Origin of the sequence: Sodalis praecaptivus, from assembly GCF_000517425.1 — a bacterium.
In the GTDB taxonomy this organism is placed as follows: Bacteria; Pseudomonadota; Gammaproteobacteria; order Enterobacterales; family Enterobacteriaceae; genus Sodalis_A; species Sodalis_A praecaptivus.
In genome coordinates, this window is sequence record NZ_CP006569.1 from 1 (window position 1) to 115343 (window position 115343).

The window sequence follows — 115343 nt, forward strand, 5'->3', positions numbered from 1 at the left end:
ATAACTCCGGTTAAAACCCGCTGAAAAGCGGTAGTTATCCAATGTATAACCTTAAGAGTCGCCGACGCCTGTGGATAAGAGCTATAGATGATCCCAGCTTATACCGGCCGGGATCACCGATCATTCACAGGCTCGGAGGATCGATAATCCCTTGTATAGGTTGATCAAAACGGGCTTATCCACAGAGGATCGCGATCCTAGTAGTAGACATAACAAGAGATCTTTAAATAAAAAGATCTTTCTTTAATTACCCGCGGATCTTCCGGGCTTGTATCCCGCCTAAACTTGAGTAGAATCCTCTTCCCCAGGCCCCTTGACGATCCTTCGCTTTCACGTGAGGTGTTTTTACCATGTTTTATCCCGATCATTTTGACGTCATCATCGTTGGTGGCGGCCATGCCGGCACGGAAGCGGCAATGGCGTCGGCACGGATGGGATGCCAAACCCTGCTGCTGACGCATAACATTGATACGCTTGGACAAATGTCCTGTAACCCGGCGATCGGCGGTATCGGCAAAGGGCATTTGGTCAAGGAAATTGATGCGATGGGCGGTTTGATGGCGCAGGCCATCGACAAGGCCGGCATTCAGTTCAGGATACTAAACGCCAGTAAAGGGCCGGCGGTCAGGGCGACCCGCGCACAGGCGGATCGCGTGCTTTACCGCCAGGCGGTGCGCGGCGCGCTGGAGAACCAGCCTAACCTGATGATCTTTCAGCAGGCGGTGGAGGATCTGATCGTGGATGGCGATCGGGTCGTCGGTGCCGTTACGCAAATGGGGCTGAAATTCCGCGCCCGCGCCGTGGTGCTGACCGTGGGGACCTTCCTGGACGGCAAGATCCACATCGGCATGGATCACTACAGCGGCGGTCGGGCAGGGGATCCGCCGTCGATTTCTCTGTCGCGCCGTCTGCGCGAGCTGCCTTTCCGGGTGAACCGCCTGAAAACCGGTACGCCGCCGCGTATTGATGCGCGCAGTATTGATTTTTCGCAGCTGGCGACACAGCATGGCGACGATCCGCTACCCGTCTTCTCATTTTTGGGCTCGGCGGATCAGCATCCGCGCCAGATCCCCTGTTATATCACCTATACCAACGAGAAGACCCATGAGGTCATCCGCCAGAATCTGGATCGCAGCCCGATGTACGCCGGTATCATCGAAGGCGTCGGGCCGCGCTATTGCCCGTCCATTGAAGATAAGGTCATGCGTTTCGCCGATCGCGATGCTCACCAGATCTTCCTCGAGCCGGAAGGGTTGACCAGCAATGAAATTTATCCCAACGGCATCTCGACCAGCCTGCCGTTCGATGTACAGATGAAAATCGTCCACTCCATGCAGGGATTGGAGAACGCGCGCATCGTGCGTCCGGGTTATGCGATCGAGTACGACTTTTTTGATCCGCGCGATCTCAAGCTGACGCTGGAAAGCAAATTGATCGCAGGGCTGTTCTTCGCCGGCCAGATCAACGGGACCACCGGATACGAAGAGGCCGCCGCCCAGGGCATGCTCGCCGGTCTAAACGCCGCCAGGCTTGCCACCGACCAAGAGGGCTGGTCACCGCGGCGCGATCAGGCCTATCTGGGCGTGCTGGTGGATGATTTATGCACATTGGGCACCAAAGAGCCTTACCGTATGTTTACCTCGCGCGCCGAATACCGGCTGCTGCTGCGCGAAGACAATGCCGATCTTCGGCTGACGGAAGTCGGCCGGCAGCTCGGTTTGGTGGATGAGGTGCGCTGGGCGCGCTTCTGCGCCAAGCAAGAACAGATCGCGCTGGAGCGTCAGCGTCTGCGCGATATCTGGGTGCATCCCGGCAGCGAAGGCGTCGAACAGCTTAATCCGCTGCTTAAAGCGCCGCTGACGCGCGAAGCCAACGGGGAAGAGCTCCTGCGCCGCCCGGAGATGGATTATGCGCGGCTGACCGGCCTGGACCGCTTTGGTCCGGCGCTGACCGACGACCAGGCGGCGGAACAGGTCGAGATTCAGATCAAATACCAGGGCTACATCGCCCGTCAGCAGGAGGAGATCGCGCGCCAGATGCGCAATGAACATACCCTGCTGCCGGTGGATATGGATTTCAGCGCCGTATCGGGCCTGTCCAACGAAGTGATCGCCAAGCTTAACGATCATAAACCCAACTCTATCGGCCAGGCTTCACGGATATCCGGCGTCACGCCGGCGGCGATTTCCATCTTGCTGGTCTGGCTGAAAAAACAGGGGCTGCTGCGCCGCAGCGCCTGACAACGACGGATTCATTGATGCTTGAAACATTGGAGACCCTGCTAGGGCAGGCGGACATGGCGCTGTCGGCGGCGCAAAAAAAGCAGTTGTTGGGCTATGTCGCGCTGCTACACAAATGGAACAAGGCCTACAACCTGACGTCGGTGCGTTCCCCTGAGCAGATGCTGGTTCGCCACATCATGGACAGTATCGTCGTCAATCCCCATTTGCGCGGTGACCGCTTCATCGACGTCGGCACCGGTCCGGGGCTGCCGGGCATTCCGCTGGCTATCGTGCGGCCCGAGGCGCATTTCACTCTGCTGGACAGCCTGGGCAAGCGCATACGCTTTCTGCGCCAGGTACAGCATGAACTGGGGCTCGACAATGTCACGGCGGTGCAGAGCCGGGTAGAGCGCTTCACGCCGTCTGCGGGCTTTGACGGCGTCATAAGCCGCGCTTTCGCCTCCCTCGGCGACATGCTGACCTGGTGCGCTGCGCTGCCGGCCAAAGAAAAAGGCCGATTTTATGCGCTGAAAGGCCAGCTTTCCGAGGCGGAGCTGACAGCGCTGCCGCCGGGATTTCGGTTAGAATCGGTGATCGGGCTTCAGGTGCCTGGCCTGGAAGGTGAGCGGCATATTGTGGTGGTGGCGGCGAATTAAATTGCTTTTCGTCAACAAAAAGGCAAAAAGAACCGTCGCGCGCTTTATTAAATAAACCGCCGGCGGTAATTTAGCTGTCCCGAGAATCATTTACCTCTCTTTTACATTTCATTAGCAATTGAATCCCGTCGGTGAATAGTACCCGTACTAATAGTAACCGCAGTAAATATATGTAATCAAAAATTACGCCCACATTACTAAACCGTGCGCCAATATAAACGCGCGAGACGTCCGAAGCGTAACAGATGCGTCCAAATAGGGGCGATTTTATAAAAATTAATATTCAAGTAATTGTATATTATCCAGAATAATTCATTTTTTAAATCCTGCGATGGCTAAATTAACCGCCGGCTCGCGCTTTTAAATCCGTCGTGGTGTGATCTTGTGCACAGTTTTACAGGCGATAATTGGTGAAGCGTTGGAAAGTTTTGCATGTTATGATTCCCGCGCTTTTGCGGTAAAAAAGATGAAATCTGCATTCTTTAAATTATTGTTCACCTTTTCGCTACTTATCGATTGAATTCGTAGTACTGACCCGTATAATTTGCACGTTTTTCACCGCTTGACTGATCGCGGCAAAGGCAGTTTTATACACACTCAGCCGGAGTTGAGCGGGTAGGGAGAGTATCAAAGTCATGACCTTAGCCCTTTACAGCGGTAAAGTCGCTGGAAAGCTACTGTTTGCCCAGTTGATGACTTTGGTGCTGTTCAGCGTTCTGTTCGCTCTGCAAAGCCCCCGCGCCGCCGCATCAGCCGCGGGGGGCGGGCTGGCCGCCTGGTTGCCGAATGTCGTGTTCATGCTGTTTGCATGCCGTCATCAGGCCCAGGCCGCGGTCTCGGGTCGCATCGCCTGGTCGTTCGCCGTCGGCGAGGGGCTGAAAATGGCGGCGACCATCGCCTTGCTGGTCGTCGCGCTTGGGATGTTCAAGGCCGCGTTTGTCCCATTGGGCCTGACCTATTTATCGGTGCTGATTGTGCAGATATTGGCACCGGCCGTAATTAACAACAAAGGGTAAGAGGCATCATGTCTGCATCAGGAGAAATCGCTACTCCACAGGAATACATAGGCCACCACCTGAACAACCTTCAGTTGGACCTGCGTACGTTTGAACTGGTTAATCCCCACTCGGCGGCGTCTTTCTGGGTCCTGAACATTGATTCCATGTTCTTCTCGCTGCTGCTGGGCGCGATTTTCCTGCTGATCTTTGGCCGCGTTGCCAAGGGCGCCACCAGCGGCGTCCCCGGGAAAATGCAGACCTTCGTCGAGCTGGTGGTCGGCTTTGTCGACGGCAGCGTGCGGGATATGTTCCACGGTAAAAGCAAACTTATTGCGCCGTTGGCGTTGACCATCTTCGTCTGGGTCTTTTTGATGAACCTGATGGATTTGCTGCCCATCGATCTGCTGCCCTATCTCGGTGAGCACGTGCTGGGCTTGCCAGCGCTGCGCGTGGTGCCCTCGGCTGACGTTAACATTACGCTGTCGATGGCGCTCGGCGTGTTTATCCTCATCCTGTATTACAGCGTGACGATGAAAGGGATCGGCGGCTTTGTTAAAGAGCTTACCCTGCAGCCGTTCAATCACCCGATTTTCATTCCCGTCAACCTGATTCTCGAAGGCGTCAGCCTGCTGTCTAAGCCAGTGTCGCTGGGCCTTCGGTTGTTTGGCAACATGTATGCAGGTGAGTTGATCTTCATCCTGATTGCCGGTCTGTTACCGTGGTGGTCGCAATGGATTCTGAATGTGCCCTGGGCCATTTTCCATATCCTGATTATTACGCTGCAAGCCTTTATCTTCATGGTCCTGACGATTGTCTATCTCGCGATGGCATCTGAAGAACATTGATTTTTATAACTTTAATACTGCGTTTAACTGAAACAAACTGGAGACTGTCATGGAAAACCTGAATATGGATCTGCTGTACATGGCTGCCGCTGTGATGATGGGTCTGGCGGCAATCGGTGCTGCGATCGGTATCGGCATCCTGGGTGGTAAATTTTTGGAAGGCGCCGCGCGTCAGCCTGATCTGATCCCTCTGCTGCGCACGCAGTTCTTTATCGTTATGGGTCTGGTTGACGCCATCCCCATGATCGCCGTGGGCCTGGGCCTGTACGTGATGTTCGCCGTAGCCTAGTGTTAAACGCCAAGCTAACCAACATCGAACCGTTAACTTTACAAGAGGCATTGTGCTGTGAATCTTAACGCAACAATCCTCGGCCAGGCCATCGCGTTTGTCCTGTTTGTGCTGTTCTGCATGAAGTATGTGTGGCCGCCGTTAATGGCCGCCATCGAGAAGCGTCAGAAAGAAATTGCTGACGGTCTGGCTTCCGCGGAACGCGCCAAAAAAGATCTGGACATCGCCCAGGCCGAAGCAACCGATCATTTGAAGCAAGCGAAGGTGGAAGCCCAGGCTATCATCGAACAGGCCAACAAGCGTAAAGCGCAAGTGGTTGATGAAGCCAAAGCCGAAGCGGAAGCGGAACGCAACAAAATCCTGGCGCAGGCGCAGGCGGAAATTGACGCCGAACGCAAGCGCGCCCGCGAGGAGTTGCGCAAGCAGGTCGCTATGCTGGCTTTGGCGGGTGCCGAGAAGATCATCGAACGTTCCGTGGATGAAGCTGCCAACAGCGACATCGTCGATAAAATTGTCGCTGAACTGTAAGGAGGGAGGGGCCGATGTCTGAACTGGTAACTGTAGCTCGCCCCTACGCCAAAGCGGCTTTTGACTTTGCTGTCGAGCACCAGGACGTGGCGCACTGGCAGTCGATGCTGGCGTTCTCTGCCGAGGTGAGCCGCAATGAGCGGATAGCCGAACTGCTCTCGGGCGCCGTTGCGCCCGAAAAGCTGGCGCAGACGTTTATCGCGGTCTGTGGCGAGGCGCTTGATGCCTCCGGTCAGAACCTGATTCGGGTCATGGCGGAAAACGGGCGTCTGGCGGTTCTGCCCGACGTGCTGGAGCAGTTCATTCTTCTGCGCGCGGCGCAGGAGGCGACTGTGGAAGTGGATGTCATTTCCGCCAGCGCGTTGAAAGAAGAGCAACTGGCAAAAATTAGCGCCGCGATGGAGCAACGTCTGTCACGCAAAGTTAAGCTGAATTGCAAAATTGATAAGTCTGTCGTGGCCGGCGTCGTGATACGCGCGGGCGATATGGTGATAGACGGCAGCGTACGCGGTCGTCTGGAGCGCCTGGCAGACGTCTTGCAGTCTTAAGGGGACTGGAGCATGCAACTGAATTCCACCGAAATCAGCGAACTGATCAAGCAGCGCATTGCTCAGTTCAATGTAGTGAGCGAAGCTCACAATGAAGGTACCATCGTTTCCGTCAGCGACGGGATCATCCGCGTACACGGCCTGGCCGAAGTCATGCAGGGTGAAATGATCGCGCTGCCCGGCAACCGTTTCGCCATCGCCCTGAACCTGGAACGCGACTCCGTCGGCGCCGTGGTCATGGGGCCGTATGCGGATCTGGCCGAAGGCATGAAAGTCAAATGCACCGGGCGTATTCTGGAAGTGCCGGTCGGCCGTGGCCTGCTTGGCCGCGTGGTCAATACCCTGGGTGCGCCCATCGACGGTAAAGGCCCGCTGGAGCACGACGGCTTCTCCGCCGTTGAAGCCATTGCGCCGGGCGTTATCGAACGTCAGTCGGTCGATGAACCGGTACAGACCGGTTATAAATCCGTCGACGCCATGATTCCTATCGGCCGCGGTCAGCGCGAGCTGATTATCGGCGACCGTCAGACCGGGAAATCGGCGCTGGCCATCGACGCCATCATCAACCAGCGCGACAGCGGCATCAAATGTATCTATGTCGCCATCGGCCAGAAAGCGTCCACTATCGCCAATGTGGTGCGTAAGCTGGAAGAGCACGGCGCGCTGGCGAACACCATCGTGGTCGTCGCCACCGCATCCGAATCCGCCGCATTGCAGTATCTGGCGCCGTATGCCGGTTGCGCCATGGGCGAATACTTCCGCGATCGCGGCGAAGACGCGCTGATCATTTATGATGATCTTTCCAAGCAGGCCGTGGCGTATCGCCAAATCTCCCTGCTGCTTCGCCGTCCGCCCGGCCGTGAAGCCTATCCCGGCGACGTGTTCTACCTGCACTCCCGTTTGCTGGAGCGCGCTTCCCGCGTTAACGCGGAATACGTTGAAAACTACACCAAGGGCGAAGTGAAGGGCAAAACCGGTTCGTTAACCGCGCTGCCTATCATCGAAACCCAGGCAGGTGACGTTTCCGCCTTCGTTCCGACCAACGTGATTTCCATCACCGATGGTCAGATCTTCCTGGAATCGAACCTGTTCAACGCCGGTATCCGTCCCGCCGTTAACCCGGGGATTTCGGTTTCCCGCGTCGGCGGCGCCGCCCAGACCAAGATCATGAAAAAACTGTCCGGCGGTATCCGTACCGCGCTGGCGCAGTATCGTGAATTGGCCGCTTTCTCCCAGTTCGCCTCCGACCTGGATGACGCGACCCGCAAGCAGCTGAATCACGGTCAGAAAGTGACCGAACTGCTGAAGCAGAAACAGTATGCGCCGATGTCGGTCGCCCAGCAGGCGCTGGTACTGTTCGCGGCGGAACGCGGTTATCTGGAAGATGTCGAGCTGGCGAAAATCGGCGATTTTGAAGCCGCGCTGATGGCCTACGTGGACCGCGAGCAGGGCGAATTGATGCAACAAATCAACCAGACCGGCGCTTATAACGATGATATCGAAGGCAAGCTGAAAGGCATTCTCGATACCTTCAAAGCAACCCAGTCCTGGTAACGCGCTATGGCCTGCTACGGCAGGCCATAAAGCAATGAGGAGAAGCAGAAATGGCCGGCGCAAAAGAGATACGTAGTAAGATTGCAAGCGTCCAGAATACGCAAAAGATCACCAAAGCGATGGAAATGGTCGCCGCCTCCAAAATGCGTAAAACTCAGGAACGCATGGCGTCCAGCCGTCCTTATGCAGAAACGATGCGCAAAGTGATTGGTCACCTTGCACTGGGTAATCTGGAATACAAACACCCCTACCTGGACGAGCGCGACGTAAAGCGCGTGGGTTACCTGGTGGTGGCCACCGACCGCGGTCTGGCGGGCGGCCTGAACATTAATTTGTTCAAAAAGCTGCTGGCGGACATGAAAGAGTGGAACGGGAAAGGCGTGGAAACCGAACTGGCGCTGATTGGCTCCAAGGCGGTGTCTTTCTTCAATTCGGTCGGTAGCAAAGTGGTTGCTCAGGTGACGGGCATGGGGGACAACCCCACGCTGTCAGAATTGATCGGGCCGGTAAAGGTTATGCTACAGGCCTATGACGAAGGCCGCCTGGACAAGCTCTATATTGTCAGCAACAAATTTGTCAATACCATGTCCCAGGTGCCGCAGATTTTGCAAATCCTGCCTCTGCCGCCAGCGGAAGAAGCGGATTTAAAGACCAAATCCTGGGATTATCTGTATGAACCCGATCCCAAAACGCTGCTGGATACCCTGCTGCGTCGTTATGTGGAATCGCAGGTTTATCAGGGCGTCGTTGAAAACCTGGCCAGCGAACAGGCCGCGCGTATGGTAGCGATGAAAGCCGCAACGGACAACGGCGGCAGCCTGATTAAAGAGCTGCAACTTGTTTACAATAAGGCTCGACAGACCAGCATCACTCAGGAACTCACCGAAATCGTCTCGGGAGCCGCCGCGGTTTAGGTTTAGGTTACGAATTACGTAGAGGATTCAAGATGGCTACTGGAAATGTTATCCAGGTTATCGGCGCCGTGGTCGACGTCGAGTTCCCGCAAGACGCCGTACCCAAGGTGTACAACGCGCTTGAAGTGGAAAACGGCGCCGCGAAATTGGTGCTGGAAGTAGAACAACAGCTGGGCGGCGGCGTCGTCCGCTGCATCGCGATGGGCTCCTCCGACGGTTTGCGTCGCGGCCTGAAAGTGACCGATCTCGAACGCGCGATTGAAGTGCCGGTGGGTAAAGCTACCCTGGGCCGCATCATGAACGTGCTGGGCGAGCCGGTCGACATGAAGGGCGATATCGGCGAGGAAGAACGCTGGTCAATTCACCGCCCGGCGCCGAGCTATGAAGAGCTGGCCAGTTCCCAGGATTTGCTGGAAACCGGTATCAAGGTTATCGACCTGATGTGTCCGTTCGCCAAGGGCGGTAAAGTCGGCCTGTTCGGCGGCGCCGGCGTGGGCAAGACCGTTAACATGATGGAGCTTATCCGCAACATCGCTATCGAACACTCCGGTTATTCCGTGTTCGCCGGCGTGGGTGAACGTACCCGTGAAGGTAATGACTTCTATCATGAAATGACCGACTCCAACGTTATCGATAAGGTTTCGCTGGTGTATGGCCAGATGAACGAGCCGCCGGGCAACCGTCTGCGCGTAGCGCTGACCGGCCTGACCATGGCGGAGAAATTCCGTGATGAGGGTCGTGACGTTCTGCTGTTTATCGACAACATCTACCGTTATACCCTGGCCGGGACCGAAGTGTCCGCGCTGCTTGGCCGTATGCCGTCCGCGGTAGGCTACCAGCCGACGCTGGCGGAGGAAATGGGCGTGTTGCAGGAGCGTATCACCTCCACCAAAACCGGGTCTATCACCTCGGTGCAGGCAGTCTACGTCCCCGCGGATGACTTGACCGACCCGTCGCCGGCGACCACCTTCGCCCACCTTGACGCAACCGTGGTTCTGAGCCGTCAAATCGCCTCTCTGGGGATTTACCCGGCGGTTGACCCGCTCGACTCCACCAGCCGTCAGCTGGATCCGTTAGTGGTAGGCCAGGAGCATTATGATGTGGCGCGCGGCGTGCAGTCCATTCTCCAGCGCTATCAGGAGCTGAAAGACATCATCGCTATCCTCGGCATGGACGAGCTGTCCGAAGATGACAAGCTGGTGGTATCGCGCGCGCGTAAGATTCAGCGCTTCCTGTCCCAGCCATTCTTCGTGGCGGAAGTGTTCACCGGCTCGCCCGGTAAGTACGTGGCGTTGAAAGACACGATCCGTGGCTTTAAAGGCATCATGGACGGTGAATACGATCATCTGCCGGAACAGGCGTTCTACATGGTGGGTTCCATCGACGAAGCCGTGGAAAAAGGCAAGAAACTGTAACGCCTTGAGAGGAGGGTGATATGGCTGCAAAAACTTACCATCTGGATGTGGTCAGCGCCGAAAAACAGATGTTTTCCGGGCTGGTTGAGAAAATCCAGGTGACGGGTAGCGAGGGCGAATTGGGGATTTTCCCCGGTCACGCGCCGCTGCTCACCGCCATTAAGCCCGGTATGGTGCGTATCGTTAAAGAGCACGGCAACGAAGAGTATATCTACTTGTCCGGTGGTGTACTTGAAGTGCAGCCCAGTACGGTAACCGTACTGGCCGATACCGCCATTCGCGGCAAGGATCTTGACGAAGCGAGGGCGATGGAGTCCAAGCGCAAGGCGGAAGAGCATATCAATAACTCCCACGGTGATATTGATTATGCCCAGGCGTCTGCCGAGCTCTCCAAAGCGCTGGCGAAATTGCGGGTCATCGAACTGACCAAAAAAGCGATGTAATCAAGAGTAAATCATGAAAGGCCGGTCGCGATGACCGGCTTTTTTTTTATCTTTAATTAAGTCGCGGAATATTCACCGGCCTATGTGGGCAATTTCAGGACCGCGCCGCTGAAAAAAACGCCAGTTACGCCGCCATTTTCCTTTCTGGCAACACAATCGTGACAAATAGCCTTAGCGCCGGGCGGCTACGCCCTGTAAAGTGTTTTTCATGCCAAAATATGTAGTAATCCCGCCTGCGAACGGGTTTACTTTCGTCTGATAAACAGGATTCCACAGGATGGTTATGTCGAATCGAGCATTAAGCGTGGTTGTCCTTGCCGCCGGCAAGGGAAGTCGAATGTTTTCCGCCTTGCCCAAAGTGCTGCATCCCCTGGCCGGTAAAGCTCTGGTGCAACACGTTATAGATGCCGCAACCCAGCTGGGCGCGGCGCGCATCCATCTGGTCTACGGTCACGGCGGCGAATTGCTGCGTGAACGGCTCGCCCGCCAGGATGTCCCCCTGAATTGGGTCCTGCAGGCCGAGCAGCGCGGCACCGGCCATGCCGTACAGCAGACGCTGACGGACCTGCGCGACGAGGAAGATGTCTTGATCCTGTACGGCGATGTCCCGCTTATTTCTCCCGACACCTTGCAGCGCCTGCTGACGGCAAGGCCGGAGGGCGGTATTGGCCTGCTGACGGTAACGCTGGACAATCCCGAGGGCTATGGCCGTATCGTACGCACCGACGGCGAGGTGGTCGGTATTGTCGAGCAGAAAGACGCCAGCGAACAGCAGCGGCAAATTAAGGAAATCAACACCGGTATTCTGGTGGCTGGCGGCGGCGATTTGAAACGCTGGCTGGGGCAGTTAACCAACCATAACGCGCAGGGCGAGTTCTATTTGACGGACATTATCGCCATGGCCTGGCACGAAGGCCGAAAAATCAATACGGTGCAGCCCTCGCGGCATAGCGAAGTCGAAGGGGTGAATAACCGGCTACAGCTTGCGCGTCTGGAGCGGCTATTTCAGCAAGAGCAGGCGGAGCGTCTTTTGCTGGCCGGTGTGATGCTGTCCGATCCGATGCGTTTCGATTTGCGCGGCGAACTGCGTCACGGACAGGATGTCTCCATCGACACCAACGTCATCCTTGAGGGCCGGGTGACGCTCGGCAACCGGGTGATAATTGGTACCGGTTGCGTCCTGAAAAATGTGGTCATCGGTGATGATGTGGTCGTTAGCCCGTATACCGTTATCGAAGACGCCCGCGTGGCGGCGCACAGTACTCTCGGTCCCTTCGCCCGACTGCGCCCCGGCAGCGAGCTGGAGGAGGGCGCGCACGTGGGGAATTTTGTCGAGATGAAACAGGCCCGCCTGGGCAAAGGGTCGAAAGCCGGCCATCTTAGCTACCTCGGGGACGCCGAGATAGGGGCACAGGTCAATATCGGCGCCGGTACCATCACCTGTAATTATGATGGCGCTAACAAGCATAAAACCGTGATCGGCGACAATGTCTTCGTCGGCTCCGATAGCCAACTGGTGGCGCCGGTAACCCTTGGCCGCGGCGCCACCATCGGCGCCGGCACGACCGTTACGCGCGATGTGGCCGACGGCGAAATGGTCATCAGTCGGATCCGTCAGTTTCCCATTGCCAACTGGACGCGACCGGTGAAGAAAAAATGAGGATGCGGCCGCCCTTAGCGGGTGGTTTTGTCCGCCGCGCTACCCTAAAGCGGCCGGCAAGACCTGCGGCGTGTAGCGGCGCCGCGCCGGTCGGATTTGGTGCTAGCTCATAACGGCGATTGCAGCCGTTTAATCAGGAATAACCGAGATGTGTGGAATAGTAGGCGCGGTTGCGCAGCGTGATATTGCCGAGATACTGTTGGAGGGACTACGTCGTCTTGAGTATCGTGGATATGATTCCGCCGGGCTGGCGGTGGTGGACAATGACGGCCATCTACAGCGCCTGCGTCGGGTGGGAAAAGTCAGCGCACTGACCGAGGCGGCACAGGCGCACCCGCTCTCCGGCGGCACCGGTATTGCCCATACCCGCTGGGCGACTCACGGCGAGCCGACGGAAAATAACGCGCATCCCCACGTCTCGGGGCACATCGTGGTCGTCCATAACGGCATCATCGAAAATCATGAACCGCTGCGCGAGCAGCTACGCGAACGCGGCTACACGTTCGTTACACAAACCGACACGGAAGTGATCGCGCATTTGGCGCATTGGGAACAGCGCCAGCAGGGCGGCGCGCTCTTTGAGGTGATGCAGCGGGTGGTGGGCGCGCTGCGTGGCGCCTACGGTACGGTTATTATGGATAGCCGCGATCCCAGCGTGCTGGTGGCGGCACGCTCCGGCAGTCCGCTGGTTATTGGCCGCGGCGTCGGCGAGAACTTCCTGGCCTCCGATCAACTGGCGCTGCTGCCCGTCACCCGCCGCTTTATGTTCCTCGAAGAGGGCGACATCGCCGAAATTACCCGCCGTACCGTTCGGGTATGGGACCAGGCCGGCGAGAGCGTGGAGCGGCCGGAAATCGAATCCCAGGTAAAATACGATGCCGGCGACAAAGGGTTGTACCGCCACTATATGCAAAAGGAAATTTTTGAGCAGCCGCAAGCGATCAAAAACACGCTGGAAGGTCGCTTTAGCCATGGAGAGGTAACGCTGTCGGAACTGGGCGACGGCGCCGATGCGTTACTACGCCAGGTGCAGCACGTGCAGATTATTGCCTGCGGCACCTCCTACCACTCCGCCATGGTCTCCCGCTATTGGTTCGAGGCGCTGGCCGGCGTGCCCTGCGATGTGGAAATCGCCTCCGAGTTTCGCTACCGCAAACCCGCGGTGCGCCCCGGCAGTTTGCTGATCACCCTCTCCCAGTCCGGCGAGACCGCCGATACTCTGGCGGCGCTGCGGTTGACCAAAGCCCTCGGCTATCTGGGTTCGCTTGCCATCTGTAATGTCGCCGGCTCTTCGCTGGTGCGCGAATCGGATATGGCGCTGATGACCCGGGCCGGCACTGAAATCGGCGTAGCTTCCACCAAAGCGTTCACTACCCAGTTGACGGTGCTGTTGATGCTGGTGGCGCGTATCGGCCGCCTGCGCGGTATGGACCAGGGGGTAGAGGAAGATATCGTTCATGCTCTACAGGCGCTGCCGAGCCGCATCGAGCAGATGCTGTCGCTGGATAAGCCCATTGAAACGCTGGCCGAAGGCTTTTCCGATAAACATCACGCGCTGTTTTTAGGCCGCGGCGATCTTTACCCTATCGCTATGGAAGGGGCGCTGAAGCTGAAAGAAATCTCTTATATTCACGCTGAAGCCTATGCCGCCGGGGAGTTGAAACATGGCCCGCTGGCGCTTATTGATGCCGATATGCCGGTGATCGTCATTGCCCCCAACAATGAACTGTTGGAAAAATTGAAATCCAATATAGAAGAAGTGCGCGCCCGGGGGGGATTGCTGTATGTTTTCGCGGAGCAGGATGCCGGTTTTACCGCCAGCGAAAATATGAAAATTATCCCGCTGCCGCACGTGGAGCAGATCGTGGCGCCCATTTTCTACACCGTGCCGATGCAGTTGCTGGCCTATCACATCGCCCTGATTAAAGGGACTGACGTCGATCAGCCGCGTAATCTGGCTAAATCGGTAACGGTGGAATAACCTTAATGGCGGTCACATCCAGGTGCAACCGCACCGCGGTATTTTTTGCGGATCCCCAGCGGTAGGTTTTACGGTAAAATCATGCCATTGTCGTCGAAAGGCGCGGCTGGCGACAACGGGATACGCCCGTCGGGCCGCTACTTCTTGACCTGCCGGAGGACGTGATACCATGGATAGCCGTTACGCTTTTCGACCTTTCTGGGCCTGCCTGGCCGTGGTGCTGGCCGCCTCGCCGTGCGCCCCGACCTTCGCGGCGCCGGCGGCCGGGGAGAATCCCCCGGTGCTGCACGAGCCGGTTCACCTGCTGCATCTCGTCGTGCCGGTGACCATCGCCGGCAACACCTACCGGTTTGTGCTGGATACCGGCGCCAGTTATACCGTAATTGATAAACGGCTGGCGCAAACCCTTACCCGACCCGCGACGCCCGATGAGATCCCCTCGATCTTTCGTACCATTATGGCTAACGGCGTCGGCAGTACCCAGGGAAAGCTCGGCGCCGATCAAGTTTCGCTATGGCGTTCACTGCCGATAACGCTTGGCAGTTATACGCTGCCGGGCATCAATCCCTGGCTGGCCATCGATTTGGACATATTCAGCCAATCGCTCGGGGAAAAGGTGGATGGCGTTCTGGGCGCGGAGGTATTTCGTCAGTTGAGCTGGGCGGTGGACAACCGTAGCCATCAATTGACCGCCTGGCGACATTCTCCGTCGTTGATGGGGTATCAGCAATGTCTGCCTTATGAGGACCAGTTCGGCCGCTCGCCGGTGTTAACGCTGGATTACAAAGCTTACAGCATCAGTATGGTGGTCGATACCGGCGCGGTGCAGAGTTTCGTCAGCGAAGAGCTTATCGGTAGGATGAAAAAGCAGTATCGCAATGTTACGACGGGTTACCGGCAAACGCCCAGCGCCACCGCCAGCGGCCTGGGGCATGATAATGACTATTTGATCGACGGCCTGACGTTTAACGGTATGCCGGTGGGCCGCATGAAAATCAGCGGCAACAAAAACGACATGTATAACCTGGGCATGGATTTCTTCAGCCGCTTTGACAGTTATCTGTTTGCGCCGGACCAAATGTTATTTTGCTACAACGCCCGCCATTTTACGCGCAATGATAAAGCGCCCTTGCGCAACATTGGTATCCGTTTCCACCAGCAGCGGGTGGAAATTTTCTATAACCAGCCGCAGGAGCTTGCTCGTTACGGGCTGCAAAATGGCGATCTGCTGCGGGAAGTCAACGGCCGCGCGGTGACGCCGGAAGCGATAAGCGACATCCGCCCGGTACTGGCGGACACGCCGGCAGGTAAATTGACCTTGGTCATCGAGCGCAACGGTAAACGGCGCACGTTGCAGTTATAGCGGCAAGCGCGGCGGCGGCAAGGTTCGCGCCGCCAACGCCGGGCATTGTCATCTAACTGTCATATTTCGTACATCTTGCTGTCACTAAACTGACCTATTTTCCCTCCTGCACGGCAGTCATCTTTACTAACAACAAGTACCAGATGTCGACAAATTTTATCCCACAGGAGGGATTATGAAACTGATTCGTACCACCCTTGCCGGTATGGTTGCAGCCTCTTTCACTCTGGCGGCGATGCCCGCTTTTGCCGCGGCCAGCCTAACCGGTGCAGGTGCGACCTTTCCGGCGCCGGTTTACGCTAAATGGGCAGATTCCTATCAAAAATCCACCGGCGTAAAAGTCAATTATCAAGGCATCGGTTCCTCCGGCGGCGTAAAACAAATCATCGCTAATACCGTCGATTTCGGCGCATCTGACGCGCCGCTGAGCGATGAACAGCTTAATAAAGACGGCCTGTTCCAATTTCCCACCGTCATCGGCGGCGTTGTGCTGGCGATTAATGTGCCGGGCGTGAAGAGCGGCGAGCTGACGCTGGACGGGAAAACGCTGGGTGACATCTTTCTCGGTCAAATCAAAAAATGGAACGACCCGGCGATAACCAAACTCAACCCGGGGCTGAAACTGCCGGATCAGGCGATTGCGGTGGTGCGCCGCGCCGATGGTTCGGGCACCTCGTTCGTTTTCACCAGCTATCTCTCCAAGGTGAATCCTGATTGGAAAGGGAAAATCGGCGCCGGCTCGACGGTTAATTGGCCGGTAGGATTGGGTGGCAAAGGCAACGACGGCGTGGCCGCTTTTGTACAGCGTTTACCCGGCGCCATCGGCTATGTGGAATATGCCTACGCCAAACAAAACCATCTCGCCTACACCAAATTGATCACCGCCGACGGCAAGCCGGTATCGCCCACCGAGCAAAACTTCAGCGCGGCGGCTAAAGGCGCCGATTGGGAAAGCTCCTTCGCCCAGGACTTGACCAATCAGCCGGGGAACGACGCATGGCCGATTACCTCCACCACCTTCATTTTGCTGCACAAACAACAAAATCGTCCCGAGCAAGGAAAAGAAGTGCTGAAATTCTTTGACTGGGCCTATAGCCACGGTGCGCAACAGGCCAGCGAACTGGACTATGCGGCACTGCCTGATACGGTCACTACCCGCATCCGCGCGGCGTGGAAAACCGAGCTGAAAGGCAGCGACGGCAAGGCCATTTGGTAACGGCGTTTCCTCTCCTGCGGGAGAATCATCCTGATGTGAGCAAGCTATGGCGGAAATGAAAGCGGTGACACGCGCGCCGGGTAAACGGGGCGATCTGATATTCGGAACGCTGGTACGCGCGGCGGCGCTGGTCACGTTACTGCTGTTGGGCGGTATTATCGTCTCGCTGGTGGTCGCGTCTTTACCGAGTATGGAAAAGTTTGGCTTTTCCTTTCTGTGGACCCGTGAATGGGATGCGCCAGCGGAACGTTTTGGCGCGCTGGTGCCTATTTACGGCACGCTGATGACCTCGTTTATCGCCTTGCTGATAGCGGTGCCGGTCAGTTTCGGCATCGCGTTGTTCCTGACCGAGCTGGCGCCCGGCTGGTTAAAACGCCCGCTCGGGGTGGCTATTGAGCTTCTGGCGGCCATCCCGAGTATTGTGTATGGCATGTGGGGACTGTTCGTCTTTGCCCCGCTGTTCGCCAGCTATTTCCAGCAGCCGCTGGGGGATGTGCTGTCGGCAGTCCCCTTTGTGGGCGTGCTGTTTTCCGGTCCGGCGTTTGGTATCGGCATCTTGGCGGCGGGTATCGTGCTTGCCATTATGATTATTCCTTACATCGCCGCGGTCATGCGCGACGTGTTTGAACAAACGCCGGTGCTGATGAAAGAATCGGCATACGGCATCGGTTGCACAACGTGGGAAGTGATTTGGCACATCGTTCTGCCGTTTACCAAAAACGGGGTAATAGGCGGTGTGATGCTGGGGCTGGGACGCGCGCTGGGGGAAACCATGGCGGTGACCTTTATTATCGGCAATACCTATCAGCTTGACAGCCTGTCGCTGTTTATGCCGGGAAACAGCATCACCTCGGCACTGGCCAATGAATTCGCCGAGGCGCAAGAAGGGTTGCACACCGCGGCGCTGATGGAATTAGGGCTTATCCTGTTCGTCATTACCTTTATTGTACTGGCCTGTTCGCGATTAATGATAAGACGACTGGCGAAACATGAAGGGGGCAAATAATGGCGACCATTGAACCGTTGGTGCGTAACGCGCCGCAGCGCGAAGCGCTACGCAAACGCCGCCAAAGCTGGCGGCGGATGAAAAACCGCATCGCGCTGTGCTTATCCTTATTGACCATGGCCTTCGGCCTATTCTGGCTGTGCTGGATCCTGATTGCGACCGTCGGCCGCGGGTTTGAAGGTATGTCGGCCGCGACCTTTTTGGAAATGACGCCGCCACCCAATACCGCCGGCGGCGGGCTGGCGAATGCGCTGGCGGGCAGCGGTTTGCTGATTTTGTGGGCAACGCTTATCGGTACCCCGCTTGGCGTGCTGGCCGGGGTCTATCTGGCGGAGTATGGCCGCCGGTCGTGGCTGGCGGAGGTGATTCGTTTCATCAACGATATCCTGCTGTCCGCGCCCTCAATCGTGATTGGTCTTTTTGTCTACAGTCTGGTGGTGACCCGGATGCAGCATTTCTCCGGCTGGGCCGGAGTGATTGCGCTGGCGCTGTTGCAGGTTCCGATCGTAATCCGCACCACCGAGAATATGATGCGCCTGGTTCCCGATACGCTGCGCGAAGCGGCTTACGCATTGGGTACCCCGAAGTGGAAAATGATTTCCGCCATCACCATGAAAGCCTCCTTGTCCGGCATTTTGACCGGGGTGCTGCTGGCGGTGGCGCGCATCGCCGGCGAAACCGCGCCGCTGTTGTTTACGTCGTTGTCCAATCAATTCTGGAGCACCGACCTAATGCAGCCTATCGCTAATCTACCGGTCACGATTTTCAAATTTGCCATGAGTCCGTTTGTGGAATGGCAGCAGTTGGCCTGGGCCGGGGTATTGATCATTACCCTGTGCGTGCTGCTGCTGAATATTATCGCCCGGACGGTGTTTGCCAGGAAAAACCATTAAGCGCCGTCGGCGGTTGTCGCCGAGGCCAGGAGAGAAGTATGAACCCGATTCACCCCGCCGGTGACAGTAAGCTGCAGGTCAGGGATCTCAATTTTTATTACGGTAAATATCATGCGCTGAAAAACATCAGCCTCAATATTAAACGTAATCAGGTCACGGCGTTTATCGGGCCGTCCGGCTGCGGTAAATCTACGCTGTTGCGCACGTTCAATAAAATGTACCAGCTTTATCCCGAGCAGCGTGCGCAGGGTGAAATTATGCTCGACGGCCAAAATATTCTGGCCGATACCGGCGATGTGTCGCTGCTGCGCGCCCGGGTGGGAATGGTCTTTCAAAAGCCAACGCCCTTCCCGATGTCGATTTATGACAATATCGCCTTCGGCGTACGGTTATTCGAGAAACTCTCGCGCGCTGAGATGGATGAACGGGTGCAATGGTCACTGACCAAGGCGGCGCTGTGGAACGAAACGCGCGACAAGCTGCATCAAAGCGGTTATAGCCTCTCGGGAGGCCAGCAGCAGCGTCTTTGCATCGCGCGCGGTATCGCTATCCGTCCTGATGTGTTGCTGCTGGATGAGCCCTGTTCGGCGCTGGATCCGATTTCGACCGGGCGTATCGAGGAACTGATTTCCGAACTGAAAACCGACTATACGCTGGTCATCGTAACGCATAATATGCAACAGGCGGCGCGCTGCTCCGATTACACGGCGTTTATGTACCTGGGCGAGCTGGTCGAATTTAGCGATACCGACAGTCTGTTCACCGCGCCTCAGCACAAACAGACCGAAGACTATATCACCGGCCGCTATGGTTAATCACGGGGTACGCCATGGATAATTTGAATCTTAACAAACATATTTCCGGTCAGTTCAACGCTGAATTGGAGCATATCCGCACTCAGGTTATGGCGATGGGCGGGCTGGTGGAACAGCAGTTGACCGACGCCATTAGCGCCATGCATAACCAGGACGGAGAGCTGGCCCGGCGCGTGATCGCAGGCGATGCCAGGGTGAATATGATGGAAGTGGCGATCGACGAAGCGTGCGTGCGCATTATCGCGAAACGCCAGCCGACCGCCAGCGATCTGCGCTTGGTGATGGTTATCATCAAAACCATTTCCGAGCTGGAACGTATTGGCGATGTGGCGGATAAAATTTGCCGCACCGCATTGGAAAAATACTCTCAGCAGCATTTACCCATGCTGGTGAGTCTGGAATCCCTGGGGCGCCACACGGTGCAGATGTTGCACGATGTGCTTGACGCTTTCGCCCGAATGGATCTCAACGAAGCGGTGCGTATTTATCGTGAAGATCACAAGGTCGACAAGGAATATGAAGGGATTGTGCGTCAGTTGATGACCTATATGATGGAAGATACCCGCACCATTCCCAGCGTATTGACCGCGCTGTTTTGCGCGCGCTCGATCGAACGAATTGGCGATCGTTGCCAAAATATCTGTGAATTTATTTTCTATTTTGTCAAAGGCCAGGATTTCCGCCATCTGGGCGGTGACGCGCTGGAAAGTTTGCTGACCGGTAAGCCGGCCGAACCGCCCGCGACGGAATAAATCGCCCGTCAGCGTTTGCTGCGCCAGTGCCCCCGGCGCCACCGTTCTCCCAGGCGCCACCGATTCACCAAGGCGCCATCGATTTCCCCGGGGCGCCGCCGATTTCCCCGGGGCGCCACCGATTTCCCCGGGGCGCCACCGATTTACCAAGGCGCCGCCGATTTCCCCGGGGCGCCGCCGATTTCCCCGGGGCGCCACCGATTTCCCCGGGGCGCCGCCGATTTCCCTGGGCGCCGCCGATTTCCCTGGGTGCCGCCGATTTCCCTGGGCGCCGCCGATTTCCCTGGGCGCCGCCGATTTCCCCGCTTCTGCCAACACCGTTGGCTGGCATTGTGCGTCGTGACTACAACGAAGGCGCCGGCGCGTGCGTCAGGATCCAGCCGCGCTCGCGCCATAATGCCGGTAATTGCGCCATCGCATCGAAGCGGGTGACCAGCGGGTGATCGAGAGGCGGATTGTGCGGATCGGCGCAATAATAAAACACCGGAATGCCGGCGGCGATACCGGCCTGGGCGCCCGCCAGGGAATCTTCAATCAAGATGCAGCGCTCCACCGGCAATGACATTGCCGCGGCGGCATGATGGATAAGCGCCGGGTCCGGTTTCCAGCGACCCAGGGTATAACCGCTGAACAGCCGGTCGTTGAAAAAAGGCAGCAAGGATGTGAGCCCCAGCGAATGCTGCATTTTGCTGACCGGGCCGTTAGACACCACCGCGACCGGTACAATGATTTGCTCCAGCAGCGCGCGGATGCCGTTAATCGGCTCCAGGCCGAGATCAAACAGCCGCGCCACTTCCTGGCGATATTGGCGTTCCAACACCTCGATGGGCTGCGTGAGGCCATATTGCCGCCGAATGTCGTCAAATATCTGATTCAGCTTGATACCTTTAAAGCGCTTGATGGCCTCTTCAAGGCTGATATCAATGTCATAATAGGCACATACCACGGTGTACGCTTGGCAACAGAGGGTCTCGCTGTCGACCAAGGTGCCGTCGCAATCAAATAATACGCAGGAAATATCGGTCATGGGTCCGCCTCGTAGAGGGAATGCCTCGGTATCTTGTCTTTACTTTACACTATTTGCATCGGGGCAGTGAAAGGGAAAGGAGGGGCAGAGTCACCAATAATCGGGCTTAGGATCGACCGAGGTCCGCTACGCCGCCAACGCGCGTTGGGGGGCATGGATTTGCTGGTAGCGACGAAACTGTGCCGGGGCCGGCGAGTTGTTGTAGCGCGAATATAACGTGAGAGAATAACCGAATTATATAAACTAATATTTGATGTTCAATTGATATAATGGCTTGAATTAAATGATTCCCGGATGCTCCAGACACAGGATACATCCGGGATGACACAGTACTGCAGTGGCGGAGTAATAATAGCAATTGCGGCAAGGAAGTAAATAGAATATTCATCAAAACTTTATTTTTAAGTGTTTTTTTGAATAGTAAGGTAAATATATCTATATTAATTAATAATGGATTCGTTATTATTAATTAATCCCCATTGTTTTTTAATATCAAAATGATGAAAGTGTAATTAATCAACTTTCTAATTAATTAGATTCAATGACGCACCAAGGTTGGTTCTTTTGCGCTTCGACGGCATATGGCCTTTGCTCGCCGAACCGCAGGCGGATATCGGTGAACAGAGACTTTACGACGCGGGTCTGGCCGCTGGCACTAAGGCAAGATATCGCCCAGGCGATGAACCCTGACGACGAAAAACTGTGGGATGCCTAAGGCTATCACGCTGAACCCTGCTCACGTTCGACGCTACATCCCCGGGATTGCGGGGCGCGAGCGTCACGATGGCTCGTGGGGCGGCAGCAGGCGTACTGACCCTGCCAACGGCTTTGACGGTCACGCCGGGGGGATTATCGGTCGCCGTCGGAGCAACGCCGCGAGGGATCGGCCGCCCGCTGCCTTTTTTGTCTAGATTCCCGATTCGGTGGGCAACGCGGGCGCGGAACGATGCTGCTGGTGCCAGAGGCTGGTAATGCCGCGCTGGCCGCATTCCAGCGCCTGGTCGCGGAATGCCTCGGTGTCCAACTGAGGGCGATCCAACATCATCTCCACCGCCATTTGCAGATTGGTGCCGGCAATGACTTCATAGCCCGGATGGGCAAGGGCAATATTGGCCGCTTCCCGAAAAGGGCTTCCGCCTAGCATATCGCTTAAAAAGACCACGCCATCGCCGTCATCACAATGGGCACAGGCGGCCGCCAGCCGCTGCCCCAGCGCCTCGGTGCTGTGTCCCTCGGGAAAATCCACCGCCATGCACAGCGTTTGCCGGCCCGCGACCTGCTCCAGCGCCTGCAGTAGCCCGCTGGCGAAAGCGCCGTGTCCGGTAATGATCACACCCAACATAGTTCCTCCTGACTTACAGCAGGCCGATGGCTTTACCGGCAACGCCGATAACGACCGTCAGTCCGATAAGCTTAACCGGCGAAAAACCGCGTTTCATTAGCCAATACACCAGCAGCGTGAAGCACAGCGGCAGCAGATTCGGCATCAGTTTATCCAGCACGTCGGTTTGCAGCGCAACGCTTGCCTTACCGGCATGCATCACCAGCGGCGTCGACAGCTGCACATACGACGCCACCAGCGCGCCGATAACCGTCATGCCGATGATGGAGGCGGCATGGGAAATATTACGGGTGTGGGTCTTAAGCTTCGCCAGCGCGCTGGTGCCGGCGTGATAACCGTAATGAGCCAGGCCGAAACGCAAACCAAAATGCACCACATTAAACATCAGCAGGAACACCACGGGGCCGAACAGGCTACCCGACAGCGCCAGCGAGGCGCCGACCCCTGCGCAGACCGGCAGCAGCGTCAGCCAGAATAAAGCATCGCCAATGCCGCCAAGCGGCCCCATCAGCGCGACCTTAACGGCGCGAATCGTCGAGAGGTTTTCCTTGGCGCCCTCCATTGCCAGCACCAGTCCGCTGAGGAAGGTCACGTCAAAGGGATGCACATTGATAAATTCCATGTGCATTTTCATGGCGTTGGACAGATCCTGTTCATTACGGTGGATTTTGCGCAGCCCCGGGATCAAGGTATAAAGCCAGCCCCCGGCCTGCATACGCTCATAATTGAATGACGCTTGCAGCAGCAGCGAGCGCCACGCCATCCGGTTGAGATCGGCGCGGGTCAGCGTGGCGGCGGGGTGATTATCAAGATAAAAATCCCTGTCCACCCGGCTAGTGGCGAGCGCCTGCGCCAGCCTCCGTTGCGAGCCGTCTTGAGCGGCCTGTGGATCGTCATGTGATACCATGGTTGTTATCCTCCGGCGTCGCGGCGGGGGGGGCCCGCCGGGCCTGTTGAACATCATAAAACGTCAAATCGTTATTAAGCCACTGTCGCATTTTGTGCGGCGTCGCCGCCCTCGTCCGTACCGATCTTCGCCGCCGGTTCGGCGCGCGGGTAACGCCGTCTGAAGCGCTATCAACCGCGCCGGGTCATGTCTGGGCCGCAGTGCCACTGAACCCCGGCGGCAATGCCCGGGCGCGTCAAATACCGTCCTCTCTCTCTTGTTGTGCCGCGGCCGGCGCGCCATGCCGGGCGCTGTTGAAGAAATCGATCAATGCGATGGACAGCGCGCCGAGCGCGACGGCGATAATTGGTAGCTTAAGGAACGTCACGGCGACAAATCCCAGAATGAAATACGCCACATAGTGCTGTTTCAACATGATCTTCATCAGCAGCGAAAAGCCAATGGCGGGCATCATGCCGCCGGCGACCGCCAGACCATCGAGCAGCCATTGCGGCGCGCGGGCCACCATGGCGCTGGCGGCGTCTGCGCCGAAGTACACCGGCAAAAACGCCACCACCAGATAAAACAGGAACAGCACCGTCAAGCCGAGGTAATTTATCCGTTCAATACCGCGCCAGTCGCCGCGGCTTACCAGGCGATCGCAGTGATGCATCAACGGCGAGAACAGGGTGAACAGCAGGGTAATACAGCCCTGCATGGCAATGGCGAAGGGTACCGCGATGCCGATAGCGATTTTGGCGTCCGCGTGGGTCAGAATGGCGAAAGCGGTGCCGATGATCCCGCCTATCACCACATTTGGCGGTTGCGCACCCGCCAGTGGAACCATTCCCATCCACACCAGCTCCAGCGTACCGCCCACCAAAAGGCCGGTATGAACGTCGCCTAAAATGAGCCCCACCAGCGGGCCTACCACTACCGGCCGGTGAAAGTGCGTCAGCCCGTTAAACATATCCACGCCGGCCAAGCCCGCCAGCAGGCCAATCAACAGCGCCTCGGTAAACATAATCTCTCCTCTCGTCAGTCCAATAGCCGGTCAACCGGCTCGCCGCTTTCGTCCGGTACGCGCCGGATCTCGCATTGCACGCCCAGGCGCGTCAGCTCGCGAAACGCCGCAATATCGTCATCGTCCACCGAAACGGTTTTATGAATCTGCCGTTTGCCTTCGGCAAAATGCATGTTGCCAACATTGACCGCGCTTATCGGCACGTCGCCGCGCACCAGAGTCAGTACGTCTTGCGGTGTTTTGCAGACGATGAAAATGCGCTGACGCGGCGCGGCGCGATGAATAACGTCAATTGTTTTTTGCAGAGTGAAATAGCGGGTTTCCACGCCCGGCGATACCACCATATCCATTAGGCTTTGCTGCACCGGATCGCTGGCGGCCTGATCGTTGGCCACCAGTAATAAATTCGCGCTCAGGGAATTGGCCCAGGTCACGCCCACTTGGCCGTGTACCAGACGGTTATCAATCCGGGTCAGTAAAATATTCGGCGTGGTCATGCGTCTTCCTCCTGCTGTCTGGGTTGCCAGGCACCCTGGCCTGTGGGGTAGGGGTAAAGGGTTACGCCCTGCACGACGCGGTTCACTTCGCCGGAGGGGCAGGGATTGTCGGGCGTTACCCCGAGCGCCAGCGCGGTTTCCAACGCCAGCAGTTGCAGGAACATCAGATACGGCAGGCTGAGCCAGATATCGTCATGCGCGCCGGCGACGGCCAGCGTTTCCGGCATATCGGCGTCCCTATCGCCGCTGAGCGCCACGACGCGCCGCGCCAGGCCGTCTTTGCGCAGTTCGTGCAGCAAATCGCGCTCGTAGCCACGACGGTAGGGATCGGTCGATAACAGCAGCAGCACCAGCGTTCCGCCGTCTATCATGAATTTGGGACCATGACGCAGACCCAGCGGCGTGTCGTAACGCGAGGCGATACGGCCGGCCGTCAGCTCGAGAATTTTCAGCGCCGCCTCTTGGGCGACGCCGGACAGACAACCCGCGCCGAGACACACTACGCGCGTGAATCCGCCGCGGGCCAATGGCTTACACTGCTGCTGCCATGACGCCTGCTGCTGGTCGCACCAATCGGCAACCGATTGCAGCATTTCGTCGCTCTGCGCCAGCGGCCAAGGGCCCAGCGTCAGCAGCGTCGCCAGCAGCATGCAGCTAAAGCTGGAGGTCATGGCGAAACCCTGGTCCAGCGCTTCTGACGGCATGAGGAGAGTACGGGCGCGTTGCCGATTTTGGCCGAAGCGCGCTAATTCTCCCTCGGCGTTACAGGTGATAACGAGGTGATGGCAGTCCGGCAGCATGCGGTCCGCCAGTGTTACCGCGGCCAGACTCTCGGGGCTATTGCCGGAGCGGCCGTAGGAAACCAGCAGCGTCGGCCGCGTCGGGTGCAGGTAGTGCAGCGGCGCCGGCACGATATCGGTAGTGGCGCAGGCGACGACATCCCGACCGGTCGCCTCGCACAGCCAGGGCGCCAGGGCGCGGCCGATATAATCCGATGAGCCGGCGCCGCACAGCACAATGCGCAAATCCGGCTGGCGCAACAGCGTTTGCAAGAAGGGCTGCCATTGCGGCTGAAGCTGGTGCAATCGCTGGGTCAATCGGCGCCACAGCCAGGGTTGCTGATGGATCTCGCGAGCGGTGTGCAAGGCCTGACGCTGCCGCAACCACTCCTCGGGATAGGAATACAGCTGTTTCATCATGATGCTCCTTATCTCTGGGAACGTATTCCCAGGACAAAACGGGTTCGATAGGGGCTAATCGCCGGCGATAATGACCTCTACCCCCATATTGGTCAGCGCCTGCCGGTAGTCATCGGGGATCCGACTGTCGGTAATCAGCCGCTGGATGCCGGCGGCGGGGCGGATAAGGCAAAAGCTCTTGCGGCCAAATTTACTGGCGTCCGCCACGGCGATGATTTCATGCGCGACTTCGCACATGGCTCGATTCAGACTTGCCTCGCCGGCGTGGGGGGTAGTGATGCCGGCCTGCAGATCGAAGCCGTCCACGCCGAGAAATAGCGTGTTGAAACGGTAATTGCGCAATTGCTGCTCCGCGGCCGGGCTATACAGCGAATAGGAGTTCCGGCGCACGCTGCCGCCCAGCACCATGACATCCAACTGTTCGTAGCCCGCCAGTTCGTAGGCGATATTTAGCGCGCTGGTCATCACCACCAAATTGCGCCGCGCCTGGAGATGAGGCGCCATCAGCGATGTGGTGGATCCAGAATCGATAATTAACGCTTGACCGTCGCGGACATATTCCGCCGCTTTGGCGGCGATGCGCAGTTTGACGTCGCGGTTGATGTGTCCTTTGTCGCGCAGCGGCCTGTCAAAGACGAATTGTTGATTAAGCATGGCCCCGCCATAAGATCGCAACGCACAGCCTTTTTTTTCCAGGTAGCGTAAATCGTTGCGAATAGTGACGCAGGAAACGCCAAACTGTTGGCTCAAACATTCGACGCGCACGCTACCCGTCATACATAAGATTTCGATGATTTTTTCACGACGACTCAGGGTGTCCAGCGCCATGTTGTTCTGCTCCCGGTTACGGCAATGTCAGCCTGCAGGGTGAGGGATGTGAAAGGATTACCCTTGACCTCGGCCTTATTACAGCAAAGGCCGTAGGAGCGTGTTGCGAGCACGGTCACAGCTTATTTTTTGTCGCTAAGTGTCTAAAAACACTTTCGTTTCACCTTCAAGCGAAAGCGAAAATACCGCACCTGGTGCACTTAAATAAGGTTGGGAAATCGCATTTTACGTCACGCTGATTTCCACAGGATGGGCGAAAACGAAAAAGCCGGTATCGATTTTGCCCGAGTGGGCTTCCCCTTTCGCATGTGAGCCCGATCGCAAATTTAACAATGAGCGACGGCTTCCGTGCGCCGACACCGCTTCTGATGGTGATGGCGCACGCCTGAAACGGGTAAGCCATTGTCAGCCACCCGTTATAGTTATTTCGTTGTGGAAATTCGACGCGGGCAGGTGAACGCATAAAAGCCCTTTCACTGACCCCCAACTTCCCAGAACACGCCGCCGTGGTCTACGGCGATGCGTCTGCCAACGGCGGGAGATGGCGCAATCCGTGTCCGTTTACCTCCCCTTTCCCTTTATGATCCGGTGGCGCGAAGGTTACCGGTACCCCTTAGCGCGGCCTACCCGGCGATTACCGCTCGGTGGGGGGCGTCTACATAGGGCTGCGGCGTCGGACATGACAAAGGGACATTCGGTTATCGATATCACCGTCCTCTCCGCGCGGCGGCGGTATCATTTTAGTGCCAAGCCCTCATTGGCGTATTGTTTACCTTTTGAACGGTAAAATCAGTGAACATGGCGGACGAATGGGCGCGGGATCCCGCAACGGGAGGAATCCCCCCGCCTATTGCCGCCGCCGCTTGCCCGTCTAGCCCGGCGCTAATTGGCTGGAAAGCAGCGCTGTTGGCGGCGGCAATTTACCCGGCGCTCTTGGAACATCGGCAAAAGCGCCGGCGGCGGCATTGCGTGCCGCGATCACTCTTCTTACCTTTGCAAGAGGCGCCCATGAAAGGAATCATAGCGCGGCCGCGACAATGGGATCGGGATAGCGAAAGCGGGTGCAGGCCTGGTCCAGGCTACAGACGCGCGGCCGCAGGGCGTCGCCCTAATGGCGCGCCGCGGCCCGAGACCCATTAGCCATGGGCGGCGTCAGCGGAAAGCGCGCGCAGGCAGTGCCGCCGGCCGGCGGGATCGGGCAGCGGCGGCTGACGCTGCTGGCGGTGTATTTTGCCGAGCGCCTGCTGTTTCTCGGGGTGAATATCGTCATGCCGCTGCGGCTGGCCAGCGCCGGTGACATCGCCAACGCCGAAATCGGCCTGTTTTATGCGTTGCTGCTGGTGGGCTACCACGGCTCGCCGCTCTTCTATAGCCTGTTGGGCCGCTATGCCACGCGTGAACAGATTCTCATCCTCGCGGTCGCGCTGGAGTTGGCCGCCCTGCTACTGATTATCGGCGGAGCGGTGGACAATCGCCTCTACCGTCTTGCGCTGCTGGCCGGCCTGGGGGCCGGTGGGGTCTCCGCCATGCTAAACGGCCTGCTTGCCGCGAGCGGGCCGCGTGCGGCGGCGGAAAAACGCTGGGGCCTGGCCCCCTTAGCCGATCCTTGCCGGCCGCTGCTTTACACCGCCGCCTTCCTGGCGCCGTGCTGTGGCTGGCTGCCGATCGGCGATTATCGGACGTTTATCATTTTGGTGGCGGCCGTGCTGCTGGTCTTACTGTGGAATTTCTATCGCCTGGGCGCGCCGGCGTCGGCAACCTCGCCGGGCGAGGCCTTACCCGCCGGGCACAACGCGGCGCTGCCGCCTGCGGACGGTAAAGGCCTGGATCGGCGTTTCCTAACGCTGTGGCTGGCGACCTGCGGTGCCTGGTCGAGCGGCGCGGTGCTGTATGTTATCTTGCCGTCTATCGACACGCATCTCTTTGGCAAAGACGATATCAATTATTGGTTTTCATGGTATGCCGTCAACATGGCCGCGCTTACGTTGCTTGAGCGAAAGGGATACCACAGACGGGCAGGCGGCAGCGCCATGACCGGCCTGCTGCTTATGGCCGCGGCGATAAGCATCATCGTTTGCGCTACCGGTCAGGTCAGCTTGCTGCTGCTGGCGGTGGCGATACAGACCGCCGGGAGTCATATCGCGTTCGGCTATCTTTATCAGCAGGCGTTGAACGTCTGTTATCGCGGCCGGATGATGCTGTATTTAAGCCTGCTCTCCTTAGCGGGCGCGCTGGGCGAGGGGGGAGCGCTGGCCGTCTACTGGCTTACGGGCAATGCACGCTTTACTCTGTTGTTGATATTACTGCTGCTATTGCTGGGCGTGGTCATTTTGCGCTTACGCCGCTGACATCGCGCTGTCCATCAGGCTAAGCGACGCTAATCATCGCTGTGTTGTGACAGGCGCCGCTACCTGAACTAAAATGAGGTTAGGATCTCATTGACATTGTTTTACAGGACATCGCATTGATGAAATTAGGGAAAAGTAAACATAAGCCGCTGCATATCAACGACATCACCATTATTGATGATGCCAAATTAAAAAAAGCCATTACCGCGGCCGCGTTGGGGAATGCGATGGAGTGGTTTGATTTTGGCGTCTATGGCTTTGTCGCCTATGCGCTGGGTCAAATTTTCTTTCCGGATGCCGCTCCCGGTATTCAAATGATCGCCGCGCTGGCGACCTTCTCGGTGCCGTTTCTGGTGCGTCCTCTAGGCGGGGTCTTTTTCGGCGCGCTGGGCGATAAATTCGGCCGGCAGAAGGTCCTTTCGGTCACCATAATCATTATGGCGGTAAGCACCTTCTGTATCGGGCTTATTCCCTCCTATGCCTCGATCGGCATCTGGGCGCCGGTGTTGTTGCTGTTGGCCAAACTGGCGCAGGGGTTCTCGGTCGGCGGCGAGTATTCCGGCGCGGCGATTTTCGTGGCCGAATACTCCCCGGACAGCAAACGGGGTTTTATGGGCAGCTGGCTGGATTTCGGATCCATCGCCGGTTTTGTGCTGGGTGCCGGCATCGTGGTGCTCATTTCAAGCATCGTCAGCGAGCAAAATTTTCTCGACTGGGGCTGGCGGATCCCCTTCTTCCTAGCGGCGCCGCTGGGGATTATCGGCCTTTATTTGCGTAATGCGCTGGAGGAAACGCCAACGTTCCAGCAGCATATGGATAAAATGGAGTCCGCCGATCGCGAAACGCTGAAAGAGCGGCCGCGCCTGTCGGTACGTGAGGTGGCGTCCAAACACTGGAAGGGACTTCTGGCCTGCGTGGGGCTGGTAATCGCGACCAATGTCACCTATTACATGTTGCTGACCTACATGCCCAGCTACCTGTCGCACAATCTGCATTATTCGGAAGATCACGGCGTGCTGATTATTATCGCCATCATGGTCGGCATGCTGTTTGTGCAGCCGGTGGTCGGGCTGTGGAGCGATAAAGTGGGTCGTAAACCCTTTGTCATCGGCGGCAGTATCGGTCTGTTCATCCTGGCGATCCCCTGTTTTTCCCTGATAAACAGCAACGTGCTGGGACTTATCTTTCTCGGCCTGTTGTTGCTGGCGGTGCTGCTTAACGCCTTTATCGGCGTTATGGCCTCAACCCTTCCGGCCATGTTTCCCACCCAAATACGCTATAGCGCACTGGCGATTTCCTTTAATATCTCGGTATTGATTGCCGGTTTGACGCCCACCCTGACCGCCTGGCTGGTGGAGAGCACCGGCAATCTTTACATGCCGGCTTATTATCTGATGGTCATTGCGGTGATCGGGCTGGCAACGGGTATATTCATGCGGGAAACGGCCAATCGGCCGCTGAAAGGCGCCAAACCCTCCGCCACCGACCGGGCGGAAGCCAAGGAGATTCTGCAAGAACGTTATGACGATATCGAGCAGCAAATTGATGATATTGATACTGAAATTCAGGCGCTGCAAAAAAAACGGCAAACGCTTATCGATCAGCATCCCCATGTAAATTGATCATTGCCCACCTAAGGCTTGCGACCCCGAGCAGGGCTCTAGCGAGGGTAGGCGCTTTTGCGCCTGCCGGCGTGACGCCGCTCCGGGCGCAGGATTAGACATCGCGCGGCGTCGGCGCACGGGGCGCTGCTGTGGACACGGGAAGGCTTGGCTGTCGTCGTCGCGTTCGCCGGCCTTTTTCGTTATTTATACAGACAAAAATCAAAAAACTTCCCGGAGGGGAATATGTGGCTGGCGGCGGCGATATTTGTGGTGACGATGATATTGGTCATCGCACAACCAAAGGGACTCGGCATTGGCTGGAGCGCGCTCATTGGCGCCGCGCTGTCGCTGGCGGGCGGCGTCGTGCATTGGAGCGATATTCCATTGGTGTGGCACATCGTATGGAATGCCACCGCCACCTTCATTGCCATTATCATTATCAGTCTGCTGCTGGATGAATCGGGGTTCTTTGAATGGGCGGCGTTACATGTGGCCCGCTGGGGCAGGGGCGGCGGCAGACGTCTTTTCATATTCATTGTGCTGCTGGGTGCCTGCGTCGCGGCATTGTTTGCTAACGATGGTGCCGCGCTGATCCTCACGCCTATCGTTATCGCGATGCTGCTGGCGCTGGGGTTTAGCCGGCGCGCTACTTTGGCCTTTGTCATGGCGGCAGGGTTTATCGCCGATACGTCCAGTTTACCGCTGGTGGTGTCCAATCTGGTCAATATCGTTTCCGCCGATTTTTTTACTCTGCCGTTCAATCACTATGCCGCGGTAATGGTGCCGGTAAATAGCGTTGCCGTAATTGCCACCTTGGCAATGCTGTTATTGGTTTATGGCCGTGATATTCCCACCGCCTATCCGCTGGCGCGGCTGAAACCGCCGGCGGAAGCCGTGCGCGACCGGCGTACATTCATGACCGGTTGGGGCGTACTCGCGCTATTGCTGGCGGGGTTTTTCGCGCTTGAGCCGCTGGGGGTACCGGTCAGTCTGGTCGCCGCCGTGGCGGCGTTAATCCTGTATAGCGTGGCGCGTCGCGGCCGGGTCATTAATACCGCCCGCGTTTTGCGAAATGCACCCTGGCAGATTGTCATTTTTTCCCTGGGTATGTATCTGGTGGTCTATGGACTGCGCAACGCCGGGTTGACCGACCTTCTGGCAAGCGCGCTGAATGGGTTAGCTGCGAGAGGGTTGTGGATCGCGACTCTGGGGACGGGAGTGCTTACCGCGCTGCTGTCGTCGGTCATGAACAACCTGCCTTCGGTTCTGATCGGCGCGCTGTCCATCGACGCCAGCAATACCGCCGGCGTGGTACGCCAGGGAATGATTTATGCCAATGTCATCGGTTGCGATTTGGGGCCAAAAATTACCCCGATCGGCAGCCTGGCTACCTTGCTATGGCTGCACGTGCTGGCGCAAAAAGATATTGCCATCAGCTGGGGCTATTATTTTCGCATAGGCATTATGATGACATTACCGGTGTTGCTGATAACGTTGGCGGCGCTGGTGCTGCGGCTGATGTGGGCCCAATAAACAGACGCGCTGGGAGGGGGTCGTTAGCCCCTTCCACATACAGGTTAAAAAAGACACCCGTTGCGGTAATGCACTTGTAAATGAATAAAATGTGATGTAGATCGTCTAATTCACCAAGACTACTTGTATGGTAGTCTCCTCACGCCTATCTTTCTTTCTCCGGCGCTCGCTATGCCTGCCGGTCAACACCACCCGCACGCACAACGCTTTGCAATAACAACGGCGGCGGGATAGGCGGGGTTATCCCACCCGGTTCCACTTTTTCGCGCTTTTATCATCGCGACGGCGAAGGCCTTCTGTTGATAAAAACGCCAGGTAGGAAATATCATGACAGACCGCAACAACAATCCTAACCTCATCGACGCCAATCGCCCCGGCGATGCGGCGGTGGTCACGGTACAGGCGCAAAATGCGCCAAGTGGCCTGCGCCAGCTGCTGCCGAAAGCGCATCCGCTTTCCTGGTGGATGCTGGTCATCACCACGCTCGCGATTTTGATGAATTCGATCGATCGCATCATATTACCGACGCTGCTGCCGGCGATAATGAAAGAGTTTAATTTAACGGAAGTGCAGGCCGGCTGGCTCAATTCGCTCAGCTTTTTCGGCACGCTGTCCGGGGCGGTGATTTTCGGTATTTTTTCCGACTATATCGGCACCGGCTACAAACGCTGCTATAGCTGGAGCGTCGCGGTGTTGGTGGAAGTCATCGCCGGCGTGGCCACCGCTTTTTGCAAAACGCTGGGGGTATTCCAGGCGCTGCGCGTGGCGATGGGAATGGGAACCGGCGGTTCGGAACCTATCAACGTCGCATTATTGGGCGAGTGGTGGCAAAAAGAAAACCGCGGGTTTGCCATCGGCGTACATCATACCGGTTTCCCGCTGGGGCAATTTATCGGTCCGGCGCTCATCGCCGCTATTCTTGTGTTTGGCACCTGGCGGCAGGCATTTTTATTCATTCCGTTGATCGGGCTGAGTATCGTGGTGATTCAATTCTTTATTGGCACCCGTAAAAACCATGAGAAAGTCTGCACCTGGATCCGCGAAAATAACCTGACGGTGCCGGTAGAAGAGCCGGCCGTGCTCCCCGCCGGCAAGAAAAAAGCCTCGCTGGCGGACTCGTTTGCCTGCCTGAAAAACCGCAACTGTCTATTGGCGATTGCGCTGATTTTCGGTTTTACCTGGGCTGAAATGGGTATTGCCAACTTCCTCACCCTGCAATTAACGCGTGATGTCGGGCTGCCGCTGGGCACTGCGGCGATTATTTCCGGCGCCTCGGGGATTACCGGCTGGATAGGGCAAATTTTTTGGGGCGGTTATTCCGATATGCGCGGCCGCAAGATTTCGCTGGGTATCGTAATCGCCGGATGGATGATTGCCGCGGCGCTGTGTACGTTGATCCACTCCGCCGCCCTTGGCTGGGGCATCCTGATTTTCTGGGGGTTATTCAGAAACTCCCCGTACCCGGTAGCCTATGCTTTGCTTATTGACTCGGCACCGCAGGCCGCCGCCTCCAGCATGGGTCTGATGATAGGTCTCGCGGTAGGCATTGCCGGCATTCTGGTGGCGCCGGTGACCGGCTGGATCATTCACGATTTCGGTTTTAATGTCCATTATGGCTTTATCGTGGTAGTGCTGCTGCTGTCGTGCATTCCCCTGTGGTTTATCAAAGAAACCGTCGATGTTAAGAAGGCTTAAGATGAACAGTGAACTGTTTGCGCTGTTGCGCGATTACCGGGTTATCGAACTTAACCATCAGTACGAACCGTTAATGCCGGTCTGGCCTACCCATCCACGTTTTTTCCGCAATGATGTGGAAACCTACGCGGCGGGAGACGGCAACTACAATAATCTACTGCAATTAAGCGACCATTGCGGCACGCACGTGGACTCGCCCGCGCACTTCGCACCCGAGGGAAAAACCATTGAACAGGTCGACGTGACGCGGCTGATGGGACGCGGCCTGTGCATTGATGTCTCCGCTTATCCGCCGGATACGGAAATCACCACCGACATGATCGCCGCTTGGGAACAGGCGCACGGCGAGATCCGAGCGCGGGATATTGTGTTATTCCGCACCGGTTACGATCGCGAATGGCGCTGCCGGCCCGATCATAAAACCGTTCTTTCCGACTGGTCGGGATTATCCGCCGCCGGCGCGGCCTATTTATTGGCTAAAGGTGTCGGCGTTATCGGCACCGACGCCATGTCGCTGGATGCCTGGTCGAACCATGACTATCCGGCGCATCGTCTGATTCTGGGCTCGGATAATTTAATTATGGAAAATCTGGCCAATCTCTATCAGGTGCCGGCGATATTCACCTTTATTGCCCTGCCGCTGCGCATCAAGGGGGGCTCCGCGTCGCCGGTCAGAGCGATAGCGCTGGTGCCCAACGACTAACGACAACACGCTTGTGGCTGAATCGAGGCGTCGTTTTGTGGCGGAGGTCTAAGTTTTGCTTATCTGGTATGGTAGTATGCATAAAAACGCGGTTGGGGTAGCAACACCTTTCGTTCAGGGCGCCCGCGATGAATACCGCCGCCAATGCACCCGGGCCGGCCGCCATGCCGTTACGCTAAAAAGCCCGTCCGCTGACGGGCGTAGGCGACGCCCCTCGCGGCGGACAGCGGCGGCCGAGGGCTATTTATAGGCCAAACCCGCTGCGTCCGCTTCGATGAAAACCGTGCGGCAAATGATCTCTATACCGGCCTAACGGCCGGTGGCCCGTCTGTAGGACGGCACGTTTTGGAATGGGAAGGAGTTAAAATGAAAAGCGTTGTTATTGCTGAACCGGGACAACTGGCGATTAAAGAGCGGGAACTGCCCCAGCCAGCGGCCGGCGAAGTGCGGGTTAAAATCCGTTACGCCAGTATCTGTGGTTCCGATATTCATATCTGGCACGGCCATAACCCGTTTGCCCGCTATCCGCGGGTCATCGGCCATGAATTCTTCGGCGCTATCGATGCGGTGGGCGAGGGTGTCGACCCCGGCCGCGTTGGCGAGCGAGTGGCGGTCGACCCGGTGGTCAGCTGCGGCCATTGCTATCCCTGTTCGGTAGGCAAGCCCAACGTCTGTACATCATTGCAGGTCATCGGCGTACACCGCGACGGCGGCTTTAGCGAATATGCCTGCGCGCCCGCGGGCAACGCCTATGTGGTGCCCGCGGCGATCCCCGACAAACTTGCCAGTCTCATTGAGCCCTTCACCATTGCCGCCAACATTACCGCCTATCTGAAACCGACGCCGGCGGATGTAGCGCTGATTTACGGCGCGGGCCCGATGGGGCTGACCGCCATACAGGTGTTAAAGGGCGTATATGATGTTTCCACGGTCATCGTAGTCGATCGTATCGAAGAGCGGCTGGCGCTGGCGCGCGCCAACGGCGCGGATAACGTGTTGAACAACAGCGCGACGCCGTTGGCGGAACAGCTGGATGGCCTGCGTCCGACGCTCATCATCGATGCCGCCTGCCATCCCTCCATCCTGCCTGAAGCGGTGGCGCTGGCTTCGCCGGCGGCGCGCATCGGCCTGCTGGGTTTTTCCGGCGACCCGTGCACCATCACCCAGCAAAGCCTGACCAGTAAAGAGATCTCGCTGTTTACCTCGCGGTTGAACAGTAAACGCTTCCCGGCGGTCATCGACTGGATGGCCAGCGGCGCCATTGCCCCGGAAAAACTGGTGACCCATTATTTCCCGCTGGCGCAGGTAGAAGAGGCCATGACGCTATTTGAATCCGATCCGCGGCGCTGCTGCAAGGTCATATTGGATATTCAATAACCCTGCCGTGAGGCGGTTTGCGCCGCCTCGCTGTACCTGAATATAAGAAGAGCCAGGAGTTGCTATGTTACGTAATCTGCGCTGGACGATCGTGTTTCTGCTGTTTTTGATTTACATGATTAACTACCTGGACCGGGTAGCGTTATCTATTACCATGCCGATGATTGAAAAAGATTTGCTGATTAACGCCGAACAGTTCGGCTTTATTTTCGGCAGCTTCTTCTTCGGCTATGCATTATTCAATTTTGTCGGCGGCCTGGCGGTGGATAGATGGGGTCCGACTCTGGTCATGGCGCTGGCGGTAGGCCTGTGGTCCATTTTCTGCGGAATGACCGCCATCGCCACCGGCTTTTGGTCGGTATTAGTCTTGCGCGTGCTGTTCGGCATGGCGGAAGGGCCGATTTGCGCCTCCGCCAATAAAATGATCAACGGCTGGTTCCCGAAAAAACAGGCGGCTACCGCCATGGGGCTACTTAGCGCGGGGTCGCCGCTCGGCGGCGCCGTCGCCGGCCCCATCGTAGGGTATTTGGCGCTGGCGTTCGGCTGGCGGCCGGCGTTTATGATCATTTGCGCCATCGGGCTGGTGTGGATCTTGTTCTGGTGGCTGTTTGCGGCGGATAACCCGGCGCGCAGCAAACGTCTTGGCGAAGAGGAACGCCGCCTGGCGATGCAGGTCGACAATGAACCGCACAGCAGCGAGGAAGAGCTGGCCAATGTTCCCCACGGCCTTGGCTATTATCTGCGTCAGCCGATTATCCTGGTCACCGCCTTTGCTTTCTTTTGCTACAACTACATTCTGTTTTTCTTTCTCAGCTGGTTCCCGGCTTATTTGGTGCAGGCCCACGGCCTGAACATTAAAGAGATGAGCTTCACCACCGTGGTTCCCTGGCTGGTGGGTTTCGTCGGGCTGGCGCTGGGCGGTTGGGTTTCCGATCGGATCTTCCGCCTCACGGGACGTCTTCTGCTTTCGCGCAAAATTGTCCTGGTGATCTCGCTGCTGGCCGCCGCGGTCTGCGTTGCCCTGGCCGGTACGGTGAAAAGCGTGGTGCCGGCGGTGGTGCTGATGTCAATCTCGCTGTTTTTCCTTTATATCACCGGCGCCATATATTGGGCGATCATTCAAGATGTGGTGCACAAAAGCCGCGTCGGCAGCGCCAGCGGGTTTATCCATCTGATCGGCAGTATCTCCGGCATTATTGGTCCCGTGGTGACCGGCTTTATCGTCCAGCACACCGGTAAGTTCGACAGTGCCTTTATTCTTGCGGGCGGTGTTGCGGCAATCGGCGCCGTGCTGGTGGGGATTGTGATCAAGTCCCCTAAACATCCAGGCCATCCCGTTACCGAATCTTGATCGTTACGCCGCGCGCCCAGGCGCCGGTCAATTTACCTTTGAGGTAGTTATGCTTTCACTTTCAGAAGTGCCCGGGAACGTCATTGTTCCCCGCTATGACCGCAGTAAATTGCGCACCCGTATCGCGCACATCGGCTTTGGCGCCTTTCACCGCGCCCATCAGGCGGTTTGCGCCGACAGGCTGGCGGCGGAAGCCGGCAGCGATTGGGGCTATTGCGAAATCAACTTGATCGGCGGCGAGCAGCAGATCGCCGATATCAACGCCCAGCAATGCCTGTGGACGGTGTCCGAAATGGCTGACGATAACAGGCCGGCCAGAATCGTCGGCGTGGCCAAACGCGCCCTGCATGCCCAAACCGACGGCATGGCGGCGGTGTTGGACGCACTCTGCGAACCGGATATCGCGATTGTCTCCATCACGGTCACCGAGAAAGGCTATTGCCACCATCCCGCCAGCGGACAGCTCAATACCGATCACCCCATGGTACAGCATGATCTTGACCATCCCGATACGCCGCGCTCTTTGCCGGGGGTGATTCTGGCCGCCATTCGCCGCCGTCGCGCCCAGGGGCTGGCGCCGTTCAGCGTCATGTCCTGCGACAATATGCCGGAGAACGGCTATGTGACCCGCAACGTTATCACCCAACTGGCGGCCTTGCAGGACGAGGCGCTGGCCGCCTGGATCGGCGAGCAGATCAGTTTTCCCTCTACGATGGTGGACCGCATCGTCCCCGCCGTTACGGCGGAAACGCTCGCCACCATCGCCGACCAACTGGGCGGTATGAGCGATCCCGCCGGTGTCGCCTGCGAGCCGTTTTTCCAGTGGGTTATCGAAGACAACTTCGTTAATGGCCGGCCGGAATGGGAAAAAGCCGGAGCGGAACTGGTTGCGGATGTGTTGCCGTTTGAGGAGATGAAGCTGCGCATGCTAAACGGCAGCCACTCTCTGCTGGCCTATCTCGGCTATCTGGCGGGTTATGATCATATCAGCGATTGCATGCAGGACGACAATTATGCCCGCGCGGCGCGACATTTGATGCTGGCCGAGCAGGCGCCGACATTGCATACCCGCGGCGTGGATCTTGCCGCCTACGCGGATGCCTTGATCGCACGCTACCGCAATCGGGCGCTAAAACACCGTACTTGGCAGATAGCGATGGACGGAACGCAGAAATTGCCGCAGCGCTGGCTGGACAGCATCCGTTGGCATTTGCGTGAAGGCAGCGATTTCACCCTGCTGGCGCTCGGCGTCGCGGGCTGGATGCGTTACGTGGGCGGCGTGGACGAGCAGGGCCAGCCTATAGACATCAGCGATCCGCTGAAAGAGGCGCTGGCGCAGCGTGTGGCCCAGACGCCGGATAATGAGGAGCGGGTACGGGCGCTGTTGTCATTGCAGACGGTCTTTGGCGATGACTTGCCGGCGGATGCGCGATTTGTCGAACGGGTGAACCGTTATTACCAGCAACTGCAGGCGCAGGGTGCCAAAGCAACCGTTGCGGCGCTGATGGCGACCCTCGACTGACGGGCACCGCCCTTGACTCCGCCGGCCGGTGGCCCCACCAAGCGTCGGACGGCGGCCGCCACATTGCCACATTGCCCGATTATGCTGATGTCGGGCGGCGACGGCCAGCGGTCAATCGCCGGTCGCGCAAGGATCCTTGTCGCGCCGGCGTCGCCACCCGATGGCCCTCGCCCTGTGAGGGCACCAACAGATTGCTTCGATGGCGGCGGCTGCGGCGCCCTGGCGACAGCGTTACGGTCATCAGGCACGACAGGGCCGCCGGGCCGTTCACGGCGGCCTGGGGTGGCCCGTATCTCTTTCAGCGCAAGGATCCGAGAAAAAAGTCTGGCGTTTGCCGCCGCCCCCACCTTAGACTTACCGTCCAAAAGCCTCTCTTGTGGCTGCTACTGACAAAACGGATCGTATCGAATGTCGATTTCTTATGCCATCACCGCCGGTGAACCCGTTAATCAGCAGATTTATCGTTTTCTGCGTCATGATATCGTCACCTGCGCGATCCCGCCGGGGTCGCTGCTGTCGGAAAAAGAGATTGCGCTGCGGTTTACCGTTTCCCGCCAGCCGGTAAGGGAAGCGTTTATCAAACTGACCGAAGCCGGCCTGGTTCAGGTGCTGCCGCAGCGCGGGACCTTTGTACGCAAAATTTCCGCGCGACGGGTCGCTGACGGCCGTTTCATCCGTGAGGCGGTGGAAACGGCGGTGGTGCGTCGTGCGGCCCTGCAAATGACGCCTGCGTCGTTACTGCAACTGGAGCACAACTTACAGCAGCAATCGTTAGCGGCCGCTTATCATGACAGTCATGAGTTTTTGCGGCTGGACGATGAATTTCATCGCCTGATCGCGCAAAGTATCGACTGTGAGCTGGCCTGGGAAACGGTAGAAAACATCAAGGCCGCCCTGGACCGGGTGCGTTTTCTGACCTTAAGCGAAGTGTCGCCGCCGGAAATCCTGATAGGCCAGCATCAGGAGATCTTTGATGCGCTGAAACGGCGTGACGCTGATGCGGCGGAAGATGCGCTGCGCCGCCATTTGCAGCTGATGATCTTCTCCATCACGCCCATTGCCCAGCGCAACAGCCAGTGGTTTGAAGAAGAGTAACCGGCTTTCGGGCTGCATCCCTCACCCCGCCTGATTCAGCTGGCGGATAGCCCTCTATGGCGCCTGTACAGCGAACGGCAAAGACGATGGCACCCGTGAGGGGGCATTACGGCTGCCGCGGGTAATGCTGTCGGCACGAGCGCATCTCCAGGCGGTCACGGCTAGGTTTTCCTCGATATTGCTTATCTGCTGTTATTCCTCCCTTTTAACCGCTAACGTCCCCTGACGACCGCCATTGCCCCTCCCCCGATGTCGAATCTTCTACATCATTGCCCCGGTGCCGCTACCGCCGCCTGAGTCTTGCTCTGCGCAGATGTCGTTTTGCCTCAGCCGTCTAGGTTGGCTTCGTCATGCTGAATGTGGCGAGAAACGTCTGAGGACGACGACGGAAGATGGGGCGCGCGGTCAAGGTTAATGCAAGGTGCTAGATGTGAAATTATGTCGTTCTTTTTGTCAAAAATCCGGTGATGCCCGTCGGTTGTGGGCTCAACGGTTGACATACAAACCGATAATTGACGTTTTTTGTCGTGATTTTGGCATGATTAGGATTTTTCCTAAGCTTAAGATGCGCACGTAGCGATAATAAAGAAAGACTCTTTATTCTCTAATCCGTCTTAACATATCGGGCGGCCTCACTATTACTTGAGCACATGAAGCATCAAAAAAAGCCTGCGGGCGATGATGCAGGGCGAGGTTGTGCTGTTAATAATGATGTCTATCAAGGATGCCCTGCGTTAGTCCACGGTATCGCCAGACTCTACATTCGTTATTTATCGACAGCCGCAGGAATCAGCACGTCTTGCCGCCAGCAAATTGAGGTCGTCATCATGAATTTCATTTTCGCATTGTTAGTAGGTGCGTTTATATCCGGCTACAGTTTATATCGGCATAACCGATTAATAGAAAGCCGCCAACTTCCCCGTGTCCACCGCAGAAGACACGCGCATTATCGTACCCTTAGCCCGGCGCCACACGGGATTGACGCACCTATTACGCTAACTGAAGCCCTTAAAGAGCGTTTAGTGGTGGTTCAGCGAGAAAATCATATTGTGATTAAGGCCGCTTGATAGCGTCAATCCAAAACGATAATCATCGTTTATCCATTAGAGCGGCTTCTTGTCGCGCCGCCCTCAGGGGCGGCATGGAATAAAACAGGCATTATTCCGGCGGTGTCGATGGCTTATTATCACCAGGCTTGACTGGCGACGCCGTCACGTCAACGGTGTGTAATGGCCATAAGGCAGGCGTGAAAAAAGCGATGTCGATGAACATGGGAATAAGCATGTTTTTAGCGTGCTATTTTATGAATTGAATTGAAAAAACTCATTCATTATGTCGCCATCAGCATCATAACGCTGCGTCGGTTAAGGTAGGTAAAGCGCCGTGAACGTATCCGCTGAACCAGGCTATACGCCCTTAGACGCGGGCATAGGCGTCGGCCGCCCCCTGGCGGCTGTAGCGAACGCAGGCTGTATGAGGCGACGGCAGAAAATAGGGTTAACGCGAGGTAGAAGACAACGGCGGAAGGTTGCAAGATTGAAATAATAAATGACATTGCCATAGCGCCCGTTTAACAAATATATCCTATCTATGGGATATTTAGGTCTGCGCATTAATGCGACGGCGGGGCAAACGCATACCCAAAAAACCTAAGGCGGATATCGCCCGAGGAGGGTCGGTGATACGCCAAAATAAGGTGCAGAACTATTGATACCTTAAATTAATGTGCATATTTAAGTACTAAACCAATCCTAAACGCCTGGCGTAATATTTTTGTTGGCTATTGTTTGTGTCAATGTTTATTGAATTGGACCCTATGTAAAACCAGGAGAAAATAATCAGCATAATAGTATGTTATGACTGCTTTTTATCCAGGGTCGCGTGGGGTGATGATTTTATAATAACAGCATGGATACTTTGGTATCTAATTATACCTCAGTCATTAGAGTGATTGATGACCGGGTTGATTTATGTATGATGCTCCCCACATTTCACGGGGCGCGAAAATTCGTCTGGCAGTGTAATTACGTTTATCTAGCGATGTGCCTGAATTCTTGGCATAGGGAGAGCTTATAACTCGCAAAAGCTAATGGCCTACTGCGATATCCATCTTATTTACTTATATCTCGTGGAATTATTCATGAAAAGTTTTTTGTTTGTTATCGTGTTGTCATTATTGTTATCCGGCTGCAGCGCCGTGGGACATTATAATGTCGATAAAACAGCCTCGGATAAAGCAGATTTCCATTTTGTCGGAATACCCGTTCTCGCAGGGGCAATTGGCTCCAGTTTTCCCATCAATGAACAGTACAGCCTGACCGCAGGGCATGTGGCGAAAGTGATGATGGTCAGGGTAAAAGCCTACAATCCGATCTGCGATGTCGCCATCATCTATCACGATAATAAAGGCCGGACCCTGCCGCGTCTGGAAGCCGCGACTAAAGGCGAGCAACTTAACATGTATGGCTACAATGCCTATACCGCAATGCCGACCTCATCCAGCGGAACCGTACAAGAGTTTGGCTGGTGGAAGCAGCCCGGAACCAGCTGTCTGATGGGATTATCCAACGCCGGCGGGATCCAGGGCATGAGCGGTGGGCCGGTTTACGGCAAAGACGGCGCGATCATCGGCGTTCTCACCGCGACCCATCCCAAACGGAGACAGACGATATTCGTTCCGTTCCAGAATATTGCCCAATGGGTGGCGCAGGAAATTAACGATCCACAATTTGCGATGCGCAATGGGGTGAGCGGAGAGAAAGACGCTTTGGCCATTGCCAGCGCCACGTCGCCTGAGACAACCGCCGCGGCGACCAGCGCCAACCCTGTGGCTAAACCGGTACTTTAATTCGGCAGCGGGCTGCCTAACGAACAGGTTTATGGCGACGGCGTGAGATTTCACGCCAGGAGCTCGGCCATGTCAAGGCGGCGCCCGCCACGCCGGCGCGGTGGTTTATTCGCTGCTGCCAAACTGCTGGCGATAATGAAGCGGGCTAATGCCTAAATTGCGCATAAAGACCCGCCGCATCACATCGGCGCTGGTGAAACCGCAGCGTGCCGCGATCCTGTCCAGATTCATCGACGTCATCAGCAAAAATCGGCGCGCGGTTTCTAAACGGACGTTCTCCACATATTTCGCCGGCGTGGTATTCAGCTCGGTCTTAAAAATGCGAATTAATGTGCTGCGGCTCATCGCCAATTGATCGGCCAGGATCTCGACGCTTAACTCTTGGGTAAGATGCTCCTGCAGCCAGGGTTGCAGGGCCTTCAAATTGCGGTTATTGCTGCTTTGCGCCAGCAGGGACAAACTTTGCTGCGGTTGATGACCCGGGCGTCGCAAAAACAGTACCATCTCGCGCGAAACGTCTGCCGCCAGCGCATCGCCGCGATCCTCGGCGATGAGGCTGAGCGCCATATCGATACTCGCCGACATTCCCGCCGAAGTATAAATATTCCCGTCTTTCACCCAAACGGGCTGATCGTCAACTTTGATTTGCGGATGCTGTTGCGCGAACTGCTCCACTACGCGCCAATGGGTAGTGACCCGCTTACCATTGAGCATCCCCGTCTGCGCCAAGGCGAAAATGCCGCCGCACAGCGAGCATATGCGGCGCGCGTTTTTCGTTTGCGTGTTGATCCATTTTATCGCGTCAGGAGGATTACCGCTGGATAATAGGATATTCGACGTGATGATCAGCGTATCGATTTTGGCATTTTGCCATCTCTCGTCGGACAGCGAGTAGTGGGCTTGCAGGTTAATGCCGGTCTCGCTTTCGATAGCCAGATCCGCCCTGGTGGAAACCAGTTCAATTTGATAAGAGGATTTTTTGTTCGCCAGCCGGTTTGCCAACCGGAATGCTTCCATCGGACCTACAACATTAAAAAGGTCGATCGGCGGAATGCAGAGAATGACAATGTTTTGGGGTGGAATACGAGCCGGCATGCTTAACTTCCCTCTACCTTTTTAGCCATTTCTGAACAAAGAGCGGTTCAATTTGACACTTACAGTCGGTAAAATGACATTTTTTATTGGGTCATTCCGCTATGTAATTTTCAAAGTGAACTTATAGTGCCGTAATAGTTGTCATCAAAATGATACTAAAGTAAATTAATCATCAATTGCAAGATGTTTACCCGCAAAGTGCTATATATGAATGAAGTATGACGAAAGCGACTTGAACAATGCCCCTGGAGCGAGCAGGATATAACACACCGGGAATTAACCCCGACGCCATAAGCTAACTCTGAAATCGTGATGACAACGACGGCAAGCGAGCACCAACCAATGCCAGGGTCGGAGGGTGGTTTCATCGTGAATCTTTTTCGGAAAATCAGGCTAGCCGCTGCCGTTAATTCTCTCGTGCCCGTCCGCGTGGGAATATATCATCAGAGTCTGATGACGTTTATATAATTCTCAGCTTAACCCGGGTCCGAAAAGTAGGAGTATTCCTGAACGCCTGCTTATAACCCGTCTCGAACGCTTAGTTTTATTAAACTATGGGCAGCAAATCATCAAGCGCATATTTCCACCGCGCGTCGTCGTATCACCACCGTTATTTATCGCCTTCGGACGGTGTCGAATGAGCCGTGGCCGCGTCAACCGCGCTAAAGCGGCATACGACGCCGCGATCGCATGGCGTCAATACGGGCCGGCAGCCCGCCATGGGGCAACCCGATGCGCGGCGATCGATTATCCGCCGGGTAAAATACTGACTAATGTGCCGGCTATTGACGTCAGATTTTGTAATACATTAGCGCCCTTTACGGGTTTCGCGCGCTTTTCGGCTCGGTTTAGCCGCGCCAGGCGGAAACGGGGCGGGAAAGGGTGCCCCAACGGAGCCCGACGCTGCGACGACGTTAATCTAACCCCGCTGTGGTACTGGCTCGCCTGACCATAGGCTATCGTTAAAGGGCGCTGATTTAGCAGCGGATAAGCACCCCAAGGCCCGGTGAGCGTGCGTCGGCAGCAGGCTTTCCTCTCGCTGTAGGCGGCTGGCCCTTTTCGCCGCTCTACGCTGACGGCAATCCCCGTCGCGCGCTTCGAGCCGGCGGCAAGCCCGTATCGCGTGCCTCGTGCCGGCGGCAAAGCCCGTATCGTGTGCTTCGTGCCGGCGGCAAGCCCGTATCGCGCGCTTCGTGCCGGCGGCAAGCCCGTATCGCGTGCTTCGTGCCGGCGGCAAGCCCGTATCGTGTGCCTCGTGCCGGCGGCAAGCCCGTATCGCGTGCCTCGTGCCGGCGGCAAAGCCCGTATCGTGTGCTTCGAGCCGGCGGCAAGCCCGTATCGTGTGCTTCGAGCCGGCGGCAAGCCCGTATCGCGCGTTTCACGCAAGCGGCGCCCCCGTCGCGTGCTTCACGCCGGCAGCAAAGCCCCCGTCGCGCGCTGCACGCCGGCGGCAAGCCTCCGTGTGCGCTCCGCCCCGGCGATAAGCCTTTGTTACATGCTCTACTCCGGCGGTCATCATCGCCGCCCGCGCTTTTTTTAAGTCAAACCTTTGCCGCAGGCAGCGCGCGGCGCGCTGGGCCGTTTGACCTGCGCCGGTATCGGATCGCATGCCATCAAGAGGTGAAAAGATTATCGCGCCTGCGGCAATCTACAGCGTAGCTTTATCAATTTGGTGGTATGGATGAATGGTGTTAGCGGCATGACATTAGGATAAGTTGCCAATTCCCGCGTCTGAAGAGGACGATTTCGCCGGCCTAAAACCCGGCCAACGCGCGTAACCCTGCAATGTCCGCCTTCGCAGCAGGCGGCGAGTAAGAGGTCAGCGCGTCCAGGTGGGAATTATCAACGGGTGATCGGCAGTGTTAATTCCTTACTTTGTAATAACAGCCTAACGACTATAGAGAAATCACTCATGGCTCAATTTATTTATGTGACATATGTATTTAACGCCGCTCTACGGTGCGGTTTATTATTTGGTGTGTTGCAATGCTCACCTATTTGATTTACCGTAATCCTATACCCTTTAAGGCATCGTCGCATTAGGATGATGACGACATGCCAATTAGTAATCAGCGTATCTGCCGTGCTTGTGATTGAAAAAACCAGGCTGCCCGAACGGTATTTTATGAACAAGCGGGTTGACGGCTTGGTTGAATATTATGCCCAAGAAATGAGATTTCTGACTGGGGTATCTGATGCTATATAGCCGTCACAAGGAGGGATTATGCAGGCTTCAAACCTATTCAATGGATATATCGGGTCGCATGTGTGTTACCACCTAGGTAAAACCGGCGTATTGGAACTGTTTACGAATCATGAAAACGTCAATTTGAGGACCATACATAACTCGCTGTTGACGGAGAGTCATCCCGAATGGGCGGATACGTTAATCACCTTCGGCATCAAGTGCGGTATATTTAAAAAATTGCGCGAGGATCAATTAGCGTTAACACAGCTTGGTCAAGATATAAAAAAAAATATCGGGTTTTTTATTTGGGCGGTGGGGGGATATGGTGAGCTGTTCAGGAAATACCCATACCAAATCGCTGCCGAGGAAGAAGATTGTCACGCCTTTGTGGATGGCGGCAACGTGGCGCAGGGGTCGCGTTTGGCGAATCAGTCGTTTATGTGGGATATCATCACCACCGAGTTTCGCCGGCACACGGTCAAACGCGTCGCCGATCTGGGCAGCGGTAATGCCGGCGCGCTGATAAGCTTGTGTAAGGCCTTCCCCGAGGCGACGGGGATTGGCATCGATGTCAGCGCCAAGGCCATTGACGAAGCGCAGCGCAATATCCTTAGCCATGGCCTGCAAGAGAGAATCAAGCTTTATAATCAGAATGTCCTGCATGCGGTAGATGATCCCGTATTGCAACAGCGTTTCGCGCGGGCGGATACCTTAATGACTTTCATGATGATGCATGATCTCTTCAATATTGAAGACCCGATATGGGTATTGCAAAAACTCCGCAGCACATTCCCCAACGTAAGGAAATTCCTAATTGCCGATACGTTCATATCGGAAGAGCAAAGCCTGTCTGATGAAAGTCCCATATTCGTTTACGGTTTTGAATATGTTCATAGCCTGATGAAAATCAAACTGTTCAGAAAAAGCGACTATGAAAATTATTTCGCGGCTGCGGGGTTCACCATAATGGCGACACACTATCTGAATGTCCCCAATACCTATCTTTTTGTTTTGCAATGAGGCCGATATGGATCAGCAGAAAGCGTATTGCCAGCTGCCCATTTTACATCACCTCACGGGCCATCATCAGCCGGTGCCTTATTTCCTGACCGCGAACATGTTCGGCGGGTTGCCGTTTGAACTGGCGGGCGGCGATATTTCACAATGGGTAGGGCAGCCCGTTGCCGAGCCGCATCGACACGAGGTGGATGAAATTTATTTGCTTATCTCGCCAACGCCCGGCGAAGCCGTGATTGACGTCAATATACAAGGTGACGTGAAAACGTATTCCTCTCCCAGCGTTATCCATGTTCCCGCGGGCGCAATGCATCAATTTATTACCAAAAAAGCCGGCCGGGGCAGTTTCTGTTTCGGTATTTTATACCGACGCATCGAGGGGGCTGCATGACCAAATTGCATACCTATAATACCTGCGATCGGCACATCAAGCACCGTTTGCATCTCAACGAGACCGACTCAACGGTCATCCAACCGCTGCAAACCTGCTTTGAGGAAGAGTTTGCGCGCATCAGCATTTATCCCGATCCGGAAAACCGCACGGCCACGGAAAAGATCGCCCATTATTACCGTTTATCCCCCGACCAGCTGCTGATGGGTAACGGCGTGGATGAAATTATTTTGTTGATATGCCTAACTTTTTTGCAATACGGCGGACAGGCGCTGCTGAGCGCATCCACCTTTCCCGGTTATCAAACCGCAGCACGGTTGGTTGGCGGCCATTGTCTGTGGGTGCCGCTGGATGCCGGCCGGTGCGATCTCCAGGCTTACCGACAACGCGCCGGCCGTGGCGTGGCGCTGGCTTTTTTATGTAATCCCCATAATCCTACCGGTACGGTAATGGATAGACAGGCGGTGACGGCATTCATTGAATGTATGAATCGGCACGATATTATTCCCATCGTGGATGAAGCCTATATTCACTTCGCTGGGGAAGAGCGCTGTTCGGTACTGCCGGCGATACGCCAGGGCGCGCGGGCGATAATGCTGAGAACGTTTTCTAAAGCGTTCGGCCTGGCCGGGATCAGGGTCGGGTTTGCCGCGGGCCCCGCCGATGTTATCGCCGCGGTGGCCCGGTCGGCGCAGGCGCTCCCGTTCCGGGTCAACCGCTTCGCCCAGCGGCTGGCGGCGGAGGTGCTGACACTGGGTGCGGTGGACGCTACCGTAGCCCGCGTACGGGGTTGGCTGCGTGGGATCATGACGGCGTTTGACGCGGCGGGGATCCCTTATATGCCTTCCGCCGCCAATTTTATCTGCTTTAAGCCGCCGTACGGCAGTGAGGCGTTGCTGGCCCGCGCCCAGACCAACGCGACCCGGGTACGTGATTGCGCTCCATTCGGTATGCCGGGCTGGATACGCGCTTCCATCGGTCATGAAAGCGACCGCGATAATCTGCTGGCTTTATTGCGGCTTCCCGGCGCCGCGGTTGTGGAGCCATAAAATGGCTATCGCGAATATTAAGTACCGTTATCAGCAGGTAGCGCTGTCGGCCGTACCGTTCATTTTGTTGATGCTTTCACAAAGTCTGAACAGTCTGATCGATATGTTCATCGTGGGCAGAATAAGCGTTTCCGCCGTCGCGGCGGTAGGGCTGTGCGGTTTCATTTTTTCCCTGTTTACCAGCGCGGTAACCGGTATCATGATTAGCGTACAGACACTGGTCGCGCGAAGTCTCGGTGCCGGCCGAGAGCGGCAGGCAATAGATGCGTTGCACAGCGCCTGTGTGGTCGCGCTACTGGTCGGCGCCGCGATTATGCTGGCGATTCCGCTGGTCCCCGGCGGTATCCGGCTGGTGGTGACGGACGGCGAACTGGCGGAAAACTGTGTTATCTACTTACAAACGCTCATGTGCGCGACGCCAGCGATTGGCTGCGTGCGGGCTTTTCGCGGCTATTTTGGTGGTCTGGGAGAGAACCGTTTCAGTCTACTCATTATCGTCGGCATTTATCTGTGCAACTTTATTATCGGCTATTCGTTGGTCTCGGCGGGTCTCGGCATTAGGGGCGCCGGCCTGGGTACCGTTGCCGCTTGGTATTTGGGGACGCTACTGTTTTTTCTTAGCGGACGTTTGTTGGACGCGCAATATCGCTTCTATACCCTGGGTTCGTTAACCGCCCAGCTAAAACCGATCGTTAGCCTTTCTTGGTATGCCGGCGTACAGCAGCTGTTTTTTTCCGGCGGCTTCGCCGTAATGTTTATTATCGCCAGCCGTATGGGAACCGCGCCGCTGGCGATCATCACCGTGCTGAATAACCTTATGCTGTTTAGCGTCATGCCGCTTATCGGCATAGGTATGGCCTCGGCGGCATTCATCAGCAAATCCCTTGGCGCCGGCCAACGTCGGGAGGCCGGTCGCTGGGGAAATGCGGCGCTGTTGGTGGGCATCACTCTCTTCGCCGCGCAATTGCTGCTGCTATCAAATCCGATTACCGTCATGTCGTTTTTCCTCCACGACGCCACGCTGCTCGACGGCCAAACCGGCCTATTACGCGCAACGGTGGCCTGCGTGTTTTTTGAGGTATTTGCGCAGATTTTAAAATTTTCCCTGTTTGGCGCCGGTTATAACCGCCAGATAGCCAGACTGACCATTCCGCTACAATGGGGGGTGTTCGTGCCCTCCGCCGGCTATTTATGTCTACTACAGCACGGCGCGATCGAAACCTTATGGTCGTGTTTTTTAGCCTACCGCTTTATCGAAGCGCTATGCATCAGCGTGATGTGGTGGCGAGAGAAATGGGCGATTCCGTGCCCGTGAAAGCCATTCCCCTCGAACCCTAGGCTACAGGGAGGCCGCTGATGAAGATCCTGATTATTGATTGTGAAACCGATTCGTCAAACCCGGTGGTGGAGTGGCTAAAGCCCCATGAGTGTTATTTGATGACCACCGGGGCATCGCTGAAAAACGTCAGTTACCACGATAAAAACAATTATGTCGGCATTATCTCGCTGGATACGGAGAATAACGATGATCTTATCTATTACAACGCCGAGAAGCTCCATCAAGTGGTGCAATTTGATCGCGTTATCGGCGTGCGTGAATTTGACCTGTTGCCTGCGGCTTACCTGCGTGAACAATGGGGGTTGCCGGGGCCGTCGGTGGCGGCTATCCGCGCCTATCGCGATAAAGGGGTAATGAAGACGCTGTTGCGCGAAGCCAATATTGACGTGCCGGCATTTGCGCTGATTGACAATGCGTTGGATATTATCAACTTCGTAAAACGCAACGGATATCCGGTTCTGGTCAAACCTCGCTGCTCCCGACGAGCGCTGGGCATTAGCGTATTAGAGAATGACGAAGCGCTTTACCAGCGGCTAAAATCCGGCTTGAAAAGCGCGCCGGAAGACGTGATTAATGTCATGGTAGAAACCTTTATCGAGGGTGACATGTACCATGTCGACGGGCTGGTATTGGATGGCGACATCAAGTTTATTTCGCCCTCGCGCTATCTTACGCCCTGCATGGGGTTTCAGCAGGGAAAGACCATTGCCAGCAGCATGCTGTCGGAGGACGAAGCCGTTGCCGCACCGCTCAAGCGCTACGTGGAGCAGGTGATTGCGGCATTGCCTTCGCCGGAAAACTTTGTGTTTCACGCGGAAGTGTTTGAGAACCGGCATGGCGATTTGCAGCTATGTGAAATTGCCGCCCGTGCCGGCGGCGGGCCGGTTATTCCTGCGATTGAAACCGTTTACGGGGTCAATTTGAAGGAAATCGCTTTCAGGTCGCTCCTCGGACAGCCGCAGGTTTTGACGCGTTTGCCCAGGCAAAGCGGCCGGCTAAGCGGCTGGCTTATCGTACCGAACCGCCATCCCCACGCGCGGGTGGAAAATCTCCCTACCCACTGTCCTTTTCCAGACGTCGTTAGTTATAAGGTGTTTTATTCAAACGGTACGACGTTTACCGATAGCTATCAGGTTCTGGCGGAAATTATTGTTAACGGCGAGTCCACGCGCCACATCGCGGCCACGCTCTCATCGGTTATGGCATGGTTTGATGAAACGGTACAATGGCACCGTGAAGGGGGCGAAGCGCCCCCCTTTTAGTTAACTGGGTCATACAGGCGGCCAGCATGCGCCCTTTGGCGCTGATGCGCCGGCGCGGTCGATCATTGACGTTATAGCCCACTGCGCCGGCGTTGCCGAGCGACCTCGCCCGATATCGACCCCCTCTCCGGTCGAGCGTCGCCCAGCGCGATCGCGCCTGCTGCTAACGCCGCGCCTCGGCAATAAACGCGGCGAGATCGTGATTAAACTGCTGCGCTTCCTCCATAAACGGCGCATGGCCGGCGTTCATCACGATTTTGCTACGAATGCGGGGATTCAGCGCTGTAGCGCGGGCGATGGCGGCGGTCGGGTTCACCAGCGCGTCCTTGTCGCCGTACAGTAACAGCACCGGTATCCTGGCGCGGCTTAAACCTTGCGCCGCCGCGACCTCCATTGATTGAATCACCTTTTGCATATCCCAGGCTGCCATGGCGGCGTTGGCCAGTAAGCGTTCAAAGGTCACCGCATCGGGCTGGTGATAGAAACACAGCCGCAGAAAATCCCGTTCCGCATCTAGATGGGTACGCAAATCCGGCGAGGTCATATCGCGATAAACGCGCGGATGCGGCGGGATCTGCGAGGGGGTCAATTCAATGACGCCATCGACATACAGCGCGCCGGCTAACCGGCTATCGCCATAGTACGCCAGATAATTACTGATGACCGTGCCTCCCAGCGACCAGCCGACCACCGTCGTCTGTTGTCCGCGGGTAAGCGTCAGCACCGTGGCGAGCTCGTCTGCCCAACGCTTACCGTCGGTATAGGCGGCGGCCTCCGTCGGTTTACCGGACTGGCCGTGCCCGCGCAGATCATAGGTAATCAGGCGGTAGCGCTGTAGAAGGGGACTATTGATCTGCGCATCCCAGTTCAAATGGCTTCCCAGCAGGCCATGGATGAACACAATCGGCGGGCCGGCGGGGTTGCCCGCCTCTTGTACCGCTATATTGACGCCGTCTGGCGCGGTAAGCGTATAAAGCCGCGTTTGCGCCAAAACCTGCGCCGGGATCATCAGGAAGACAAGGTAGACCGCCAGGGCGGCTGGCTGGCGTAAAAAATGAAGTTTGTACATACCATAGACTCGCTTGTAGGATGGAAGTCACCAGTGTGAACCCTGACATTGATGTCAGGGTCAAGAGAAGAAGAGCCCAGGTGTCTGCTATGAAAAATACCGCCGCCGCCCCGCTGACCATCGGTAAACTCGCGCGCGCCACGGGGGTAAGCGTGCGCGCCATTCGCCACTATGATACGAATCAGCTGTTGATTTCCTCTCGTGCTTGTAACGGTTACCGCTTATTCCCCCCGACGGCGATTGCTCAGGTCAAACAAATTCAGCGCATGCTGGCAACCGGTTTCAGCCTGGCGGAGATTCGCGCTTTCCCCGATTGCATGCGTTTAGTTGAGGGCGCCGCCGCTTGCGGTGAAACCACGGTACTTCAGCGTAAGCGTCTGGCATCCATCGAAGCGCAGATTGCGGGACTGGAGCGCCGGCGGGCGCGGCTGCTCAGGACGCTGGCGGAAGGCGTCATCCCGCCCATCGATTAGGGCATTAGCTCATTCCTTAAGACTCCCCTACAGGTCAGACTTGTTTAGCTTACAAGTGTAAGCTAAAGTATTTTTTAAGTAACTACACTTATAGTAGTCACACCGGCACATCATCACAGGGTATAGGCGGCGCGCCATGCAACGAACGCATTTTGATAACAGCGATTGTCCGATAGCACGGTCCCTGGAGTTGGTGGGAGAGTGGTGGAGCATTCTCATCCTGCGCGATGCTTTTCATGGTCTGACGAAATTCGATGAGTTTCAGCAAAGCCTGCAATTGTCGCCGACGATGCTTACCCGACGGCTAAAACATTTGGTACAGCACGGCATCCTTTACAAACATCCTTATCAAAGCCGGCCGCTACGCCATGAATACTTACTTACGCCGCGCGGAAAAGCGTTTTTTCCGGTCCTCATTACCTTGTTGCATTGGGGAAATACGCAGCTCGCCTGTGACGATATCGCGGTGGTGCCTGTACACCGGCAAACGGGACTGCCGGTCGCGCCTGCCTTGATGGATCTCGCCAGTCAGGAAAAGTTGACCCTGGACAACCTCATGCTGGTAGCGGGGCCGAAAGCCGGAGAGGGCATGAAGCGGCGGCTAAAAAACAGGCAAGATACGCCCTCCCTTGCCGGTGCGCCTAACGCAAGGAATTCAAAATGAACCGTCGCATTGTTATAACAGGAATGGGGGCCGTATCGCCTTTGGGCTGTGGCGTAGAGACCGTCTGGTCAAGATTGCTGGCGGGCCAGTCCGGGATCCGCGCACTGCCGGAGGACATCGGCGCGCTACTACCGGTTAAAATTGGTGGAAGCGTTCCCGATATCACCGTAGATCCGCTGGCGGGGTTTATGCCAGAAAGCGTCGTGGCGCCCAAGGATCAGAAAAAGATGGACCGCTTTATTCTTTTCGCGCTCGCCGCCGCTGAGGAAGCGCTGAAGCAATCGGGGTGGATTGCCGCCGAGCAGCAACAGCAGGAGCGGACCGCTACCGTGATTGCGACCGGGATCGGCGGCTTTCCGGCTATCGCCAACGCGGTACGGGTGACGGACAATCGGGGGCCCGGGCGGTTATCGCCGTTTACCGTTCCGTCATTTCTGGCCAATCTGGCGGCAGGCCAGGTTTCAATTAAATACGGCTTCAAGGGGCCGCTTGGCGCCCCGGTGACCGCCTGCGCCGCCGGTATACAGGCCATCGGCGATGCCGCGCGCTTGATTAACTGTTATGAAGCGGATATCGCGCTGTGCGGCGGTACCGAGTCGGCGATAAATAGCGTCAGCCTGGGGGGATTCGCTGCGGCTCGCGCCGTGGCCACCCACTATAACGCCCTGCCTGAACAAGCCTCTCGGCCGTTTGATCGCGACCGAGAAGGCTTTGTCATGGGAGAAGGCGCGGGCCTGCTGGTCATCGAGGCGCTGGAGCATGCCCTCGCGCGCGGCGCGCAACCTATCGCCGAGATTGTCGGTTACGGTACCAGCGCTGATGCATACCATATGACGTCGGGGCCGGAAGATGGCGACGGCGCCTACCGCGCGATGTCGCTGGCCTTGCGTCAGGCGGCGATTGCCCCTGAGCAAGTGCAGCATATCAATGCCCATGCGACCTCGACGCCGGTGGGCGATCTGGGGGAAATTAACGCCATAAAGCGGTTGTTTGGCGAAAAGGGCGGCCCGGCGATCGCCTCGACCAAATCGGCCACGGGGCATCTATTGGGCGCGGCAGGCGGTATAGAAACGCTGTTTACCGCGCTGGCGTTGCGAGACCAGCGGGTACCCGCTACGCTCAATCTTACCCACCCTGACCCCGCCGCCGCTGGCTTGCACCTTGTCAGCGGCGGTGCGATAAGCTGGCCGATGACCTATGCCTTATCGAACGGTTTCGGCTTTGGCGGCGTCAATGCCAGTATCTTATTAAAGAAATGGCCATCATAACGGCCCTTTTTGCCAGCAGGGATGGTTTTAACCATTCCTGTGTTTTAACGTGCTGACTGCGCTGTCGCCCGTCACCGATGGCTTCGCGTTTATCGGCCCATTCTCCTGCCTGCGCGACAACCCGCCTTTGCCTTGCGGCTCCCAATAACACCCTACGCACGCAACGATAGTAACCCCGCGCAATGAGGAGAGCGTGATGCCGGGCTGTGATTGACGAATAGCAAAGAAAAAACCACCCGGTCCAGCGCATCCGCTTTTGTGATTTAGCGAACGACATCGCCTGTTTAAAGGGTTAAAACTGTGACCAACAATTCTATATTTGGCATTTTAGCGAAATAAAACGTGATGGTTATAACAAATTACCCTGCCAAAGAATAACAACTAAAACGTGATCGCGATCTCCGGAATATGGAAAAAATCATCCGAATGTGAAAATATTATGCCCTTAGGTTGCTTTGCTATCCCTAGGCGGGCTGGTAATATTAATGCTGAATATTAAGGAAGGAAGATGACTTCAGCATTGGATTGAGCGCTAACCTGACGAAAGTAGGGTGAAGGGGTAAATACCGTGATGCTATTCACTGTCCGACAAAGAAAGATAATTGAACTCCTGTGGATGGTCAGGGATTTTATCACGGTAAAAGATATAGCCGATGAAATTTCATTCTCGGAAAAAACGGTGAGAAGCGAGCTTAACATCATTGGTCATGAAATCCATCATCATAATATTGGCAAGCTTGTCGCCAAAACGAATAAAGGGTTTTACCTTGATGTGGACAGGGCCGCTTTTGATAAAATTTCAGCCACTTTCATTGACCATCATATCGACAATCGTATTCAAAGTCGATTATCACGGGTCCTGGTTATGCTGCTAACGCTGCCGAAAGTGTCATTGCAGGAGTTGGCTGAAGGTGCGTTTCTGGATAAAAGCGGGTTGAAAAAGTATTTAATAGAAGCAGAGCAATATTTAGCCCGGTTCGAGATTAGGCTCGAGAAATGCGAGACCTATTATTCTCTGGAGGGGGGCGAAGCAGCCCTACGTCAAGTATACTGGCACTTATTCCTTGAATTGAAGGGCCGACTGAAAAGAGATGCCGCTGCGCTTGGAGATAATCATGAACGGTGCCACGTATCCCTTGATGACAGTGATTACCTGGCTATCAAGGTGCTGTTTAAAAAGGAATTGGTGTACATTGATTCGGTGATACAAACGCTGGATAAAATAGAAAACAACTATCTTGTTCATTATACCTATGATGCCTTTATCTGGCTGGTGGTCAATCTGTTACTGGTGATCGGCCGCCAGGGTAGAACCCGCGATCCCGCGACCCTGTTGCCACGGGCCTACCTGGAAAATAGCGATGCTTGCCCGGAACAGGAAATGGCGATGTCTATCTGCCAGCAATTGCCGATTGCGGTCAAAGGCCGCTGTGCTACGCTCGAGCGCCACTATATAGCGGCTTGTTTACTGAGCTGTGAATTCAATGAAATTAAAGAGAAATCCCTAAGAGAACAGGTGATATCCACGCCACCGGCTATTATGGCGGTCACCCAGCGGTTCATTCTGTCGCTCAGCAATATTGTTAGCGGTGAGCTGGTGCGCGATAAATCGCTATTACTACGGTTGATTCTATTGATCCGGCCGATGATTTTCCGGATAAAATTTGATATGAATCATCTTGAAACAGAATCCGCCCAGCTGTTGGTGCGGCAAGTAAAACTTTCCTATCTCGATCTTTTCCTTGAGGTGGAATATTTCATTCGTCTCTATGAACAACAATACGCGACCCCCTTTTCAGATAATGAAATTGGTTTCATCACCCTTTGCATCAAAAACGCACAAAGTCTGTCGATGAAGAAAATACGCGTGGCGATCGTATGTAACTATGGCATCGGTATTTCACAATTTGTAGCGCAGAAAATCATGCGCGCTATAACGCAGGTTGAGATTGTTGATATCTTGTCCGTAAGGGAATTGCACCGTCTTGATAATAATTTTTGTGATTTAGTGGTCACCACCGTTCCGGTGAATTTGCCGAAAGCAACTACGGTGCAGGTTAATGATGTGCTGCTGCCCTATGATCTCTCCGTCATCAAAGACGCGGTAAAAAAAATGCAGAAGAGCAAAATGCTGGAAAGTGTCATGTCACACGGCAACGGGACCTTGCAGCGTTTTCAATCTTATATATTGCCGGAAATGACTTTCGCCATCGACGATTCGGTGGATAAAGAGACGGTGTTGACCACGCTATGTCATGCCGCCGTGCGGCAGGGGCTTATTGACCCCGGTTATCTCCAATCCCTTCTTGCGAGGGAAAAAATCTCTTCGACGGAGATTGCCCCGGGCGTGGTGTTAACCCACGGCGACCCCGCTCTGGTTAAAAGAAATTTTATTTCTCTGACGCGTTTAGCCGCCCCCGCCTGCTGGCGGGAGGGACGTGCATGCGATGTTATTGTGCTCGTGGCCTTCAAAAAGGCCGCTGACGGCAAAATAGATAGCAGTATCGCGGGTTTCTACTCGATGTTGGCGCGTTTGGTGGACAATGAGTGTGCCATGAAATCGCTACGGCAATGTAAGACCCCCGGGGAACTCTATCGCTACTTTATCAGCTTACATTGAAAGAGAGGGAGAATATGAAAACCCACGAAGTGATTATCCGGAGTGAAGAGGGATTACACGCCAGACCGGCAGCGGATTTCGTTGATAAGTCCATAAGCTTTACAAGTAAAATAACGTTAGAAAAGGATGGGGAAATATTCAATGCCAAAAGTATCACCTCGGTGCTGAGTATGGGGGCGTGCAAAAATGATAAAATTATCATTATGGCGGACGGGGCTGATGAAGCCTTTGCGATTGCGGATCTGACCAGCTTGCTTAATGCCGTTGAATAATTATCAGGCCGTTATTAGCGGATTAATGTTAAGGTTGTCATTATGATACTTTCAGATGTTATCAATAGAAATGCCATTCGGGTCAATATGCCGGCGCAAAACAAAGAACAAGCGATTGGTATGCTGACGGAGTTGTTGCAAAAAGATGGCGCGGTTAAAAATAGCGAAGGGTTTATCCATGACGTTTATCAACGCGAGCGTGAGGGAAAAACCGGTATAGGCGGCTATATTGCTATTCCCCATGGGAAATCCGATTTTGTCACCCATACCTGTATTGCCATCGGTTTGTTAGATAAACCTATAAATTGGGAATCTTTGGACGGTAATCCAGTAAAAGTCATTATATTGTTTGCGGTGAACAAAAAAGATAAAAATGATTATTTTGTCAAAATGATGTCGCAGGTGGCACGCATGCTCGGCAAGGAAGAAGTATGCGCGCAGCTCCTGACGGCTAAGTCGGCTGAGGAATTGATTTCAATATTCGATTAATCCGGAGTGAAATATGAACATTGTCGGAATTACCGCTTGTACCGCGGGCATCGCCCACACCTACATTGCAAAAGAAAAACTCATCCAGGCGGCAACGAGCTTGGGCCACAACATCAAAGTCGAAACGCAGGGCTCTATTGGCATAGATGATAAACTCAGCGCCGAGGACATTGCCAATGCGGATATCGTTATTTTGGCGACCGATATCGGTATCGGCGGTTTGGAAAGATTTAAAAATAAACATGTTGTCGAAGTGCCCATCGCAACGGTTGTGAAGTCACCAAAGTCCCTGATTCAAAAGATTCAGGAAAAAATGGCTAACGGCTAATCTGATCGACGAGGCGATAATATGACTTACGGTATTGGGTTTAAAAAACACATGCTCACCGGCGTATCTTATATGATCCCGGTGGTGGTGGCGGCCGGATTATGTATGGCCATCGCAAAAATCTGTGGTGGCCCTTTTGTTGCCAATGCCACCCAGACGGTACCCTGGTTTATCAATCAACTTGGGGTAGTGGCGATGGGGCTGGTGGTCCCGGTATTAACCGCGGGCATCGCTTATTCTATTGCGGAAAGACCGGGTATCGCGCCGGGTCTTATATTGGGTTTTATCGCCTTGGAAATCAAAGCCGGTTTTTTGGGCGGCATGCTTGCGGGGTTTCTCGTTGGCTATGTGATATTAGCGATAAGACGTTTTCTCAAACTACCGTCCAGCATGCAGGGCCTGATGCCGGTATTGTTCATCCCCTTGCTGTCGACGTTGGTTGTGGGATTGGCATTTTATCTCATCGTTGGCAAACCGGTAGCAATAGCCCAGGCCGCGGTCATTGATTGGATGAGTAGCCTGATGGGCGGATCCAGAATGGTGCTGGGAGCTATTATCGGCGCCATGATGGGGTTTGATTTGGGCGGACCCGTCAATAAATCGGCCTCTTTGTTCTCAAATGCCATGCTGGCGCAGGGTATCTACGGCCCCGAGGCGGCCAAGATTGTTGCCGGCATGGTTCCCCCCATCGGCGTGGCCATTTCGGTCTTTATCTCGCGGCGTAAACGTTATTCCCAAGGCGAAATCGATGCCGCCAAGGCGGCCTTCCCGCTGGGTTTATGTTTTATCACCGAAGGAGTACTGCCTTTTGCCGCCGCCGATCCGTTGCGTGTCATCCCTGCGTGCATGGCGGGAGCCGCTGCGGCCGCCGGTCTGACGATGCTGTGGAATGTCACGAGTACCGTTCCCCACGGCGGCATTTTCGTTATTCCGATTATGGGCAATCCGTGGGGCTTTGTTGCCGCGCTGATTATCGGCAGTCTCATTACCGCCGCTGTCCTGACGATGCTAAAGCCGGTAGTAAAGGCGTCCGATGCGCAATCTGACACGGAAGAAGAGCCCGAAATCGACGATTTTGAAATCAGTATTAAACACTAGCCGAGACGAGAGCATTTATTCCTTACCAGCGAGGGGCATCATGGACAGCATACAGGGCATTGGCGCAGCGGCGGGCATCACTATCGGTAAAATCCAGGTGATCCGCCAGGCGACGCTTATACTCAATGCCGCGGAACACAGCGAGCCTGAACACGAGTGGCAACGCATGCTTGCGGCGCAGCAACAGAGCTTGCAAACGATGTCTGGGTATCATGAGCAGGCGCAACAGCGGTATTCGCCAGAGATGGCGAAAATTTATAAAGCGTATCGGCTCATGCTGCAAGATGAAGTCTATCTCGACAACATCAAACAACATATTGATGCCGGCCAGCGGGCGGAGCGGGCCGTTATTCTGGAAACCGAGCGTTTGTGCTGTAGTTTGAGCAAGCACACCTCGGCATATTTAGCTCAGCGGGCGGAGGATATCCGCGCGGTACAACATAGGCTGCTGGCGGCGCTGTCTAGTGCTGATAACAACGTTTCTCACGCTCCCCAGGATGCGAGGATCATCATTGCCGAGGAGCTGACGCCGGCCGATACCCTGGTCTATACGCCTGAGCAGTTAAAAGGTTTCGTGACGCGCGGCGGCGGAGTCACCTCGCATTCGGTCATCTTGGCGAAGGAGTTGGGTATTCCCGCGATTGTCGGCGCAGAAATGGATTTAGCCAGCCTCGCGGACGGGCAGCTGGCGATTGTCGATGCCGACCGGGGCAGGCTGTATATCGACCCGGATGATGAGTGCCTTGCGCGCTATCGGCAATTGATCGAGGCGGCGCAGGAGCAAGAGGCGAAAATAAAGCGGTTTGTCATGACCAGCGCCCATGAGCCAGGTCAGGTTAGCGTCTGTGCCAATATCACCGCACTCAGCGAGGCGAAGAAGGCTCTGGAGCAAGGCGCCGAGGGTATTGGCCTGGTGCGCACCGAATTTCTATATATGAACCGCGACACCTTTCCCACCGAGGAGGAGCAATTCACCTTTTACCAGACCCTGGCTTTAATGATGCCGCAACAAGACATCGTGATACGCACCCTGGATATCGGCGGCGACAAGCAGGCTGCTTATATCGGCATTGCGGCGGAGGAGAACCCGTTTTTGGGTCACCGGGCGATACGCTACTGTCTCGAAAATCTGTCGGTTCTCTCCTGTCAATTACGGGCTATTTTACGGGCTTCCGCATTCGGCAAGCTAAAAATTCTGATTCCGATGGTGACCACGCTGGAAGAGCTGCTCGCCACCCAGGCGCAGCTGGAGCATGAAAAAGCGGCATTGCGCCAGGGGGGCATTGCCTTTGATGACAATATCGCCCTCGGCATCATGATTGAAACGCCGGCGGCGGCGATTATGGCGGACGTGTTTGCCGCCCACTGCCATTTCTTTAGCATCGGCAGCAATGATTTGACGCAATATATAACGGCCAGCGATCGTAATAACAGTAAAACCCAGCATCTGTATTGCGCGCATAACCCTGCGGTACTGCGGATGATCACTCATGTGATTACCTCCGCGCGCAAAAATGGCATCCCGGTTCACGTTTGCGGTGAAATTGCCTCCGATGAAAAGATGATCCCTTATTTAATCGCCGCCGGAGTGAACGAATTAAGTGTAACGCCGTTGGTCATCCCGAAAGTCAAATACTTGGTAGCCAAGAGCGCCATGAAGTCAGATGCGCTTTGGCTTGAGAATATTATGTCAATACGTGAGATCGCTAACCTGGAACGGGAATTGATAAAAAGAAGTGAAGAGGTAATGGCTCTTTAATTTAGCTCACTTTTATTATCGTTAAAGATACCTTGGCTATTTGATATTTATCAGAGAGCGGGATAGCTGTTGCCTAACCATCTGTCAGTAATAAACACAATTGAGGTATTATTATGTATGTGACCATGAAAACGATATTAGACGATGCGAATAAAAATTTTTATGGCGTGATTTCAGCCAGCGTGATAAATCTGGAACTGGTGCGCGGGGCTATCAGAGCCGCACAAGAAGAGAATGCCCCGATCATTATTAACATTGGTCAGGGGCAAATGAGTAAACATGGCGATGGCGAAATCATTTCCGGTATTGTCAGAACGCTAGCCGCGCGGGCAACGGTGCCGGTGGCGCTAAATCTTGACCACGGTAAGGATTATGAGCGAATTACCCATGCCTTTCGCCATGGGTTCTCCTCGATCATGATTGATGCTTCGGAATATCCGCTGGAAGAGAATATCCGTCGTACCAAAGAGGTCGTGACGCTTTGCCATTCGCAGAACGTCACGGTTGAAGGTGAAATCGGTTTTATCGGTCAAGCGGCTAACGCCGATGAAAAAAAACTGGATTTATTTACTCGCGTCGAGGATGCGGTGCATTTCTTCGAGGCCACCGGCGTCGATGCGTTAGCCATTGCCGTAGGGACTGCGCACGGTAAATACCCCTCACATCTTGCGCCCAAGATTGATTTCGACCGTATCTCGCAAATCAAGCAGGCGACCGGCAAGCCCTTGGTACTGCATGGCGGCTCTGACTCAGGTGAAGAAAATATTCGCCAGGCGGTTGCCTGCGGTATTAATAAAATAAACGTCTGTACCGATACGTTTGTCGGCTGCAAGGAGGGATTAAAAACCATGCTGCATGAAACGCCCGACATCGACTTCATGTCAATGATGATTAATATGGAAACGACGGCTAAAAACATTCTACAAAATTATATCTCAATTTCCGGCTCCAGCGGCAAAGCGGCGAATTTTTAGCTTTCGTCGCCGTTGAATGCTTTATTGACTTTGCCTTGATTTCATTGTGGCGCTCTGGCATGGGTTCTCCCAACATGTCCAGAGCTTTTTTTAAGGAGTAGCGACTATGTGCCATCACGGGGTTAACATTAGCCAACATGTCGGTAGCGGTTTGAAGATGATGGTCGAGAGCGATGGCTGGTTTGTTGGCATTAAAAACTGGAAGCCGGAAAACGACCTACATCATCTCGATTGCCTGGAACGTCATCTGTTGACCGATGAGGTGTTTATTTTATTGTCCGGCCGTTGTACGTTGATCATCGCGCAAAAAGATGAGCACGCCAACCTGGCGTTTCACGCTGTGCCTCTTGAGCCCTATAAAATCTATTGTGTCGCGAAAGGCGTCTGGCATAACACCATCACCTGGCCCGGAGTGAAAATGGCGCTGATTGAAAATCGCGATACCGGCGTTGAAAACAGCGAGTTCATGCCGCTCAATGACCACATGCGCGCCGAGCTCAACGCCGCGTTGTAGTGGGGCATCGACAGCCGGGGCCGGTTGGCGGACCCGGTTGTCGCTCCCGACGGCACTAGTTTAACGACCTGCGCCGCCCGCAAAAACGTTTACACAGTGCCATTAATGGCATAGTCGAAGATCTGGTAACTCTTAAGCGACGTGTAGGCCGCCCGATTGCGGTATTCGGCGTTAAGCGGCCGGTTGAGAATAAACGGCACCTGGGATTCCGTGACACCGCCGTGCGTGCGCAGCCGATGGCCTTTCAAGCCCTCAAGGTCATGCAATTTGGCACTGCTGCCAATGCAAACATCCTTTTTCGACACCACCACCACGTCCGCCTCTCTCTCCTCATACAAATCGAACAGACGGCAGGCCGTTGCTTTATTCAGGGCGTAATCAATGCCGTCGATGGCATTGATGCGATCGATAATCGCCTGCACTTTGACGTTCCCTTTGCTCCACACCCGGACAAAGCTGCCTAATGCGCCGTGGTGGGCGACAAAGGCGTCGGTGATGGGGCAAATGACCGTGGTTTCCCCGGCGCCAAACTCGGCGTCGAGGATCTCCTGCAGCCAGATAACATTGGGTTCGCCCCGGTCGTTGCTTTTATCGCTCATGCCGTGGTCGGCGATAAGTCCCAGCACGATATCCTGCTGCGCCAGCCGGCCGAAAGCCTCATCGAGCTGCCGATAGAATGCCAGCGCCTCCGTTTCCTGCGGCGCCCATTTATGCTGGACGAAATCGGTCAGGGAAAGATACATCACATCGGGGCGGCGGTCTTGCAGTAACCGGATGCCGGCCTCCAGCACGAACAGCGACAGCGCCATAGAATACATATCCGGTTTTGGCATGCCGATATAGTTCAGCACATCGTCGATACCATTTTCAGCCAGCGTACAGCGGTCCGCATATTCGGAGGAAAAGCTGATATGGCCCTGGCTGACGTCCAGGCCCTTACCCAGTTGGCGGCGCAGCTTATCTTTCGCGGTAATGGAAACCACCTTGGCGCCGGCGTTGGCAAATCCGGCGAGGATAGTTTCCCCCCGCAACAATTCCGGTCCCGTCATCACCACCGGCTCCCAAGTGTGGGTATCCAGATAAAAATTCCCTGAAATACCGTGCTGTGACGAGGGAACGCCCGTAATGATCGACATATTATTCGGACAGGTGAACGAGGGCATGGCGCTGGTCGCGACCGCCGCATAACCTTGCTGAATAAAACGCTGGATGTTGGGGATTGCCCCCTGCGCCAGGAAGGTTTGCAGATATTCAGGATCGCCGCCGTCGATGCAGACCACGACCACGGGGCGTTCCGGGTGGCGGTAGGGGATACCGTTGATAGTGAGGGTTTGGTTCATGCTTTTTCCTTTCGTACAGTGTTGTAAAGCGGTTTACCGCCTGGGAGTAAGAAGCGTGGACCGGGCATAAGAGGACAGTTTCTCTACGCCCAATACCAATAAAAAAATCATCAGGATGATGGTGGCCGCCTGATCGAAGCGGAACATTTCCATGGCTATCGCCAGTTCGGCGCCGATGCCTCCTGCGCCCACCAGACCGAGCACAACCGAGGAACGTACCGCTTTTTCACAGGAAAACAGGCTGCTGTTTATCAGACTGGGCAGCGACATCGGTAGGGCGGCGCAAACAATTATGGCCGTGCGCGATGCGCCCATGGCCGTTAGGGCCTCGGGCGGCCCCTCGTCGACTTCTTCGATGGCTTCGGCGAAGAAACGGGCGCAAAACCCGACCGTATCCATGATGAGCGTTAGCGTCCCGGCGAAGGGGCCAAGACCGACCGAGGCGACGAAAAATAGCGCCCAGGCAAGATCAGGCACCGTGCGGATAAAGCTCACCGCCCCACGGATAGCGGTGCGCACCGCGGGATGCGGCGTGTAGTTTCTGGCCATCAAAACCGCTAACGGCAAACTGAGGATGATGCCGATAACGGTACCCACCAGCGCCATTTGAAAGGTGACCAGCAGCGCGCTCATCATCGGCAGGGCGCGATCCGTGGCGGGAGGCATCATGTCTTTGGCAATCGTCGCCATGTTCGGCAAGCCGCGCAGCAGCTGCGGCACGGAGATTCCCGCGGCAGACAGCGACCAGGCGAAAAAGATCACAAAGATGGCAAACAGCAGTGACGAAAGCCATGACGGCGATTCCCATCGACCCGGCAGACGGGCGCGCGGTTTTTCACTCATACAGGCCTCGTAATTGTTCTAGGTTAAGGTCGCGGCCTGGCGCATCAAGATTCAGGCGAGCGTTTTGCAATCCCAGGACGCGATCGGCATAGCGCAGCGCGTGCTCCATATGATGCGTCACGAAGACCAGCGTGATCGATTCGCGCCGGGCGAGCTCGGAAAAGACCTGCATCACGTCTTCGCCGGCGCGGGGATCCAGGCTGGCAACCGGTTCATCGGCGAAAATGATGCGCGGTTTTTGCATCAGCGCGCGGGCAATGGCAACGCGTTGTGATTGGCCGCCGGACAGTTCATTCACCCGGCGACCGCTAAGCGGTGCGAGTTTCACCTGTTCCAGACAATGCATCGCGTAATCTCGATGTTCGCGGGAGGCGATGCTGTGAAACCACATGCGCGGCGTGCGTGACCAGGCCATTCCGCCATGGAGCACGTTGGTCAGCACCGAAAGCCGATTGACCAGGTTGTGTTTTTGGAAAACGAAGCCCACGCGCGCGCGGGCTCTGGCCAGATCGCGGTAGGCCAAACCGATAATATTTTTCCCCGCCAATTGCACATCACCGGTATCGGGCTCAATCAGACGCATACAGCAGCGCAGCAGCGTGCTTTTCCCGGCGCCGTTACCGCCGATAATGGCGACGCGTTGCCCATAGGGAATGTCAAACGAAACGTCCGACCAGACGGGGGGCTGTCCCGTTCCGAATCGTTTACCGAGACCCCGTACGCGTAAGGCGACAGGGTGTACTGACCGATCCGATACTGGCATGTTAATCCCCTATGAACTCGGCATATTCGGGATAACCCGCGGTGCGGTACATGGCGCGCACCACGTTGTAATCCTTGTCCGCCATCGCCGTCAGAAAGCGCATGCCCTGGTAGCGCTTAACGTGCTCAGCCCCTTGGCCAATGCTGGCTATCAACGACGCTGAATGGTCGATAATTGCCTGGCGCAATGTGCGAATGGTCTGCGCCGGAACATGGGCTCCCGCCATCAGCAGGTCGTTAGGCAGATCGCCGCTGCGGGCGAGGACGCGGTAGGCGTTCTGCTGTCCCTTGGGTTCTTGACTAAGAAAGCTCTCTAGATCGGAACGCCCCATGCCCACGGCGTCCAGCGAGCCATTTTTTAGCGCTTCCCAGGCCAACCGCAGATTGGTATTGGTAATAGTGGCATCTTTAAGCGGGTCCAGACCGGCGTCGGCCAGCAGCTGAAGCGGTCCTAAATGGCGCGAGGTGGAACCTACCGATCCCATACCGATGCGCTTGCCTTTAAGCTCCTGGGCGGTGAAAAAGGGGCTATCGGCCTTGACAACTATCAACGAGAAATAATCGGGACGGTAAAGACCGACAACGACGCTGGCGTTGGCACGTTTTTGCATCACCACGTACTCGGCGGGGCCCGCCAGTACGAAGTCCACTTTTTGAAACCGCAGCGCTTCGAGCGCCGCCGTGCGGTTGGTCACCGGCAGGAACTGAATATCCAGACCGCTGGCGCGTTCAAGTTCCTGTTTGAAAGGGCCAAATTCTCGTTGCAGCTCTTCTAGACCGACCAGATCGGTTACCGCCAGTCTGACGGTCTGTGCCCGGGCGGTCAGCGCTGTGCCGATCAGGGTCAGCGCCAACAGGGTGTAAGCCAAACATTTGCGTAGCATGGTTCATCTCCAGTAACAGCATTAAGGTGTCGTGGGACATGCTAAGGGGTGATTATTGCATATTGTTGACAATTTACAATTAAGCGTCTTTGTTCTATTCTCTGTTTGACGCCTTGAACCGTAACGTGAGATTGCCATGAACACACCTGATACCCTTACCCTGCTGCGCACCCAATCCCTGACCAACTTGGTGCAAGAAGAGCTGGAACGCCGTATCGTCGCGGGACAGTTAACGCCCGGCGCGCCGCTGCGTGAGGCGGCAATTGCGGCCGAAATGGGCATTTCTCGCGGCCCGGTCAGGGAGGCGTTCCGCATGCTGGAAGAGCGCGGTCTGGTGTTATTTGAGAAAAATTGCGGCGTGCGGATACGGCGGCTGGATATGGCGCAAGCGCTGCAAATCTATCAGGTACGCATTCCGCTGGAGGAATTGGCCGGTACGCTGGTGGCGCAACACCTGACGCCGGCGGGGGCCGAGGATTTAGGCGAGGTACTGCGGAAGATGGCCGTCGGCCTTGAACGGCAGGATATCGCGCTGTATACGCCGCTTAACTTCCAGTTTCACGATCTGCTGGTCAAATATACCGGCAATCCGTCGCTGTATGACACCTATCGCAGGCTGGTGGTGCAGCTAGAGTTATTTCGCAGCTATACCTTTCGGCACAACCCACAAACGATCACCCTTTCGTTTCGGGAACATCACGCTATTTTCGACGCGGTATTGGCGCGGGACGCCGCGCTGGCGGGCAGATTGTTGCGCCAGCATGCCCAAGACAGTTTGCGGCGTCTTGAGCAGGCGGCTTTGTCGTCTTAACTCCCCGGCGGTAAACGCGTGTCGACGGCCGGGGGTGTCATTGCCGATGCCGAGAGGGCTTTTTGCTGCACCAGCGGCTGTCGCAGGTCGGAACATCCAAAGGCGATAACGGCGTTACTCGCGCTCCCGCGCCAGAGGGGATCACCCAACGGCGATTAGGGCGTTACTCGCGCTCCCCCACCGCCTGCGCGAAGAGGGGGGCGGCGAGTCTGAGATGACGACGCCGCGGCGCTCCTCATTCCAGGTTGGCGTGGCGGCTGAACATTTGCGCATCATTCTGCCCCGTAAGCTGTTTCAGGCGAATCACCACGCTGTCATAAATCAACCAACTGAGCTGTTCAAACGAGGAGCCCGTGGGCTGGACCGTCGCCGCTTTCGTTGAGGCCTCTTCACTTTTAGCGGTGATGCCGGGAATGGCGATGGCCACCGTCGCGAGCTGCCCGATGCTGTGCTGCGGATAAATGGTCAGCGTGGCGATGACGGCCCCCTGTTTGTGCGCTTTCTGCGCCATTGTCACCAGACTGCCCGTCTCCCCTGAGCCGGAACCGATAATCAGCAAATCACCCTGCTGTATGGAAGGGGTGGTTGGCTCACCGACAAACCAGACCTGGAAGCCCAGGTGCATGAGGCGATTGGAAAATGCCCTGGCCGCAAACCCCGAGCGGCCGGCGCCGGCGACGAAAACGCGTTTGGCGGCCAGGATCGCATCGCCCAGCGCCTGGACGCTATCGTTATCGATCTGCTGCGCGTCTTGCGTTAATTCAGCCAGGATCGCTAGTAAATTGTCACATTTATGCATGACTGGCTCCTTGCATCGCCGTTTTGATAAGGCGAGCTTCCTGCACCGGGTCGTCCGCTTTGGTAATGGCCGAGCCAACGATAATGACATCCGGCTGCTGTTCGACATAGTGATGTATAGTCCGGCTATTGATGCCGCCCGCTACGGAAATGGTGGCGTGCCGGGCGTGCTTTTTCATCACTTTGAGATCTTCGATGGGTTGGCGCCCGGCGGCTTGCTGGTCGGCGCCGGTATGCACCGCCAGGTTTTTGACTCCGGCGGCTTCCAGCTCGGCGATTCGGCTGGGTAAATCGTCCACGCAAATCATGTCGATCACCAGTTGCTTACCGCTCTCCTGCGCCGCGCGCAGGCAGGCTTTAACCGTCAAAATATCGGTGACCCCCAGGGCCGTAACATAATCTGCCCCGGCGTTGAACGCGAGCTGACTCTCAAAATAGCCGCCGTCCATGATCTTCTCATCGGACAGGATTTCCTTTTCCGGGAAACGCTCACGAAAACGGCGTACGGCGTCCATGCCCCGCGCAATGACAAACGGCGTGCCTATTTCAATAATATCAACATAGTCGCGCACGCTTTCCGCCAGAGCGAGCGCGTCATCCAGCGGTAATTCATCTAAGGCCAATTGGAGTTTCATTTTTCCTTCCTTATGTCGTTACAATGAAGCCAGCCCCAGCGGTGCGGCCGGGAAAGTCAGGGTGCGTTGCAGCTCGTCGTCGAGCAGCAGTAGCGTGAGGCAGAGGCCGTTCATATCCAGCGATGTCACATAATTACCAACGTAACTCCGCCAAACCCGCGCGCCGTTATGGGTTAATTCGTCCACGATATGCCCGGCCATCAGGTACTGCTCCATAAGCGGCGTAGCGCCGAGGCCCGAGACCATCATGGCGAAAACGCCATGCTCCGCTTGCGGGCCAAAGTCTTCCCACAGCGCAGCCACCATTTGTCGCGCGATATCTTTTGCATCGCCGAGCGGCGCAACGCGCTGCCCGGCTTCGCCGTGATGACCGATACCAAACTCATAACTCCCGGGCGCGATGGTGAAATTCGGTTTGCCCACGGCGGGGATTGTGCAGGGCGAAAGCCCAACGCAGACGCTGCGGGTGCGCTGCGCGGTTTTCGTCGCGAGCGCTATCACCTGCTCTAGCGTGCCGCCCTGTTGCGCCAGCGCGCCGGCGGTCTTCCACATGAAAACGCCTCCTGCGATACCGTGGCGTTTTTCGGCGTCCTGCGGCGGCGCCGAGGCGATATCATCCCTGGCTTTCACTATCTTGACCTGCCGTCGTTCATCCTCCGCCATGTTCACCGCCATCTGGACGTTCATGCTGTCTCCGGCGTAGTTGCCAAACAAACAGGCCACCCCGTTACCCTGGTCGGCGGCGCGGATCGCCGCGAGAAATGCGTTTGCGGTGGGTGATGAGAACACTTCGCCTACTGCGACCGCGTCCAGCATGCCTTCGCCGAGGTAGCCAAGAAAGGCTGGTTCATGCCCACTGCCGCCGCCGGTGACAAGGCCGACTTTCCCAGGATGTTGTGTCGCGCGTGCGATAACGCGAGCATGGTCGTGGGCGCGCAGCGCGCTGGTGGGATGTACGCGTAAGAACCCTTCCAACATGTCATCCACCACGCGATCGGGATCATTTAACAGTCGTTGCATGCTTTTTCCCCTGATTGATGAGTGAGATTGCCGTGTCCGCAAAGGCGGAAAGCAGCAACAAACAGGAGCCTGCGCCCGCGTCAGGATGACCGATGCTGCGTTCGCCCAGACGGCTGGCGCGACCGATACGCGCCTGCATGGCGCGCGTGGCGTCGAAGCCGGTTTGCGCCGCAGTTTTCATCGCGATTAGCGCTGCGTCTTCCGATGCTCCCGTCGCGATGGCCTCTCCAAACGCCTCAACCGACGGCACCAATACATCCAGCAGCGTTTTATCGCCGGTCTGCGCCGAGGTTAAGGCGCGCAGGTCGGTCAAGCCGCTGTCAAACATCATTTGCAGCGCGGCGGCGTCAAGATCCGTCCGTTCTGCGCTGGCGCGGCTTAATCCTCGGAACCAGCTGCCATACAGCGGCCCCATTGAACCGCCGATTTCGCCCATTAATATCTGGCTGATAAGTAAGAAGGCGTCACTCATATTCATAGCGGGCGTCAATCTCTCCGCCGCCAGCGTAAAACCTTTACTCATATTGATACCGTGGTCGCCATCCCCCGCTGCGCCGTCAATTTCGCTAAGCCAGGCTTTATTTTCCTGAATAATGGCGACCATGTTTTTGGCAATAAGCAGCCCGTCTTTGTTTGCAAAAGACATAATGACTCCTGAATAAATCGTGCGTTAATAAGCTAGTGCAGCATAACTTTTGCTAATTTTGCCGTGCAGGGCGCTATTCTCCTTAATACCGGTAAAATGGCTAATGGCCTGGCTAATATCATGTTCTGCAATAAAGCGATTCATGCTAACGCTTTGTTCATCGTCAGGGTCGCTATAGCGCAGTGCGGCGGCAATGCCTGTTATTAAAGCGTCATTGGGCAAGCCTTGTTCTTCGCATTGTAGACAGGGGCCGGTTAGGCGATCGCCAGGGGACAATTTACGGATCGGCGCACGGCATACCCGCTGTACCGTATCCACCACGCCGGGCGTGCAGAAACGATTGATAACGAAGCGAATATACTCATCCAGCTCAGCGGCGCTAAAACCATAAATCACGCTGAGCAGGCGTGCGGTTTCCCCCATCGACTGGCGAATAGCGCTCACCAGCGCGGCATCGGCGAATATTTGCTGCATGGTGACATACCCTTGCAAATGTCCCATGTACCCCGCCCAGGCATGGCCGCCATTGATAATATACAGCTTGCGGTCCATATATTTTTGCAAATTATCGGTATACACCGCGCCGGGCAGGGGCTGCGTATCCGGCGCGATAAGTTTGGTTTTATCAATGACCAGCTCATATTCAACGCCGGCATCGATACTGTGTTGCTGGTCGCGTGTGGAGGCCAGTACCATCCGGTCAACGGCGGTGCTGGGGAAGGCGGCGAGGGCATCAACATCGGATTCGCCCAGCGCGGCGATCTCTTTTTTCAGCCGTTCTCCGTTAAAGCGCGCATTCTCACACACGATAATATTGATGCGGTCTTTCCCCGCGGCCCGCCGCGCCCGTAATCCTGCCAGGATAAGCGGCGCGATATGGCGGAGGTTATCCGCCCATACCGCCGTCGTGATAAGATTCGCTTGCGTTATTTTATCCACGATCAGCGCGCTGTCTTTCGCCGGCGAAAGCGCGGCGGCCACCGGGATGAACTTACGCTGATACCCTTTTTCAATAAGCCAGATATCGTAGCCTTTGTGTTGATTTATTTGTGTATTCAGAGCGTCATTGTTCTCCACAAACGTAATGTCATACCCCCCGTCGTGGAGCAAGTCGCCGATGAATCCACGGCCGATACTGCCTGCGCCAAAATGTACGGCCTGCATAGCGCCTCCTGTTAAAATATTCCCAGTAATGCCCCGATAATTGAAATGGCAACAATCAATATCATAATGATGGTGAAATTCTGGTTGCGTTTTACTAGCCACCAGTAGATGCCGAATACGGCCAGCAGCGGCAAAATACCGGGGACAATGTTGTCGATCACCTGTTGCAGAACGAAGGGTTTATTTTGCTCGCCAAAACTGAATTGCAGCGGCGTGCTGAGCTTCACGTAGGTCGATGACAACGCACCCATCATAAACAGACCAAGGGTGCTGGCCCCGGTAATGAGCATGCGGATATGACCGGACTGTAATATCTCGCGAATGGACGCCTGACCGGCGCGATAACCGTAGGCCGCCAGTTTACGACCAACAACAATCTGAATAATCGGCAGCAGCAGCAAGAAAAAGGCGCCAAGGATACTTCCATTAGCCGAAAGCGTTACCGCCAGACCGAAGATGATTGGCTTCAGCGTCGCCCAGTCAATTGAGTCGCCAATTCCCGCCATCGGCCCCATCAGCCCGGTTTTGATGCCGGTAATGGTGTCATCATCGATATCCGCGCCTTTCGCCTTCTGTTCTTCCATCGCGATGACGATGCCGTTAATCGGCGCGCCAAATACGGCTTCAGTATTGTAAAACACCAAATGGCGTTTGATGGCGAGCTTCAAATCTTCCGGGTCTGGGTAAAGCTTTTGCAGGATAGGCAAAATACCGGTGGTAAAGCCTAACGCCTGTAAACGCTCGTAGGAGATCCCCATTTCCGCGACGATGTAATAATAGAGCCAGCTATTCTTAACATCTTTTTCTGTAATCTCTTTAGGGTACATAGGTAAGATCCTCACGCTTCTTTTTTATTTTGATAATAAGAAATGAGTAACACTGCGCTGAGACCAAAAATCGCCGCGCCGAAGACGGGAATGCCGCTGAACTGCACCAGGAAATAGCCGATAAAAAACCACGGTAGCAATGCTCTTTTACCGATAACGAAAATGGTCAAGGCAAAGCCGAGCGCGGGGAGCAGACCGCCTGCGACACTGAACCCGTGAATCAGCCATTCCGGTACGCTGTTGAGAAAGGCATTGATGCTGTCTTTGCCGTAAAGATTGGCGAGAAAGGGCACGGGGAAACGAATGAAGAAGCCCAGTACGGTCGGCCAGACGATGGCGCACAATTTTATCTGGCGAACATTGCCTTCTTCAGCGTACTTATCCGCCATATGCACGAAAACGGCGTTGACGGTTTTTCTGAATTGATCAAGAAATACGCCCATAACCCCGACCGGTACCGCGATGGCAATGGCCAGCGTCGGCGAAAGGCCGGTGTTTAAGGCGAGCGGTATAGCGATAAGGCCGGCCAGACAATCATCGGCGGGCAAGTTGGAGCCTGCCGCCACCAGACCGATGTACAAGATCTGTATGGCCGCACCAATGATGACCGCCTGCGTGACGTCACCCATTATCAAGCCAATCAGTACTGAGGCGAATAATGGCTGGCGGATGGCGTGGGTAATGGCATAACCAACGTCAGTTTTACAAATCCAGTACCAGAGCCCGGTAAAAATCGCGACTTCCCACATAGTCAACCCTCCAGACGCGTTATGGCTTTATCCAACGTTAATTTGACTTCCTCTGGGGTGACCTGGAAATAAACGGCGGTTCCCTGGGACTGAATAAATTTGAGATCCTGTAAATCCTGATCATCAATGGATATTCCGTTCACCACGCTGCGCCGATTGACACCGCCACCGAGTCCCCCAACCTGAACTTCCTTGAATACAATATCCCTGGACATCAAATGTCTGACGTTACCGATGGATTTGAATAACACCAGTACGTTGCTTTTATTGCTGTTGAAGTAGCCCTCTTGAGAGGCGTTAATAAATTGCTCTTCGGCCATGACATGAACATCGACGCCCGGCGGCGCCGCCATCACGTAGATATCGGCCAAAAAGGGGTCTTTGGATAATTTGTCATCCACGATAATGATCTCGGTAGCGGAGATAATATTTCGCCACTTCGTAATAACCTGCCCATGAATGAGGCGAAAATCAACCCGTACCAGTTTAATATTATTCATAGGTATTCCCGTTGGCTATAGATGTCACGTTTTTAATACTTTCACCGCCCACTTCAATAATGCGATTGATAAGTTCTTCCGTACTCAGTTCATTGCGATGCATCTCGGCTTCAATCAGCATGGGTAAATTCATGCCGCAAATCACCGGGAAGCCTTTACGTTTGGCAAACACCGCCGCCACGTTAGACGGCGTGCCGGCATAAATATCGGTAAAGATGATACTGTGCGTAGGGGCGCGTTTTAACACCTCGCCCATCTCTTCCATAAGCTGCTCGGGCGCCATACCCGGCATCAATGAAAAGCAATAAATATTCTCTATCTTACCCAGGATCATTTCGCAGCTATTAACTAATTCATTGCCGAAACGACCATGTGAAATAACCAACAACCAGGGGACCACGTTTAATTTATCCATAAAATTTCCTGCCAGAAATGGAAAGGATTAGCCGCGAGATTTTCCTCCCGTGATATTTATTGTGGTACCTGTGATATAACTTGACTTGTCGGACAACAGCCAGGTTACCAAATTGGCGATTTCATCCAACTTTCCCTGACGGCCGAGGGGGATTTTCTGGCTGTAATCTTCATCAATATTGGTGACCTTCATGCCGCGGGTATAGGCCAGCGCTTCGCGGTGCTTGGCATCTCCCATCGGCGTCGGCTCATTGATGCCGGGCGCAACGCCCACGACCCGAATACCAAATGCACCCAGCTCTTTCGCCCAGGATAGGGTAAAACCATGCACGGCGGCTTTGGTGGCAGAATAACAACTCTGTCCTTTTGAGCCCTCAATGCCGGCCTCGGAGAGAATGTTTACCACCGCGCCTTGTTTCTGGCGGATCATGATGCGGGCGACTTCTTGAGTACAAATAAAAGGCCCCTTTTGGTTCACCCTCACCATAAAATCAAAATCGTCGTCGCTTAACTCGTATTGCGGCGTTTCGCTATAATAGTCGACCAACAGCCGGGCGCGGTTTACCCCCGCGTTATTCACCAGTCCATCGATACGTTGATACTGGCGGTACACGTCATCAACACACTGTTTGAATGCGGTGCGATCGGTGATATCGCACAAGCGGTAATCCACCCCGGCCGCGCGGGAGGCGGAGTCCGGTATTTGGATATCCGCAACAACCACCTGGGCATTATTCTCCAGCAGATCATTGACAATATGCGAGCCAATGCCGGAACTCCCGCCGGTAACAATAATCACCCGCTGATTCAGATCTATCCACTTCTTCGACGCCATTGCATTCTCTCCAGATGAAGTTAAAGCCGAGTTGTGTGAGAGTTAATACAAAAGGCATGCCAGATTTTATTTCACAGAATTATTAGTGAGTTAGAGTTAGTGTTTAGGCATCGCTAGAAACCTGCACACTATCTCGTTGGGCGTTCAACACTAGCAAAGAATGGTCAACAGTGATCCAGGGCTCCATGAGCTCATATATCATCAGGCATTCCGTGGTGGTCATGGCAAAGCGGTATTTGGCAATAAGCGGCCTGAAGGCTTGCGGCGTCAGTGCGATAAAATTGCGCTGCTGATCGGTCAGTTCGCTGTCTTCACGGTGATTTAAACCCTCGTGGGTCATCAGTCGTTCAATCATCGCCGCCAGATGCATAAATAAATTGATGCGCAGGTAGCTCTCAAAGTGAATGTTGTAGGTCATCTCGTAGAATTTCACCACTTCTTCCACCTCTTCGATAATAACGTTGGGATTGAGGAAAGAGAGATGGCTGGCGACCCCTTCAATGGTAAACAGAATGACAATCTCGTCGACCATCTGTTTCAATCTGTCGGCGGACATAATGGTTGAAAAATAATTTTTCCAAAGTTGGTCGGGCTTATCGCCGATAAGCTTCCTGACATTGATGATAGGGATAGCGTTGGCATTCAATTCCGTGGTGGTAATGATTAACCTTGTGCCGTACAGCGCGCTGTCCGCTTTTGCCAGCTTCCATTTCAGATCGTCGTATTCCATTGTTACGACATCAAGCGTTTCATCATTCACATAACGCCGGGCGATCTCCTGTAGCTGTTTTGACACCCCTTCACCTGAGATACAGGAGATAATCAATTTATTGCCTTGGACAATACCGGAATAATAGCGCGCCTCAATTTCCCAAGCGCCTTTGATCCCGTCGACAATCTCTTTCATCGACAGCCGCTGCTGAATTTTCTCCGCAATATCGAGCGCCATCGCGGTGCTGACATTATTCATCACCAGTAAATCGCCCTGGATATGCAGTTTAATTTCGGCGTAAATATCCTCGAGCGAGCCCATGTCTACCAAAATCACCATACCGGCCTGCTCTTTAAGCCCGTCAATCCAGGTGGTGAGATGGCTGATGATCCCTCGCGTGTCGACGGACAGGGGCATATCAAACGCTTTGAGATAAAAACCCCCTAGCAAATTATTTGCCGTTCCCGCGATGCTGGAGGCGGTGGTGAGCCCGTGAGCCACAATAATGCCTTGAATAAGCGGCTCCTGCTCGACCTGGTGGCAAAATACGGCGCTCAGCAAGGGATGCAACAGGGGCGCCGGCGTTTCCGGCAAGCGCCGTTGCAGCAGCGAAACGGTTTCACTGGCCAGTAAACAAGCGCGCTGGGGAATGTATTCCGTCACCGCGGTGAGATGCTCGATAGCGGCGGAAGAAACAGTGCCATGCAGGCACCATTGCAGACAATGGAATACGGCCTTTTCCATCATCTCGCCCAGACGTAAGCCGCTCAGCTCGGTAAACTCGCGCAGGGTATCGACCGTGGTTTTCCATAACACCCCCTGGTAGAGCCGCGCGGCGGCCGCTTCGCCCAGGGTTGCGTGATAATGCTCCTCCAGCTTGCGAACAAACAGCGGGACATTAGCGGATCGGCAAAAGTTTTCCAGCAGGGTTTCTCCCGCCACCGATCTGGTCGGTGTAAGCGGTAACGCCGGGAAGGCGTTCTCGTCCCAATGAAAAATGACGTTTTCGCTATCATCTTGCGCCGGCGGATTACCTACAAGACGAATGCCGTTCTTTTGTCCCTGCGTATAAGCGGAAGCGCACAAGACTTTGATGCGGTTTTTGAGTTCACCGATATTTCCCCGTCCAGGGGAAGTAATCAAATGGCGAATCAAGTCTGTGGTAACGTGAATGTCTTGTTTGAAGCGCTGCGCTTCAGCTTGGAAAAAGGTGGATACCAGCGCCAGTTTCTCACTAAAAGGGCGTGATTCGGACGAGGGTAATTCAACCATCACGGGAATACGGCGGCGGAACGTCGTCAGCAAAACATTTTCGCTATTTTCGGTGGTGGCGAAAAGAAAACGCACGCGGGCGTGACTAGGTTGGCGGTTATCACCCAAGCGATAAAAGTAGCCTTTATCCATAAACAGGAAGAGTTTTTCCTGGTTTTCAGCGGACAGGCGGTGAACTTCGTCGAGAAAGAAAAAGCCTCCGTCTGCTTCATCCAGCAGACCGGTTTTCTCTTTGTCCGCGCCGGTAAAGGCCCCCTTCACATAACCGAATAGCGTACTGGACAATAATTCCGGGTTATTGGCGTAGTCGGCGCAATTGAGCTCAACCAGCCGCGCGCTGCGGGGGATCACGCCGTTTTCACCGGCGTAGCGGTGCAACAAGGTGGCGAGGTAGCTTTTTCCCACGCCGCTGGCGCCGGTGACCAGGATCGGTAAACCGCCATCGGGGTAATTGACCGCCGCCAGGCATAATTCCAACGCGCTTTTCAAACTCCCGGTCGCGCCGATTAAGGCCCGAAACACATCTTGTTCTGGCCGCTGGGGCGCCGTCGTCGGCCTAGGTTCGCTCAGCCAGAAACGGACCGGGCGGGTATTTTCCTTCCGCAAAAATCCCTCGTCACACAGCTGATTGAGATAAAGGCTTATCACGCTGCGGCTGGCGGAGGTAAAACGTTCGCAGTCCTGCGTGGTAAACCCCTCGCTCTCGTGGTGATAGCACGCGCTTATTTGTCGGTAAAGATCGTCTTTCGCGGACATGGGGTACCTTTTCGCATTGAATCGATTAAAGGGTACCTTGTTGCTTTCACGCGAGTTTCGCAAGCGCCGGAGCGGGCGAAAGCCAACCACCTCACAGAATTGACCGCTGTGCCTCATCGCGCCCCGCTGCGGGGCCGGATAGCCGGCTGTATTTCACTGGACCAGGGCGACGCTTAGGGAGAAATCATTTTCATATCCCCCGGCGCGCTGGCGCCAAAAGGGATGATTGCTGCTGCGTGGCCGCATATTCGGGCCCGATAAGCGGCTATTTCTGTTCGTACAGGTTATTGAGATATCTCGGCAGGGATGATGCCTTTCAGCGTCATAGTGAGGCGCCTGGATGTCGGTTGGGGCTGTCACACCCAACCGTGAATCTTAAGGCGTGAGAGAAAGGGAGCGGACGTTACTCACCAGATTCATTTGCCGATACAGAAACTGGAAAAAATCCTGCCGAGCAGGTCGTCGGAGCTGAATTCACCGGTAATTTCACTCAGCGCCTGTTGCGCCAGCCGTAACTCTTCCGCCAGCAGCTCGCCTGCGTAGGCGCTCACTAACTGTTCTTTCCCCTGCTGCAAATGCACGGCGGCGGTTTCCAGCGCGTCCAGATGGCGTCGGCGGGCCAAAAAGCCCCCCTCTGTGCTGCCGGTAAAGCCCATACTCTGCTTCAAATGGGTACGCAGCAGGTCTACGCCCACGCCGGACTGGGCGGAAAGGGTAATAAGTGAGTAACCGCTCACTTCACTAATGGCGACGCTTTCGCCGGTGAGGTCGGCTTTATTGCGCACTACCGTAACCGGCATACCGGAAGGCAAACGGGCGATAAACGCCGGCCAAAGCATATCCGGGTCACTGAGTGGGGTGGCGGCGCCGTCCACCATCAGCAGCACATGGTCGGCCTGTTCAATTTCACGCCAGGCACGCTCAATGCCGATCCGCTCCACCTCGTCGCCGGCGTCGCGCAGGCCGGCGGTATCGATAATATGCAGCGGCATACCGTCCAGGTGGATATGTTCACGCAGCACGTCGCGCGTCGTGCCCGCGATGGCGGTAACGATGGCGGCCTCGCGCCCCGCAAGCGCGTTCAGTAGGCTGGATTTACCGGCGTTCGGTTTACCGGCAATCACCACTTTCATGCCTTCGCGCAGTAGGCTGCCCTGGCGCGCTTCGATGCGTACTCCATCAAGGCTGGCGATGACGTCGTTCAGACTGGCTTCAATTTTACCGTCGGAGAGGAAATCGATTTCTTCATCGGGAAAGTCGATAGCCGCTTCGACGTAGATGCGCAGGTTAGTGAGCGCTTCCACTAATTCATGAATTCGCCCGGAAAACGCGCCCTGCAGCGAATTGATCGCCGAGCGGGCGGCCTGCTCAGAGCTGGCGTCAATGAGGTCGGCAATCGCCTCTGCCTGAGCGAGGTCCAGTTTGTCATTGAGAAAGGCGCGCTCGGAAAACTCGCCGGGGCGGGCAATGCGCACGCCGGGCAGCGATACGATACGTTGCAGCAACAGATCCAGGATGACCGGGCCGCCATGCCCTTGCAGTTCCAGGACATCTTCACCGGTAAAGGAATGGGGGCCAGGGAAGAACAGGGCAATGCCCTGATCAAGCGTAGCGCCGCCGTCATCGCGAAAGGGCAGGTATTCCGCCTGGCGCGCCCGCGGCAGCTTACCCAGCAGCGTGCGGGCCACCGTGGCGGCCAGGGGGCCCGAGACCCGCAGAATGCCGACGCCGCCGCGTCCGGGCGGGGTGGCAAGGGCTGTGATGGTATCCGTCTGGCTCATTGAAACGCTCGCTTGGCGCCGCGGGGCGCGGTTGAAAAAATTAAGGCGGTCATGGTTATGACCGCCTTATCAGCGTGGCTCGGGCCGGGCGCGCGCCGTTATTTGGCTTTTTTATCCCTGCTGTGCAGGCCGCGCTTTTCCAGGCCGCGATAAATAAGCTGCTGCTGGATAATGGTCACCAGGTTGCTGACGATATAGTACAACACCAGACCCGAGGGGAACCACAGGAAGAACACGGTGAAAATCACCGGCATAAAGGTCATGATCTTCTGCTGCATCGGGTCAGTGACGGTGGTGGGCGACATCTTCTGGATGAAGAACATGGTAATGCCCATCAGTACCGGCAGGATGTAGTAGGGATCCTGGGCCGAGAGGTCATGGATCCACAGGGCGAACGGCGCATGGCGCAATTCGATCGAGCCTGACAGCATGTAATACAGCGCCAGGAAGATCGGCATCTGAATCACCAGCGGCAGGCAGCCGCCCAGTGGATTAACCTTTTCCGCCTTGTACAGCGCCATCATTTCCTGGCTTTGGCGCTGTTTATCGTCACCCAGGCGCTCACGCATCGCCGCCAGTTTCGGCTGCAGCATGCGCATCTTGGCCATCGAGGTGTACTGCGCCTTGGTCAGCGGGTACATGATGCCGCGCACGATAAAGGTAATGATAATAATGGAGAAGCCCCAGTTGCCGATATAGCTGTGGATGAATTTCAGCAGCTTGAACAGCGGTTGGGAAATGAACCATAGCCAGCCGTAATCGACCGCCAAATCCAGATGCGGGGCGATGGCCGCCATCTTGTCCTGGATTTCCGGGCCGAGCCACAGCGTGGCTTTCAGCTCGCTTTGGCCGCCGGCCGCGACGGTGACAGGAGCGGATTTGAAGCCGACCGCCGCCTGGCCGTTACCCAGGTCCGTGGTATAGAACGTGTTTTTGCCCTGGGTGAAAGGCACCCAGGCCGTGGCGAAATATTGCTGCAGCATGGCGACCCAGCCGCCCTCGGTGCTGACGGAGAGATTCTCGCCCTTGATATCGTTGAAGCTGTACTTCTGATATTTGTCGTCGGTAGTAGAGTACGCCGCGCCACGGTAAGTGTGTAACGCGAAGTTGCTGCTGCCGGTATCGCGCGCCTTGGGCAAATCAATGGATTGTTTCAGTTGACCGAACAACGTCAGCTCAAGCGGTTGCGCGCTGGCGTTATTGATATCGTAATTGACGTTTAAGGCAAAATCGCCGCGTTTCAAGATGAAGGTCTTGGTGTACACCGCGCCGTCGGGCGCGGTATAGGTCAGCGGCACGCGCAATTCGCTCTGGTTATCCGCCAGAACATAAGTGTCCTGGTTGGTGGTATACAGCGGGCGTTCGCCGTTGGCGGGGTTATCCGGGCCGTTTTTACCGGTCAGGCCGCTTTGCGCCTGATAGACGAACTCCGCGGAGGTTTCCAGCAAATGGAAAGGCTGCGGCGAACCCAGTTTATCGGGATAGGACAGCAGGAAAGCCTGCTCGATGTCACCGCCGCGGGTATTGATTTTCAGCGACAGCACGTCGGTTTTCACCGTAATGAGCTGGCCCTGTCCGCTGGCCGGCACGCCCTGGCTGTCCGGGTCTGCCGCTGTGGTGTTCGCGTTCTGTTGCGTGGTCTGGGCGGTAGGCTTGGGAGCATGGTCCGTCTGCCAGGCCTGCCAGATCATGAAAGACACGAACAGCAGAGCGATGACAAGAAGATTGCGTTGCGAATCCATTGTTAGTGTTCTCTGTTGTCAAAGGTTTTTGGCGGCACGGGATCTTCGCCACCTGGGTTCAAAGGGTGGCATTTTAATACGCGTTTTAATGTCAACCAACTGCCTTTTAACATACCAAACCTGCGTATTGCCTCAATTCCATACTGCGAACAAGTGGGCCGGAACCGGCAATGAGGTCCCAGCAACGGGCTGATCACGAGTTGATAACCGCGTATCAACCCGATCAGCAGCTTTGAGACTGGCGACAATGGCGGCGCCATAATTTTTCTAACGCTTCCGTCAGGGCATGGTTATCCAGATCGGCCACGCCTTTTTTGGCGATGACCACAAAATCCATGGCGGGCAGGGCGTGCTGATGTAGGCGGAAACTTTCGCGCGTCAGGCGCTTGATCCGGTTTCGTTCATGGGCCCGTTTTACATGTTTTTTGGCGACCGTGAGACCGACGCGGGGATGCCCCAGCGTGTTCAGGCGGCCGAGGATGGTGACATGCGGCGTGCCGGCCCGTTGAGGCTGCTGGAAGACGAAAGTAAAATGATTGGGAGTTAACAACCGTAACTCCCGGGGAAATGCGAGCTTAACCACCCGGTGGGCAAGCTTTCTTACTTGGAAGATACGGTCAGGCGTGTACGGCCTTTTGCACGGCGACGTGCCAAAACCTGACGACCGTTCTTCGTTGCCATACGAGCACGGAAACCGTGGGTACGGTTGCGTTTCAATACGGACGGTTGGAAAGTGCGTTTCATAGCGATTTCTACCTAAACTTTGATAATTACTGATCAGTAAACGCGTTTGGCCGCTCGGCGTGAAAACGACCGACGCCTCAATCGCATAACGATAAAGAGGCGGGATTGTAATAATTGTACAGTCCCGAGTCAATTCACATCGCGCATGCCCGCCTGAATACCCGTGTTCATGCCAGAATCTCCGTCCGGCAAGTCGGACAGGACAACAGACGTCACGCGTAGGGCTGAGAATTATACGGGGTTCGCGCCAAAGCGCAAGGATCATGCGGGATCTACTCTATTCCTGGCAGGATCACATGTCCGCGATCCCGGCCGAAAAATTCAGACTATGCTTAATTTCGTCGATCATAAGGCTTACTTTTTATCCAGCGGGGACAGAATCAGGTACACTCCCAAGCGCCCGGTTACCCTGTGGATAAAAAGGTTGAAAACTGTGTAGAAGAGGAGGATCTGCGGCGCGGTTTGCGTTATGATCCGCACTCCCTGACGGGATCCCCACCAAGATCCGTTGCGGGAAAAACCGTTTAAGGCGGTTCGCAGGTTGCATCACGGTAATCTGTGTCAAAAAGATGATCCTGAATCATACAGTTTTGTTTCTTTTCTTTTGTTGATCTTGTTCGATTGGAGTCCGCCGTGTCACTTTCGCTTTGGCAGCAATGTCTTGCCCGGTTACAGGATGAGTTACCTGCCACAGAATTCAGTATGTGGATACGCCCCCTACAGGCGGAACTGAGTGACAACACTCTGGCGCTTTACGCCCCTAATCGGTTCGTGCTGGATTGGGTGCGGGATAAGTATTTGAACAACATCAACGGGTTGCTAAATGACTTCTGCGGCACCGATGCGCCGCTGCTGCGCTTTGAGGTGGGCAGCAAGCCGCCGCAAATGGCGGTGCTTCAGCCCGCGAGCCATCACGCCAGCGAGGCGCCGTCCCAAGCGGCGGTCGCCCGTCCGCGGCCCAGCCGGCCGAGCTGGGATAACGCTCCGCTGCAACCGGAGCTCTCTTATCGCTCCAATGTGAATCCCAAACATAACTTTGACAATTTCGTTGAAGGTAAATCGAACCAGCTGGCGCGCGCCGCGGCGCGACAGGTCGCCGACAATCCCGGCGGCGCTTATAATCCGCTGTTCCTTTATGGTGGCACCGGGCTGGGCAAAACCCATCTGCTGCACGCGGTGGGCAATGGCATCATGGCGCGCAAGGCCAATGCCAAAGTGGTGTATATGCATTCAGAGCGCTTTGTCCAGGATATGGTCAAGGCATTACAAAATAATGCCATCGAGGAATTTAAACGCTATTACCGGTCGGTGGACGCGTTGCTTATCGATGACATTCAGTTTTTCGCCAATAAAGAGCGCTCGCAGGAGGAGTTTTTCCATACCTTCAATGCACTGCTCGAAGGCAATCAGCAGATTATTCTGACCTCCGATCGCTATCCCAAGGAAATAAACGGCGTCGAAGACCGGTTGAAGTCGCGCTTTGGTTGGGGGCTGACGGTGGCAATTGAGCCGCCGGAGCTTGAGACGCGCGTGGCGATATTAATGAAGAAAGCCGATGAGAACGCGATCCGCCTGCCGGGGGAAGTGGCTTTTTTCATCGCCAAGCGTTTACGTTCCAACGTCCGCGAGCTCGAAGGGGCGTTGAACCGCGTCATTGCCAACGCCAACTTCACCGGCCGGGCGATTACCATTGACTTTGTGCGCGAAGCGCTGCGGGATCTTCTGGCGCTGCAGGAAAAGCTGGTCACCATTGATAATATCCAGAAAACCGTCGCGGAATACTATAAAATCAAGGTGGCCGATTTGCTCTCCAAGCGGCGTTCACGCTCGGTAGCGCGCCCCCGACAGATGGCGATGGCGTTATCGAAAGAATTAACCAACCATAGTCTGCCCGAAATCGGCGATGCGTTCGGCGGACGCGATCATACGACGGTGCTGCACGCCTGCCGGAAAATCGAGCAATTGCGTGAAGAGAGCCACGATATTAAAGAAGATTTCTCTAACTTAATCAGAACATTGTCTTCCTAACTATGAAATTTATCGTTGAACGTGAGCATCTGCTTAAGCCCCTGCAACAGGTCAGCAGCCCGTTGGGAGGCCGCCCTACATTACCGATTCTGGGTAACCTGCTATTGCAGGTGACGGAAGACCGCTTGCATCTGACCGGTACCGATTTGGAAATGGAAATGGTTGCGCGGGTGGCGCTGAGCGCCGCTCATGAGCCGGGCGCCACCACGGTGCCGGCGCGCAAGTTTTTTGATATTTGTCGCGGTTTGCCGGAAGGGGCGGAAATCGCCGTGACGTTGGAAGGTGAACGGATGCTGATTCGCTCGGGGCGCAGCCGCTATTCGCTTTCCACGCTGCCCGCCTCCGACTTTCCCAATCTGGATGATTGGCAAAGCGAGGTGGAATTCACCCTGTCGCAGTCAATTCTGAAACGATTAATCGAATCGACGCAGTTCTCGATGGCTCATCAGGATGTGCGTTACTATCTCAACGGTATGCTCTTCGAAACCGAAGGCGAGGAACTGCGTACCGTGGCCACCGACGGGCACCGCCTGGCGGTCTGCGCCATGTCGGTCGGTGAGGCGCTGCCGTCCCACTCTGTCATTGTGCCGCGCAAAGGGGTGATGGAGCTGGTGCGCATGCTGGACGGCGGCGAAAACCCCGTCAAGCTGCAAATCGGCAGCAACAATATTCGCGCCAGCGTCGGTGATTATATCTTCACTTCCAAGCTGGTCGACGGCCGTTTCCCTGATTATCGCCGCGTGTTGCCGAAGAATCCCGATAAAACCCTTGAGGCGGGCTGTGATGTGCTCAAGCAAGCCTTCGCCCGGGCCGCCATCCTCTCCAATGAAAAGTTTCGCGGCGTGCGGCTCTATCTCAGCGCCAACCAGCTGAAAATCACCGCCAATAATCCCGAACAGGAAGAAGCGGAAGAGATCCTCGATGTCGTTTATCAGGGCAGCGAGATGGAAATCGGTTTCAACGTCAGCTATGTACTCGACGTGCTAAACGCCCTGAAATGCGAGGAAGTGCGGCTGCTGCTGACCGATGGGGTGTCCAGCGTGCAGATTGAAGACAGCGCCAGCCAGGCGGCCGCCTATGTCGTTATGCCGATGCGTCTGTAGCCAATGTGGTAAGGTAGTGTGAGTTAATGGCTCTGTCGCGTCTGTTGATTCGTGATTTTCGTAATATCGCCTCCGCCGATTTGTCCTTGGCCGCCGATTTCAACTTTCTGGTGGGCGCCAACGGCAGCGGGAAAACCAGCGTTTTGGAGGCGATCTACACGCTTGGCCACGGTCGTGCGTTTCGCAGTTTGCAATCCGGGCGCGTTATTCGCCATGAGCAGCCGGAATTCGTGCTGCACGGGCGTATTGACGCCGAAGAGACCGATGCACGCGCGACCTCTGTGGGGCTGTCGCGCAATCGACTGGGCGATAGCACGGTGCGTATTGACGGCAGCGATGGCCATAAAGTGGCGGAGCTGGCCCAACTCTTACCGATGCAGCTGATTACGCCTGAGGGGTTCACGCTGCTCAACGGCGGCCCCAAATACCGGCGCGCATTTATGGATTGGGGCTGTTTCCATAATGAACCGGGTTTTTTTACCGCCTGGAGCAACCTGCGTCGGTTGCTAAAACAGCGCAATGCCGCTCTGCGTCAGGTCAGCCGTTATCAGCAGCTGCGCGCGTGGGATCAGGAGTTGATACCGCTGGCGAATCGTATCAGTCAATGGCGCGCCGACTACAGCGAGGCTATCGCGACGGATATTAGCGCCACCTGCGCGCAATTTTTGCCGGAGTTTCGCCTCGATTTCAGCTTTCAGCGCGGCTGGGACAAAGAAAGCGATTTTGGCGAGCTGCTGGAACGCCAGTTCGAGCGCGATCGCGCACTGACCTACACCGCGTCGGGGCCGCATAAAGCGGATTTCCGTATCCGCGCCGAAGGCGTACCGGTGGAGGATATCCTCTCGCGCGGTCAGCTGAAATTATTAATGTGCGCTCTGCGTTTGGCGCAGGGCGAATTCCTTACCCACCGGAACGGCCGGCGTTGTCTGTATCTTATCGACGACTTCGCCTCTGAACTGGACACCGGACGCCGCCGCTTATTGGCGGAGCGTCTAAAAGCCACCCACGCCCAGGTTTTCGTCAGCGCGGTCAGCGCGGATCAAATCCGTGATATTACCGATGAAAAGGGCAAGATGTTCAAGGTGGAACAGGGTAAAATAAGCCTCCAATCCGAAGTTTAAAATGAGCGGGAAACGTTGATGTCGAATTCTTATGACTCCTCAAGTATCAAAGTACTCAAAGGACTGGACGCGGTGCGTAAGCGCCCGGGTATGTATATCGGCGATACCGATGATGGTACCGGTCTGCATCATATGGTATTCGAGGTTGTGGACAACGCTATCGACGAAGCCCTTGCCGGTCACTGTAAAGAAATCGTGGTCATGATCCACGAGGACAATTCGGTTTCCGTCCAGGATGATGGTCGCGGTATTCCGACCGGCATTCACGAAGAAGAGGGCGTCTCCGCCGCCGAAGTCATCATGACCGTGCTGCACGCGGGTGGGAAGTTCGACGACAACTCCTATAAGGTGTCGGGCGGCCTGCACGGCGTCGGCGTGTCGGTGGTGAACGCTCTGTCGGAAAAACTCGAGCTGATGATCAAACGCGAAGGCAAAGTGCATCAGCAGACCTATCATGGCGGCGTGCCCCAATCGCCGCTGGAAGTGGTGGGCGCGACCGACCAGACCGGCACCACCGTGCGGTTCTGGCCGAGCTTTGCCACTTTCACCAATAATACCGAATTCCAATACGAAATCCTGGCTAAGCGGCTGCGTGAGTTGTCTTTCCTCAACTCCGGGGTGTCTATCCGTTTGCAGGACAAGCGCAACGACAAAGAAGATCATTTCCATTACGAAGGCGGCATTAAGGCTTTCGTGGAATATCTGAACAAGAACAAAACCCCTATCCACCCGAACGTGTTCTATTTTTCCACCGAAAAAGACAGTATCGGCGTGGAAATCGCGCTGCAATGGAACGACGGGTTCCAGGAAAATATTTACTGCTTCACCAACAATATTCCCCAGCGCGATGGCGGTACCCATCTGGCCGGCTTCCGCGCCGCCATGACCCGTACGCTGAATTCCTATATGGATAAAGAAGGTTACAGTAAGAAGGCCAAAGTCAGCGCCACCGGCGACGACGCCCGTGAAGGCCTTATCGCCGTCGTTTCGGTCAAGGTGCCGGATCCCAAGTTCTCTTCCCAAACCAAGGACAAGCTGGTTTCCTCGGAGGTGAAATCCGCGGTGGAGTCGCTGATGAACGAACGGCTGGTAGAATATCTGCTGGAAAATCCCAACGATGCCAAAATCGTGGTGGGTAAAATCATCGATGCCGCCCGCGCCCGTGAAGCCGCCCGTAAGGCGCGCGAGATGACCCGCCGTAAGGGGGCGCTGGATCTGGCCGGTTTGCCCGGTAAGCTGGCCGACTGCCAGGAGCGCGATCCGGCGCTGTCCGAGCTGTACCTGGTGGAGGGTGATTCCGCCGGCGGTTCCGCCAAGCAGGGCCGCAATCGCAAAAATCAGGCGATATTACCGCTGAAAGGGAAGATTCTTAACGTTGAAAAAGCCCGCTTTGACAAAATGCTCTCTTCCCAGGAAGTCGCCACGCTGATAACCGCCCTCGGCTGCGGCATCGGCCGCGATGAATATAATCCGGATAAGCTGCGTTATCACAATATCATTATCATGACCGATGCCGACGTCGATGGCTCGCATATCCGCACCCTGTTGTTAACCTTCTTTTATCGTCAGATGCCGGAAATTATTGAGCGCGGTCATGTATTTATCGCCCAGCCGCCGCTGTATAAAGTCAAGAAGGGCAAGCAGGAGCAATATATTAAAGATGACGAGGCGATGGACCAGTATCAGATAGCGCTGGCGATGGATGGCGCTACGCTGCACGCCAACGCCCATGCCCCGGCGCTGGCCGGCGAGCCGCTGGAGAATCTGGTCGCCGAACATTATGCCGTGCAAAAGATGATAGGCCGCATGGAGCGCCGCTTCCCGCGTGCGTTGCTTAACCATCTGATTTATCAACCGGCGTTGACCGAAGCGCAGTTGCATCAGCAGGAGCAGGTCACGAGCTGGATAGCGTCGCTGGTGCAAGCGCTGAACGAAAACGAAAAGCACGGCAGCAGCTATAGCTTCAAAGTGCAGGAAAATCGCGAGCGTCAGCTGTTCGAGCCGCTGCTGCGCGTGCGGACGCATGGCGTCGATACCGATTATCTGCTGGATTACGATTTTATCCACGGCGGTGAGTATCGCAAACTGGCGACGCTCGGCGAAAAGCTCAGCGATCTTATCGAGGCGGATGCCTATATCGAGCGCGGTGAACGCCGCCAACCGGTCACCAGCTTTGAACAGGCGCTGGAATGGCTGGTGAAAGAGTCGCGTCGCGGCCTGGCGGTGCAGCGCTATAAAGGGCTGGGCGAAATGAACCCCGAACAGCTGTGGGAAACCACCATGGACCCGGATAGCCGGCGCATGTTGCGCGTCACGGTGAAAGACGCCATCGCCGCCGATCAGCTTTTTACCACGCTGATGGGGGATGCGGTCGAGCCACGGCGCGCGTTTATTGAAGAGAACGCGCTAAAGGCGGCGAATATCGATATTTGACGGCGGCTACGGGCCCCTTCAACATCCGGGACTCAGCGCCCGGATTTTTTTTGCCCCGTTTTAACCGACAAGCGGCATTGGGCCGCCGGCGAAGGCGGGTTATTTCGCCGGTCACAACCAGGTCGGCGGACCATTGCGCTGGACATAACCAGGTAGGCAGGCTATTTCGCCGGTCACAACCAGAGCGGCGAGCTATTGCGCCGGGCATAACCCGGGTAGCGGCCTATTACATCGGCCATAGCCGGGTTGGCGGACCATGGCGCCGGCGTTGGTCAGGATGGCACTCTATTTCACCGGGTGTGCCGGCGCTCCGCTTAATAAAATTGCTTCCCTCTTGTCATAGCTCCGAATTATCCCTGGCGGATGCTATGGCAATGTCGGTCGCCAATATCGCCGGCGCGACAACGGTTGACAGCGTTGTCGGGTCATATAGGCTAAAGTGACCGCTGCCCTAAAGCAGTATAAAACAAGCGGCAGGCATCAGATTTATGCTTGTGGCGCAATCCAAGAGGATGCGATGGCGATAAAATTGATTGCAATTGATATGGACGGGACGCTGTTAAATCATAAACACGAAATTACCCCGGCGGTGAAAGAGGCTATCGGCGCGGCGCGCGGCAAGGGCGTTTACGTTGCGCTGGCGACCGGCAGGCCTTATATCGGTATAGAACGGTATCTCATGGAGCTGGATTTACAAGTAGAGGGGAATTTCTGCATTACCAATAACGGCGCGCTGGTACAGCGCACGGTGGACGGGTCGTGTATTTCGCAAACGGTGCTGGATATTAACGATTACCGCTACCTGGAGGCTTTATCCCGACAGCTTGAGGTCCATTTCCACGCGCTGGATTTCGCTACGCTTTACACCGCAAATCGCGATATTAGCCGTTATACCGTTTATGAGGCCTCATTAACCGGCATGCCTTTTAAGTTTCGCACCGTCGCGGAAATGGACGCCTCACTACGCTTCCCGAAAGTTATGATGATAGACGACCCCGATATTCTGGATGCGGCCATCAAACGCATTCCGCAAGAAGCGTTCGAGCGCTATACCATCATGAAAAGCGCGCCTTACTATCTGGAATTGCTAAGCAAACAGGCCAATAAGGGCACGGCGGTAAAAGCATTGGCGGAGCATTTGGGATTGAATCGTGATGAGGTGATGACCCTTGGCGATCAGGCCAACGATCTGGCAATGATTGAGTATGCCGGCACCGGCGTGGCGATGGGTAATGCCATCGACGAAATCAAAGCCGCCAGTCAATTTGTCACCCGGACCAATCTGGAAGATGGGGTGGCGCTGGCCATTCAGAAATTTGTCCTGGACGCGCCGTCGGACGCTGGTGCGAAACGGGCCTGAACCAAGGCTGCCCTTTCGCGGATGAACTGAGTAAAGTGTGATCTATATTGTAGTACAATAATTAATAATGGTGCTACAATTTGGGTCGAGTTTCGCTATCAACGCCCATTGTTGTGCGATAGACCTTCAGGAACTGATAGAATGATGCTTATTCCCTCAGGCCTCGGAGCAAGGATGATTAAGCACTCTCTTAGCAAAACCGAACGTATTATCCATGAAATGGGCCAGCAGATCATCAGCGGCAAGTATATTCCGGGCAGCGGATTACCCCCTGAAGCGGAATTATGTGAGGAATTCAGTACGTCGCGCAATATCATTCGCGAGGTCTTGCGTTCGCTGACGGCTAAGCGGCTCATCGAGATCATCCGTTATCGCGGTGCGTTCGTCACCGCGCGCAACAAATGGAACTATCTGGATAGCGATGTCCTGCAGTGGGTGCTTGCCTGTGATTATGATCCACGGCTTATCGCGTCCATGACCGAAGTGCGGAATCTGGTGGAGCCCACCATTGCACGCTGGGCCGCTGAGCGAGCCACCTCCAGCGAGCTGGCCGTTATTGAGGAAGCGCTCAACGGCATGATAACCAACCATAACAATCGCGATGCGTTCAACGAAGCGGATATTCGTTTCCACGAGGCGGTGCTCAATGCCGTGCATAATCCGGTTTTGCAGCAACTGGGCGTGGCAATAAGTTCGCTGCAGCGGGCGGTGTTTGAACGTACCTATATGCCTGATGAAGGCAATATGCCCCGCACGCTGCGGGAACATCAAAATCTGTACGATGCTATCCGCCATCAGGATAGCGAGGCGGCGGAGCAGGCGGCGTTGACCATGATCGCCAGCTCAACACAACGGTTGAAGGATATCACATGAGCAACAGCTACATCGCCATAGATTGGGGGTCGACCAACCTGCGCGCCTGGCTTTATCTGCACGGCGAACTGGCGGCAAGTACGCGTTCAGAGGCAGGCGTAACGCGATTGGGTGGGCGCAGCGCCGAGCAGGTGTTTCGTGAGGTGGTCGCGCCTTGGGCGCAGCATAACGTACCGGTAATCATGGCCGGTATGGTGGGCAGCAACGCCGGCTGGGTGCCGGTGCCGTATCTGTCATGCCCCACCAGTCTGACCGATATTGCCGGTAAACTGACGCGTGTTAACGATGCCGCGCCTTGGGATATCCGCATTATTCCCGGTATCAGTATTGTACGCGACAATAACTGCAACGTGATGCGCGGCGAGGAGACCCAATTGCTGGGCGCCTATCGTACGCATCCCGCCGGCCTGTATCTCATGCCCGGCACCCACTGTAAATGGGTTCGCAATCGCGATGGCGTGATTGACGATTTTCGTACCGTCATGACCGGCGAACTGCACCATTTGCTGATGACGCAGTCGCTGGTGGGCGTTGGCCTGACCGAGCAGCGGCCCGACGGGGAGGTGTTCCGTCAGGGCATGGCGCAGGGATTTGCCGAAAGCAATATTTTGCGCTGTTTGTTTGAAACCCGTGCCGCCCACGTGCTGGGTAAACTCGATCGCAGCACCGTGAGCGAATGGTTATCCGGTCTCCTCATCGGGAATGAAGTGGCGCAGATGCAGCGCGATTGGCGCCTACAGGCAGGCGAAACCGTGGCCGTCATCGGTAATCCTTCGCTGGCCGCCCGTTATCAACAGGCTCTGGATCATGCGGGGCTAAACCACCGGTTGCTGGACGGCGATGACTGTTTCCAGGCCGGTATAAGGAGCATAGTCAATGATTTGGAATGAAAAATTGCCGCTTATCGCTATCCTGCGCGGCATCACCCCCAATGAAGTCTTGGCCCATGTACAGGTGCTGCTTGACGCCGGCTTCGAGGCGGTGGAAATTCCCACCAATTCGCCGAATTGGGAGCAAAGCATTGCCAAAGCCGTCGCGGCTTTCGGCGATCGGGCCCTGATTGGCGCCGGGACGGTGCTGAACGTTGCCCAAGTGGAGGCGCTGCAGGCCACCGGCGCGACGTTGATGGTGACGCCGAATATCAACGCCGAGGTAATTCGACGCGCGGTGGGCTATGGGCTACAGGTTTGCCCCGGTTGCGCCACTGCGACCGAGGCGTTTACCGCCATTGAGGCCGGCGCGCAGGCGCTGAAAATTTTCCCGTCGGTTTCCTTTGGCCCTGACTATATCAAAGCGCTGAAAGCCGTGCTGCCGCCGGAGATACCGGTGTTTGCCGTTGGCGGGATTTCGCCGGAGAATTTGCACGATTATCTCAAGGCCGGCTGCGTGGGCGCCGGGCTCGGCAGCGATCTTTACCGGGCAGGCCAGCCGGTAAGCCGTACCGCCGAACAGGCCAGCGCATTTGTTGCCGCTTGGAAAACCGCGACCGGGCGTTGATAGGGCGGCGGGTTTACTGGCGCGGCCGAGATGGTTTGGTTTGGCCCCGCGGCCTGTCGGGCGTCGGCGGCGATTTGGCCGTCATGGTGTACGAGTCCGTTTTTCGTGCCTGTGCGCCTGTCTCGACACGGATTGACGATTGTGCCGCGGTGAATCAAATAACGCCTGAATATCTTCGTGTCGGATGATAAAGCCTTTACGCTATCGTCCCGTATGTCACCGGCCATAACGACAGCTGCGCCGCTGGGTAATACGGGGCCGCCCTATGGGCAGGTCATCCCGGTGCCGGTGGTTCAGATTTCCATTCTCTTCAACCTGCCCCCGATTAGTTACTCAGAAACGCCTTGGCGCATTCCAGTAAAGCGGTGATGGAGCTGCTGAGTACTTTATTCAGGTTATCAAAGGTGCTATTGGCCTGGGTATATCTTTGTGAAAAGGATTGCATGTTGCTCTGAAAGGTATTGCCCATGGAGTTAAACGCCGCCAGCCAGGCATTATAACTTGCCATATCCACATCACTTTTACCGCTACCGCTGGCGCCTGAAGGGCTCGTGGGACAGGCATTGAGAGCGTCCTGATTGAAGCTAATTTTCCCGGTAGACATATCGACAGCGAATGCGGGCTTTAACGTATCCGCCATCTGTTGACGCTCCGTTTCGCTTAACTGGTCCCATTGTGGTACCGTGCCTAAATTGTCATTTAAACTGTTGATTTTATCCTTAAAATCTTGGAAAGCTTCACTCATGACGCTTTCGTCCCACTTGATATAATTTCCGTCCTTACCTTCGCTGACCGCGCCCGCCGCTTTAGATTGTAGCTCGGTGTACGCTTGATAAAAATCAGCATATTGCAGCATAAGAGAGGAGTAAAAATCGACATAATTTGTCTTTATGGAAGCGATAGTAGCGGCAATCGATGCCCAGAATTCAGAATAAGTCAGTTCTGTCTCATCTTTCAGGTAAATATTATAGGCTTCCTCAAGATTCGGCTCTTGTTTTACTTCCTCAATCATGCGATTTAAGGTATTAAAGTTGCTCTGCCGGATAAGTGTTTCTTTGCGTATTTCCCCTGTCAGGTTATCACTTAATTCGGAGGCTGCTTTTGCCGATTCTTTTTGCTTTCTCTTCAGTGATTCGACACAGTCTGGTTCCGACGAATCAATGGTTGTTGGGAAAGGGGGAAGTAATTCAAATTTTTGGAGGATATCTTGTACGCGCGAGCCGAGTTCCCCCGCTTTCAAATGCTTCTGGTTAAGAATGCCCGCCTTCAATCGAGATAGATCACCGTGCTTACCGGATAATTTACCTAACAGATCAAGGAGGTCATGAGCCGTTTCATCAAATTTATCATGGAATTGCTCTCTTTTAACCGCTTCGTTTTGAAGGCTATCGGCATGGCCAAAATGCATGGGTATAAAATGGGATTGTGTCCCGTAAACGTTATCTAACATAGATTCTCCTAATGCAACAGCGGATTTACCGGTTGCCAATAAATTATTGTCGCGAATTATCCCCTTTTTTCGCGACAGAAAATATAAAAAAACATTCTTTTTTAAATAAAATACGCAGGCAAAAAAGTGACATAAGTGTCTATTTTATATAGATATTTTATATATTATCGCTAATTTGTGCCTCATGGGACATTACTGTCCAATGAGGCAGAATTCACGACACGCTTATTCTTGTAATCCAGGTCGGAGACAATCCATATAATTATCTATACTGGGATATTGGCCCGACATAATTTTTTCAGCGCCATCCTTTTACCCCGATCACGGTAGAGAACCTGCTTTTAACGTCACCGTGTCGGTTGCCGTTGACAACAACGCTACGTCGCCAAACGCAGAGCATTTTTTGTAAAGGAAGGGATCCAGAGCGGGGGGCGCTGGGTGAAAGCCGTAAAGCGTTATTGGCCGATATCGCCGTGCTTAATAGCATTAGCGATAGGAGAGCGGCGACCGCTCGTTCAGGGAATACCACCCGGTGAGCATTGTCTAAAGTGTGATCTACATTGTAGTACAATAAATATTTATAGTGCTACAATCTGACCCATTGAGACAGGCTTGCCCTTTGCATTTTGTCGGCACAGCGTGAGCCGCCACCGGCAATAAGCGTGGCAACCGATTGTTTTGGCTTGATAAGGAATGACCTAATATGAAAGTAACCAAATTGACCACCTATCGGCTGCCGCCGCGCTGGATGTTTCTCAAAATAGAGACGGATGAAGGCATCGTCGGCTGGGGCGAGCCCGTTATCGAAGGCCGCGCGAAGAGCGTTGAAGCTGCGGTGCATGAGTTGGGCGAATATGTGATTGGCAAGGATCCCGCCCGTATCAACGATATTTGGCAGACCTTATACCGCGCGGGTTTTTACCGCGGCGGACCTATATTGATGAGCGCTATCGCCGGTATCGATCAGGCGCTGTGGGACATCAAAGGTAAAGCGTTAGGTGTGCCTGTTTATCAACTGCTGGGCGGCCTGGTACGGGATCGTATTAAAGCCTATAGCTGGGTCGGCGGCGACCGCCCGGCGGACGTTATCGCCGGCATGAAGAAACTGACCGAGATTGGTTTTGATACTTTCAAGCTCAACGGCTGCGAGGAGATGGGGCTGCTGGATAATTCACGTAAGGTGGATGCGGCGGTAGCGGTGGCGGCCCAGGTGCGTGAAGCTCTCGGTAATGACATTGAGTTCGGTCTCGATTTCCACGGCCGGGTCAATGCGCCCATGGCCAAGGTGCTGATAAAAGAGTTGGAGCCCTATCGGCCGTTATTTATTGAGGAGCCGGTTCTGGCGGAACAAGCGGAATATTATCCTTTGCTGGCGGCGCAAACCTCTATACCCATCGCCGCCGGCGAGCGGATGTTCTCGCGCTTTGATTTCAAGCGGGTGTTGGCCAACGGCGGCCTGGCGATTGCACAGCCCGATTTGTCCCACGCCGGTGGTATCACCGAGTGTATGAAAATTGCCTCTATGGCGGAAGCCTATGATGTGACCCTGGCGCCACATTGTCCGCTGGGGCCAATTGCGCTCGCATCCTGCCTGCATGTTGACTTTGCCTCTTATAATGCCGTACTGCAGGAGCAAAGTATGGGTATTCATTATAATCAGGGCGCCGAATTATTGGACTATGTTATCAATAAAGAGGATTTCGCCATGAATGACGGTTATTTTTACCCGCTAAATAAGCCTGGACTTGGCGTGGATATCAATGAGGAATTGGTCATTGAGCGCAGTAAAAATGCCCCAGACTGGCGTAACCCGGTATGGCGCTATCCTGATGGATCGGTGGCTGAATGGTAATGAGATGTTAATCAAGCCATATCCCGCCGTTATTTAATGATCGGCGGGGATTCTCATTGATAATGACCTTAACCGGTGTTTCTCCGTACCCTGTTATAACTTAACCGGAATAAAATAAGATGGACACTGTCATCACCGCGCGCCCCACCCGGAGGCGCTATCTTACGCTGTTTATGATTTTTATTACCGTCGTTATTTGTTATGTAGACCGAGCTAATTTGGCTGTCGCCTCGGCCCATATTCAACAAGAATTCGGTATCGATAAAGCGCAAATGGGTTATATTTTTTCCGCTTTTGCCTGGACCTATACGATTTGCCAAATTCCCGGCGGCTGGTTTCTGGACCGGGTGGGTTCCAAACTCACCTATTTTATCGCCATTTTCGGCTGGTCGGTCGCCACCCTGGCCCAGGGTTTCGCCACCGGACTCGGCAGTTTGATTGGTCTGCGCGCGCTTACCGGCCTGTTTGAAGCGCCGGCGTTCCCGACCAATAACCGGATGGTGACAAGCTGGTTCCCCGAACGGGAACGCGCCTCGGCGGTGGGGCTGTTCACCTCCGGTCAGTTTGTCGGTCTGGCGTTCCTCACGCCGCTGTTAATTTGGGTACAGGAAGTGCTGAGCTGGCACTGGGTGTTTATTCTGACCGGTGGTATCGGCATTGTGTGGGCGCTCATCTGGTTCGTGGTCTATCAATCACCGCGTAAAAGCCGCGGGATCAATGCCGCCGAGTTGGAATATATCAAAGCCGGCGGCGGTCTGGTGGACGGCGATGCGCCGGTGGAGAAAAAAAATCGGCTACCCATGACCCGCGCTGACTGGAAAATGGTGTTCAACCGCAAGCTGGTGGGCGTGTATTTAGGGCAGTTCGCCGTCACCTCTACGTTGTGGTTTTTCCTGACCTGGTTCCCAAATTATTTGACCCAGGAAAAGCATATCGCCGCCCTGACGGCAGGTTTTATGACCACCGTGCCGTTCCTGGCCGCCTTTTTCGGCGTGATTTTGTCCGGTTACTTTGCCGATCGAATGGTGCGCGCCGGAAAATCACTGGGTTTTGCCCGTAAAACGCCGATTATCTGCGGGTTGTTGCTGTCCACCTGTATCATGGGGGCGAACTATACCAACGATCCTGTCTGGATTATGGTGCTGATGGCGCTGGCCTTCTTCGGCAATGGCTTCGCTTCCATCACCTGGTCGCTGGTCTCGTCTCTGGCGCCGTTACGTCTGATTGGCCTGACCGGCGGCGTGTTTAATTTTGTTGGCGGTTTGGGCGGCATCACCGTACCGCTGGTCGTGGGCTATCTGGCGCAGGATTACGGTTTCGCGCCGGCGCTGATTTACATCGCCGTGGTAGCGCTGTTAGGCGCGCTCTCCTATCTGCTGCTGGTGGGTGAAGTGAAACGCGTGGGGGAAGCTTAAGAGCCGTAGTCGCCGGCGTGAAGTCGAAGCCGGCCTTGATGCCGGCCTGGCGTTAAAGCCGGTCTTGTTGCCGGCGTGAAGTCGAAGCCGGCCTTGATACCGGCCTGGCGTTAAAACCGGTCTTGTTGCCGGCGTGAAGTCCAAGCCGGCCTTGATGCCGGCCTGGCGTTAAAACCGGTCTTGTTGCCGGCGTGAAGTGAAAGCCGGTGTCGATACCGGGGTGAAAGCAACGGCGGGGTCGGCGACAGATAAGGGTGTCCGGCCACGCCGTTTTTCGTTCAGGGCGCCAGCGCGGGCAGAGCGAATTTACTCAATTCAGCCGCCGCGCCGGCAAAGGCATCAGCGGTATTTTTCGCCGAAGGCGGTCAGTTAAGCAGATGATAACTGATCGCCCAGAGCTGCGCGACGCCGCCCAACGCGCCGTGTTTGCGCACCAGGTCGGCGATGGCGGGATGGCCGCCGCGCACGGCATAATCTATCGCGTTCAAGCCCGCCCTATCGGTGAGATAGGGCGCGATATCCCGCCGGCGCAGCAACTGTCGCACAATATGGCGATGACCATTTGCCGCCGCCGCCATGAGCGCGGTTTTGCCCCGGTCGTCAGCGGCATTGACCGCCAGCAACCGATGGGCAAGCAGTAAGGCTACCGTTTGGCGCTGTCCTTGCTCGCAGGCGGCTAGCAGGGGAGTGGCGCCGCGCGCGGTGGCCAGGTTGGGCATGATGGTTGGATGCGCCAGTAACAATCGTACCGGCGCTAATGAGCCGCTATGCGCAGCCCACATAAGTGCGCTGGCGCCAGTGCGATCGCGGGCGTTGACCGGCGTCGCCGGATGGGCCAGCAGCAGACGGACCGCCCCGGTATGCCCCGCGCTGGCGGCCAGTATCAGAGCGGTGAAACCAAAAATATCCGCCGCGGCGATATCGACGCCCGCAACGGCAAGCAGCTGTCGCAGGGTGTGCTGGGCGCCGCCGGCCGCCGCCAGCAGCAGGGCGGTCCGGCCCAGATTATCCCGGGCGTTGAGCTCGCTTTGCGGGCAAGGCAAAAGCGCCGTGAGCGCGCTGGTGTGATCTCCCGCCGCCGCCAGTCCAAGCGCCGTCTGGCCCTGATGATCTCGGCTGTTGCGATCCAGCCGCGTGCGCGTCAGCAGTATCCTGATGACCAGGCTACGGCCATACCTTGCCGCCAGGTGCAGCAGGGTACCGCCTCTGGCGTCCCGCTGCGCCACCGGCATGTGGGGATGCGCGAGCAGGGCATTCACCATCCGGTACTGGCCATCGATGACCGCCTGCTGTAACACGCAATAGCCGCGCGCGTTCGGCGCCGCAATGGCGATGGCGGGGTGCTTTAGCAGCACTTCGACCGTCAGAACATGATCGGCCGTCACCGCCAGCCACAGCGCGGAAAGGCCCTCCCGGTTGACCTGATTCACGCCCTGGCGGCCGTCATGGACCAATGTTGTCACCACGCTGACGTGACCCTGCGCCGCCGCCGACATCAGCGCGTTATTGCCCTGACGGCACACCGCGCCGAGGGCGCAATCGGGACGGCGCAGAAATGCGGCGACCAGCGCGCTATCGCCTTGCAGCGCCGCCTGTATCAGCATCGTGCGGCCCTGGTTATCCGCAGCGTTCGCCGTCGTCAGTTCAGGGCGAGCCAGCAGCGCCTGCGCCAGCGGCAAATGGCCTAGCCGCATCACTTTCATTAGCGGCGTCTCACCGCTGCGGTCGGGGGCGTTCACATCCTGTTGTGGATGGGCCAATAGCGCAAGGATACTGTTGGTCAGCGGCGGCAGACAGTCTAAAAGTTCCAGCAGCAGCGTATCGCCGCTGGCGCCGCGCAGGCGGGCGCAGGTGTCGGCTCCCGGTGTCGCCAACAGCGTGGCCAGCAGGTCGTCCTCACCGTTGTACATCAAAAGCGTCATCAGGCGTCTGATGCCGACGTCCGGTTCATTACCCGGGTTAATATTCAATCCGCTGCGCTGGCAAAAGCGCAGCAGCGGCAGGCCATGCTGGTCGATGAGCGCGGCGATGACCTCCGGCAAACGCTCATGCCGATAGCGCCGGCAGGCTTGGCGGGCGGGGGCTCGCAGATGGGGATGCGCTTGCGATACCGCAAGCAGGCTGCCGAGATCGAGTTTGGCAAAAATGAGGCTCAAAAGCTCGGGCGGTAAGGTTAGCAGCGGGGAGGGCAACTCAGGACAATTGGCGCAGCCCTGAAGCCTGGCCGCCATCGGCGAAGGCGCCGGCGGCGTGGCGGCGCCGGGCATCGTGGCCTCCCTTGCGTTAAACCCCCCGCTGACAACCGAAGCAATGTCCATAAACTATCCCGGCGCTCGGCCGCGCAGGGGTCAGAGGACCATCAATGCCGGAAGGGCTATCATTATTCCCGTGCGCCTGCCGCCGCGCTAAACGAAAAGTAGAATGGCGATAGGATCATCTTAGCAGACATACAAGGGAAGGGGGGTCGCAAGGCACCGGCGTGTGCCGGCTTAGTCGTCCTTGGGGGGGGTGGCGCGCTCATGCTGGTGGCTGTGCAACATGCGCGAGCGGGGAGACTCCTCATCGGTATTGCTATCGCGGCGGAAGTAGTCATAGGGTAACAACACCGTGTCCAACACCGCCGAGAAGGGCAAGTCTATGGCCGCCAGTGGGCGGATGCACCAGTTACTGTCTTTGTCGCGTAAAACCTGCATACTGGCGCGGGTGCCGGGATAATAGCCCTGATAGGGGCCGGTATGCGTCATGACGCTGGAGCAGCCGCTAGTGCCCAGCACGGTGCATCCTGCTGTTACGACAAACAAGACCTTTCTTAACATAACCTGTTCCGCATCCGTTGGGTTTACACTCGCAAAGCAACCTGCTCTCAGGATCAAATGAAATTGTGCTTGAACCACCCTGATGACGCAAGCTGTAACAGTTAGTGTAATAGAGATTGAATAAACCCAACGTAAATTTTACGGCAATTCCGATATTTTTTTCTTATTGCCTCTTGAAAAACCCGGCGGCGATCCCATTTTATTTACGTGACCAGAAAAGGATACGCCGTATGGGTATTCCGGTTGCTGACCTGTCCAATGGGAAGGTTATTGCACCCTCGCTAAATTTTGGAGGCTTTAAGCTATGCGTAATTTCGATTTTTCACCGCTGTATCGTTCCGCCATCGGTTTCGACCGCCTGGTTAATCTGCTGGAAGCAGGCCAGGGTCAGGGCAACGGCGGTTATCCCCCTTATAATGTTGAATTGGTCAGCGAAAATCAGTACCGCATCGCCATTGCGGTCGCCGGCTTTGCCGAAAGCGAGCTGGAGATTACCGCCCATGACAATCTCCTAACGGTAAAAGGCGCTCACGCCAGCGATCAAAACGGACGTCACTATTTATACCAAGGCATTGCCGAGCGCAATTTTGAGCGTAAATTCCAATTAGCTGAACATATACAAATAAAAGGCGCTCAGTTGGCGAACGGCCTGCTGTTTATAGATTTGGAACGCGTGGTACCGGAAACCTTAAAGCCGCGCCGTATTGAAATAAAATAACGCCCGACGGCCACAATCTCATACGCCCGCCCGTGCAGGGGGGCTAACTCAACCCGATTGGCGGGTTGAGTGAATTATCTCGCTTCATAGAAGGAGTTAATAACATGCGTAACTATGATCTTTCTCCATTATTCCGTCAGTGGATCGGCTTTGATAAATTGGCCAGCAATATACAAGACGATTTTCAGGGGGTAAGTTATCCTCCGTACAATATTGAAAAAGGCGATGATAATCATTATCGCATTACCCTGGCGCTAGCCGGTTTTACCCAGCAGGAATTGTCGATTGAGCTGGAAGGCCCGCGCCTGACCATTAAAGGTAAACCCGCGCTGGCGGACAAAGAGGTGCATTATTTGCATCAAGGGCTGGTCTGCAAAGAATTCTCCCTCAGCTTCACGCTGGCGGAGCATATGACGGTAACCCAAGCTGATTTCACCCACGGTCTGCTTAATATCGATTTGGAGCGGCATATTCCCGAATCATTGCAGCCGCGACGTGTGGCCATTGGGAGCTCGGCGCAGCGTCCGGCGCTACAAGATCGCACGCTGGATGCTGAATAAGCCCGAACGGACCGCGTCGTTGCGCTAGCGGCGCTCCGTTGCGCAATCCCTACCGCGATTGCCATTGCGGCGCAATAAGCAGCGGCCGGTCGCAATGAAAAGCGACGTCCGGCCGCGCCTTACGGCGTTTGCGTCACCACAAGCCCGTCATTCGCCTGACGGGCTTTTTTAATGGCGCTTTTTAGCCCACCGTCTCGCGATGGGCGCGCGCCACTTCTTCCGCCAGAATGGCAATGCCGCGCTCGATTTTTTCCGCTTCCGGCACATAATTCATACGCAGGCACTGATGGCTGTGATGCCACTCTTGATCAAGCCCGGGGAAAAAGTAGTGGCCAGGCACCATCAGCACCCCGCGCTGCTTTAGGCGCTGGTAGAGCGCGTCGGTGGAGATAGGCAGATCGGGAAACCACAGCCAAAGAAATATCGCGCCTTCCGGCTTATGGATCAGGCAGCGCGCCGGCGGCAGCCAGCGGCGTATACAGGCGATGGCCTCATCAACGCGGCGGCGATAAAACGGCCGGATAACCTCTTCGCACAGGCGCAGCAGATCGCCCCGCCGAATCATGCTATTGAGCATTGCCGGCCCGATGCCGCCCGGCGCCAGGCTGATAATGCCGTTGATATTTCCCAATGCCTTGATAACGGCTTCACCGGCGATGACGATACCGCCGCGCACGCCCGGTAGTCCCAGCTTGGACAGGCTCATGCACAGGATAATATTGGGATTCCACAGCGGTCGGGCGTCGGTGAAAATCAGTCCCGGGAACGGCAGTCCGTATGCGTTATCAATCAGCAACGGTACCTGATGCTGCCGCGCCAGCGCGTCCAGCTTTAGCAGTTCCTCGTCGGTAATGACGTTGCCGGTCGGATTGGTCGGCCGCGAGACGCAGATAAGGCCAATATCGTCGCCCACCTTCAGATGCTCGAAATCCACATGGTATTTAAACTGGCCTTCAGGGAGCAGGGAGAGGGTCGGTTTTGTCGCAACGAACATGTTTTCCTCAAGCCCCGCATCGCTATAACCGAGATACTCCGGCGCCAGTGGAAACAGGACCCGGCGCAGCGTGCCGTCTTCACCGCGGCCGGCGAAGAGATTGAACAGATAGAAAAAGGCGCTCTGGCTGCCGTTGGTCAGCGCGATATTGGCCGCCGTAATGGGCCAATCGAATTCCTTGCGCAGCAGGGCGGCCAGTGAGGTCAGGAGCGTATCCTTGCCCTGCGGGCCGTCATAATTGCACAGCGCCTCGCTCATTGAACCGTCATCGAGCATCTCGCGCCACAAGGCGTGGAAGTACTGCTCCATCGCGGGGATGGCCGCCGGATTGCCGCCGCCGAGCATGATGGCGCCGGGGGTACGTAGACCCTCGTTCATGTCGTCCATGAGTTGGGCGATACCGGAATGTTGGGTAAATTTATTGCCGAATCGGGAAAAAGTCATAGCGTTTAATTGCGGATCCTCGCGGGCCAAACTGACACCTTACCTGTTGGTGCGCCACAGGCAACCCCCTTTTTTCCCTAACGGCAGCACGCTACCGCGCAAGCAGGAGCATAAAGGGACGGCGCGCGCCCGCGGGTCGGGTGGCGCGCCGGCGCGGGGCCAGGCGCCACCCGCGCCGTCAGCACTCAGATAAGTTTCCGTGCCGTCAGCGCACAGATAAGTTCCCGCGCCGTCAGCGCTCAGATAAGTTCCCGTGCCGTCAGCGCTCAGATAAGTTCCCGCGCCCGTAATTCGGTTTTCAGATAGGCGTAATAAATCGGCGCCGCCACCAACCCTTCCAGACCAAACGCCGCCTCGAAGATAAGCATGGCCAGCAGCAGCTCCCAGGATTTGGCATTAATACGGCTACCGACGATCTCGGCATTGAGAAAATATTCCAGCTTGTGAATCAAAATGAGGTACAGCACCATCACGCCGCCCACGCTTAAGGAGATGGAGAGCGCCGAGATGATGATCATGAAATTGGAAATAAGATTACCAATAATCGGCAGCAGGCCGAATATAAAGGTTGCCACAATCAGCGTCTTACCCAGCGGCAGATGTACGCCGAACAGCGGGAACAGGACCAGAATCATCATGGACGTCAGCAGGGTGTTGACCAGCGATACTTTGATTTGGGCGAAGACGATATTGCGAAACGCCTGAGAAAGATAATGCAGGCGTTCCAGCAGCTGCTGCGTGAAGTAGGTATTACGACCGGACGGTTTATTGAGCGAAATCACCGCGCCGATTATGAGGCCGATGAAAATAGTAATCAGTCCGTGCAAGAAAGAGCGGCCCATATTGCGGATAATGATCAAATTGGATTCGACCAGGGCGAAGAGCTGATCTTTCAGCTCTTCCGCGCTTTCGGGCAGAAATGAGGGGAGATAATCGGGTATGCGGCTTTTCACATCGGAAAAGATGCGGTTGGTTTCGGCGGTAATGTCGATACCGCGCTGAATGTCCGAGGTCAAAAAGCTTACCAGGCTCACGATCCCCAGCGTCATGGCAATGACCACAAATGCGGCAATCAGCGTCACCACTACCCAGCGGGCGCGGCCGCTGCCGACCAGGCGTTCAAACCACGGCGTCAGAGATATGATCACCTCATACGCCAGAAAGCCGGCGATAAAGCAGGGAAACAAATGTAGCGGGATGATCAGGGTGATAAAAAGAAACATTAACAGGTAAGAGGTCGCTTTCAGCCGTGTCTCACTTACGCTCATTCTTCTTTCCTTTCATTACTGGCCGGTTCCTTTGTTGCGCGTTTAGCAAATAGCATAGGCGGTAATCATAGCACCAACAGCTTAAACCGCAGCGTCATCGGTTTATGCCGGGCGATTGAAATAATGCCGTGGTCGTCGCGGGCGGCCACCGGCCCGGCGGTGTAATCTGCCCGCGATGCCCTGTCTGGCGGTGGCCGGCGGCGTGATCTGCCCACGTCGCCCCGCCTGGCGGTGGCCGGCGGTGTGATCTGCCCGCGATGCCCTGCCTGGCGGTGGCCGGCGACGTGATCTGCCCACGTCGCCCCGCCTGGCGGTGGCCGGCGGCGTGATCTGCCCGCGTTGCCGTGCCTGGCGGTGGCCGGCGGCGTGATCTGCCCGCGTTGCCGTGCCTGGCGGTGCCCGGCGGTGTAATCTGCCCGCGTTGCCCTGCCTGGCGGTGGCCGGTGGACGCGATGGACTTCAAACTTGCCCGCGGGGTAATGCCTGGCGACGACCGGCGCCGACGATCCTAACGGCCGGGGATAATTTCCGGATTAACGCAATTTTTTTCCACCCGGCCGGTAAGGGCGGTGATGAGATTATTCACCGCGTCGGCGGCCATATTGTAGCGGGTCTCATGCGTGGCAGAACCAATGTGCGGCAGCGCCACGACATTGGGTAGGCGCAGCAGCGGCGAGGTGGCCGGCAGCGGCTCTCGCTCGAACACATCGAGTCCGGCGGCGAGAAGACGGCGGTTTTCCAGTGCCGCAATCAGCGCCGCTTCATCCACCACCGGACCGCGGCCCGCATTGATAAGGATGGCGCCGGGCTTCATTTTCGCCAGTTTGCCGGCGTCGATTAAATGGTGCGTCTGTTCCGTCAACGGTAGGATCAAGCAGACGAAATCCGATTGCGCCAGCAAGGTATCGAGATCGCAGTAACGGGCGTCGTAGCGCTTTTCCGCCTCAGGGTGCTGATGGCGCGCATAGTAAAGCACATCCATATCGAAACCGGCGTGCGCGCGCTGCGCCAGCGCCATGCCGATACGGCCCATGCCCACGACGCCGAGGGTCTTATGATGGACATTGACGCCGTACCAGTTTTCGTCAATGCTGCGCTGCCATTCGCCGGCTTTGACCCGCTCGGCCGATTCGACCACCCGTCGCGCGGTGGCGAGCACCAGCGCCATCAGCGTATCCGCCACGGTATCGGTCAGAACGGTCGGGGTATGCATCAGGAGCACGCCGCGCGCGCTGAGCGCCTGCACATCGAAATTGTCGTAACCCACGGAAATCGTCGAGGCGGCTTTTAGCGCCGGCATACGGTCAAGCAGCGCGCTATCCACCTTACCGCCGGCGCCGATAAGGCCCACCGCGTTCGCCAGGGTCTGCGCGTGTTGCTGCATATTGTCGTCGGTGAGCCCGTCGAACGCCGTGACGCTGAAATGCTCATCGAGACGTTGGCGTAAATCTTCCGGTATGGGTTTATACAAAATCACAGCAGGCTTCATCGAAATCTCCATTTATCAGTGATTACCAGGTTCATTATTAATCAGCATACCACTTTTCACCGCGGGGAACAGACGCGCCGCGGGGGAGGTCAAGACGAAGCGGGTAGCGCAGGACGCCTTGCGCAGTAGCGCTAGAGGACGATAGCGCAGTCGGTGGCGGGTTCATGGGGGAGGAGGCGTGCTGCTATGCATTATGCCGCCGGCGCGCCAGTGCAGGGTGAGGATGAGATGGCCGGTTTCCGCATTGAGCCGCTGCGCAATTGGGATGAATCCGCAGCGATGATAAAATCGGCAGGCGTGGCGGTTGCGCCGGTAAACTTCCAGCGTCAGCGCGGGATAAGCCTGCTGCGCCAGCGCCATCAGCGCCCGCCCCACCCCGGCGTGCTGATGGGCGGGCGCCACGAACAGCGCCCCCACCACCTTGTCGCACAACACGCTGATAAAGCCCGCGAGGGCGGATTCCCGCTCCGCCACCCAGGTACGGGCGGCGGGCAGATAGTCGTCGCGCACCGACGGCAGACTCTCCTGCCAATAGGCGGGCGGAATGAAAGGATGCGCGCGGGTGGTGCTCTCCAGCCACAGCGTCAGCACCGCCGGCAGATCCTGCTGGCGCATAGGCCGGATCACCATGAGATATCGGCTGGCGCGACATATTGCCGGCGCAAGTTGATACGGGCACTGTTCCGGTGCGAATAAGGTTGCATAGACCCCCCTGCCGTGCGGCGAATAAGCGCGACGCTGGCCCTTATGGTTAAATCTGCGGCGCGTATTCGCAGTTGTTGCCGGATCCGGGCTGTATATCTGAACGCCAGAGGGTATACTGGCGCCTTCTCATTACATCCACTTGCAACGCGTGCGAATTCAACATGCAAAAGTTTGATCCCAAGACCTTTCAGGGCCTGATCCTGACGCTCCAGGATTACTGGGCGCGTCAGGGCTGCACCATCGTCCAGCCGCTGGATATGGAAGTCGGCGCGGGGACTTCCCATCCCATGACCTGCCTGCGGGCGCTTGGCCCGGAGCCCATCGCCGCCGCCTATGTACAGCCTTCGCGTCGTCCTACCGATGGCCGCTACGGTGAAAACCCCAACCGGCTGCAGCATTATTACCAGTTTCAGGTCATCATCAAACCTTCGCCGGAGAATATCCAGGAATTATATCTCGGTTCGCTGAGAGAAGTTGGCCTGGATCCCACCATTCACGATATCCGTTTTGTGGAGGACAACTGGGAAAACCCGACATTGGGGGCCTGGGGACTGGGCTGGGAAGTCTGGCTGAACGGCATGGAGGTGACGCAGTTTACCTATTTTCAGCAGGTGGGTGGGCTGGAATGCCGGCCGGTCACGGGGGAAATTACCTACGGGCTTGAGCGTTTGGCGATGTATTTGCAGGGCGTCGACAGCGTCTATGATCTGGTCTGGAGCGACGGCCCGCTGGGCCGTACCACCTATGGCGACGTGTTCCACCAAAACGAAGTCGAGCAATCGACCTACAATTTTGAATATGCCGACGTGGATTTTCTGTTCACCTGCTTTGAACAGTACGAAAAAGAGGCGCAAACCCTGCTGGCCCTGGAAAAACCCCTGCCGCTGCCGGCCTATGAACGTATCCTCAAGGCGGCGCACAGCTTCAATTTGCTGGACGCCCGTAAGGCGATTTCGGTCACGGAACGCCAGCGCTATATTCTACGGATCCGCACCTTGACCAAAGCCGTGGCGGAAGCCTACTACGCTTCACGCGAAGCGCTGGGTTTCCCGATGTGCAAAAAGAATGAGAAATAAGAGGCAGCCATGACGCAACACACTTTTCTGGTGGAAATCGGCACGGAAGAGCTGCCGCCAAAGGCGCTGCGCGCTTTGGCTGAGGCCTTCGCCGCCCAAATTAGCGGTGAACTTGATGCGGCCAGCGTTCGCCACGGCGAGGTGAGCTGGTTTGCCGCGCCGCGCCGGCTGGCGGTCAAGGTCGCTGAACTTGACGGCGCCCAGGCCGATAGCGATGTGGAGAAGCGCGGCCCCGCCGTCGCCCAGGCGTTCGACGCCGACGGCAACCCGACGAAAGCGGCCGAGGGCTGGGCGCGCGGCTGCGGCATTACGGTCAGCCAGGCCGAGCGTCTTGCGACCGAGAAAGGCGAATGGCTGGTTTACCGCGCCCGGGTAAAGGGGCAGCCTGTGCAGGCCCTGCTGTGCGATATGGTCAGCCGCGCGCTGGGTAAGCTGCCGATCCCGAAAATGATGCGCTGGGGCGACAACGAGACCCAATTCATTCGACCGGTGCATACGGTGACGATGCTGCTGGACGACAGTGTGATACCGGGCAGAGTGCTTGGTATTGACGCCGATCGCCTTCTGCGCGGCCATCGCTTTATGGGCGAGCGGGAAATCAGCCTCGAACACGCGGACCAGTATGCGCAGGTGCTGCTGGCGCGCGGCCGGGTAATGGCCGACTATTTGCAGCGTAAAGAAACGATTCGTCAAGACGCGGAAGCGGCGGCCAAACGGTTAGGCGGCGTGGCCGATCTGAGCGATAGCCTGCTGGAAGAAGTTACCTCGCTGGTGGAATGGCCGGTGGTGCTTACCGCCCGTTTTGAAGAGAAGTTCCTGGCGGTGCCGGCGGAAGCGCTGGTCTACACCATGAAAGGCGACCAAAAATACTTCCCGGTGTATGACGCCGCGGGCAATCTGATGCCGCACTTCATCTTCGTCGCCAATATCGAGTCGAAAGATCCGCAGCAGATTATCGCCGGCAATGAAAAAGTCGTGCGCCCGCGGTTGGCGGATGCGGAATTTTTCTTCAATACCGATCGCAAACAGCGGTTGGAAGATCGGCTACCGCGCCTGGATACGGTGCTGTTCCAAAAGCAGCTTGGTACCCTGCGCGATAAAAGCGATCGCATCGAAGCCCTGGCGGCCTGGATCGCCGCCCGAATCGGCGCGGATGTGCCGCAGGCGGCGCGTGCCGGCCTGTTGTCCAAATGCGATCTGATGACCAATATGGTGTTTGAGTTTACCGACACCCAGGGCGTGATGGGCATGCATTACGCCCGCCATGACGGCGAGCCGGAGGCGGTGGCGCTGGCGCAAAAAGAGCAATATCAGCCGCGGTTCGCCGGCGATGCGCTGCCCACGACGCTGGTGTCCTGCGCGGTGGCCATCGCTGACAAGATGGATACGCTGGCCGGCATTTTTGGTATCGGCCAGCATCCTAAAGGGGATAAAGATCCTTTCGCCCTGCGCCGCGCCGCCCTCGGCGTGCTGCGTATTATCGTGGAAAAACAGCTGCCCCTCGACCTACGGACGTTGACGGAAGAAGCGGCGCGCCTGTACGGCGAAAAACTGACCAACGGCGCGGTGGTGGAGGAGGTTATCGACTTCATGCTCGGCCGTTTCCGCGCCTGGTATCAAGAGCAGGGACACAGCGTCGACACCATTCAGGCGGTGCTGGCGCGTCGCCCGACGCGCCCGGCGGATTTCGACGCCCGGGTGCGCGCGGTGAGCTATTTCCGCACCCTGGAGGAAGCCGCGGCGCTGGCGGCGGCCAACAAGCGGGTATCAAACATTTTGGCCAAAGCCGACGATTCGGTCCACGCGAGTCTGCAGGCCGCGTTACTTAAGGATCCGGCCGAAATCACGCTGGCGACCCATTTGGTGGTGCTACGCGAAAAGCTGCAGCCGATGTTCGCGGCCGGTCGCTATCAGGACGCGCTGGTGGAGCTGGCGGCGCTGCGTGAGCCGGTGGATGCTTTCTTTGATAGCGTCATGGTGATGGCGGAGGATAATCAGGTGCGGGTGAATCGCCTGACGTTGCTGTCGCAGCTGCGCGAACTGTTCTTGCAGGTCGCGGATATTTCGCTGCTGCAATAGGCCGCGTATTGCCGCCGGCACGGCGCCCTCTGTCGGGCGCCGAGTCCGCGGTTTTTGCCCGTCGCGAAACTGCACTATCATTGTTACTGAGTCAAGGAAGGCGAAGTGAATACCTAAACCGGGAAAATGAGTTTTCATTTACAGGAGTAAAGGTTATGACTTTAAGGGAGCGCATGGGCCTCTATCGACCGCTGCTGGCAATGCTGGTTTTGTTGCTTGGCGTCTTTCAACTGACCGGCTGCGGCGATAAAGAGCCGGAGCAGCGGCAAGCCTTTATACAATTCTTGCAAAATACGGTTTTGCCGGGCGGTGAACGGATCCCCACGCTGAGCGCGGCGCAAAAGGAGCAGTTTGGCCCTTACGCCAATGACTATCAGATTTTACAAACCTTTAGCGACAAATTCCTCAGCTCGGTTAACGGTTCGCTAGTACCGGTGCTCGATGAAATAAGCCAAATTCGCGTGCCGCAGGATTACGTGTCCCATCGGCAGACGCTTGCGCAGGCCGGCGGCGCGCTTAATATGCTGGCTCCCGATCTGGCGCGAGCCAAAAAACAGGCGGACGATGGCCGCGCCGCGCTTAAGCAACCGGAAGATTTGCAAAAGGTTTACAACCAGGCGTACGACAAGCTGGTGACAGGGCCGATACAGAAAGTCACTCCGGTGATCGGCGCCGCCGCCTCTCTGGCGGAACAGCTGGTCCACGTGGGGGATTTCCTCGCCATGCAGACGGGACAGGGGCAGCCCAGCTATGAAGGGGGATCGGTAAGCTTCCCCACGCAGCTGCAGGTCACGCAATATAACGAGCTTATGACCGGCCTGCAAAACCAGCATCAGCAGCTGCTACAGGCGCAAAACAGCGCAGGTGCGCTGCTGCCCTGAGGGCGCGGACCGTGCGCCACCGCCCTTGGCCAGCTGTTGCCGGATGGGCGCACGGTTGGCCTTCGTTCTGCCGGCGGGTGCAATACGCCGGCAATCGCAACCGCGCCGGCGTAGCGCGTTGGCGCTAGTCGCCCAGCGCGCGATGCTGGCGCATATTCCTCTTTTCTAACGGTAACTTTGTTACACCTTTCCCTGTTATTTTCACGGCTTACCGCCGCGGCTGATGGCGCATAGCGCTAAGCTTCGTCGCCATAGGCGCTCCGCAAACAAGTTTTTTGTGATTTAAGTCACGTTTCTATTACAAATTCGCCGCCTCATGATGTGATGTAGATCACAATAAGCCGGTAAATTAAGCCGGTTCTTCATAAATGTGCTTTTATTTCAGCGTTATTTTGTGATGGATATCACCAAGATAGCCCTCTTTAGGGGGGTGTCCTCGTGATTAGCATCACAATAATTGACCTCGCTACGCTATCGCAAAAGAGCGTGGTAGAGTCGCGCTGCCAATAGTAATACCGGCGGATGATGCAACACTGCCGTAACAAATTTCACGCGCTCTTATTGTATAGCGCGTCTCAATAGGGGTGAGTTTTTATGTCTTCTTCGGATATCAAGGTCAGAGTGCAGAACTTTGGCCGCTTCCTGAGCAATATGGTGATGCCCAATATTGGCGCCTTTATCGCCTGGGGCATTATCACCGCGCTGTTTATTCCTACGGGCTGGACGCCAAACGCGACGTTAGCCAAACTGGTCGCGCCAATGATCACCTACCTGCTACCGTTGCTGATTGGCTATACCGGCGGTCGGATGGTAGGGGGCGAGCGCGGTGGCGTCGTCGGCGCGATTACCACGATGGGGGTGATCGCCGGCGCCGATATGCCGATGTTCCTCGGCTCGATGATTGCCGGTCCTCTGGGCGGCTGGGCTATCAAACGCTTCGACCGCCTTGTCGACGGTAAAATCAAAAGCGGCTTCGAGATGCTGGTGAACAACTTCTCGGCCGGTATCATCGGTATGTTGCTGGCGATTTTGGCCTTCCTGGCCATTGGTCCGCTGGTTGAAATGTTGTCAAAAGGCCTGGCGGCCGGCGTTCACCTGATGGTGACTTACAACATGCTGCCGCTGACTTCCATCTTCGTCGAGCCGGCAAAAATCCTGTTCCTGAATAATGCCATCAACCACGGCATCTTCTCGCCGCTGGGTATTCAGCAGGCAACGGAGACCGGTAAATCAATATTCTTCCTGATTGAAGCCAACCCCGGCCCGGGCATGGGCGTGCTGATGGCGTATATGCTGTTTGGCCGCGGTAACGCCAAGCAATCCGCCGGCGGCGCCGCCATCATCCATTTCCTGGGCGGTATTCACGAAATTTACTTCCCCTATGTGCTGATGAACCCGCGTTTACTGATTGCGGTGATCCTCGGCGGCATGACCGGCGTTTTCACGCTGAATCTGCTGGGCGGCGGTCTGGTTTCACCGGCGTCTCCCGGCTCCATTCTGGCCGTGCTGGCCATGACCCCCAAAGGCACCTATTTCGCTAACCTGGCCGCCATCGTTGCCGCTTTCGCCGTCTCGTTCGTCATCTCTTCGATTCTGCTTAAGAGCTCACGCGCAACCGGCGATGAAGATAATCTCGCCGAGGCATCACGCCGCGTGCAGGATATGAAAGCCCAGTCGAAAGGCGTCGCCGCTCCCGTTAACGCGGGCGCCACGGGTGATTTAAGCTCGGTGCGTAAAATTATCGTCGCCTGTGACGCCGGTATGGGGTCGAGCGCGATGGGCGCTGGCGTGTTGCGTAAAAAGGTGAACGAGGCCGGGCTGAAGAACATCAGCGTGACCAACAGCGCCATCAATAATCTTCCCGACGATGTGGATTTGGTGATAACCCATCGCGACCTGACCGAGCGCGCGATGCGTCATGCGCCGCAGGCGCAGCATATCTCGCTGAATAACTTTCTCGACAGCCAGCTTTACAGCGATTTGACCGCGCGTCTGGTAGCGGTACAGAAAAGCGGGGATAATCAGCAAAGAGTTATGACCACGCTGGACGACAGCTTTGAGGATAGCGAACAAAACCTGTTCCGCCTCACCGCCGACAACATTTTTCTCGGTCAACACGCGGATCATAAAGAGCAAGCGATCCGTTTCGCCGGCGAGCAGTTGGTCAAAGGCGGTTATGTCCAGCCCGAATATGTACAGGCAATGCTGGATCGCGAAAAACTGACTTCGACTTACCTGGGTGAGTCCATCGCGGTGCCGCACGGCACGATCGAGGCGAAGGACCGCGTGCTGCGTACCGGCGTCGTGTTCTGCCAGTACCCTGACGGCGTACGCTTTGGTGATGAGGAAGACGATATCGCCCGGTTGGTGATAGGTATTGCCGCGCGCAATAACGAGCATATTCAGGTCATCACCAGTTTAACCAATGCACTGGATGATGACGCCGTGATCGCGCGTTTAAGCCAAACCACCGATGTGCAGGAAGTCCTGGAACTGCTGGCGGGTGCTAAAGCGTCCTGACCAGGCACGGGGGCGGGTCACTCTGCGCAAGAAACGAGGGGCCTGCCATGGCCCCTTTTTTGCTTAGATTTTTGCTGAGATAATTCAAGGTTAACGTTATGAAAGCATTACATTTCGGAGCAGGTAATATCGGCCGCGGGTTTATCGGTAAACTGTTGGCCGATGCCGGTGTAGAGGTTGTTTTCGCCGATGTGAACCAGCAGGTTCTTGATGCGCTTAATCAGCGCCACCAATACCCGGTGCGGGTGGTGGGCGAACAGGCGCAGGTAGAGACCGTAAGCGGGGTCAGCGCGGTTCACAGCGGCAGCGACGAGGTCGTGGCGCTGATCGCCAGCGTGGATTTGATCACCACTGCGGTGGGCCCGCAGATTCTTGAGCGCATCGCGCCGGCCGTTGCACGCGGACTGGTTAAGCGGCACGATGGCGGCAACACCCGGCCGCTGAACATCATCGCCTGCGAAAATATGGTGCGCGGCACCAGCCAGCTCAAACAGCACGTACTTAACGCGCTGGAGCCGCAATTTCATGCCTGGGTAGAGCAGCAGGTGGGTTTTGTCGATTCCGCCGTGGACCGTATCGTGCCGCCGGCGGAAGCGGGCAGTGACGATCCGCTGGCGGTGACGGTCGAAAGTTTCAGCGAGTGGATTGTGGATAAAACCCAGTTCAAAGGCGTCCCGCCCACCCTCGCCGGTATGGAACTGACCGACAATTTAATGGCGTTTGTTGAACGCAAGCTGTTTACTCTCAATACCGGCCACGCCATCACCGCTTATCTGGGCCAGCTCGCCGGTCACCAGACCATCCGCGATGCCATTCTCGATCCGGCCGTACGCCAGGTAGTCAAAGGCGCGATGGAGGAGAGCGGGGCGGTACTCATCAATCGTTATGGCTTCGATGCGCAAAAGCATGCTGCTTATATCAACAAAATTTTGCAGCGCTTCGAGAACCCCTATCTGCACGACGACGTAGAACGCGTGGGCCGGCAGCCGTTGCGTAAGCTTGGCGAAGGCGATCGGTTAATTAAACCTCTGCGCGGGACGTTGGAGTACGGCCTTGGCCATGCCAATCTGGTCAAAGGCATCGCCGCCGCCATGCACTATCGCAGCGATCAGGACCCGCAGGCCAAAGAGTGGGCGGCATTGCTGGCAGACGTTGGCGCTGCGGCGGCGTTGGCCAAAGTCTCTGGCCTCGATGAAGAAAGTGAAGTTGTCGCGCAAGTGGTGAATGCCTATAACGCCATGCAGTAATCGACAGAACCGGGGGCGGATGCGATGCCGCTCCCTGGCCCGCTACATGGTGTGCAACATGACGGAAAACACTCAGCTGCTGGAAAACAGCGTGCTCGAACGCCTGAATGCCGGGACCACGGTGCGGGAGTTTTTGCGGGCGGCGATTACGCTGCTGGCGGAAGCCGTGGCCATTCTGGTGACGCAGGTGTTCCGCAAGGATGACTATGCGGTTAAATACGCCGTGGAGCCGCTACTGGTGGGAGCAGGTCCGCTGGCGGAGCTGTCGGTGCGTTTGAAGTTGGTTTATGCGTTAGGGGTGATAAGCCGCCAGGAGTATGAAGACGCCGAACTGCTGATGGCGCTGCATGAGGAATTGCAGCAGGATCCGGGCGATTACCGCTTTACCGATGATGAAATTATGGGGCCGTTTGGCGAGCTGCATTGTGTTGCCGCGTTGCCGCCGTCGCCGCAGATCGCCCATGCGCCGGGAGATGAAGCGCTGGCGAAGATGCAACGGCAGCGCTACCAGCAAATGGTGCGCTCGACGATGGTCCTTTCCGCCACCGAATATCTGGTGCGGATCAGCGCCAAAAAAGCGTTCTCCGATCGGCTGCTGCTGAAATAAACGCCGCGCGGGGGGCTTGCTCCCGCGTTATCCACCAAAGGGCAGTGCTAAACCTACATACTGACACCTTCTTCCCGAGCGTGCGCGTTATTCGCTGGCGGCGCGCGGGCAAAAAAAATCCCCGCCGCGGGCGGGGATGGGCCGGCGTTATCCCGATGCTCGGGCGCGCGCCGGGGATAAATCAGGCGTGGCTAAAACGCGCGGCCGCTTCATCCCAGTTCACCACGTTCCAGAATGACTTGATGTAGTCCGGGCGGCGGTTCTGATATTTCAAGTAATAAGCGTGCTCCCAGACGTCCAGGCCCAAAATCGGGTAGCCGGAGGTACCGGAAATCGCTTCGCCCATCAGCGGGTTGTCCTGGTTGGCGGTGGACACCACGGCCAATTTGCCGTCTTTTTTCACAAGCCAGGCCCAGCCGGAACCGAAACGGGTCGCGGCGGCTTTCTCGAACGCCTCTTTGAAGGCGTCAACGCTGCCGAAATCACGCTCGATAGCGCTTTTCAATTCGCCCTGCAAGGTGGTGCCTTGCTTCAGACCCTTCCAGAACAGACTATGGTTGGCATGACCACCGGCGTTATTGCGCAATACGGTCTTTTTGTCCGCCGGGAGCTGGTCTAGTTTTTGAATCAGGTCGTCGACCGGCAAATTGGCGAATTCCGGCAGGCTTTCCAGGGCGCCGTTGGCGTTGTTGACATAGGTCTGATGGTGTTTAGTGTGATGAATTT

The 115343-nt window shown here is 56.0% G+C and carries 101 protein-coding genes and 1 pseudogene (1 of these 102 running past the window's edge); 65 read left to right on the forward strand and 37 right to left on the reverse strand.

Translation table 11 applies throughout. The features are described from left to right. Window positions 1-350: 350 nt before the first annotated feature. The 19 genes from mnmG to phoU all read left to right on the forward strand — a co-directional run bounded on the left by mnmG (window position 351) and on the right by phoU (window position 20098). Window positions 351-2240 carry a tRNA uridine-5-carboxymethylaminomethyl(34) synthesis enzyme MnmG gene (mnmG, locus tag SANT_RS00005; RefSeq protein ID WP_025420274.1) on the forward strand — a complete coding sequence of 630 codons (1890 nt, stop codon included), beginning with the start codon at window positions 351-353 and terminating at the stop codon, window positions 2238-2240. Between the two features lie 17 nt (window positions 2241-2257). After that, window positions 2258-2878, forward strand: coding sequence for a 16S rRNA (guanine(527)-N(7))-methyltransferase RsmG (gene rsmG, locus SANT_RS00010; RefSeq protein ID WP_025420275.1), 621 nt, complete (start codon window positions 2258-2260; stop codon window positions 2876-2878). A 635-nt stretch (window positions 2879-3513) separates the two neighbouring features. After that, a complete protein-coding gene (gene atpI, locus SANT_RS00015) occupies window positions 3514-3894 on the forward strand; it encodes a F0F1 ATP synthase subunit I (RefSeq protein ID WP_025420276.1) in 381 nt (126 codons plus the stop codon). 8 nt (window positions 3895-3902) lie between these two features. Beyond that, window positions 3903-4721 carry a F0F1 ATP synthase subunit A gene (gene atpB / locus SANT_RS00020; protein ID WP_038668021.1) on the forward strand — a complete coding sequence of 273 codons (819 nt, stop codon included), beginning with the start codon at window positions 3903-3905 and terminating at the stop codon, window positions 4719-4721. A 49-nt stretch (window positions 4722-4770) separates the two neighbouring features. Continuing rightward, entirely contained in the window at window positions 4771-5010 is a 240-nt protein-coding gene (atpE, locus tag SANT_RS00025; RefSeq protein WP_000429386.1) for a F0F1 ATP synthase subunit C, read from the forward strand. A gap of 57 nt (window positions 5011-5067) precedes the next feature. Next, window positions 5068-5538 carry a F0F1 ATP synthase subunit B gene (atpF, locus tag SANT_RS00030; protein ID WP_025420278.1) on the forward strand — a complete coding sequence of 157 codons (471 nt, stop codon included), beginning with the start codon at window positions 5068-5070 and terminating at the stop codon, window positions 5536-5538. Between the two features lie 14 nt (window positions 5539-5552). After that, window positions 5553-6086, forward strand: a complete 534-nt coding sequence (atpH, locus tag SANT_RS00035; RefSeq protein WP_025420279.1) for a F0F1 ATP synthase subunit delta — start codon at window positions 5553-5555, stop codon at window positions 6084-6086. Between the two features lie 12 nt (window positions 6087-6098). Continuing rightward, window positions 6099-7640: a F0F1 ATP synthase subunit alpha gene (gene atpA, locus SANT_RS00040; RefSeq protein ID WP_025420280.1), complete on the forward strand. Its 1542-nt coding sequence runs from the start codon at window positions 6099-6101 to the stop codon at window positions 7638-7640. Between the two features lie 50 nt (window positions 7641-7690). Further along, on the forward strand, window positions 7691-8554 hold the full coding sequence (gene atpG / locus SANT_RS00045) for a F0F1 ATP synthase subunit gamma (protein WP_025420281.1): 864 nt from the start codon (window positions 7691-7693) through the stop codon (window positions 8552-8554). Window positions 8555-8586: 32 nt separating this feature from the next. Continuing rightward, window positions 8587-9969 (forward strand): F0F1 ATP synthase subunit beta, encoded by a 1383-nt coding sequence (atpD, locus tag SANT_RS00050; RefSeq protein ID WP_011412219.1) that lies wholly within the window; start codon window positions 8587-8589, stop codon window positions 9967-9969. A gap of 20 nt (window positions 9970-9989) precedes the next feature. Then, window positions 9990-10412 carry a F0F1 ATP synthase subunit epsilon gene (locus SANT_RS00055; RefSeq protein WP_025420282.1) on the forward strand — a complete coding sequence of 141 codons (423 nt, stop codon included), beginning with the start codon at window positions 9990-9992 and terminating at the stop codon, window positions 10410-10412. Window positions 10413-10695: 283 nt separating this feature from the next. Continuing rightward, window positions 10696-12072, forward strand: coding sequence for a bifunctional UDP-N-acetylglucosamine diphosphorylase/glucosamine-1-phosphate N-acetyltransferase GlmU (gene glmU, locus SANT_RS00060; RefSeq protein ID WP_025420283.1), 1377 nt, complete (start codon window positions 10696-10698; stop codon window positions 12070-12072). Between the two features lie 148 nt (window positions 12073-12220). After that, window positions 12221-14053: a glutamine--fructose-6-phosphate transaminase (isomerizing) gene (glmS, locus tag SANT_RS00065; protein WP_025420284.1), complete on the forward strand. Its 1833-nt coding sequence runs from the start codon at window positions 12221-12223 to the stop codon at window positions 14051-14053. A 169-nt stretch (window positions 14054-14222) separates the two neighbouring features. Beyond that, window positions 14223-15416 (forward strand): aspartyl protease family protein, encoded by a 1194-nt coding sequence (locus tag SANT_RS00070; protein ID WP_051440058.1) that lies wholly within the window; start codon window positions 14223-14225, stop codon window positions 15414-15416. Between the two features lie 175 nt (window positions 15417-15591). Then, window positions 15592-16632, forward strand: coding sequence for a phosphate ABC transporter substrate-binding protein PstS (gene pstS, locus SANT_RS00075; protein WP_025420286.1), 1041 nt, complete (start codon window positions 15592-15594; stop codon window positions 16630-16632). 46 nt (window positions 16633-16678) lie between these two features. Further along, complete coding sequence (gene pstC / locus SANT_RS00080) at window positions 16679-17638, forward strand: phosphate ABC transporter permease PstC (protein WP_025420287.1); 960 nt, start codon at window positions 16679-16681, stop codon at window positions 17636-17638. Beyond that, window positions 17638-18531: a phosphate ABC transporter permease PstA gene (pstA, locus tag SANT_RS00085; RefSeq protein ID WP_025420288.1), complete on the forward strand. Its 894-nt coding sequence runs from the start codon at window positions 17638-17640 to the stop codon at window positions 18529-18531. The genes pstC and pstA overlap by 1 nt, the downstream gene beginning before the upstream one ends. Window positions 18532-18569: 38 nt before the next feature. Beyond that, window positions 18570-19346 (forward strand): phosphate ABC transporter ATP-binding protein PstB, encoded by a 777-nt coding sequence (pstB, locus tag SANT_RS00090; protein ID WP_025420289.1) that lies wholly within the window; start codon window positions 18570-18572, stop codon window positions 19344-19346. A 14-nt stretch (window positions 19347-19360) separates the two neighbouring features. Further along, complete coding sequence (phoU, locus tag SANT_RS00095) at window positions 19361-20098, forward strand: phosphate signaling complex protein PhoU (RefSeq protein WP_025420290.1); 738 nt, start codon at window positions 19361-19363, stop codon at window positions 20096-20098. A gap of 343 nt (window positions 20099-20441) precedes the next feature. On the opposite strand, the gene yieH is transcribed toward phoU, so the two are convergent. The 7 genes from yieH to agaR form a co-directional block, all read right to left on the reverse strand. After that, window positions 20442-21125, reverse strand: coding sequence for a 6-phosphogluconate phosphatase (yieH, locus tag SANT_RS00100; protein ID WP_025420291.1), 684 nt, complete (start codon window positions 21123-21125; stop codon window positions 20442-20444). Window positions 21126-22032: 907 nt separating this feature from the next. Further along, entirely contained in the window at window positions 22033-22467 is a 435-nt protein-coding gene (agaF, locus tag SANT_RS00110) for a PTS galactosamine/N-acetylgalactosamine transporter subunit IIA (protein ID WP_025420293.1), read from the reverse strand. A gap of 13 nt (window positions 22468-22480) precedes the next feature. Then, window positions 22481-23374, reverse strand: a complete 894-nt coding sequence (locus SANT_RS00115; protein WP_025420294.1) for a PTS system mannose/fructose/sorbose family transporter subunit IID — start codon at window positions 23372-23374, stop codon at window positions 22481-22483. A 235-nt stretch (window positions 23375-23609) separates the two neighbouring features. Continuing rightward, entirely contained in the window at window positions 23610-24377 is a 768-nt protein-coding gene (gene agaW, locus SANT_RS00120; protein WP_025420295.1) for a PTS N-acetylgalactosamine transporter subunit IIC, read from the reverse strand. A gap of 14 nt (window positions 24378-24391) precedes the next feature. After that, window positions 24392-24874, reverse strand: coding sequence for a PTS N-acetylgalactosamine transporter subunit IIB (agaV, locus tag SANT_RS00125; RefSeq protein ID WP_025420296.1), 483 nt, complete (start codon window positions 24872-24874; stop codon window positions 24392-24394). Next, on the reverse strand, window positions 24871-26070 hold the full coding sequence (locus SANT_RS00130; protein WP_025420297.1) for an SIS domain-containing protein: 1200 nt from the start codon (window positions 26068-26070) through the stop codon (window positions 24871-24873). The genes agaV and SANT_RS00130 overlap by 4 nt, the downstream gene beginning before the upstream one ends. Window positions 26071-26127: 57 nt before the next feature. Continuing rightward, window positions 26128-26901 (reverse strand): transcriptional repressor AgaR, encoded by a 774-nt coding sequence (agaR, locus tag SANT_RS00135; protein ID WP_025420298.1) that lies wholly within the window; start codon window positions 26899-26901, stop codon window positions 26128-26130. A 1142-nt stretch (window positions 26902-28043) separates the two neighbouring features. Here agaR and SANT_RS00140 point away from each other — a divergent pair. The 11 genes from SANT_RS00140 (at window position 28044) to SANT_RS00185 (ending at window position 42977) form a co-directional block, all read left to right on the forward strand. After that, window positions 28044-29249, forward strand: a complete 1206-nt coding sequence (locus SANT_RS00140; protein WP_025420299.1) for a hypothetical protein — start codon at window positions 28044-28046, stop codon at window positions 29247-29249. A gap of 119 nt (window positions 29250-29368) precedes the next feature. Further along, entirely contained in the window at window positions 29369-30871 is a 1503-nt protein-coding gene (gene proP, locus SANT_RS00145) for a glycine betaine/L-proline transporter ProP (RefSeq protein ID WP_025420300.1), read from the forward strand. 225 nt (window positions 30872-31096) lie between these two features. Continuing rightward, the gene (locus SANT_RS00150; protein WP_025420301.1) at window positions 31097-32386 is read left to right on the forward strand and encodes an arsenic transporter; all 1290 of its coding nucleotides are present in this window, start codon (window positions 31097-31099) and stop codon (window positions 32384-32386) included. A 327-nt stretch (window positions 32387-32713) separates the two neighbouring features. Further along, entirely contained in the window at window positions 32714-34081 is a 1368-nt protein-coding gene (locus SANT_RS00155) for an MFS transporter (RefSeq protein ID WP_025420302.1), read from the forward strand. 1 nt (window position 34082) lies between these two features. Next, on the forward strand, window positions 34083-34784 hold the full coding sequence (locus tag SANT_RS00160; RefSeq protein ID WP_025420303.1) for a cyclase family protein: 702 nt from the start codon (window positions 34083-34085) through the stop codon (window positions 34782-34784). A 366-nt stretch (window positions 34785-35150) separates the two neighbouring features. Next, window positions 35151-36161 (forward strand): Zn-dependent oxidoreductase, encoded by a 1011-nt coding sequence (locus tag SANT_RS00165; protein WP_025420304.1) that lies wholly within the window; start codon window positions 35151-35153, stop codon window positions 36159-36161. A 64-nt stretch (window positions 36162-36225) separates the two neighbouring features. Then, window positions 36226-37512, forward strand: coding sequence for an MFS transporter (locus SANT_RS00170; protein WP_025420305.1), 1287 nt, complete (start codon window positions 36226-36228; stop codon window positions 37510-37512). A 49-nt stretch (window positions 37513-37561) separates the two neighbouring features. Then, on the forward strand, window positions 37562-39034 hold the full coding sequence (locus SANT_RS00175) for a mannitol dehydrogenase family protein (protein WP_025420306.1): 1473 nt from the start codon (window positions 37562-37564) through the stop codon (window positions 39032-39034). A 408-nt stretch (window positions 39035-39442) separates the two neighbouring features. Then, a complete protein-coding gene (locus SANT_RS00180) occupies window positions 39443-40129 on the forward strand; it encodes a GntR family transcriptional regulator (protein WP_025420307.1) in 687 nt (228 codons plus the stop codon). A 650-nt stretch (window positions 40130-40779) separates the two neighbouring features. Continuing rightward, entirely contained in the window at window positions 40780-41196 is a 417-nt protein-coding gene (locus SANT_RS23960; protein WP_148296223.1) for a hypothetical protein, read from the forward strand. 1022 nt (window positions 41197-42218) lie between these two features. Next, entirely contained in the window at window positions 42219-42977 is a 759-nt protein-coding gene (locus tag SANT_RS00185) for a trypsin-like peptidase domain-containing protein (RefSeq protein ID WP_051440060.1), read from the forward strand. 105 nt (window positions 42978-43082) lie between these two features. Here the strand turns inward: SANT_RS00185 and SANT_RS00190 are convergent, their stop codons facing one another. After that, window positions 43083-44072, reverse strand: coding sequence for a GlxA family transcriptional regulator (locus SANT_RS00190; protein ID WP_025420309.1), 990 nt, complete (start codon window positions 44070-44072; stop codon window positions 43083-43085). A gap of 2224 nt (window positions 44073-46296) precedes the next feature. Here SANT_RS00190 and SANT_RS00200 point away from each other — a divergent pair. Genes SANT_RS00200 through SANT_RS22775 form a run of 5 tightly spaced genes read left to right on the forward strand, consistent with a single transcriptional unit; the run spans window position 46297 to window position 51318 of the window. Beyond that, window positions 46297-47280 carry a methyltransferase domain-containing protein gene (locus SANT_RS00200; protein WP_025420311.1) on the forward strand — a complete coding sequence of 328 codons (984 nt, stop codon included), beginning with the start codon at window positions 46297-46299 and terminating at the stop codon, window positions 47278-47280. Between the two features lie 7 nt (window positions 47281-47287). Then, the gene (locus SANT_RS00205) at window positions 47288-47668 is read left to right on the forward strand and encodes a hypothetical protein (protein ID WP_025420312.1); all 381 of its coding nucleotides are present in this window, start codon (window positions 47288-47290) and stop codon (window positions 47666-47668) included. Next, window positions 47665-48717: a pyridoxal phosphate-dependent aminotransferase gene (locus tag SANT_RS00210; RefSeq protein ID WP_025420313.1), complete on the forward strand. Its 1053-nt coding sequence runs from the start codon at window positions 47665-47667 to the stop codon at window positions 48715-48717. Before SANT_RS00205 ends, SANT_RS00210 begins: the two co-directional genes overlap by 4 nt. A 1-nt stretch (window position 48718) precedes the next feature. Continuing rightward, a complete protein-coding gene (locus SANT_RS00215; protein WP_025420314.1) occupies window positions 48719-50032 on the forward strand; it encodes an MATE family efflux transporter in 1314 nt (437 codons plus the stop codon). Window positions 50033-50073: 41 nt separating this feature from the next. Beyond that, window positions 50074-51318 (forward strand): ATP-grasp domain-containing protein, encoded by a 1245-nt coding sequence (locus tag SANT_RS22775; protein ID WP_025420315.1) that lies wholly within the window; start codon window positions 50074-50076, stop codon window positions 51316-51318. Between the two features lie 163 nt (window positions 51319-51481). Here SANT_RS22775 and SANT_RS00225 read toward each other — a convergent pair whose 3' ends face one another. Further along, window positions 51482-52387: an alpha/beta fold hydrolase gene (locus SANT_RS00225; protein ID WP_025420316.1), complete on the reverse strand. Its 906-nt coding sequence runs from the start codon at window positions 52385-52387 to the stop codon at window positions 51482-51484. 89 nt (window positions 52388-52476) lie between these two features. Here SANT_RS00225 and SANT_RS00230 point away from each other — a divergent pair, with 89 nt between their 5' ends. From SANT_RS00230 to SANT_RS00280, 11 genes and pseudogenes are all read left to right on the forward strand, one after another. Then, window positions 52477-52860: a MerR family transcriptional regulator gene (locus SANT_RS00230; RefSeq protein WP_025420317.1), complete on the forward strand. Its 384-nt coding sequence runs from the start codon at window positions 52477-52479 to the stop codon at window positions 52858-52860. Between the two features lie 136 nt (window positions 52861-52996). After that, a pseudogene (locus SANT_RS24850) lies at window positions 52997-53248 on the forward strand (winged helix-turn-helix transcriptional regulator); the annotation flags it as partial. A 272-nt stretch (window positions 53249-53520) separates the two neighbouring features. Next, complete coding sequence (fabF, locus tag SANT_RS00240; RefSeq protein WP_025420319.1) at window positions 53521-54792, forward strand: beta-ketoacyl-ACP synthase II; 1272 nt, start codon at window positions 53521-53523, stop codon at window positions 54790-54792. Window positions 54793-55363: 571 nt separating this feature from the next. Continuing rightward, window positions 55364-57412, forward strand: coding sequence for a BglG family transcription antiterminator (locus SANT_RS00245; protein WP_081730395.1), 2049 nt, complete (start codon window positions 55364-55366; stop codon window positions 57410-57412). Between the two features lie 14 nt (window positions 57413-57426). Next, window positions 57427-57684 carry an HPr family phosphocarrier protein gene (locus SANT_RS00250; RefSeq protein WP_025420321.1) on the forward strand — a complete coding sequence of 86 codons (258 nt, stop codon included), beginning with the start codon at window positions 57427-57429 and terminating at the stop codon, window positions 57682-57684. A 42-nt stretch (window positions 57685-57726) separates the two neighbouring features. Further along, on the forward strand, window positions 57727-58173 hold the full coding sequence (locus tag SANT_RS00255) for a PTS sugar transporter subunit IIA (protein WP_025420322.1): 447 nt from the start codon (window positions 57727-57729) through the stop codon (window positions 58171-58173). Between the two features lie 13 nt (window positions 58174-58186). Continuing rightward, on the forward strand, window positions 58187-58501 hold the full coding sequence (locus SANT_RS00260) for a PTS fructose transporter subunit IIB (protein WP_025420323.1): 315 nt from the start codon (window positions 58187-58189) through the stop codon (window positions 58499-58501). A gap of 21 nt (window positions 58502-58522) precedes the next feature. Further along, window positions 58523-59599: a PTS fructose transporter subunit IIC gene (locus SANT_RS00265; protein ID WP_025420324.1), complete on the forward strand. Its 1077-nt coding sequence runs from the start codon at window positions 58523-58525 to the stop codon at window positions 59597-59599. Between the two features lie 40 nt (window positions 59600-59639). Continuing rightward, on the forward strand, window positions 59640-61358 hold the full coding sequence (gene ptsP / locus SANT_RS00270) for a phosphoenolpyruvate--protein phosphotransferase (RefSeq protein ID WP_025420325.1): 1719 nt from the start codon (window positions 59640-59642) through the stop codon (window positions 61356-61358). Between the two features lie 113 nt (window positions 61359-61471). After that, complete coding sequence (locus SANT_RS00275) at window positions 61472-62332, forward strand: class II fructose-bisphosphate aldolase (RefSeq protein ID WP_025420326.1); 861 nt, start codon at window positions 61472-61474, stop codon at window positions 62330-62332. A gap of 106 nt (window positions 62333-62438) precedes the next feature. After that, complete coding sequence (locus SANT_RS00280) at window positions 62439-62846, forward strand: hypothetical protein (protein WP_025420327.1); 408 nt, start codon at window positions 62439-62441, stop codon at window positions 62844-62846. A gap of 89 nt (window positions 62847-62935) precedes the next feature. On the opposite strand, the gene phnA is transcribed toward SANT_RS00280, so the two are convergent. From phnA to SANT_RS00300, 4 genes are read right to left on the reverse strand one after another with little or no spacing between them, the layout of a single operon-like run. Further along, window positions 62936-64186: a phosphonoacetate hydrolase gene (gene phnA / locus SANT_RS00285; protein WP_025420328.1), complete on the reverse strand. Its 1251-nt coding sequence runs from the start codon at window positions 64184-64186 to the stop codon at window positions 62936-62938. A 33-nt stretch (window positions 64187-64219) separates the two neighbouring features. Next, on the reverse strand, window positions 64220-65029 hold the full coding sequence (phnE, locus tag SANT_RS00290; RefSeq protein WP_025420329.1) for a phosphonate ABC transporter, permease protein PhnE: 810 nt from the start codon (window positions 65027-65029) through the stop codon (window positions 64220-64222). Then, window positions 65022-65792 (reverse strand): phosphonate ABC transporter ATP-binding protein, encoded by a 771-nt coding sequence (locus SANT_RS00295; protein ID WP_025420330.1) that lies wholly within the window; start codon window positions 65790-65792, stop codon window positions 65022-65024. The genes phnE and SANT_RS00295 overlap by 8 nt, the downstream gene beginning before the upstream one ends. 1 nt (window position 65793) lies before the next feature. Next, a complete protein-coding gene (locus SANT_RS00300) occupies window positions 65794-66675 on the reverse strand; it encodes a PhnD/SsuA/transferrin family substrate-binding protein (protein WP_025420331.1) in 882 nt (293 codons plus the stop codon). Window positions 66676-66811: 136 nt separating this feature from the next. Here SANT_RS00300 and SANT_RS00305 point away from each other — a divergent pair, with 136 nt between their 5' ends. Beyond that, complete coding sequence (locus SANT_RS00305; RefSeq protein WP_025420332.1) at window positions 66812-67486, forward strand: FCD domain-containing protein; 675 nt, start codon at window positions 66812-66814, stop codon at window positions 67484-67486. A gap of 235 nt (window positions 67487-67721) precedes the next feature. Here the strand turns inward: SANT_RS00305 and hxlB are convergent, their stop codons facing one another. From hxlB to rpmH, 16 genes are all read right to left on the reverse strand, one after another. After that, window positions 67722-68285, reverse strand: coding sequence for a 6-phospho-3-hexuloisomerase (gene hxlB, locus SANT_RS00310; RefSeq protein WP_025420333.1), 564 nt, complete (start codon window positions 68283-68285; stop codon window positions 67722-67724). Then, the gene (hxlA, locus tag SANT_RS00315; protein ID WP_025420334.1) at window positions 68278-68919 is read right to left on the reverse strand and encodes a 3-hexulose-6-phosphate synthase; all 642 of its coding nucleotides are present in this window, start codon (window positions 68917-68919) and stop codon (window positions 68278-68280) included. The genes hxlB and hxlA overlap by 8 nt, the downstream gene beginning before the upstream one ends. A gap of 18 nt (window positions 68920-68937) precedes the next feature. Then, on the reverse strand, window positions 68938-69939 hold the full coding sequence (locus SANT_RS00320) for a dihydroxyacetone kinase subunit DhaK (protein WP_025420335.1): 1002 nt from the start codon (window positions 69937-69939) through the stop codon (window positions 68938-68940). Continuing rightward, complete coding sequence (dhaL, locus tag SANT_RS00325) at window positions 69920-70585, reverse strand: dihydroxyacetone kinase subunit DhaL (RefSeq protein WP_025420336.1); 666 nt, start codon at window positions 70583-70585, stop codon at window positions 69920-69922. Before dhaL ends, SANT_RS00320 begins: the two co-directional genes overlap by 20 nt. 24 nt (window positions 70586-70609) lie before the next feature. After that, window positions 70610-71749 carry a mannitol dehydrogenase gene (locus SANT_RS00330; RefSeq protein ID WP_025420337.1) on the reverse strand — a complete coding sequence of 380 codons (1140 nt, stop codon included), beginning with the start codon at window positions 71747-71749 and terminating at the stop codon, window positions 70610-70612. Window positions 71750-71760: 11 nt separating this feature from the next. Beyond that, a complete protein-coding gene (locus SANT_RS00335) occupies window positions 71761-72576 on the reverse strand; it encodes a PTS system mannose/fructose/sorbose family transporter subunit IID (RefSeq protein WP_025420338.1) in 816 nt (271 codons plus the stop codon). 11 nt (window positions 72577-72587) lie between these two features. Continuing rightward, window positions 72588-73325: a PTS mannose/fructose/sorbose/N-acetylgalactosamine transporter subunit IIC gene (locus SANT_RS00340; protein ID WP_025420339.1), complete on the reverse strand. Its 738-nt coding sequence runs from the start codon at window positions 73323-73325 to the stop codon at window positions 72588-72590. A gap of 2 nt (window positions 73326-73327) precedes the next feature. Beyond that, window positions 73328-73825, reverse strand: coding sequence for a PTS sugar transporter subunit IIB (locus SANT_RS00345; protein ID WP_025420340.1), 498 nt, complete (start codon window positions 73823-73825; stop codon window positions 73328-73330). After that, on the reverse strand, window positions 73818-74240 hold the full coding sequence (locus tag SANT_RS00350) for a PTS sugar transporter subunit IIA (RefSeq protein WP_025420341.1): 423 nt from the start codon (window positions 74238-74240) through the stop codon (window positions 73818-73820). The genes SANT_RS00345 and SANT_RS00350 overlap by 8 nt, the downstream gene beginning before the upstream one ends. 27 nt (window positions 74241-74267) lie before the next feature. Beyond that, the gene (locus SANT_RS00355; RefSeq protein WP_025420342.1) at window positions 74268-75074 is read right to left on the reverse strand and encodes a sorbitol-6-phosphate dehydrogenase subunit; all 807 of its coding nucleotides are present in this window, start codon (window positions 75072-75074) and stop codon (window positions 74268-74270) included. Window positions 75075-75177: 103 nt separating this feature from the next. Beyond that, on the reverse strand, window positions 75178-77814 hold the full coding sequence (locus SANT_RS00360) for a sigma 54-interacting transcriptional regulator (protein ID WP_025420343.1): 2637 nt from the start codon (window positions 77812-77814) through the stop codon (window positions 75178-75180). A 416-nt stretch (window positions 77815-78230) separates the two neighbouring features. Then, the gene (gene mnmE / locus SANT_RS00365; protein ID WP_025420344.1) at window positions 78231-79595 is read right to left on the reverse strand and encodes a tRNA uridine-5-carboxymethylaminomethyl(34) synthesis GTPase MnmE; all 1365 of its coding nucleotides are present in this window, start codon (window positions 79593-79595) and stop codon (window positions 78231-78233) included. Window positions 79596-79693: 98 nt separating this feature from the next. Further along, entirely contained in the window at window positions 79694-81337 is a 1644-nt protein-coding gene (gene yidC, locus SANT_RS00370; RefSeq protein WP_025420345.1) for a membrane protein insertase YidC, read from the reverse strand. 2 nt (window positions 81338-81339) lie between these two features. Further along, a complete protein-coding gene (yidD, locus tag SANT_RS23150; protein ID WP_071881984.1) occupies window positions 81340-81597 on the reverse strand; it encodes a membrane protein insertion efficiency factor YidD in 258 nt (85 codons plus the stop codon). Then, on the reverse strand, window positions 81561-81920 hold the full coding sequence (gene rnpA, locus SANT_RS00375) for a ribonuclease P protein component (protein ID WP_071881985.1): 360 nt from the start codon (window positions 81918-81920) through the stop codon (window positions 81561-81563). Before rnpA ends, yidD begins: the two co-directional genes overlap by 37 nt. Window positions 81921-81937: 17 nt before the next feature. Beyond that, entirely contained in the window at window positions 81938-82081 is a 144-nt protein-coding gene (gene rpmH / locus SANT_RS23155) for a 50S ribosomal protein L34 (protein WP_071881986.1), read from the reverse strand. Window positions 82082-82714: 633 nt separating this feature from the next. Here rpmH and dnaA point away from each other — a divergent pair. From dnaA to SANT_RS00415, 8 genes are all read left to right on the forward strand, one after another. Beyond that, window positions 82715-84109: a chromosomal replication initiator protein DnaA gene (gene dnaA, locus SANT_RS00380; protein WP_025246978.1), complete on the forward strand. Its 1395-nt coding sequence runs from the start codon at window positions 82715-82717 to the stop codon at window positions 84107-84109. Window positions 84110-84111: 2 nt separating this feature from the next. Continuing rightward, the gene (gene dnaN / locus SANT_RS00385) at window positions 84112-85212 is read left to right on the forward strand and encodes a DNA polymerase III subunit beta (protein ID WP_025420346.1); all 1101 of its coding nucleotides are present in this window, start codon (window positions 84112-84114) and stop codon (window positions 85210-85212) included. A 26-nt stretch (window positions 85213-85238) separates the two neighbouring features. Beyond that, window positions 85239-86333: a DNA replication/repair protein RecF gene (gene recF, locus SANT_RS00390; RefSeq protein ID WP_025420347.1), complete on the forward strand. Its 1095-nt coding sequence runs from the start codon at window positions 85239-85241 to the stop codon at window positions 86331-86333. 18 nt (window positions 86334-86351) lie between these two features. Then, window positions 86352-88766 carry a DNA topoisomerase (ATP-hydrolyzing) subunit B gene (gene gyrB, locus SANT_RS00395; protein ID WP_025420348.1) on the forward strand — a complete coding sequence of 805 codons (2415 nt, stop codon included), beginning with the start codon at window positions 86352-86354 and terminating at the stop codon, window positions 88764-88766. A 517-nt stretch (window positions 88767-89283) separates the two neighbouring features. After that, window positions 89284-90126, forward strand: a complete 843-nt coding sequence (gene yidA / locus SANT_RS00400; RefSeq protein ID WP_025420349.1) for a sugar-phosphatase — start codon at window positions 89284-89286, stop codon at window positions 90124-90126. Window positions 90127-90300: 174 nt separating this feature from the next. Continuing rightward, the gene (locus SANT_RS00405; RefSeq protein WP_025420350.1) at window positions 90301-90999 is read left to right on the forward strand and encodes a FadR/GntR family transcriptional regulator; all 699 of its coding nucleotides are present in this window, start codon (window positions 90301-90303) and stop codon (window positions 90997-90999) included. After that, window positions 90996-91889, forward strand: a complete 894-nt coding sequence (locus SANT_RS00410) for a 2-dehydro-3-deoxygalactonokinase (RefSeq protein ID WP_025420351.1) — start codon at window positions 90996-90998, stop codon at window positions 91887-91889. The genes SANT_RS00405 and SANT_RS00410 overlap by 4 nt, the downstream gene beginning before the upstream one ends. After that, window positions 91876-92496, forward strand: coding sequence for a 2-dehydro-3-deoxy-6-phosphogalactonate aldolase (locus SANT_RS00415; RefSeq protein WP_025420352.1), 621 nt, complete (start codon window positions 91876-91878; stop codon window positions 92494-92496). The genes SANT_RS00410 and SANT_RS00415 overlap by 14 nt, the downstream gene beginning before the upstream one ends. Before the next feature lie 325 nt (window positions 92497-92821). Here the strand turns inward: SANT_RS00415 and SANT_RS22780 are convergent, their stop codons facing one another. Continuing rightward, window positions 92822-93946 carry an IpaD/SipD/SspD family type III secretion system needle tip protein gene (locus SANT_RS22780; RefSeq protein ID WP_025420353.1) on the reverse strand — a complete coding sequence of 375 codons (1125 nt, stop codon included), beginning with the start codon at window positions 93944-93946 and terminating at the stop codon, window positions 92822-92824. A gap of 703 nt (window positions 93947-94649) precedes the next feature. On the opposite strand from SANT_RS22780, the gene dgoD reads away from it, so the two are divergent. Both dgoD and SANT_RS00430 read left to right on the forward strand, forming a co-directional pair. Next, complete coding sequence (gene dgoD / locus SANT_RS00425; RefSeq protein ID WP_025420354.1) at window positions 94650-95798, forward strand: galactonate dehydratase; 1149 nt, start codon at window positions 94650-94652, stop codon at window positions 95796-95798. 119 nt (window positions 95799-95917) lie between these two features. Beyond that, window positions 95918-97213, forward strand: a complete 1296-nt coding sequence (locus tag SANT_RS00430) for an MFS transporter (protein ID WP_025420355.1) — start codon at window positions 95918-95920, stop codon at window positions 97211-97213. A 365-nt stretch (window positions 97214-97578) separates the two neighbouring features. On the opposite strand, the gene SANT_RS00435 is transcribed toward SANT_RS00430, so the two are convergent. Further along, complete coding sequence (locus SANT_RS00435) at window positions 97579-99531, reverse strand: ankyrin repeat domain-containing protein (protein WP_081730397.1); 1953 nt, start codon at window positions 99529-99531, stop codon at window positions 97579-97581. A 171-nt stretch (window positions 99532-99702) separates the two neighbouring features. Further along, window positions 99703-100029, reverse strand: coding sequence for a YceK/YidQ family lipoprotein (locus SANT_RS00440; protein WP_038668048.1), 327 nt, complete (start codon window positions 100027-100029; stop codon window positions 99703-99705). Window positions 100030-100333: 304 nt separating this feature from the next. Here SANT_RS00440 and ibpA point away from each other — a divergent pair, with 304 nt between their 5' ends. Continuing rightward, the gene (gene ibpA / locus SANT_RS00445) at window positions 100334-100747 is read left to right on the forward strand and encodes a small heat shock chaperone IbpA (protein ID WP_025420358.1); all 414 of its coding nucleotides are present in this window, start codon (window positions 100334-100336) and stop codon (window positions 100745-100747) included. 104 nt (window positions 100748-100851) lie between these two features. Then, complete coding sequence (gene ibpB, locus SANT_RS00450; RefSeq protein WP_025420359.1) at window positions 100852-101307, forward strand: small heat shock chaperone IbpB; 456 nt, start codon at window positions 100852-100854, stop codon at window positions 101305-101307. 181 nt (window positions 101308-101488) lie between these two features. On the opposite strand, the gene SANT_RS00455 is transcribed toward ibpB, so the two are convergent. The 4 genes from SANT_RS00455 to SANT_RS00470 form a co-directional block, all read right to left on the reverse strand. After that, window positions 101489-102745, reverse strand: a complete 1257-nt coding sequence (locus tag SANT_RS00455; protein WP_025420360.1) for a valine--pyruvate transaminase — start codon at window positions 102743-102745, stop codon at window positions 101489-101491. A 266-nt stretch (window positions 102746-103011) separates the two neighbouring features. Beyond that, window positions 103012-104013 (reverse strand): AI-2E family transporter, encoded by a 1002-nt coding sequence (locus SANT_RS00460; protein ID WP_025420361.1) that lies wholly within the window; start codon window positions 104011-104013, stop codon window positions 103012-103014. Between the two features lie 508 nt (window positions 104014-104521). Then, window positions 104522-105502, reverse strand: coding sequence for a glyoxylate/hydroxypyruvate reductase GhrB (ghrB, locus tag SANT_RS00465; protein ID WP_025420362.1), 981 nt, complete (start codon window positions 105500-105502; stop codon window positions 104522-104524). A gap of 162 nt (window positions 105503-105664) precedes the next feature. Next, on the reverse strand, window positions 105665-106129 hold the full coding sequence (locus SANT_RS00470; RefSeq protein ID WP_025420363.1) for an N-acetyltransferase: 465 nt from the start codon (window positions 106127-106129) through the stop codon (window positions 105665-105667). Window positions 106130-106368: 239 nt separating this feature from the next. On the opposite strand from SANT_RS00470, the gene glyQ reads away from it, so the two are divergent. From glyQ to SANT_RS00500, 6 genes are all read left to right on the forward strand, one after another. Continuing rightward, complete coding sequence (glyQ, locus tag SANT_RS00475) at window positions 106369-107283, forward strand: glycine--tRNA ligase subunit alpha (protein WP_025420364.1); 915 nt, start codon at window positions 106369-106371, stop codon at window positions 107281-107283. 9 nt (window positions 107284-107292) lie between these two features. Continuing rightward, entirely contained in the window at window positions 107293-109362 is a 2070-nt protein-coding gene (gene glyS / locus SANT_RS00480) for a glycine--tRNA ligase subunit beta (RefSeq protein ID WP_025420365.1), read from the forward strand. A 155-nt stretch (window positions 109363-109517) separates the two neighbouring features. Further along, window positions 109518-110243 (forward strand): DUF3053 domain-containing protein, encoded by a 726-nt coding sequence (locus SANT_RS00485; RefSeq protein WP_025420366.1) that lies wholly within the window; start codon window positions 109518-109520, stop codon window positions 110241-110243. A gap of 594 nt (window positions 110244-110837) precedes the next feature. Continuing rightward, complete coding sequence (locus SANT_RS00490; RefSeq protein ID WP_025420367.1) at window positions 110838-112763, forward strand: PTS mannitol transporter subunit IICBA; 1926 nt, start codon at window positions 110838-110840, stop codon at window positions 112761-112763. A 98-nt stretch (window positions 112764-112861) separates the two neighbouring features. After that, window positions 112862-114010: a mannitol-1-phosphate 5-dehydrogenase gene (locus tag SANT_RS00495; RefSeq protein ID WP_025420368.1), complete on the forward strand. Its 1149-nt coding sequence runs from the start codon at window positions 112862-112864 to the stop codon at window positions 114008-114010. A gap of 58 nt (window positions 114011-114068) precedes the next feature. Next, a complete protein-coding gene (locus tag SANT_RS00500; protein ID WP_025420369.1) occupies window positions 114069-114617 on the forward strand; it encodes an MltR family transcriptional regulator in 549 nt (182 codons plus the stop codon). Window positions 114618-114798: 181 nt separating this feature from the next. Here SANT_RS00500 and sodA read toward each other — a convergent pair whose 3' ends face one another. After that, window positions 114799-115343 carry the 3' portion of a superoxide dismutase [Mn] gene (gene sodA / locus SANT_RS00505; protein ID WP_025420370.1) on the reverse strand. The gene runs 73 nt beyond the window's last position, so the window shows 545 of its 618 coding nt (coding positions 74-618); its start codon lies beyond the right edge, outside the window — the gene reads right to left on this strand; the stop codon is at window positions 114799-114801.

What these genes read in the sequence shown, in the direction of transcription:
- mnmG (WP_025420274.1), top strand. Translation starts at nt 351, where the DNA reads ATGTTTTATCCCGATCATTTTGACGTCATCATCGTTGGTGGCGGCCAT.
- rsmG (WP_025420275.1), top strand. Translation starts at nt 2,258, where the DNA reads ATGCTTGAAACATTGGAGACCCTGCTAGGGCAGGCGGACATGGCGCTG.
- atpI (WP_025420276.1), top strand. Translation starts at nt 3,514, where the DNA reads ATGACCTTAGCCCTTTACAGCGGTAAAGTCGCTGGAAAGCTACTGTTT.
- atpB (WP_038668021.1), top strand. Translation starts at nt 3,903, where the DNA reads ATGTCTGCATCAGGAGAAATCGCTACTCCACAGGAATACATAGGCCAC.
- atpE (WP_000429386.1), top strand. Translation starts at nt 4,771, where the DNA reads ATGGAAAACCTGAATATGGATCTGCTGTACATGGCTGCCGCTGTGATG.
- atpH (WP_025420279.1), top strand. Translation starts at nt 5,553, where the DNA reads ATGTCTGAACTGGTAACTGTAGCTCGCCCCTACGCCAAAGCGGCTTTT.
- atpA (WP_025420280.1), top strand. Translation starts at nt 6,099, where the DNA reads ATGCAACTGAATTCCACCGAAATCAGCGAACTGATCAAGCAGCGCATT.
- atpG (WP_025420281.1), top strand. Translation starts at nt 7,691, where the DNA reads ATGGCCGGCGCAAAAGAGATACGTAGTAAGATTGCAAGCGTCCAGAAT.
- atpD (WP_011412219.1), top strand. Translation starts at nt 8,587, where the DNA reads ATGGCTACTGGAAATGTTATCCAGGTTATCGGCGCCGTGGTCGACGTC.
- SANT_RS00055 (WP_025420282.1), top strand. Translation starts at nt 9,990, where the DNA reads ATGGCTGCAAAAACTTACCATCTGGATGTGGTCAGCGCCGAAAAACAG.
- glmU (WP_025420283.1), top strand. Translation starts at nt 10,696, where the DNA reads ATGTCGAATCGAGCATTAAGCGTGGTTGTCCTTGCCGCCGGCAAGGGA.
- glmS (WP_025420284.1), top strand. Translation starts at nt 12,221, where the DNA reads ATGTGTGGAATAGTAGGCGCGGTTGCGCAGCGTGATATTGCCGAGATA.
- SANT_RS00070 (WP_051440058.1), top strand. Translation starts at nt 14,223, where the DNA reads ATGGATAGCCGTTACGCTTTTCGACCTTTCTGGGCCTGCCTGGCCGTG.
- pstS (WP_025420286.1), top strand. Translation starts at nt 15,592, where the DNA reads ATGAAACTGATTCGTACCACCCTTGCCGGTATGGTTGCAGCCTCTTTC.
- pstC (WP_025420287.1), top strand. Translation starts at nt 16,679, where the DNA reads ATGGCGGAAATGAAAGCGGTGACACGCGCGCCGGGTAAACGGGGCGAT.
- pstA (WP_025420288.1), top strand. Translation starts at nt 17,638, where the DNA reads ATGGCGACCATTGAACCGTTGGTGCGTAACGCGCCGCAGCGCGAAGCG.
- pstB (WP_025420289.1), top strand. Translation starts at nt 18,570, where the DNA reads ATGAACCCGATTCACCCCGCCGGTGACAGTAAGCTGCAGGTCAGGGAT.
- phoU (WP_025420290.1), top strand. Translation starts at nt 19,361, where the DNA reads ATGGATAATTTGAATCTTAACAAACATATTTCCGGTCAGTTCAACGCT.
- yieH (WP_025420291.1), bottom strand. Translation starts at nt 21,125, where the DNA reads ATGACCGATATTTCCTGCGTATTATTTGATTGCGACGGCACCTTGGTC.
- agaF (WP_025420293.1), bottom strand. Translation starts at nt 22,467, where the DNA reads ATGTTGGGTGTGATCATTACCGGACACGGCGCTTTCGCCAGCGGGCTA.
- SANT_RS00115 (WP_025420294.1), bottom strand. Translation starts at nt 23,374, where the DNA reads ATGGTATCACATGACGATCCACAGGCCGCTCAAGACGGCTCGCAACGG.
- agaW (WP_025420295.1), bottom strand. Translation starts at nt 24,377, where the DNA reads ATGTTTACCGAGGCGCTGTTGATTGGCCTGCTGGCGGGCTTGGCCGGC.
- agaV (WP_025420296.1), bottom strand. Translation starts at nt 24,874, where the DNA reads ATGACCACGCCGAATATTTTACTGACCCGGATTGATAACCGTCTGGTA.
- SANT_RS00130 (WP_025420297.1), bottom strand. Translation starts at nt 26,070, where the DNA reads ATGAAACAGCTGTATTCCTATCCCGAGGAGTGGTTGCGGCAGCGTCAG.
- agaR (WP_025420298.1), bottom strand. Translation starts at nt 26,901, where the DNA reads ATGGCGCTGGACACCCTGAGTCGTCGTGAAAAAATCATCGAAATCTTA.
- SANT_RS00140 (WP_025420299.1), top strand. Translation starts at nt 28,044, where the DNA reads ATGGGCGGCGTCAGCGGAAAGCGCGCGCAGGCAGTGCCGCCGGCCGGC.
- proP (WP_025420300.1), top strand. Translation starts at nt 29,369, where the DNA reads ATGAAATTAGGGAAAAGTAAACATAAGCCGCTGCATATCAACGACATC.
- SANT_RS00150 (WP_025420301.1), top strand. Translation starts at nt 31,097, where the DNA reads ATGTGGCTGGCGGCGGCGATATTTGTGGTGACGATGATATTGGTCATC.
- SANT_RS00155 (WP_025420302.1), top strand. Translation starts at nt 32,714, where the DNA reads ATGACAGACCGCAACAACAATCCTAACCTCATCGACGCCAATCGCCCC.
- SANT_RS00160 (WP_025420303.1), top strand. Translation starts at nt 34,083, where the DNA reads ATGAACAGTGAACTGTTTGCGCTGTTGCGCGATTACCGGGTTATCGAA.
- SANT_RS00165 (WP_025420304.1), top strand. Translation starts at nt 35,151, where the DNA reads ATGAAAAGCGTTGTTATTGCTGAACCGGGACAACTGGCGATTAAAGAG.
- SANT_RS00170 (WP_025420305.1), top strand. Translation starts at nt 36,226, where the DNA reads ATGTTACGTAATCTGCGCTGGACGATCGTGTTTCTGCTGTTTTTGATT.
- SANT_RS00175 (WP_025420306.1), top strand. Translation starts at nt 37,562, where the DNA reads ATGCTTTCACTTTCAGAAGTGCCCGGGAACGTCATTGTTCCCCGCTAT.
- SANT_RS00180 (WP_025420307.1), top strand. Translation starts at nt 39,443, where the DNA reads ATGTCGATTTCTTATGCCATCACCGCCGGTGAACCCGTTAATCAGCAG.
- SANT_RS23960 (WP_148296223.1), top strand. Translation starts at nt 40,780, where the DNA reads ATGAAGCATCAAAAAAAGCCTGCGGGCGATGATGCAGGGCGAGGTTGT.
- SANT_RS00185 (WP_051440060.1), top strand. Translation starts at nt 42,219, where the DNA reads ATGGCCTACTGCGATATCCATCTTATTTACTTATATCTCGTGGAATTA.
- SANT_RS00190 (WP_025420309.1), bottom strand. Translation starts at nt 44,072, where the DNA reads ATGCCGGCTCGTATTCCACCCCAAAACATTGTCATTCTCTGCATTCCG.
- SANT_RS00200 (WP_025420311.1), top strand. Translation starts at nt 46,297, where the DNA reads ATGCAGGCTTCAAACCTATTCAATGGATATATCGGGTCGCATGTGTGT.
- SANT_RS00205 (WP_025420312.1), top strand. Translation starts at nt 47,288, where the DNA reads ATGGATCAGCAGAAAGCGTATTGCCAGCTGCCCATTTTACATCACCTC.
- SANT_RS00210 (WP_025420313.1), top strand. Translation starts at nt 47,665, where the DNA reads ATGACCAAATTGCATACCTATAATACCTGCGATCGGCACATCAAGCAC.
- SANT_RS00215 (WP_025420314.1), top strand. Translation starts at nt 48,719, where the DNA reads ATGGCTATCGCGAATATTAAGTACCGTTATCAGCAGGTAGCGCTGTCG.
- SANT_RS22775 (WP_025420315.1), top strand. Translation starts at nt 50,074, where the DNA reads ATGAAGATCCTGATTATTGATTGTGAAACCGATTCGTCAAACCCGGTG.
- SANT_RS00225 (WP_025420316.1), bottom strand. Translation starts at nt 52,387, where the DNA reads ATGTACAAACTTCATTTTTTACGCCAGCCAGCCGCCCTGGCGGTCTAC.
- SANT_RS00230 (WP_025420317.1), top strand. Translation starts at nt 52,477, where the DNA reads ATGAAAAATACCGCCGCCGCCCCGCTGACCATCGGTAAACTCGCGCGC.
- fabF (WP_025420319.1), top strand. Translation starts at nt 53,521, where the DNA reads ATGAACCGTCGCATTGTTATAACAGGAATGGGGGCCGTATCGCCTTTG.
- SANT_RS00245 (WP_081730395.1), top strand. Translation starts at nt 55,364, where the DNA reads ATGCTATTCACTGTCCGACAAAGAAAGATAATTGAACTCCTGTGGATG.
- SANT_RS00250 (WP_025420321.1), top strand. Translation starts at nt 57,427, where the DNA reads ATGAAAACCCACGAAGTGATTATCCGGAGTGAAGAGGGATTACACGCC.
- SANT_RS00255 (WP_025420322.1), top strand. Translation starts at nt 57,727, where the DNA reads ATGATACTTTCAGATGTTATCAATAGAAATGCCATTCGGGTCAATATG.
- SANT_RS00260 (WP_025420323.1), top strand. Translation starts at nt 58,187, where the DNA reads ATGAACATTGTCGGAATTACCGCTTGTACCGCGGGCATCGCCCACACC.
- SANT_RS00265 (WP_025420324.1), top strand. Translation starts at nt 58,523, where the DNA reads ATGACTTACGGTATTGGGTTTAAAAAACACATGCTCACCGGCGTATCT.
- ptsP (WP_025420325.1), top strand. Translation starts at nt 59,640, where the DNA reads ATGGACAGCATACAGGGCATTGGCGCAGCGGCGGGCATCACTATCGGT.
- SANT_RS00275 (WP_025420326.1), top strand. Translation starts at nt 61,472, where the DNA reads ATGTATGTGACCATGAAAACGATATTAGACGATGCGAATAAAAATTTT.
- SANT_RS00280 (WP_025420327.1), top strand. Translation starts at nt 62,439, where the DNA reads ATGTGCCATCACGGGGTTAACATTAGCCAACATGTCGGTAGCGGTTTG.
- phnA (WP_025420328.1), bottom strand. Translation starts at nt 64,186, where the DNA reads ATGAACCAAACCCTCACTATCAACGGTATCCCCTACCGCCACCCGGAA.
- phnE (WP_025420329.1), bottom strand. Translation starts at nt 65,029, where the DNA reads ATGAGTGAAAAACCGCGCGCCCGTCTGCCGGGTCGATGGGAATCGCCG.
- SANT_RS00295 (WP_025420330.1), bottom strand. Translation starts at nt 65,792, where the DNA reads ATGCCAGTATCGGATCGGTCAGTACACCCTGTCGCCTTACGCGTACGG.
- SANT_RS00300 (WP_025420331.1), bottom strand. Translation starts at nt 66,675, where the DNA reads ATGCTACGCAAATGTTTGGCTTACACCCTGTTGGCGCTGACCCTGATC.
- SANT_RS00305 (WP_025420332.1), top strand. Translation starts at nt 66,812, where the DNA reads ATGAACACACCTGATACCCTTACCCTGCTGCGCACCCAATCCCTGACC.
- hxlB (WP_025420333.1), bottom strand. Translation starts at nt 68,285, where the DNA reads ATGCATAAATGTGACAATTTACTAGCGATCCTGGCTGAATTAACGCAA.
- hxlA (WP_025420334.1), bottom strand. Translation starts at nt 68,919, where the DNA reads ATGAAACTCCAATTGGCCTTAGATGAATTACCGCTGGATGACGCGCTC.
- SANT_RS00320 (WP_025420335.1), bottom strand. Translation starts at nt 69,939, where the DNA reads ATGCAACGACTGTTAAATGATCCCGATCGCGTGGTGGATGACATGTTG.
- dhaL (WP_025420336.1), bottom strand. Translation starts at nt 70,585, where the DNA reads ATGTCTTTTGCAAACAAAGACGGGCTGCTTATTGCCAAAAACATGGTC.
- SANT_RS00330 (WP_025420337.1), bottom strand. Translation starts at nt 71,749, where the DNA reads ATGCAGGCCGTACATTTTGGCGCAGGCAGTATCGGCCGTGGATTCATC.
- SANT_RS00335 (WP_025420338.1), bottom strand. Translation starts at nt 72,576, where the DNA reads ATGTACCCTAAAGAGATTACAGAAAAAGATGTTAAGAATAGCTGGCTC.
- SANT_RS00340 (WP_025420339.1), bottom strand. Translation starts at nt 73,325, where the DNA reads ATGTGGGAAGTCGCGATTTTTACCGGGCTCTGGTACTGGATTTGTAAA.
- SANT_RS00345 (WP_025420340.1), bottom strand. Translation starts at nt 73,825, where the DNA reads ATGAATAATATTAAACTGGTACGGGTTGATTTTCGCCTCATTCATGGG.
- SANT_RS00350 (WP_025420341.1), bottom strand. Translation starts at nt 74,240, where the DNA reads ATGGATAAATTAAACGTGGTCCCCTGGTTGTTGGTTATTTCACATGGT.
- SANT_RS00355 (WP_025420342.1), bottom strand. Translation starts at nt 75,074, where the DNA reads ATGGCGTCGAAGAAGTGGATAGATCTGAATCAGCGGGTGATTATTGTT.
- SANT_RS00360 (WP_025420343.1), bottom strand. Translation starts at nt 77,814, where the DNA reads ATGTCCGCGAAAGACGATCTTTACCGACAAATAAGCGCGTGCTATCAC.
- mnmE (WP_025420344.1), bottom strand. Translation starts at nt 79,595, where the DNA reads ATGAGCCAGACGGATACCATCACAGCCCTTGCCACCCCGCCCGGACGC.
- yidC (WP_025420345.1), bottom strand. Translation starts at nt 81,337, where the DNA reads ATGGATTCGCAACGCAATCTTCTTGTCATCGCTCTGCTGTTCGTGTCT.
- yidD (WP_071881984.1), bottom strand. Translation starts at nt 81,597, where the DNA reads ATGGCGCCGCCATTGTCGCCAGTCTCAAAGCTGCTGATCGGGTTGATA.
- rpmH (WP_071881986.1), bottom strand. Translation starts at nt 82,081, where the DNA reads ATGAAACGCACTTTCCAACCGTCCGTATTGAAACGCAACCGTACCCAC.
- dnaN (WP_025420346.1), top strand. Translation starts at nt 84,112, where the DNA reads ATGAAATTTATCGTTGAACGTGAGCATCTGCTTAAGCCCCTGCAACAG.
- recF (WP_025420347.1), top strand. Translation starts at nt 85,239, where the DNA reads ATGGCTCTGTCGCGTCTGTTGATTCGTGATTTTCGTAATATCGCCTCC.
- gyrB (WP_025420348.1), top strand. Translation starts at nt 86,352, where the DNA reads ATGTCGAATTCTTATGACTCCTCAAGTATCAAAGTACTCAAAGGACTG.
- yidA (WP_025420349.1), top strand. Translation starts at nt 89,284, where the DNA reads ATGGCGATAAAATTGATTGCAATTGATATGGACGGGACGCTGTTAAAT.
- SANT_RS00405 (WP_025420350.1), top strand. Translation starts at nt 90,301, where the DNA reads ATGATTAAGCACTCTCTTAGCAAAACCGAACGTATTATCCATGAAATG.
- SANT_RS00410 (WP_025420351.1), top strand. Translation starts at nt 90,996, where the DNA reads ATGAGCAACAGCTACATCGCCATAGATTGGGGGTCGACCAACCTGCGC.
- SANT_RS00415 (WP_025420352.1), top strand. Translation starts at nt 91,876, where the DNA reads ATGATTTGGAATGAAAAATTGCCGCTTATCGCTATCCTGCGCGGCATC.
- SANT_RS22780 (WP_025420353.1), bottom strand. Translation starts at nt 93,946, where the DNA reads ATGTTAGATAACGTTTACGGGACACAATCCCATTTTATACCCATGCAT.
- dgoD (WP_025420354.1), top strand. Translation starts at nt 94,650, where the DNA reads ATGAAAGTAACCAAATTGACCACCTATCGGCTGCCGCCGCGCTGGATG.
- SANT_RS00430 (WP_025420355.1), top strand. Translation starts at nt 95,918, where the DNA reads ATGGACACTGTCATCACCGCGCGCCCCACCCGGAGGCGCTATCTTACG.
- SANT_RS00435 (WP_081730397.1), bottom strand. Translation starts at nt 99,531, where the DNA reads ATGGACATTGCTTCGGTTGTCAGCGGGGGGTTTAACGCAAGGGAGGCC.
- SANT_RS00440 (WP_038668048.1), bottom strand. Translation starts at nt 100,029, where the DNA reads ATGTTAAGAAAGGTCTTGTTTGTCGTAACAGCAGGATGCACCGTGCTG.
- ibpA (WP_025420358.1), top strand. Translation starts at nt 100,334, where the DNA reads ATGCGTAATTTCGATTTTTCACCGCTGTATCGTTCCGCCATCGGTTTC.
- ibpB (WP_025420359.1), top strand. Translation starts at nt 100,852, where the DNA reads ATGCGTAACTATGATCTTTCTCCATTATTCCGTCAGTGGATCGGCTTT.
- SANT_RS00455 (WP_025420360.1), bottom strand. Translation starts at nt 102,745, where the DNA reads ATGACTTTTTCCCGATTCGGCAATAAATTTACCCAACATTCCGGTATC.
- SANT_RS00460 (WP_025420361.1), bottom strand. Translation starts at nt 104,013, where the DNA reads ATGAGCGTAAGTGAGACACGGCTGAAAGCGACCTCTTACCTGTTAATG.
- ghrB (WP_025420362.1), bottom strand. Translation starts at nt 105,502, where the DNA reads ATGAAGCCTGCTGTGATTTTGTATAAACCCATACCGGAAGATTTACGC.
- glyQ (WP_025420364.1), top strand. Translation starts at nt 106,369, where the DNA reads ATGCAAAAGTTTGATCCCAAGACCTTTCAGGGCCTGATCCTGACGCTC.
- glyS (WP_025420365.1), top strand. Translation starts at nt 107,293, where the DNA reads ATGACGCAACACACTTTTCTGGTGGAAATCGGCACGGAAGAGCTGCCG.
- SANT_RS00485 (WP_025420366.1), top strand. Translation starts at nt 109,518, where the DNA reads ATGACTTTAAGGGAGCGCATGGGCCTCTATCGACCGCTGCTGGCAATG.
- SANT_RS00490 (WP_025420367.1), top strand. Translation starts at nt 110,838, where the DNA reads ATGTCTTCTTCGGATATCAAGGTCAGAGTGCAGAACTTTGGCCGCTTC.
- SANT_RS00495 (WP_025420368.1), top strand. Translation starts at nt 112,862, where the DNA reads ATGAAAGCATTACATTTCGGAGCAGGTAATATCGGCCGCGGGTTTATC.
- SANT_RS00500 (WP_025420369.1), top strand. Translation starts at nt 114,069, where the DNA reads ATGACGGAAAACACTCAGCTGCTGGAAAACAGCGTGCTCGAACGCCTG.